Source organism: Pedobacter sp. B4-66, from assembly GCF_018492665.1.
GTDB lineage: Bacteria > Bacteroidota > Bacteroidia > Sphingobacteriales > Sphingobacteriaceae > Pedobacter.
This window is the reverse complement of sequence record NZ_JAFVME010000003.1, coordinates 576,714-692,056: the sequence shown is the minus strand read 5'-3', so window position 1 is coordinate 692,056 and position 115,343 is coordinate 576,714. Positions and strand designations below refer to the sequence as shown.

General features: G+C 38.3%; 96 protein-coding genes and 2 tRNA genes. 70 read left to right on the top strand and 28 right to left on the bottom strand.

The genetic code is table 11. The features are described from left to right. Nucleotides 1-97: 97 nt before the first annotated feature. The 3 genes from J1905_RS07540 to J1905_RS07530 form a co-directional block, all read right to left on the bottom strand. On the bottom strand, nt 98-565 hold the full coding sequence (locus J1905_RS07540) for a JAB domain-containing protein (protein ID WP_214226661.1): 468 nt from the start codon (nt 563-565) through the stop codon (nt 98-100). A 496-nt stretch (nt 566-1,061) separates the two neighbouring features. After that, complete coding sequence (locus J1905_RS07535; protein ID WP_214226660.1) at nt 1,062-1,400, bottom strand: hypothetical protein; 339 nt, start codon at nt 1,398-1,400, stop codon at nt 1,062-1,064. A gap of 26 nt (nt 1,401-1,426) precedes the next feature. Then, nucleotides 1,427-1,990 (bottom strand): T6SS immunity protein Tdi1 domain-containing protein, encoded by a 564-nt coding sequence (locus J1905_RS07530; RefSeq protein ID WP_214226659.1) that lies wholly within the window; start codon nt 1,988-1,990, stop codon nt 1,427-1,429. Between the two features lie 364 nt (nt 1,991-2,354). Here J1905_RS07530 and J1905_RS07525 point away from each other — a divergent pair, with 364 nt between their 5' ends. The 5 genes from J1905_RS07525 to J1905_RS07505 all read left to right on the top strand — a co-directional run bounded on the left by J1905_RS07525 (nt 2,355) and on the right by J1905_RS07505 (nt 9,054). Further along, nucleotides 2,355-3,902, top strand: coding sequence for an LA2681 family HEPN domain-containing protein (locus tag J1905_RS07525; RefSeq protein WP_214226658.1), 1,548 nt, complete (start codon nt 2,355-2,357; stop codon nt 3,900-3,902). A gap of 64 nt (nt 3,903-3,966) precedes the next feature. Continuing rightward, complete coding sequence (locus J1905_RS07520) at nt 3,967-4,755, top strand: HNH endonuclease (protein WP_214226657.1); 789 nt, start codon at nt 3,967-3,969, stop codon at nt 4,753-4,755. A gap of 64 nt (nt 4,756-4,819) precedes the next feature. Then, nucleotides 4,820-5,065, top strand: coding sequence for a hypothetical protein (locus tag J1905_RS07515; protein WP_214226656.1), 246 nt, complete (start codon nt 4,820-4,822; stop codon nt 5,063-5,065). Then, nucleotides 5,065-5,874 (top strand): SOS response-associated peptidase, encoded by an 810-nt coding sequence (locus tag J1905_RS07510; protein ID WP_214226655.1) that lies wholly within the window; start codon nt 5,065-5,067, stop codon nt 5,872-5,874. Before J1905_RS07515 ends, J1905_RS07510 begins: the two co-directional genes overlap by 1 nt. Nucleotides 5,875-6,147: 273 nt before the next feature. Next, nucleotides 6,148-9,054, top strand: a complete 2,907-nt coding sequence (locus J1905_RS07505) for an AAA family ATPase (RefSeq protein WP_214226654.1) — start codon at nt 6,148-6,150, stop codon at nt 9,052-9,054. Nucleotides 9,055-9,187: 133 nt separating this feature from the next. On the opposite strand, the gene J1905_RS07500 is transcribed toward J1905_RS07505, so the two are convergent. Together J1905_RS07500 and dinB are read right to left on the bottom strand one after the other, a co-directional pair. Further along, nucleotides 9,188-12,127 (bottom strand): DNA polymerase III subunit alpha, encoded by a 2,940-nt coding sequence (locus tag J1905_RS07500; protein ID WP_214226653.1) that lies wholly within the window; start codon nt 12,125-12,127, stop codon nt 9,188-9,190. A gap of 13 nt (nt 12,128-12,140) precedes the next feature. After that, complete coding sequence (gene dinB / locus J1905_RS07495) at nt 12,141-13,280, bottom strand: DNA polymerase IV (protein ID WP_214226652.1); 1,140 nt, start codon at nt 13,278-13,280, stop codon at nt 12,141-12,143. Between the two features lie 73 nt (nt 13,281-13,353). Here dinB and J1905_RS07490 point away from each other — a divergent pair, with 73 nt between their 5' ends. The 3 genes from J1905_RS07490 to J1905_RS07480 all read left to right on the top strand — a co-directional run bounded on the left by J1905_RS07490 (nt 13,354) and on the right by J1905_RS07480 (nt 16,478). Further along, entirely contained in the window at nt 13,354-14,163 is an 810-nt protein-coding gene (locus J1905_RS07490) for an XRE family transcriptional regulator (RefSeq protein ID WP_214226651.1), read from the top strand. 156 nt (nt 14,164-14,319) lie between these two features. After that, entirely contained in the window at nt 14,320-15,417 is a 1,098-nt protein-coding gene (locus J1905_RS07485; protein WP_214226650.1) for a restriction endonuclease, read from the top strand. A gap of 14 nt (nt 15,418-15,431) precedes the next feature. Beyond that, a complete protein-coding gene (locus J1905_RS07480) occupies nt 15,432-16,478 on the top strand; it encodes a hypothetical protein (RefSeq protein ID WP_214226649.1) in 1,047 nt (348 codons plus the stop codon). Nucleotides 16,479-16,496: 18 nt separating this feature from the next. Here the strand turns inward: J1905_RS07480 and J1905_RS07475 are convergent, their stop codons facing one another. Continuing rightward, on the bottom strand, nt 16,497-17,075 hold the full coding sequence (locus J1905_RS07475) for a hypothetical protein (RefSeq protein ID WP_214226648.1): 579 nt from the start codon (nt 17,073-17,075) through the stop codon (nt 16,497-16,499). A gap of 122 nt (nt 17,076-17,197) precedes the next feature. Next, nucleotides 17,198-18,067 (bottom strand): LytTR family DNA-binding domain-containing protein, encoded by an 870-nt coding sequence (locus J1905_RS07470; RefSeq protein ID WP_214226647.1) that lies wholly within the window; start codon nt 18,065-18,067, stop codon nt 17,198-17,200. Nucleotides 18,068-18,149: 82 nt separating this feature from the next. On the opposite strand from J1905_RS07470, the gene J1905_RS07465 reads away from it, so the two are divergent. Then, nucleotides 18,150-18,524, top strand: coding sequence for a hypothetical protein (locus J1905_RS07465; protein ID WP_214226646.1), 375 nt, complete (start codon nt 18,150-18,152; stop codon nt 18,522-18,524). A 99-nt stretch (nt 18,525-18,623) separates the two neighbouring features. After that, nucleotides 18,624-19,220 carry an RNA polymerase sigma-70 factor gene (locus J1905_RS07460; protein ID WP_214226645.1) on the top strand — a complete coding sequence of 199 codons (597 nt, stop codon included), beginning with the start codon at nt 18,624-18,626 and terminating at the stop codon, nt 19,218-19,220. A 112-nt stretch (nt 19,221-19,332) separates the two neighbouring features. Here the strand turns inward: J1905_RS07460 and J1905_RS07455 are convergent, their stop codons facing one another. Both J1905_RS07455 and J1905_RS07450 read right to left on the bottom strand, forming a co-directional pair. After that, nucleotides 19,333-21,525, bottom strand: coding sequence for a T9SS type A sorting domain-containing protein (locus J1905_RS07455; protein WP_214226644.1), 2,193 nt, complete (start codon nt 21,523-21,525; stop codon nt 19,333-19,335). A 52-nt stretch (nt 21,526-21,577) separates the two neighbouring features. Then, the gene (locus tag J1905_RS07450) at nt 21,578-22,558 is read right to left on the bottom strand and encodes a T9SS type A sorting domain-containing protein (RefSeq protein WP_214226643.1); all 981 of its coding nucleotides are present in this window, start codon (nt 22,556-22,558) and stop codon (nt 21,578-21,580) included. Nucleotides 22,559-22,880: 322 nt separating this feature from the next. Between J1905_RS07450 and J1905_RS07445 the strand changes: the two genes are divergently transcribed. From J1905_RS07445 to J1905_RS07430, 4 genes are all read left to right on the top strand, one after another. Further along, entirely contained in the window at nt 22,881-24,086 is a 1,206-nt protein-coding gene (locus J1905_RS07445) for a FecR family protein (protein WP_214226642.1), read from the top strand. A 195-nt stretch (nt 24,087-24,281) separates the two neighbouring features. After that, nucleotides 24,282-27,908 carry a SusC/RagA family TonB-linked outer membrane protein gene (locus J1905_RS07440; RefSeq protein WP_250318030.1) on the top strand — a complete coding sequence of 1,209 codons (3,627 nt, stop codon included), beginning with the start codon at nt 24,282-24,284 and terminating at the stop codon, nt 27,906-27,908. A gap of 4 nt (nt 27,909-27,912) precedes the next feature. Next, nucleotides 27,913-29,313 (top strand): RagB/SusD family nutrient uptake outer membrane protein, encoded by a 1,401-nt coding sequence (locus tag J1905_RS07435; protein WP_214226641.1) that lies wholly within the window; start codon nt 27,913-27,915, stop codon nt 29,311-29,313. A 19-nt stretch (nt 29,314-29,332) separates the two neighbouring features. After that, nucleotides 29,333-30,847: a TlpA family protein disulfide reductase gene (locus J1905_RS07430; protein ID WP_214226640.1), complete on the top strand. Its 1,515-nt coding sequence runs from the start codon at nt 29,333-29,335 to the stop codon at nt 30,845-30,847. 50 nt (nt 30,848-30,897) lie between these two features. On the opposite strand, the gene J1905_RS07425 is transcribed toward J1905_RS07430, so the two are convergent. The 3 genes from J1905_RS07425 to J1905_RS07415 all read right to left on the bottom strand — a co-directional run bounded on the left by J1905_RS07425 (nt 30,898) and on the right by J1905_RS07415 (nt 32,143). Next, nucleotides 30,898-31,218 (bottom strand): hypothetical protein, encoded by a 321-nt coding sequence (locus tag J1905_RS07425; protein ID WP_214226639.1) that lies wholly within the window; start codon nt 31,216-31,218, stop codon nt 30,898-30,900. A gap of 146 nt (nt 31,219-31,364) precedes the next feature. Next, nucleotides 31,365-31,685 (bottom strand): DUF6520 family protein, encoded by a 321-nt coding sequence (locus J1905_RS07420; RefSeq protein ID WP_214226638.1) that lies wholly within the window; start codon nt 31,683-31,685, stop codon nt 31,365-31,367. Between the two features lie 302 nt (nt 31,686-31,987). Continuing rightward, nucleotides 31,988-32,143, bottom strand: a complete 156-nt coding sequence (locus J1905_RS07415) for a hypothetical protein (protein ID WP_214226637.1) — start codon at nt 32,141-32,143, stop codon at nt 31,988-31,990. Between the two features lie 142 nt (nt 32,144-32,285). Here J1905_RS07415 and J1905_RS07410 point away from each other — a divergent pair, with 142 nt between their 5' ends. Both J1905_RS07410 and J1905_RS07405 read left to right on the top strand, forming a co-directional pair. Further along, the gene (locus J1905_RS07410; protein ID WP_214226636.1) at nt 32,286-33,320 is read left to right on the top strand and encodes a sensor histidine kinase; all 1,035 of its coding nucleotides are present in this window, start codon (nt 32,286-32,288) and stop codon (nt 33,318-33,320) included. Next, a complete protein-coding gene (locus J1905_RS07405) occupies nt 33,317-34,027 on the top strand; it encodes a LytR/AlgR family response regulator transcription factor (protein WP_214226635.1) in 711 nt (236 codons plus the stop codon). The genes J1905_RS07410 and J1905_RS07405 overlap by 4 nt, the downstream gene beginning before the upstream one ends. Here the strand turns inward: J1905_RS07405 and J1905_RS07400 are convergent, their stop codons facing one another. After that, nucleotides 34,028-36,844, bottom strand: a complete 2,817-nt coding sequence (locus tag J1905_RS07400; RefSeq protein ID WP_214226634.1) for a lantibiotic dehydratase — start codon at nt 36,842-36,844, stop codon at nt 34,028-34,030. It lies immediately after the preceding gene. A gap of 225 nt (nt 36,845-37,069) precedes the next feature. On the opposite strand from J1905_RS07400, the gene J1905_RS07395 reads away from it, so the two are divergent. The 21 genes from J1905_RS07395 (at nt 37,070) to J1905_RS07295 (ending at nt 54,731) form a co-directional block, all read left to right on the top strand. Then, complete coding sequence (locus J1905_RS07395; RefSeq protein WP_214226633.1) at nt 37,070-37,726, top strand: Crp/Fnr family transcriptional regulator; 657 nt, start codon at nt 37,070-37,072, stop codon at nt 37,724-37,726. Nucleotides 37,727-38,031: 305 nt separating this feature from the next. Further along, complete coding sequence (locus J1905_RS07390) at nt 38,032-38,874, top strand: RteC domain-containing protein (protein ID WP_214226632.1); 843 nt, start codon at nt 38,032-38,034, stop codon at nt 38,872-38,874. A 380-nt stretch (nt 38,875-39,254) separates the two neighbouring features. Continuing rightward, on the top strand, nt 39,255-39,713 hold the full coding sequence (locus tag J1905_RS07385) for a hypothetical protein (RefSeq protein WP_214226631.1): 459 nt from the start codon (nt 39,255-39,257) through the stop codon (nt 39,711-39,713). 71 nt (nt 39,714-39,784) lie between these two features. Then, nucleotides 39,785-40,918, top strand: coding sequence for a hypothetical protein (locus tag J1905_RS07380; RefSeq protein ID WP_214226630.1), 1,134 nt, complete (start codon nt 39,785-39,787; stop codon nt 40,916-40,918). A 310-nt stretch (nt 40,919-41,228) separates the two neighbouring features. Beyond that, nucleotides 41,229-41,543 carry a DUF4134 domain-containing protein gene (locus tag J1905_RS07375; RefSeq protein WP_502928707.1) on the top strand — a complete coding sequence of 105 codons (315 nt, stop codon included), beginning with the start codon at nt 41,229-41,231 and terminating at the stop codon, nt 41,541-41,543. Nucleotides 41,544-41,551: 8 nt separating this feature from the next. After that, nucleotides 41,552-42,001 (top strand): hypothetical protein, encoded by a 450-nt coding sequence (locus J1905_RS07370; protein WP_214226629.1) that lies wholly within the window; start codon nt 41,552-41,554, stop codon nt 41,999-42,001. 18 nt (nt 42,002-42,019) lie between these two features. Beyond that, nucleotides 42,020-42,340 carry a DUF4133 domain-containing protein gene (locus tag J1905_RS07365; protein WP_214226628.1) on the top strand — a complete coding sequence of 107 codons (321 nt, stop codon included), beginning with the start codon at nt 42,020-42,022 and terminating at the stop codon, nt 42,338-42,340. A 1-nt stretch (nt 42,341) separates the two neighbouring features. Further along, nucleotides 42,342-43,097 (top strand): hypothetical protein, encoded by a 756-nt coding sequence (locus tag J1905_RS07360; protein WP_214226627.1) that lies wholly within the window; start codon nt 42,342-42,344, stop codon nt 43,095-43,097. A 24-nt stretch (nt 43,098-43,121) separates the two neighbouring features. Beyond that, on the top strand, nt 43,122-45,578 hold the full coding sequence (locus J1905_RS07355) for a TraG family conjugative transposon ATPase (RefSeq protein ID WP_214226626.1): 2,457 nt from the start codon (nt 43,122-43,124) through the stop codon (nt 45,576-45,578). A gap of 11 nt (nt 45,579-45,589) precedes the next feature. Then, complete coding sequence (locus J1905_RS07350; protein ID WP_214226625.1) at nt 45,590-46,264, top strand: conjugal transfer protein TraI; 675 nt, start codon at nt 45,590-45,592, stop codon at nt 46,262-46,264. 21 nt (nt 46,265-46,285) lie between these two features. Next, a complete protein-coding gene (locus tag J1905_RS07345; RefSeq protein WP_214226624.1) occupies nt 46,286-46,927 on the top strand; it encodes a hypothetical protein in 642 nt (213 codons plus the stop codon). 23 nt (nt 46,928-46,950) lie between these two features. Next, nucleotides 46,951-47,589 (top strand): TerB family tellurite resistance protein, encoded by a 639-nt coding sequence (locus tag J1905_RS07340; protein WP_214226623.1) that lies wholly within the window; start codon nt 46,951-46,953, stop codon nt 47,587-47,589. A gap of 9 nt (nt 47,590-47,598) precedes the next feature. After that, a complete protein-coding gene (gene traJ, locus J1905_RS07335) occupies nt 47,599-48,831 on the top strand; it encodes a conjugative transposon protein TraJ (RefSeq protein ID WP_214226622.1) in 1,233 nt (410 codons plus the stop codon). An 11-nt stretch (nt 48,832-48,842) separates the two neighbouring features. Beyond that, nucleotides 48,843-49,460: a conjugative transposon protein TraK gene (traK, locus tag J1905_RS07330; protein WP_214226621.1), complete on the top strand. Its 618-nt coding sequence runs from the start codon at nt 48,843-48,845 to the stop codon at nt 49,458-49,460. Nucleotides 49,461-49,463: 3 nt separating this feature from the next. After that, on the top strand, nt 49,464-49,919 hold the full coding sequence (locus J1905_RS07325) for a hypothetical protein (protein WP_214226620.1): 456 nt from the start codon (nt 49,464-49,466) through the stop codon (nt 49,917-49,919). Nucleotides 49,920-49,956: 37 nt separating this feature from the next. After that, nucleotides 49,957-51,228 (top strand): conjugative transposon protein TraM, encoded by a 1,272-nt coding sequence (traM, locus tag J1905_RS07320; RefSeq protein WP_214226619.1) that lies wholly within the window; start codon nt 49,957-49,959, stop codon nt 51,226-51,228. A gap of 36 nt (nt 51,229-51,264) precedes the next feature. Beyond that, nucleotides 51,265-52,107 (top strand): conjugative transposon protein TraN, encoded by an 843-nt coding sequence (gene traN / locus J1905_RS07315; protein ID WP_214226618.1) that lies wholly within the window; start codon nt 51,265-51,267, stop codon nt 52,105-52,107. Between the two features lie 73 nt (nt 52,108-52,180). Beyond that, nucleotides 52,181-53,059: a hypothetical protein gene (locus J1905_RS07310; RefSeq protein WP_214226617.1), complete on the top strand. Its 879-nt coding sequence runs from the start codon at nt 52,181-52,183 to the stop codon at nt 53,057-53,059. A 36-nt stretch (nt 53,060-53,095) separates the two neighbouring features. Further along, on the top strand, nt 53,096-54,106 hold the full coding sequence (locus J1905_RS07305) for a hypothetical protein (RefSeq protein WP_214226616.1): 1,011 nt from the start codon (nt 53,096-53,098) through the stop codon (nt 54,104-54,106). An 11-nt stretch (nt 54,107-54,117) separates the two neighbouring features. After that, the gene (locus J1905_RS07300) at nt 54,118-54,462 is read left to right on the top strand and encodes a hypothetical protein (RefSeq protein WP_214226615.1); all 345 of its coding nucleotides are present in this window, start codon (nt 54,118-54,120) and stop codon (nt 54,460-54,462) included. Continuing rightward, the gene (locus tag J1905_RS07295; RefSeq protein WP_214226614.1) at nt 54,420-54,731 is read left to right on the top strand and encodes a helix-turn-helix domain-containing protein; all 312 of its coding nucleotides are present in this window, start codon (nt 54,420-54,422) and stop codon (nt 54,729-54,731) included. Before J1905_RS07300 ends, J1905_RS07295 begins: the two co-directional genes overlap by 43 nt. A gap of 230 nt (nt 54,732-54,961) precedes the next feature. On the opposite strand, the gene J1905_RS07290 is transcribed toward J1905_RS07295, so the two are convergent. The 6 genes from J1905_RS07290 to J1905_RS07265 form a co-directional block, all read right to left on the bottom strand. After that, nucleotides 54,962-55,726 carry a metallophosphoesterase gene (locus J1905_RS07290; protein ID WP_214226613.1) on the bottom strand — a complete coding sequence of 255 codons (765 nt, stop codon included), beginning with the start codon at nt 55,724-55,726 and terminating at the stop codon, nt 54,962-54,964. Between the two features lie 96 nt (nt 55,727-55,822). Next, complete coding sequence (locus J1905_RS07285) at nt 55,823-57,109, bottom strand: site-specific integrase (RefSeq protein WP_214226612.1); 1,287 nt, start codon at nt 57,107-57,109, stop codon at nt 55,823-55,825. 286 nt (nt 57,110-57,395) lie between these two features. Beyond that, a tRNA-Lys gene (locus tag J1905_RS07280) sits at nt 57,396-57,468 on the bottom strand. A 40-nt stretch (nt 57,469-57,508) separates the two neighbouring features. Next, nucleotides 57,509-57,584, bottom strand: a tRNA-Lys gene (locus J1905_RS07275). Between the two features lie 148 nt (nt 57,585-57,732). After that, nucleotides 57,733-59,670 carry a KUP/HAK/KT family potassium transporter gene (locus tag J1905_RS07270; RefSeq protein WP_214226611.1) on the bottom strand — a complete coding sequence of 646 codons (1,938 nt, stop codon included), beginning with the start codon at nt 59,668-59,670 and terminating at the stop codon, nt 57,733-57,735. 131 nt (nt 59,671-59,801) lie between these two features. Then, nucleotides 59,802-61,649 carry a glycoside hydrolase family 2 protein gene (locus tag J1905_RS07265; RefSeq protein ID WP_214226610.1) on the bottom strand — a complete coding sequence of 616 codons (1,848 nt, stop codon included), beginning with the start codon at nt 61,647-61,649 and terminating at the stop codon, nt 59,802-59,804. Nucleotides 61,650-61,846: 197 nt separating this feature from the next. On the opposite strand from J1905_RS07265, the gene J1905_RS07260 reads away from it, so the two are divergent. The 20 genes from J1905_RS07260 to J1905_RS07165 all read left to right on the top strand — a co-directional run bounded on the left by J1905_RS07260 (nt 61,847) and on the right by J1905_RS07165 (nt 91,966). Beyond that, nucleotides 61,847-65,848: a hybrid sensor histidine kinase/response regulator transcription factor gene (locus J1905_RS07260; protein WP_214226609.1), complete on the top strand. Its 4,002-nt coding sequence runs from the start codon at nt 61,847-61,849 to the stop codon at nt 65,846-65,848. A gap of 66 nt (nt 65,849-65,914) precedes the next feature. Then, entirely contained in the window at nt 65,915-67,078 is a 1,164-nt protein-coding gene (gene pncB, locus J1905_RS07255) for a nicotinate phosphoribosyltransferase (protein ID WP_214226608.1), read from the top strand. Nucleotides 67,079-67,163: 85 nt separating this feature from the next. Then, nucleotides 67,164-67,961: an NIPSNAP family protein gene (locus tag J1905_RS07250; RefSeq protein ID WP_214226607.1), complete on the top strand. Its 798-nt coding sequence runs from the start codon at nt 67,164-67,166 to the stop codon at nt 67,959-67,961. Nucleotides 67,962-68,002: 41 nt separating this feature from the next. Further along, nucleotides 68,003-69,274, top strand: coding sequence for a glycoside hydrolase family 99 protein (locus J1905_RS07245; RefSeq protein WP_250318028.1), 1,272 nt, complete (start codon nt 68,003-68,005; stop codon nt 69,272-69,274). 39 nt (nt 69,275-69,313) lie between these two features. Further along, complete coding sequence (locus J1905_RS07240; protein ID WP_214226606.1) at nt 69,314-70,561, top strand: DUF2264 domain-containing protein; 1,248 nt, start codon at nt 69,314-69,316, stop codon at nt 70,559-70,561. Between the two features lie 89 nt (nt 70,562-70,650). Beyond that, a complete protein-coding gene (gene idi, locus J1905_RS07235; RefSeq protein WP_214226605.1) occupies nt 70,651-71,175 on the top strand; it encodes an isopentenyl-diphosphate Delta-isomerase in 525 nt (174 codons plus the stop codon). A 2-nt stretch (nt 71,176-71,177) separates the two neighbouring features. Continuing rightward, a complete protein-coding gene (gene fabV / locus J1905_RS07230) occupies nt 71,178-72,371 on the top strand; it encodes an enoyl-ACP reductase FabV (protein WP_214226604.1) in 1,194 nt (397 codons plus the stop codon). A 255-nt stretch (nt 72,372-72,626) separates the two neighbouring features. Continuing rightward, nucleotides 72,627-74,861: a beta-N-acetylhexosaminidase gene (locus J1905_RS07225; protein WP_214226603.1), complete on the top strand. Its 2,235-nt coding sequence runs from the start codon at nt 72,627-72,629 to the stop codon at nt 74,859-74,861. 9 nt (nt 74,862-74,870) lie between these two features. Next, nucleotides 74,871-75,668 carry a HipA family kinase gene (locus J1905_RS07220; protein ID WP_214226602.1) on the top strand — a complete coding sequence of 266 codons (798 nt, stop codon included), beginning with the start codon at nt 74,871-74,873 and terminating at the stop codon, nt 75,666-75,668. Beyond that, nucleotides 75,646-76,032 (top strand): DUF3037 domain-containing protein, encoded by a 387-nt coding sequence (locus J1905_RS07215; RefSeq protein ID WP_214226601.1) that lies wholly within the window; start codon nt 75,646-75,648, stop codon nt 76,030-76,032. The genes J1905_RS07220 and J1905_RS07215 overlap by 23 nt, the downstream gene beginning before the upstream one ends. Beyond that, entirely contained in the window at nt 76,032-77,939 is a 1,908-nt protein-coding gene (locus J1905_RS07210) for an AAA domain-containing protein (protein WP_214226600.1), read from the top strand. Before J1905_RS07215 ends, J1905_RS07210 begins: the two co-directional genes overlap by 1 nt. A 75-nt stretch (nt 77,940-78,014) precedes the next feature. After that, entirely contained in the window at nt 78,015-78,824 is an 810-nt protein-coding gene (epsC, locus tag J1905_RS07205) for a serine O-acetyltransferase EpsC (RefSeq protein ID WP_214226599.1), read from the top strand. 50 nt (nt 78,825-78,874) lie between these two features. Further along, the gene (gene cysM / locus J1905_RS07200; RefSeq protein ID WP_214226598.1) at nt 78,875-79,747 is read left to right on the top strand and encodes a cysteine synthase CysM; all 873 of its coding nucleotides are present in this window, start codon (nt 78,875-78,877) and stop codon (nt 79,745-79,747) included. Nucleotides 79,748-79,848: 101 nt separating this feature from the next. Further along, a complete protein-coding gene (locus J1905_RS07195; protein ID WP_214226597.1) occupies nt 79,849-81,345 on the top strand; it encodes a tagaturonate reductase in 1,497 nt (498 codons plus the stop codon). A gap of 33 nt (nt 81,346-81,378) precedes the next feature. Next, entirely contained in the window at nt 81,379-82,746 is a 1,368-nt protein-coding gene (locus tag J1905_RS07190) for an MFS transporter (RefSeq protein ID WP_214226596.1), read from the top strand. Between the two features lie 33 nt (nt 82,747-82,779). Continuing rightward, nucleotides 82,780-84,405: an NADP-dependent glyceraldehyde-3-phosphate dehydrogenase gene (locus tag J1905_RS07185; protein WP_214226595.1), complete on the top strand. Its 1,626-nt coding sequence runs from the start codon at nt 82,780-82,782 to the stop codon at nt 84,403-84,405. Nucleotides 84,406-84,601: 196 nt separating this feature from the next. After that, nucleotides 84,602-85,939 (top strand): alpha-L-fucosidase, encoded by a 1,338-nt coding sequence (locus tag J1905_RS07180; protein ID WP_214226594.1) that lies wholly within the window; start codon nt 84,602-84,604, stop codon nt 85,937-85,939. A gap of 9 nt (nt 85,940-85,948) precedes the next feature. Continuing rightward, entirely contained in the window at nt 85,949-87,148 is a 1,200-nt protein-coding gene (locus J1905_RS07175; RefSeq protein ID WP_214226593.1) for an SGNH/GDSL hydrolase family protein, read from the top strand. Nucleotides 87,149-87,213: 65 nt separating this feature from the next. Beyond that, the gene (locus J1905_RS07170) at nt 87,214-89,268 is read left to right on the top strand and encodes an alpha-amylase family protein (protein WP_214226592.1); all 2,055 of its coding nucleotides are present in this window, start codon (nt 87,214-87,216) and stop codon (nt 89,266-89,268) included. 52 nt (nt 89,269-89,320) lie between these two features. Continuing rightward, on the top strand, nt 89,321-91,966 hold the full coding sequence (locus J1905_RS07165; RefSeq protein ID WP_214226591.1) for an outer membrane beta-barrel protein: 2,646 nt from the start codon (nt 89,321-89,323) through the stop codon (nt 91,964-91,966). 17 nt (nt 91,967-91,983) lie between these two features. Here the strand turns inward: J1905_RS07165 and J1905_RS07160 are convergent, their stop codons facing one another. Both J1905_RS07160 and J1905_RS07155 read right to left on the bottom strand, forming a co-directional pair. After that, the gene (locus J1905_RS07160) at nt 91,984-93,012 is read right to left on the bottom strand and encodes a phosphotransferase enzyme family protein (RefSeq protein ID WP_214226590.1); all 1,029 of its coding nucleotides are present in this window, start codon (nt 93,010-93,012) and stop codon (nt 91,984-91,986) included. Nucleotides 93,013-93,092: 80 nt separating this feature from the next. After that, entirely contained in the window at nt 93,093-94,112 is a 1,020-nt protein-coding gene (locus J1905_RS07155) for a LacI family DNA-binding transcriptional regulator (protein ID WP_173089542.1), read from the bottom strand. Between the two features lie 445 nt (nt 94,113-94,557). On the opposite strand from J1905_RS07155, the gene J1905_RS07150 reads away from it, so the two are divergent. The 3 genes from J1905_RS07150 to J1905_RS07140 all read left to right on the top strand — a co-directional run bounded on the left by J1905_RS07150 (nt 94,558) and on the right by J1905_RS07140 (nt 96,830). Further along, the gene (locus tag J1905_RS07150; protein ID WP_214226589.1) at nt 94,558-95,910 is read left to right on the top strand and encodes a Gfo/Idh/MocA family protein; all 1,353 of its coding nucleotides are present in this window, start codon (nt 94,558-94,560) and stop codon (nt 95,908-95,910) included. Nucleotides 95,911-96,040: 130 nt separating this feature from the next. Further along, the gene (locus J1905_RS07145; RefSeq protein ID WP_173089544.1) at nt 96,041-96,250 is read left to right on the top strand and encodes a hypothetical protein; all 210 of its coding nucleotides are present in this window, start codon (nt 96,041-96,043) and stop codon (nt 96,248-96,250) included. A 250-nt stretch (nt 96,251-96,500) separates the two neighbouring features. Further along, nucleotides 96,501-96,830 (top strand): helix-turn-helix domain-containing protein, encoded by a 330-nt coding sequence (locus J1905_RS07140; RefSeq protein WP_108204154.1) that lies wholly within the window; start codon nt 96,501-96,503, stop codon nt 96,828-96,830. A gap of 42 nt (nt 96,831-96,872) precedes the next feature. Here J1905_RS07140 and J1905_RS07135 read toward each other — a convergent pair whose 3' ends face one another. From J1905_RS07135 to J1905_RS07125, 3 genes are all read right to left on the bottom strand, one after another. Further along, entirely contained in the window at nt 96,873-97,526 is a 654-nt protein-coding gene (locus J1905_RS07135) for a beta/alpha barrel domain-containing protein (protein WP_214226588.1), read from the bottom strand. An 11-nt stretch (nt 97,527-97,537) separates the two neighbouring features. Further along, complete coding sequence (locus J1905_RS07130) at nt 97,538-98,533, bottom strand: sugar kinase (protein WP_214226587.1); 996 nt, start codon at nt 98,531-98,533, stop codon at nt 97,538-97,540. A 95-nt stretch (nt 98,534-98,628) separates the two neighbouring features. Further along, nucleotides 98,629-99,666, bottom strand: a complete 1,038-nt coding sequence (locus J1905_RS07125; RefSeq protein ID WP_214226586.1) for a LacI family DNA-binding transcriptional regulator — start codon at nt 99,664-99,666, stop codon at nt 98,629-98,631. A gap of 227 nt (nt 99,667-99,893) precedes the next feature. On the opposite strand from J1905_RS07125, the gene J1905_RS07120 reads away from it, so the two are divergent. The 4 genes from J1905_RS07120 to J1905_RS07105 all read left to right on the top strand — a co-directional run bounded on the left by J1905_RS07120 (nt 99,894) and on the right by J1905_RS07105 (nt 106,444). After that, nucleotides 99,894-100,493: a TetR/AcrR family transcriptional regulator gene (locus tag J1905_RS07120; protein WP_173089548.1), complete on the top strand. Its 600-nt coding sequence runs from the start codon at nt 99,894-99,896 to the stop codon at nt 100,491-100,493. 168 nt (nt 100,494-100,661) lie between these two features. Beyond that, nucleotides 100,662-101,786, top strand: a complete 1,125-nt coding sequence (locus J1905_RS07115) for an efflux RND transporter periplasmic adaptor subunit (protein WP_214226585.1) — start codon at nt 100,662-100,664, stop codon at nt 101,784-101,786. 24 nt (nt 101,787-101,810) lie between these two features. Next, nucleotides 101,811-105,008 carry an efflux RND transporter permease subunit gene (locus J1905_RS07110; RefSeq protein WP_214226584.1) on the top strand — a complete coding sequence of 1,066 codons (3,198 nt, stop codon included), beginning with the start codon at nt 101,811-101,813 and terminating at the stop codon, nt 105,006-105,008. Nucleotides 105,009-105,034: 26 nt separating this feature from the next. Next, on the top strand, nt 105,035-106,444 hold the full coding sequence (locus J1905_RS07105) for a TolC family protein (protein WP_214226583.1): 1,410 nt from the start codon (nt 105,035-105,037) through the stop codon (nt 106,442-106,444). An 83-nt stretch (nt 106,445-106,527) separates the two neighbouring features. Here the strand turns inward: J1905_RS07105 and J1905_RS07100 are convergent, their stop codons facing one another. Continuing rightward, nucleotides 106,528-107,328, bottom strand: a complete 801-nt coding sequence (locus tag J1905_RS07100; RefSeq protein ID WP_214226582.1) for a murein L,D-transpeptidase catalytic domain family protein — start codon at nt 107,326-107,328, stop codon at nt 106,528-106,530. Between the two features lie 214 nt (nt 107,329-107,542). Between J1905_RS07100 and J1905_RS07095 the strand changes: the two genes are divergently transcribed. Next, nucleotides 107,543-108,133, top strand: a complete 591-nt coding sequence (locus tag J1905_RS07095; protein ID WP_214226581.1) for a GNAT family N-acetyltransferase — start codon at nt 107,543-107,545, stop codon at nt 108,131-108,133. Beyond that, nucleotides 108,130-108,465, top strand: a complete 336-nt coding sequence (locus tag J1905_RS07090) for a cupin domain-containing protein (RefSeq protein WP_214226580.1) — start codon at nt 108,130-108,132, stop codon at nt 108,463-108,465. Before J1905_RS07095 ends, J1905_RS07090 begins: the two co-directional genes overlap by 4 nt. A gap of 9 nt (nt 108,466-108,474) precedes the next feature. Here J1905_RS07090 and J1905_RS07085 read toward each other — a convergent pair whose 3' ends face one another. Next, the gene (locus J1905_RS07085; protein ID WP_214226579.1) at nt 108,475-109,197 is read right to left on the bottom strand and encodes a class I SAM-dependent methyltransferase; all 723 of its coding nucleotides are present in this window, start codon (nt 109,195-109,197) and stop codon (nt 108,475-108,477) included. Between the two features lie 171 nt (nt 109,198-109,368). Here J1905_RS07085 and J1905_RS07080 point away from each other — a divergent pair, with 171 nt between their 5' ends. Then, nucleotides 109,369-109,938 (top strand): porin family protein, encoded by a 570-nt coding sequence (locus J1905_RS07080; RefSeq protein WP_214226578.1) that lies wholly within the window; start codon nt 109,369-109,371, stop codon nt 109,936-109,938. Between the two features lie 89 nt (nt 109,939-110,027). Here J1905_RS07080 and J1905_RS07075 read toward each other — a convergent pair whose 3' ends face one another. Then, a complete protein-coding gene (locus J1905_RS07075; protein WP_214226577.1) occupies nt 110,028-110,996 on the bottom strand; it encodes a phosphatidylinositol-specific phospholipase C in 969 nt (322 codons plus the stop codon). 148 nt (nt 110,997-111,144) lie between these two features. Here J1905_RS07075 and J1905_RS07070 point away from each other — a divergent pair, with 148 nt between their 5' ends. Further along, on the top strand, nt 111,145-112,506 hold the full coding sequence (locus J1905_RS07070) for a M16 family metallopeptidase (protein ID WP_214226576.1): 1,362 nt from the start codon (nt 111,145-111,147) through the stop codon (nt 112,504-112,506). Between the two features lie 12 nt (nt 112,507-112,518). Then, the gene (locus J1905_RS07065) at nt 112,519-113,802 is read left to right on the top strand and encodes a M16 family metallopeptidase (RefSeq protein WP_214226575.1); all 1,284 of its coding nucleotides are present in this window, start codon (nt 112,519-112,521) and stop codon (nt 113,800-113,802) included. A gap of 33 nt (nt 113,803-113,835) precedes the next feature. Here J1905_RS07065 and J1905_RS07060 read toward each other — a convergent pair whose 3' ends face one another. Continuing rightward, nucleotides 113,836-114,456: a phosphatase PAP2-related protein gene (locus tag J1905_RS07060; protein ID WP_214226574.1), complete on the bottom strand. Its 621-nt coding sequence runs from the start codon at nt 114,454-114,456 to the stop codon at nt 113,836-113,838. 194 nt (nt 114,457-114,650) lie between these two features. Between J1905_RS07060 and J1905_RS07055 the strand changes: the two genes are divergently transcribed. Then, entirely contained in the window at nt 114,651-115,145 is a 495-nt protein-coding gene (locus J1905_RS07055; RefSeq protein ID WP_214226573.1) for a DinB family protein, read from the top strand. The last annotated feature ends 198 nt before the right edge of the window (nt 115,146-115,343 follow it).

The window sequence follows — 115,343 nt, the reverse complement described above, 5'->3', positions numbered from 1 at the left end:
TCCCCCGGCGCATCAATAGTAAAGAGGAGCAAGGCAGCTCCAGGAAGGATATGAAATGAAGATGTTATAACAAGGAAATACGGAGCAAAAAAAGGGGCTATAACAGCCCCTCGTCAACAATAGATATAAACCCTTCAGTTGTTATAATCAAATGATCGATAACTGCGATATCCATTAGCTTTCCGGCCTGTACCAGTCGTTGGGTAAGGCTAAGGTCTGACTGGCTGGCTTTAAGGTTGCCACTGGGATGGCTATGGCAAAGGATGATCCGTTTTGCGTTCGCCTTAAGTGCACAACAGAATATAAGGCGAATGTCCACGACTGTTCCAATGAGTGAACCGGAAGAACATTCATAGATGCCAAGTACTTTATTGGCATTACTGAGTAACATGATCTTAAACTGTTCCTGAAGCTCCATTTTGTTCATATCCCAGTGGTTCAGGAAAACTTCATAGGCGTGTTTAGCTTCACTTACAGTTGGTCTTAAGGAAGGTTTTATCTTTGAGCGGTATACAAGCTCAATCTCTGCAACCGAAGTAAAGGATGGTGTGATGCGCATTTCCATAATTGTTGATTTTAAAGTTTCAAAATGAATTATGGAACCCAAAGGGGCTATGCGCAATCAAGGCCAAAAGGAAGACGGGATCAATAGCGAGGTATGAGCGGTTTATCCGTTCTCTTTTGGCCGCTTCAGCAGCGCATGGCCTACCTTTGTGGTGGAATTCATGCGACTCTATTTCTAATTAATTATTTCAATCAGGGCAATTAGTGGATTTGAATCAGGAAGATTTAACGAGAAGAAATAATAGAGAAATGCACAAACAATGTGCATCAGGGATTGAAACGAAAATCCTTTTCTGTAAGAAAAGATTGCAGTGGAAAGCCCGACCGAAGGGGATGCCCTTCATACTATAGAAAAAGATACCTGCCTTGAATCAGAAAGGAAATTTTGATTTCATGATGCGGCAGGTACGAACGAAATCTCCTGTACTGTCAAGATAAAAGCATACTATTTATTGATACAAAGAATCATTTGCAAACAACAAGGTAGAGGGAGGTAACTAACTTAACTTTTCGATTTCATCATGCAACTCCTGATCCCAGACAAATTCCATATCAAACTTACCTTGAGGCTCCAAAGCAAAAACGGCCCTGTTCCATTTGTTTTTACCTCCTTCAGTGGTGATTCGATGTAATTCCTTAAGCCAGTTTCTGATGTCCCTGGGGATTTTTCTCACCGACAGATCATGGGAGGTACTATTCAATTCATAGTCTCCTGTATAACCCACTACGCCATCGCCAACAATTTCTATATCCAATTTAGCCTTAGTCCAATTGTTTTCATCAATGGCATTTGAAATGCCTTGTGCCATGTTTAAATAAATTTCATCTACTGTCATCACATTAAGTTCTTGTTCGTGTAATACTATTTTATCTTACCCATTGTTTGGGCAATAATAGAGATATGTTCTTTTATTTTTACCCTCTCAAGATGGTCGACTTTTCCTGCTCCACCTAGTCCTATCAGGGGTACAAAACCATAACATTCATCGAATTCCAGTTCTCCTAACATTTCCTTTGCAGGCAGATAATTTCTGTCATCTAAATTGTCCCTTAAAAAGCCTTCATCAGCTAAATCCATATCAAAAAACCATTCCAAGTCATCTCCACTCTCAATAATCGAATCACCGCCATTTTTAAAATAGACAGCTCGTATTGCATCTCCCGTCCAGGTCAGGAAGTCTCCAAAAGCCGTAACACCAAAAACAATTTCGCTATTCTTATTATCATAGGCTTCATCGAAAGCCTGTTGATATTCTGAGGGATCAACCACCTTTAGGTAGCCCTTCATAAATATCCCAAATCCATAAGCCTTCCAGAAGTCTGTAAGTTGAGCTGGGAGTTTTCCTTTAAAACTATTCAACACATCTTCGGTTGGTAGTTGTATGGTAACGTATTCCGGATATTTCTCAAAAAAAGCATCAAACATAGGTCATGAGGGTTGTTTTTGATCAAGCAGAGATTAATAAGATTTTCAAAAGAAGGAAAGCGTTAAATACCCCTGTCTACAAATATTCTCAAAACTTCATGAAATAACAAGAGGGCATTGTAAAAAAGTGATTAATGTAATTATCCAGCAAAACATACGTCAGGTGCAGTTGTGGTGACTTTAAAGCGCCATGGTATTGGGGCTGATGGCTTTACCTTAAGTAACTCTACTAATAAAGTTTTAAAGTACGCAGATAGGCTGCGCAGTGTTATATTTACTTTGTAAATGCAATTAAATAGGCTTGATCTATTAAATTGCTGTAAAATATTGCAGACAAAAAAGAAACGATAAACCTTACTTAATAATGGTAACATTAAATCAATTACTGGAGATTACAACAATAGAAGGCTTGCCACATGAAGAGCAGATTGACATTATCGGGAACCTGTTTGATTTATCGCTTGATAATGGTAGTTTGTCAGGTATAGACCATGCATTCAATCTGTCTAAACAAATAAAAATAGAGGACCTGGATGACATAAATTTCACCATACTCCAGTATGACTTTTCCAATGGCTGGAGTTATTTACGTAAATTAAAACACCGTGGTACCGCAAATAACTGGCTCTTCCAAATGGAGGAACTGACAAACGAAATCCTGCATTTGCGTAAAGCAATTGCCTCCCCTGGATTTGAGAAAGCAGACATGGACAGGCAATGCCAGATGTATACTAACCTGGGGAATAGTTTTTCTTTCATCGGAAGATTTGTGGAAGCCCAGGAATATTGGAATAAAGCAATCCGTATAAATCCTGAATTTGCTATGGCAATTGGAAATATGGCCAATGGATTAACCTTTTATGGTCGCGTTTTGTATGATAATATTCATAACAATTTGTTCCAAGTTACTGCTTATCATCACCTCATTGAAGCTTTGCAATTTCGTGAGTATCTGCACACTGACGCTGAACAAGGGTTCCAGCATTTGCATGATTGGCTTAAGGATTTTATTACGAAAAGTTTTCCTGAAGTTTATTTAAATGCCTTCCCCAAATTGAACAAATTTGATTTAGGAAACGACCTAGAGTTAAGATCATACAGGTTATGGTCGCTGGAGAATAAATTGTATATAAACCCATTAAATGATCTTGGGCCACATACAGATGCCTGCCATGATTGTTTGAATTTGCCGACCCTAACATTACCGGCGAACAGGCCCCCTGTTTGTCTTAACCTTTACAACCAGATCAAACAGGAGTTTGCAACAGCAAGGTATTCGTACTACATCTCTCAATTAAACGATAATCCACACTTTTCGGATATAGATGTTCCTCTTGTTGAAACGATGGAAACGGTGCGATATTCTTATTACATTGAGCAGTTAAAAATTGCTTTTAGGCTTGCCTATTCGATTTTAGATAAAATTGCCTATTTGTTAAACGACTATCTGGACCTTCAAATAGCCCAAACCCAGGTAAGTTTTCGTGGATTGTGGTATTCTAATTCTAAGAAAATGGAATTGCGATCTTTTTTTTCAAACAGCGAGAATTGGGCTTTGAGGGGATTATACTGGTTGAGTAAAGATCTCTATGAAAAAGAAAGAGATTTTGATACCGTTCTGGAACCGGATGCTAAAGAGGTAGCAACGATCAGAAACTTCATTGAGCATAAGGGTTTTAAAATAGTTTCCGATTTTCCTGTAATGAAAGGATTATTTACAGAACCGGATATTTCGTTTTCTATATCGCGAAGTGAGTTTGAACGCAAGACACTCAAGCTATTAAAACTTACCAGAGCAGCCATCATTTACGTGGCTATCGCTGTTTCCCATGAAGAAGGGAAGAAGGATCACACGAGCCGGTTTGGACTTCCCATAGAAACTGGAACAATTCCAAAGTATATGAGGACGTAATGGGTTCTTCTAATTTTAGCTAAAATTCTAAGTGGTCTTGGTTATAAAATAAAAATCTTTAAGAATGGTATGTATTTTCTGTGATAAAGAAAACGAAGCTGGTTCTATAGAGCATATTGTTTCAGAGTCTTTTGGTAATAAAAGATATCTAATGGCAAGAGGTGCAGTCTGTGATCAGTGCAATAATAAGTTTGCTGCTTTTGAAAAAAAAGCATTGAGTAATACAGTGTTTTTAATGGAACGAGCACGATTCGGGATCGGAAATAAAAGAGGGAAAAATGCTAAAGGAGAAATTGGCGATCTTGAAATTATGGGACATGAGGACCTGGAAAAACAAAAGATAACGATTAAAGGGTTATCAGAAAAAAATTTCAAACTAATTGATCCACAAAATGGAATCGGCCATTTAATAGTTCAGAGTTTTGATAAAAGTGAAGTGGCTACATCCAGATTGCTATTAAAAATTGGACTAGAAAGCATCTTCACGTCCCAAAAAGGGTTGTTCAAGAAGTATAATTTCCAGGAATTGAAAGATTATTTGAGCGGTCAAACTAACACCGATTGGCCGTTTCTAACAACACATATTCAACAAGGGAAATTTCAAAGTATTCCAAAGTACTATGATAAATATGCGCTTAAACAGATTAAATGCCAACTTGAGTTTTATGAATTTGATGGGGACACTTTGTTGTTCCGGTTCAGCTATGGAGCAATTACAATGGTCATAAATTTGGTGGATCGAAATGCAGAGTGGGTTAAGATATATTCCGGGGCTGATCAAAAATCAAGATTATATCCAGAACATTTTCGTAAAAAGTTTGACGTTTCTAATGGCTCTGAGGATCACGCATAGCCCTTATACTAATGCTTTTAGAAGTGTTTGAAAAATATTATCTTTATACAGATAACATAGGGATATGGAACTGTTTGCTCCAGAAAATTTTAAAATCATAGTTGAAGGAATTACCGCCACGGTAACCGAACATAATGTCGGCGATCAACAACTCTTCAGGATTGAGTTTGAGGATGGGCGAAATCCCTTGAATGTGATCAGGGCATCAACAGTAACCGGAAAAATGTGGATGTCCATACCCCAGGGAAGGTTAAAAGAAGCAGAGCTTGCAGGTCAACAAATCAGTGAATACTTCAAAAATAAAAAGTGATGTGTTACTATAACGGACAAAAGGTTTCAAGGGAAGAATTTATCAGGTTAATGAACCTGGAGAAAGAAGTTGCGAAATATGATTTCTTAAATAAGGATATCCATGTCGGCTTTAGCTATAGCACTGGAGCGGTATTGAAACCTAACGATGAAAAGACAGATTTTGAAATTGTTGAAATGGAATGGGGATTTATGCCGCCATACTGGAAAAGCAGGGAGGATGCTTTGAAATACCGTAATGGTTTTAAAGACCCAGTTACGGGTAAATGGACGCAGTATCTTACACTGAATGCCATGTCTGAAGAGCTGCTATTGCCTAGGAAGATGTACCGTGATGCCGCATTAAAAAGAAGATGCCTTGTGCTGTCCACAGGTTTTTATGAGTGGAGGCACGTGTTTCCAAAGAACAAGAGGACTGGCGAATCGTTAAAAACTGCGATCAAGTACCCGTACTATATTCATTTGAAAGAGCGGGAATATTTTTACATGGCAGGAATATACCAGCCTTGGACGGATCAGTCCACAGGCGAGCACGTTGAAACGTTTTCTGTTGTTACGACGGAGGCCAATGCTCTGATGCAGCAGGTCCATAACTCCAAAAGAAGGATGCCTACGATTCTTAATGATGAACTTGCCTGGGAATGGATGATGGGAGATTTGAGTGAAGGACGAATTACTGAAATTGCCAGAACCCAGTTTACTTCGTCAGAAATGGATGCCTGCACAGTCGCCAAAGATTTTCTCAGCACATTAGAACCAGCAACACCGTTTGTTTATGAAGATTTACCTGCACTAGAGTTAAATATTTAAAATTGTGATCGTAATGATATACAACTGAGAGGCAGTATCATTGGTCAATGATACTGCCTCTGTTCTTTCTCTGAATTTTAATTCGGACATATTGTTTTTTGTATGTTTCAATGAGCGCTCATGTATAGTGCAAAAAAGGTCAAAAAAGGCTCAATTTTGTCAATTAGAATCGGGTACCTTTATATGATTTTATCTTATAGTATGCAAGTAGGACACAACTTAATGAAACAAGCATATCAGGATTGAAAACGCAAAAATTAATAATCTATAAAAATGCCAAATTTAGAGGGGTTAGGTTTACAAAATTTCAGGACTTTCACGAAGATGGAAGACCTTGAATTTGCACCTATTACATTAATTACAGGTACAAATAATGCAGGGAAAAGCACTATTTTCAAAGCAATCCAATTCCTTGCCCATAACTTTAAGGATGGAATAGTTTCAGAAACCTTGGATTTTAAGAACATGAAACATGAACTTGGAAATCTGGAACGTATTGTGAACCGCGTTTCCATGAATGCGTTTAAAAACTCGGAAATTCCTAATAAAAGCATGTACTCCAGGCTTTCTGATTTTCATAAAAAAAATGACGGCATGCCCAATGGCCGGCCTATTTTTGAAGAGAATGAAGATTTGGTATTTGCTTTTCCCGTAAAATTTGGAAACAGCAGAGAAATAAGCGCGACGCTAGAAGTTAGATACGGATTGATCCGATCGGTAGATAAGAATGGAACTAAAGAGAACGTAGCAGTCTATCATGACATTAAAAATATTGCCATTGTAAAGGACGGGGAATATCTACACTGGTCGAATATTTTGGGTTATAGACCGCATCATGATGAACCTCCTGAATGGGAAATGAAAACAAGCCTTGATTTGAAAAAAATCATCCAACTAATCAAAGATACGCCTGTTGAGATAAAAGAAGAATATGAACCTAATAAACAAATTGAAGAATATTTTACTGTTGACCTATTTAGTAGAATTGAAAAGTATAATCGAATCTATTTTGACTTGCCTTTCTTTAAAAACAATAAAGACGATTATGAGGCATTTACAGAAAAATTTATCGAAGGAAAAAGTTTATTCTCTGATTATTCAGGACTGGCAGCAGAAGAAAAGTCAAAACTATTTACAATAGAACAAAAGGTTCTGACTGAGCTTCTTCAAGGGAAGGACAATAGCCAATACAAAATTTTAGACTGTTTCAAACATAATTTTTCCAGTCCCATGGACGGGATGGAAAGAGACATTGTGCGTGAAGAACTAAAAGATGAGGTACCTGATGAAAAACAGGAAACCGGCGCAGAAAAGAATTATCGGGATATTTTCAAACCAACTATGTTCCAGACCACTCCGAACAGCGCACTTTTTAAAAGTTTGCTAGGAGGTATAGAAAAGGATTTTCTAACTACCGTTCAGCAAAAAATTGATAGTTTAAATCACGTTTATTTCCTGCCAACGACAAGGGGCAGAAACAGGGAATGGTTTATTGACGAACAGAATACCGAAGACACCCAGATCGCGAGGGATTTCTCTGCCATCTTTCTTGACCATCACGAGCAGATCCAAAAATTTGTAAACTTTTGGATCGGTAAGGGAGAGATCAGTGAACAGGATGAAACTAAAAAAAATAAACTAAAAGGCTTCAACATTGGAAAGGAGCTTTCGGTCTTTAGAGATGAGGCGATTGGTTTGACCAAAATTTTCCTGGTCAATTTTGACGGCACAAAAACTCCTCTGGTCGACTTGGGATACGGAGTGTCCCAACTGCTCCCGATCATCATGAAAATAGCGATCATCGCCCGTGAACATCAAAGAACACATCAATATGATTTTAATAACCAGGAAGGTTATTATGAAAGTGAGGCAATCTATTTTAGGGCGTCAACTTTGTTGATAGAAGAACCAGAGGCCAACCTACATCCATCTTTACAGTCAAAAATGGCAGAATTAATTATTGATGCTGCCTCCAGGTTCAATATCCAATTCCTTATAGAAACCCATAGCGAGTATTTGATCTATAAATTTCAGGAATATATCGGCCAGAAAATAGTTGATCCCGACGTTGTTAAAATGTACTACTTCAATCATCCCAATGATGTTAGGGAGGGGCTGAAGGATCAGTACATTAATCAGGTTGAGATTGGTAAGGATGGAAGTATTGATTATGACAGGTATTTTGGAAAGGGATTTTTTGACGAACAGACTAATCTGAAACTAAGTTTGCTGAATATTCAAAGAGACAGGTTTATTGAAGATTACGAAGCAGTAGAAGAAAAGCTGAAAAACGCTAACAAAGCGATTGCTGGTCATGATGACAGGATAGCGGAACTTGATCGGGAACTGCTAACTGCAACTTCGGGAAAAAATGAACTGGAAGAACAGCTCTATGAAACTAAGAGAGAAAAAGCGGAAAATGAATTGGCACTTCAACAATTAATAGAACAGCGGGACGGGATCATTGACGAATATACCGCTAAAGCTGACTATTCAAATTACGAGGCTGAAATTGAAGCAATTATAGATAGCAGTAAAATTGACCATTCAAAAACACTTAAGTATCTATCAACGGGTAAATTTCTATTGGCGAATCTGGATAATGCTGCCGATTTTGCACCTGTTGTTCTACAATATGGCCGGGCAGTTGAATTTGAGATGATAAAATGGATGAACGATTTTAAAAACTCTGTTAGTTCTCTAGATAAAACCCTGTGGACTGGAGATGCAAATTATAAAGATAAATTAGATGATATTTTTACTAATTTAAGTATAACGAAACTAAACTCTGACATCATTGGTTTTGATTTGGGAACAGTTAATGAAAAGAAAATCTGTTTTTATCATTTAAAGACTTTTACTAACAACATTTCTACAAGTTATACATTTGGGAACCTAACTCAAATCTTTGAATTATTTTACTATATCTCTCCGGCAAAAAATGCGACTTACAATTATAGCTCGGTTCCCTTAATGGCAGCATTTTCAGATTACCTGAAGGGTATTTGGAGAGATTATGATACAGCAGAAGGCTTGTTTAACACCTGTCGGAACATATTAAATTTGAGAAATTGTGCAGGACACACCTATAGTGATAGCGTCTGTACCAGTGATATAATTGATAAGCCTACAGCAACGCTGTATGTTGCTCAGGTTGAAGCTGTTTTTAGTTGCTTATAGTATGATTTTTATATAAACACTGTGACAAGTTAAGCAGCAGGTATTTTTTCATCTATCAATTGCTAGCATCGTTCGTAAGTCTGGTAAACTATGATAACGGGATTGTACGTAAATAGCATATTGGATATGGCTTCTACACACTCCGTGGATCAACCTTTATCGGCAACCTGGCTACCTTTTCAACTTCAATAGCAGGATACCCAAAGTCCAGAACTACTTTTCCCATGACGAGGTAAACGCCATTGCCATAAAGCGGCCATTTAGCCAAGGAAGGAGGGAAGTGTACAGTATCAAAAAAGTTCCCATCTAAATCGAAGAAGGTGCCGAATTTCATGACTTTGCCATTTTTTGTTTGGACGTATTTGTCACAAACAAAATCACCTACCATTCTCACGGTCTGACCTTCATATTTTGCCAATGATATTGTAGGAATATCCCCTCGGAAATCTGTCTTAGCCAAATCAAACATAGAACCGGTTACAGGAAAGCCGATTAACTCAATTTCATCATACATGTCTTCGAGTACCGATGTTTCTAATTTGGGCAATACCGGTTTCCTCGTCATGGATTCAAAGAGCAGGTTACTATCCTTGTCGTGTTTTACACCGTTCATCAATATATGCGCTTCCCAAAGCAATTCCTTTTTGCCTATTCCCGTAAAACGGAATGCACCAGACCGGATCAGCACAATCAGCATTTCCAGTCCTGCACCTGTTCGCAGTACGAAATTTTCAAGACTTGTATAATCGCCATTCCGTAAGCGTTCCTGTTGAATAAGCACTGCGAGCTTGTTTTCCAAATTCAATAAGCAGTCAAAGCCGAGATAAATGTCGATTCCATAGATACAAGTATTGAAAGCGCTTTTATTGATACATGGCAGGCATATATTCCCACCTGCTTTCTTCGCCTCATTAACGTACACTTTCCGTTGATAAAAGCCACCATAGTTATTTAAAACGGAAACCATGAACTCCAACGGGTAATAAGTCTTCAGGTATAAACTCTGGTAGCTTTCAACTGCAAAAGATGCTGAATGCGCCTTGTTGAAAGAGTATCCAGCAAAACTTTCCATCTGCCGCCATACTTCTTTTGCTATATCATTGGGATGACCAACAGCTTTGCAGTGTTCAAAGAACTTATCGTGTATCTCCTCCATATGCTTTTTATTCCGGCTTTTGCCACTCATCATACGACGTAAAACGTCAGCATCTGCCAGGTCAAGACCACCGAAGTGGTGACCTACCTTCATGACATCTTCTTGGTACACCATCACCCCATAAGTTTCTTTAAGTTGCTGTTCCATGACAGGATGCAGGTACTGTACTTTTGATGGATCATGATGCCTTTCGATGTATGCCTTCATCATACCGGATGAGGCAACACCTGGCCTTATGATAGAGGATGCTGCAACCAGTGTCAGGTAATCATCGCATTTTAACTTTGATATTAATTGTCTCATTGCGGGCGATTCGATATAAAAGCAGCCAATGGTATTTGCGCTACGGAGCTGGCTTGCGATTTTAGGGTCTTTAAAAAAACGTCTCGGGTTAGAAGTATCCACTACTTCACCACGATTCTCCAGGACAATATCCTTGCAGTCTTTGATATGACCAATGCCCCGTTGGGAAAGGATATCGAATTTTTCAAAGCCTATATCTTCCGCAAGGTGCATATCGTATTGCACGGTTGGTAATCCCTTTGGTGGATAATCTAATGCAGAATAACAGGTAAGGGGCTGCTCGGAAATAATGACACCGCTTGCATGGATGGTACGTTGGTTGGGAAAGTCGGCCATCTGATCATAGACAGATAGGATCATATTCGTGATCTCATTTTTATTAAGCATGTTTGCCGGATCATGTACCAACCGGTCAATGTCCCCTTTAGGAAGGCCATAAATCTTTCCCAGTTCCCTGATAATACTGCGGGAACGGAAAGTACTCATGGCACCCATGAGTGCGGTATGCCCGCTTTGGTAGCGGTGGAAAATATAATCATAAATCTCGTCCCGATCCTGCCAGCTAAAATCTACATCAAAATCAGGAGGGCTTTTTCGTTTGGGATTTAGAAACCGTTCGAAATAAAGATCAAGTTCGATCGGGCAAACATCCGTTATCCCCAGGCAATAGGCAACAATCGAATTGGCACCACTTCCCCGCCCGACATAATGAAAGTTTTTGGAACGGGCATATCTACAAATATCATCTGTAATCAAAAAATAAGAGGAGAAGTTGAGGTTGTCGATAATGTCCAGCTCCTTAAGCACACGTTCTTTCGCCATTTTATCAGAAGCCCGATAACGCCTTTGCAGTCCATCCAGGGCATACTTGCTCAGCAGTTGTTTATCGTCGTAACGGTTGCCTGTAAACGTTTTCTTGTTCCGATGTTCATTGAAGTCAAAATTGAAGCGGCAATTATCTAAAAGGTTTTCCGTATTACGAATGATCAATGGAAAGTCTTTGAATTTTTCAAGCAATTGTGTCTTTGATGGGAAGACCTCGAAGCTGTCCGCAATATGCTCCGGCTTTAATTGTGAAATTAAAATATTATGGTCAATAGCCCTGAGCTGTGTATGTAATTTTTGTTCGGCCGAAGAGCTGAAGGTCACTGGCTGCCAAATAACATATTTTGCCCGTTGCTGGTCCGTAAACATCCTGATTTTATTTAAATGCATGTGGCGGATGCCAACATACTCGTATTCCCTTAAAGGTCGGTGGAGCATTTTTCCGTACGGGTAAATCACCGAAACATGATTGAACTCCGGAGCAAGTACCGGGAGTGGTTTCGCAGATTTATTCGATTCTGTAAGTAGTTCATTCATTTCCCGGAAGCCTGTTTCATTGCGTGCGATCCCAATAAACAGTAATTCATCACCGTTTCTGAATTCCACTCCTGCAAGACCGGTGATGCCTGCCTCCTGACATGCTTTAATAAAGATGAGCGAGCCAGTGCTGTTGTTGATATCCGTAATCACTGCAGTATCATACCCCCGTGTGACCAATCCTGTCACCAACTGGTCAATTGACAGTGTGCCATATCTCAGGCTATAATAACTATGTAAATTCAACAACACAAATACCTCCCGCTTATAAACTAATGCCCCTTAAAATTTTATTTACTCCATATTTTAACCTGATATGATCCATTGCTTGTGAAAGGCTGATGTCTTTAATGGAATCATTAAAAATATCAGCCTGGTAACTTCCGTTGATCAACCCACTGAACTTTACGCCAATTAAACGGATCAGCATCCTTCTGCTATAAAGCTTTTGAAACAGTTGCAATACTTTTTCTGATAGCACCCTCTCCGAACTGGTATAAGAAAACTTAACCTGTTTGGTATGAGTATCGAAATTACTATACCGGATTTTCAGGGTAAGGCAGGAGGTAAGCTTACGGTCTTTACGAAGGTCAAATGCCAGTTCATCTATCGTTGTCAACATGATCTTTTTCAGAAATTCCATGTCGATAGTGTCCTGCATAAAGGTATGTTCCTTGCTCATGCTCTTTTGTTCCGAGTAAGGTACTACTGGAGAATTGTCAACACCATTAGCTTTCTTCCAGATGGAGATACCGTTTTCACCAAGTACCTGCTGCATGGTTACAACTTCCATTTGTTGGAGGGTATGGATTCTTGAAATACCCATATTCCGTAGCAGTGTATAGGTTTTTTCTCCAACCATAGGTATCTTCCTTATCGAAAGAGGGGCAAGGAAGATCTTTTCATTGCCAGTAAGTACTTCCTGTTCGCCGCATGGTTTGGCTTCACCTGTAGCGATCTTACTGACTGTTTTATTAACCGACAACCCAAAACTTATGGGCAGGTTCGTTTCCTTAATAATCCTTTGCCGCAGTTCCTGCGTCCATTTCCAACAACCAAACCATTTGTCCATACCTGTTATATCCAGGTAATGCTCATCAATGGAAGCTTTTTCGACCAAGGGAGCTTGTTCCGAAATAATTTCCGTGACCATATTACTGTAATAGGAGTATTGATCATAATCACCCTTTACCAGCTTCGCTTCCGGGCATAGTTGCCTGGCCAAACGCATTGGCATGGCGCTATGCACACCAAATTTCCTGGCTTCGTAAGAGCAGGAAGATACTACCCCACGGTCTGAGGTTCCACCAATCAACACAGGCTTTCCGATCAGTTTAGGGTCCAGGAGCCTTTCAACAGATACAAAAAATGTATCCAGATCACAATGCACTATTTGCCTTTCCATAATTTTAGAATTATTTTCCCTACATTTGACACGATTAGTGACAAATAATTGTTACCAATAATAACAATACAAAATGAAGGAGCAAAAAGTTTTTTTCCCCAGCAATATCAGGTTCCTTAGGGAGCGAAAAAAATTGACACAGGAGCACATGGCTAATATATTGGGTATCAGCAGATCCAAGCTGAATGCCCTGGAGAGCGGGCAGACAAAAGCCCCTCAGCCGGAAGACTTTTTAAATTTTTCAGAATACTTTAAAATAAGTGTAGATACACTACTTAAAGTAGACCTGTCGAGGATGGGAGAACTAAAGCTTCGACAGTTAGAAGCTGGCAACGATATTTATATGACAGGTAGCAAACTCAGAATTTTAGCTATAACTGTCGATAAAAACAATAAGGAAAACCTTGAATATGTTCCTGTCAAAGCAAAGGCTGGATATAGTGCTGGTTTTAACGATCCGACCTACATTGCCAATTTGCCTAGTTTTTCCATGCCAAATCTTCCACATGGAACGACTTTTCGTATGTTCCCGACTGTCGGTGATTCAATGTTACCCATTCCGGAGGGCAGTGATATTATTTGTAGGTTTATTGAGAACTGGGCAGTTCTAAAACCGCGTACGCTTTGTATAGCAGTATTGAAGGGGGACCAGGATTTCGTTTTCAAACAGGTTACATTAGACGAAAAAGGATTATTGATGGAATCTTTAAATCCTGAGTATAAGTCCTACACGGTTCCAATTTCTGAGGTATTAGAACTATGGGAGTTCCAGCGCTTCATTTCAAATATTCTTCCCGAAATACAGCCTGATCTTCAAAGCATTTCAAAGGTTCTAAGAGAAATACAAGGCGATATTAATAGCATCAAGGAAAGAGTAGAGTAATACGATTGGGTCTATCTACCTGTAACGCGAGTATGAGCCTCAGTAATAAATTCAAGAAATACATCAGGAGCTTTATTTATTGAGTAACATTATATTGTCAAGTTGCAGTATTTTGATAATTTAGTCCTAGCCTTAGACCATTACATAAAAAACGTCATGCAAAAGCAACTTCGTAAGCCCTCAAACTGGCAGGATTTTGAAACACTCTGCGAAATTCTATGGGGAGAAATATGGAATTATCCAGAAATTAAGAAAAATGGGAGGAGTGGGCAGAATCAAAACGGGATCGACATCATAGGGAAATTAAATGGTGACTATATAGGTATTCAATGCAAAGGGAAAGACGAAAGCTTAGGTTCAAAGCTCTCCAAGGCCGAGATTGATCTGGAAGTTGAGAAAGCAATCACCTTTAAACCTGCCCTAAAAAAAATGTACTTTGCAACCACTGCAGATAAGGACGTGTTGATTGAAGAATATGTAAGGTTGAAAGATGAGGAAAACCAAAAGAAAGGTTTGTTTGAAATTCACCTGTTTAGTTGGGGAGATATATCAGGGCTTATTGACAGGAATAAAAAGACACATGACTTCTATGTGAAGTCTCAGCAATATCAAACTAATTACAGCGCCGATTTTGGTTTCAAGGAAGGCATCCAAATAGTAACAAGCATTAAGAGAATAAAGCATATCCGTAGCTATCGCCATAAACCAATTGAGCAGCCCGAATTACCTAAGCTTTTAAAACACCTATTTGACCCTAAACTAAATAACCTGATCAACACTATACAAAAAACAAATGCCTTTAGGCATAACAGGGTTAACCAGTCATTTATTAATTTTAGCCTATGCCTGAATAATTACGGTAGCTCACCCATAACCGATTACAAGATAGAAGTCGAGTTCAAGGAAGGAATAATTGATTTGAAATTTGATAATGTTTATGAAAGAGAGATTCCGCGTTTCGATGAAACGAATTTTCGGATAAAAAAAGTTGAGCAATTTAAATGGCAAATTAACCCTAGACGCAATGTATTGGTGCCTGAAGATAAAGAAATCTACAACAGCTTTTCAATAAGGCCAACCGGAGACGAAGGAACTATTCATTTGCATTGGAAATTGCTATCATCGCAATTAACCAAAGAAGGCAAACTTTCAATAGTATATAAGAGCGACAATTATATTGAGAGGAAATACGAAATTATTTCAACAGATCTTCCAGAGCGGGATGAAATAAATTACATAGATTATTTTGAATAACATTTAAGACAAAAATGAACCCGAACATACACATCACCAATCCTGGTGCATTTATTAAAACCCTTCAGGATGTCAACTGTGACAGTAGCGAAATGGGATATCTGGATAGTGAAGATTTCGAGATTCGGTTTTATGATATAGATCCGCCCTTGGAATATAATATCCCTGATAATTTCCCAAATTGCTGCCAATTTCATAAGAACGTTGCAACAAGGATAGAACAATTATATCAGCGGTTTCCCTTCTGTTGCCAGCGACATAGTAAACTAGCTGAACAAAGCTGGTTTAATAAAACAAATTATTCAGGGATTATTCAAAAGACCTTGTACGCAATAAGATATACTGAATGCCAAATTTGTACACGTATTGATGCAGAAGATTGGTATGAGGATATAACAGAATACTTTGAGTATTGTATCTATAGTTTTGGACAGCTACCTGCCGGCTATGCTATCGCATTGGGATTGGAGATATATCTTTCAGACGTAATTTATTATTTAGAAGACCTGAGTAAACAAAAACATGAGTATGAAGAAAAACTAAACAAACTGGTTCTTTATCTTAAAAATTATAAAGACGAAGAAAACATTGCAGAAAGGGCGGACATTAATATATTGATTGGTCATTATCAAAAGTGGCTAAAAATATTCCCCTTTGACATCTCTTTCTTTGCTCCATTAAAAAGTAGGTTTTCCAATATTGTTCCTATCCTTACGGGAGAAGTTTCTAACAACCGATACCTAAAGATTAGCAAGAGAAGGATAGTTTCGTTTGATCAACTAATTAAGACATTGGTTGATGTTACAACTGAAATTTTAGCATCAACAAGTTCCTACAAGCTGCTTGAAAAAGGGCAACTGACCGAAATAGAAAACAAACAAATAGAATTAGCGAATACCAAAAGAAGGTTGGAACTGGAAGTATTCACCGAGAAAGTAAAGAATGGACGAAAACAGTACATCAAATTGATTAAAAAGTGGCTTAAGGGGGAAGCTGAATATTTAAATACAGTAGGCCCTATATTAAGCAAATCGGTTCAAAACAACATTTTTATTGACTAAGGTTTAAACCGTTTTCAACTATTCTTTCGGCCAGTTGATGAGTTTCTTAGGTGCGTTAACATCAGAAGGGCCTACCTCACCAACAATAATTTCATTTTTATTGGCGGCAATAAAATAGGTTTTACCATCCTCGCCATTGAATTCTATTGTAACCCCTTCAAGTCTGTCGCGATGATCGAAAAAGAAATGTTGAAGTATTTTATCTGTTAAGCCAAAATGTTTGGCTAACCGCTCTAGCGTGGAAGCTATCTTTATCTGTGAAGTGAAATTACTAGGATAATTATCTAATTCATCCAACAGATCTTTGATAAAGGCTCTTCGTGTCTTTGCATTTGCAAAGGCCTTTAGGACTTCTTTTCTAATTTTGTCAGAAGCTTGAGCATTAGGGCTTTTGTTAACCTCACAAGTAACTTCCCGGCTACTATTTATTGGTATTCGCAAAACAGCTTCAACTTCTTTTCCATTTACCTTGGTATTTGTTCTTTTATCAATGTGAATATCTGTAGCGGAATCGTCCCATCTATCAATATGACCATTTCCTCTTTGATGAGCGTCGATACGTATCTTTTGCTTATTTATTAGTGGTTGTAGACTCATAAATTAAATTAAGTACATTTATTCAGAACCTAGGTTGCAGCTGTCTTGAATAATGATCTCTTTTTAGCTGATTTATTATATTCCCCTCAAAGTAGTAAATATTTGGATATTGTAGAAGGGTGTTAGGATTCTATCCATTGTTTAAATTTTACTGCCCTTTTTTGACTTACAACAGAATCTGTAGTCAATTGAGGCTGTAATTTTATATTTAGTTTCCCATAGGAAAGTAGATCATAGCCTTTGCAAGCCTGTCTGTTTATAATCAATTGCCTGTTGGCGCGAAAAAAATTGTCCTCTGGCAATTGTTGTTGCACCTCATCAAGGGTAGCATTGACAAAGTAATCCTCACCATTGGCTGTTCGTAAATAATTACTATCTCCCTCTCTGAAGAAATAAGCAATACCATCCACCGGCAATAATAAGTTAGCAGCTCCCTTACTAACCTGGAATGTATGTTTAGCTGTAGCTTGTGAACCAATATGGTCTAATGCCAGCTGTGAAATTGTCTTCTCTGCGTGAGACCACTTCAGGTAAAAATGATAAGCTACATAATAAAGGTTAATCAGGAGCAATTGCAATAGGATAAACTGAAAATCATATTTGAGGTAAGTTGTTTGAAAAATATTAATCCCCCTGGTTACAAAATAAGCAAATGCCAATAAAAAGGCACAAAAGGCAGGTATAATAAAGGCGAAAAATATTTGCGTTCCAGCCCGCTGTATGGGCAGCTCAGCCCAGTCGAATCGTTTGTCCAGTTGAATATTTATCGCCCTGATAATATAGAAGAGTATAGCAGCAATAAGGAAACTTGGTATAAGCGCGTAATAATAATAGGGCATGAGCAGCATCTGAAAGATGGACAATGTTTCGCCATAGGCTACGAGGATATGTGCGCCGACCAGACATGCAATCATACGGAAATAAATGTCGTTATATTTAATTGTAGTGAGGTTTCTGTAAGATGCAGTTCCTGTGTTGGGTTGGTTATACATTGATTTAGAGATGATTAGTCTTTGATTTGGTTTCTAAAAAAACGATATTAGGTTGTGATTATTATCCCTAAATATAAATCTAATGTCAAAACAACTTTTCAACGCAGTAGGAACTACTGCAAAAATATCGGAGCTGTATGCCCTTTCAGACACGGATCTCAGGCTTCAGACTGAGGCAATTCGTGTAAATTTTGAATCCTGGATGCATTGGCATTTTACCCTGAATGCACAACAAAGAACCTTTCTGGCATCAATGGAATATCCGCGAGTTCAGGAATTGGCTGAAGATCTTGCCGATTGTATTCAGTTCCGGCTTTTCCTGTCTTTCACATGGCCCCCATTGCGTCCTATAGGAAGTAAGTTCGTACAACCGGCAAGTACACTTGTCCGTACTTATAATCCGCCAAAAGGATATACGGTTACGGGCGAGTTAAGAATTGAAATCGGCTATAGGTAGCTTTAACCATAAGGATAGTTTATTTTCTCGGGGGCTAGGTTTTTTATCGCACATTTTATTGTTATATTAGTCTTGTGCAATTGTCTGGCAGTAGGAAAAGTGAACAGTTATAAAGCTCTTTCTGATAATGAATTGATACATCTGCTCCGGCAGGATGATGAACAGGCTTTGTCCGCTCTTTACCTTCGGTATTGGGATAAGCTGCTGTCGGTTGCCTGTCATAGATTAGATGATCCCGAAGGTGCCGAAGAAGTAGTGCAGGATATTTTCTTTGCACTCTGGCAGCGAAGAGCGAGTCTGGATATCAAATATTCCTTATCGACTTATCTTGCCGTTGCTGTGAAATACCGGATCATTAACCTTATGGACAAACAGTACCGTTTGCGTAATAAGGAAAAGCTATTGCCACCTGTCGTGGAATATGAGCTTTCATCTGAAGAATACATTTTTGAAAAAGAGTTGTGGGAGAGGATAGAAGCCTCCATTAAGCAACTACCATCAAAATGTCAGATCGTTTTCCGTATGAGCCGGGAAAAAGGCATGAGCAACAAACAGATCGCCGCTGAACTTGATATTGCTGAAAAAACAGTGGAAGCTCATATGTCCAAAGCCTTACGTGATATTCGAGGCAACCTAACCTTGGTTCTACCTACATTCCTGCTTACTGTTCTCGAACAAAATAAATTTCATTTATGATTCGTGATACAATTGAATGGGCAAAGTATGCTGGAAATGTTTTTATGTATCACCAGAAAAAGAAACGGCCTGCAAGATTAGACTTACAGGCCGTTCTACTTTCAAAAAAAGGCTATTTAGCAATAACTACCTTTTGCTGATAGGCTACCTTTCTTGCAATCCGTATCTCTGCAAAACAGATACCTGCATTTATTTGGGTCAGGTCTATTTTGGTGATGCCTGATTTAATTTTTTGTTGTAAGACCGTTTGTCCTGCCGCATTGGTCAGCATAAGGGTTGCATCCGCGCCAGTCCAGTTCACCCATGCATTATCCCCTGCCGGGTTAGGATAAATTTTATCGTTATTGTCGGTTAGAATTTTCACCATATTGGCTGTAACTTTTGGTATAATAACAAAGGGATCGTATTTTTTATCCTCGAATAGTGCCAGCAATGAACGTGCTGTTGCCCCTTCAAACATAGGATCATTTTCGGTTTCATATACAAGCCTCTTTTGATCCTGTGGCAAGCCTGCCCAATTATAATTATTTTGTACGAGCCATTGCTGAACGGGTTCCAGAGCACTGGTGCTTTCAAAGTTTTCAGGTCGTGAAGCCATGTTGAAAAAAAGGGCATCTTCGCCCGTCACTATAAGGTGTGCAGTATCCGGAGGTGAAAAAGAAAATGGAGGTTGCGGATTCCGTACCTTACGTGGCGGACAGGTATTGGTTACATTGGTCGTAATGGCAGCAGGGAAATTTCTATAAACCGGATTCTCACTGCTGAATGCCGGATTGTACTTATAAACAAATGAAGATGTCGTATTGAGCGATAAATAATTACGATAGGGGTTATTAGGGTTGCTTCCCAAAAATAAATTGGCAGCGGATGTGTCAACGCCAGAGTTTATTCCCGGGATGTATTGTTGATAATGGATACCATTTACAGGATTAGTAACACTGTCCTTTACTATAGCAATATCATAATTGGTACTTTTGATTGTATTACACAGAATTTTCAAGCCGCTGTTACCGGCTGCGTTTCTATTAGTGCCAATGCTTTCAATACCCACACCGACTAAAGGCACATTAACCATATTCCGATAAACCACATTGTTGAAATCACCGCAATTCATGACCACGATACCACCAAAATTAAAGTCTTGCGTAACAGGGCCTATATCATAGCCAATACGATTTCCTTCTATCACATACTCCCGGCAATTCCTTAGAAAGACAGAACAAAAGGTTACAGCTGGATTGGGGGTTCCGTTATTGGTAGGTATTGGCCCGACCATCTCGTTTCCAAGAATATAAGCGGGACCTCCTCCTCCCAATATGGAGATGTTGTTCACACAGGCAAAATGCGAATTACCGACAATGTTCAGGTACCTCACATTGGGGGGATTATTGATTGTTATCCCGTTTTTGAATCCCTCCAAGGAACATCCATTGGGATTGCCTGACAGTTGGTCAACGCACAGCATAGTATTCAGACCATTGATTGCTGTTGTGTTATTTACAAAATTGTAATTATCCCCGTTAGTGAGAGCGCCAATAAACGATTCGGCTTTGAAGGTACAGGAACGAAATGCAATAGTAGCGCCACGTAAATTGACAACATCGGGAGGCGTATAAGGGAAATCAGAGGTCAAGCGAAAGGTGCTGTTCTCAATGTAATCCGGTGTCCAAACCAAAGAATCCTCATTGGGAGGGGGCATTGAAAAATAATAACTTCCCGTCATATTAAGACTACGGTAATTGTTTAAGAATGTAGCATTCTGCGCATAGATTCTCCCTTTCACGAAGCCAATGATCATAGGGTTAAATGAGGTAAATGCACAATTCGCGTATTGAATGGTACCACCATTGATTTTGAGTACTGGGGGTGCAGTATTTATGAGACTACTATTACCTTCCTTACATTCAATGCCTTGCCACAGGCCACCCGTTGGGGAAGAAGTAAGAGAAGTAATGAGTGAATTGTTAAGCTCGATATAACCGCCAATATTATTAAGAACTGGAGAAGAAGAACGGAATTGTTGAAGGATGATCCGTTTACCATCTGCCATTCTTATTGTAGCACCATTATTCACAATCAATTTTGCGTTGCTGTCTATCGTTAATCCGTAATTGAATGTTATTATTGCACCTGGAGCTACCGTTACCACATTGCCAGGCGGAATGAAAGCGCCGCCGAGCGTTGTGAAATTGTTGACACCAGTAAGTGTCGTTGTTGTAATTGGCTGTGCACATAGGAGAACCGGGGAAAGCATGACAAGGAATGCGATGCCGTTTCTTATCCTTGCAATGAAAGTTTTTTGCATAAAATTGATTTAAGGGGGAAAATTTTTGATTGTTTGGTTGAAATGGTCGGGTTTATATTCTTAAGATCTTCTGTCTCTGTATACTTTTGTTTTGGTATCGCAATTCCAAAATATATAAACCCGGAGAATAGCTTTTTAATGTAATCCTTTCCGTTAAAGTTTTTAAGGAGAGAGTGACCAGTAATTTTCCCGTTATATCATACAGCCGTATTTCAGTATCCGATATCTTCCCGTTGAAACCCTTTAACCCTAAGAAAATTTCATCAGATGTGGGATTGGGGAAAACATTGAATTGGATTGAATTTTTGATTGCGTTTTGAATCGCCATTGTAATCGGATCGGGAGGGAAAATCATTGAAGCCGCACCCAATGCCGTTGCCTGAGGATTGCTACAAATTTCATGATAGTTGCCATCTGCTGTGTCTATCCTATAAAACTCTACATTGCCGGGGAAGCTAATTAAGCTATAGCCAAAATTATTTAAGTATGCAGTAGTTAATCCTGGCGTATAGAAGGTCGAATCGGGCAAAACGGCATCAACGTTTGTAACAGCAGAATATGTATCGTTCAACGTTATTTTGACAAAGTGGCCCCCTGCAAACATGTACAAGTCTTTCCCTAGCCAAGCAAGATCGCCATCAGTATTGTATCCTATATTACCGACCTGGCTTGCAGAAGCATCTGTTGTTTTAACCGATATAAGGTTCTGCATTGAAACAACCAGTAAGGTTGAATCGTTTAAACCGCCAAGTCCTGGGCTAAAGGGAATTTTCCCTACCGGTCTTGTATAGCCGTTGGCATAAATTTGATATAGGCTGTCGCTGGTATTTCCCCATAAATTTCCATCCGGAGTTAATGCAATGTCATAGAATGGGCGATTTGTATGACAGTACAATTCAGATGAACAATTATTTACATTCAGCTTATAGATAGTCCCACTGTCTGTAGTGATCCAAACAGTAGTACTATCTGCCTGTGCTTGTGCAAATACAGTGGTAAATACCAAAATAAGTAAGAGGATATAGTATTTCATATTGCATGAGTTTATAGGAGAGGGAAATACTAAAGAAAGCAGTTTTTGACTTATTCAGATTTAGAAACATGCCGAACATCCCTGATATCGGCATCCCAATATTAAAGTAAAATGCACAATCTTGTGACCATACACTTGGTAAGTATTAGAAAACAGCATTACTATCTCACTGAAAAGCAATAGGCTATGCCATCTCTGCTTTACTCATTTAATCGTATAATAATATTGAAAAGCAATGTTCAAATAGTATATATAAAAAAATAGGTATCCAAAAACTAAGGGTCGTTTCCATTTCCTCTGACTATAAAGGAAATCATGCACTATGGATAACGAGGAGAACAATGAATATTTAGAACTGCTGGCCCACAAATACAAACAAGGAACCTTAACAGAAGTGGAAGCAGTCTATTTTGAAAGTTGGTACAACAAACACCATGATGATCAGCTTGAGCTTCCCCAGGGATATAGTTTAAATCCGATAGTTATCCGCGAACGCATACACCAAAAGCTTAAACAACGTATCAGGGATGATCATAAAAAACATCAGCCAGGCCATTTCCAGATATCGCTTACCTGGCAACGAATCATTGCCGCAGCCTCCGTCTTAATTATTATAGGCTTCCTTGTTTATACTTATTTCTTACAGGAACCCAATACCATTACACCTGCTGCGACAAAAATTAGCTTAAATGTTGCTCCCGGTAGCAACAAGGCAACCTTAATGCTTGCTGACGGTACTATATTAGACCTGAATGCTGCTGAAAACGGTACCATCGCAACGCAGCAACAAACAAGTATTGAAAAAACTGCCGATGGTAGCATCGCATATAAATATGAAGGTGCCAAATCAAATTCTTCCCCTGATTTGTCGAACACCATCACTACCCCAAGAGGAGGACAGTTTCAGATCACATTGCCGGATGGCACAAAAGTATGGCTTAACGCCGCTTCCAGGTTGAAATACCCGGTTTCCTTCCTTGAGCAAAAGGGAACAGGTAAACGAGGGACGCGGATGGTTGAGTTGAGCGGCGAAGCCTACTTTGAAGTGGCAAAGGACAAAGCCCATCCTTTTATCGTGAAATCAGGTAAGCAGGAGGTTGAAGTGTTGGGTACCCACTTTAATATAAACAGCTACGAGAATGAAGGCAAGATAAGGACTACCCTTGAAGAAGGATCAGTACGGGTGAGTGCAGAGCATCGGAATAAGATAATTATACCGGGAGAGCAGGCCAGATTTGAGGCCGATGGAACCATCACAGTTAAACAAGCTGACCTTGAAACCGAGCTTGCCTGGAAAAACGGGAAGCTGAAATTCCGTGACGCATCGATACAACAAATTATGAGGGAAGTGTCCCGCTGGTATGATATAGACATCAGGTATGAAGGTGCAATCCCAGGTGATCTGTTTACGGGCGGTATCTCCCGCCAATCCAACCTCAGCAGCTTGCTGAAAATATTTGAGGCCAGCCAGATTAAATTCCATTTGCAACAGAATGGAAGTAAAAGGACACTCGTGATCAAACCTTAACCAATATACCGAACCAACCAAATGTTTCACTATAAACCCGACTGTATGAAGTAAGATCAAAAAAAGAAAATTTAGGTTTAATAATCCCCAGATAAAAAAAGCCGGAAGTGTTGTGACGAACACCTCCGGCAAAGTTTGGGGTTAACATCATCCCGCTAGCGCAGTATATCAACTAACCCAAACCAAACCAAAAATATGAAAATTTTTGACTGTGGCGGCATATGCCGTCGCAAAGACAAAACACGGCTGTCGTCCTGGCTTAGAGGGCTGGACCCGGCTATTAAATGGAGGCTTTTTATGCGTATCAACTTTGTCGCATTTTTCTTGCTGTTTACCATCATGCATGTATCTGTTTCCGTTCATGCGCAGAAGATCACTTTGTCCATTGATAAAGCACCTTTAAAAACCGTTTTCAAAGAAATTGAAAAACAAAGCGGCTTTGAAGTATGGTATAACAACAACCTTCTGAAAGACACCAAGCCGGTCACTGTAAAGATGAGTGGAGATTTGAAATCGGTACTGGACAAAGTTTTTACAGACCAGCCACTTACTTATGAGATCGTAGACAAAACCATCGTAATTAAACGGAAGCCAGTTTCGGTCGTTGAGAAAATCACGAAGTTTATCAAAGCAATCAAGATCACCGGAACCGTTACGGATGAAAAAGGTAACCCACTGGTAGGCGTAACAGTAAGACTCAAAGGGACCAGTACCACTACGGTCACCGGACGGGATGGAAAATACATGATAGACGTTCCGGACGAAAATGCTGTACTGCTATTCTCCTATGTCGGATTCCAGACTATTGAACAATCTGTAGGCGATAAATCCAGCATAAACACTACACTTAAAGAAACCATTTCGAAACTGGAAGAATTTGAAATAGTCAGTACCGGTTATCAGAACATTCCCAAGGAACGGGTGACAGGATCGTTTGTTCAACTGGACAGCGCCCTTGTACAGAGAAGGGTTTCAACTAATATTCTAGACAGGGTCGATGGTATTAGTTCCGGTGTGCTGTTTAATGGTGAGGCAAACAAAAGTATAAATACCAATGGGTATTTCCCACGAAATTCGGGTTTTAATATCAGGGGGCAGAGTACGATCAATGCTTCTTCCGACCCTTTGATCGTACTCGATAACTTTCCTTATGAAGGAGAAATTAGCAATATCAACCCAAATGACATTGAATCAATCACGATCTTAAAGGACGCTGCTGCTGCTTCCATCTGGGGGGCAAGCGCAGGGAATGGCGTTGTGGTGATTACTACCAAAAAGGGGAAACTGAACCAAAGGACGAACGTTGAATTGAATACGAATCTAACCATAGGCAATAAACCTGATTTAAAGTATGACCGGAATTTCCTGAATGCCAAGGACTATATTGGGGTTGAATCTTATTTGTTCGAGCAAGGTTATTTCGATGATGATCTGAGCAATAACTCTTCTTTCCCCGCATTGTCACCCGTTGTATCCATCCTGGCAAAGCAAAGGGCAGGAGATATTACAGCTGATGCCGCGAAAGTGCAACTGGATATGATGGGGACAATGGATGTGCGCGATGATATCGGCAAATACATTTATCAGAAATCCATTAACCAGCAATATGCTTTAGGGATCAGGGGTGGCACAAAAGACCTTTCTTATTCCTTTTCAGTTGGCAGGGATGACAACAGGGATAACCTGGTCAGGAATACCTATGACCGGACTACGATTAACAGTACCAATACTTATACTGCCCTGAAAAACCTTGAACTTACAGTAGGATTAAACTATAGCCAGAATACAACACGTTTGAATAATCAATTCGGATATGGTGCAACAGATAGCTATGACATGTTCAATTTTAAATACAATTCCGTGTTGCCATATGCAAGGCTTGCAGATGGGAATGGCATGGCCCTTGCCATTCCCAGGAATTACAGTCAGGAATATATTGATCAAACACAGTTAAAGGGTTTTTTAGATTGGAACTACAGACCATTGGATGAACTGAACAATGCCGATAACAGCATACGGGTAAAAGATTTGTTGCTACGCTTTTCTGCTAAATACAGAATCATACCACAGATAACCGCAGAATTACAATATCAAAATGAACATCAAACGGTCAATACTCGAAATTATCAAGGCGAGAGTACCTATTATGCGCGAAACCTGATCAACCAGTTTTCAGTTTTCGATGAAGCGACAGGTACTTTTAATTATATTCTTCCTAAAGGTGGGATCTTAAACTTAGCGAATGATGTTTGGAACTCCAATAATTTCAGGGGACAATTCAACTATAATCAGGCTTTTAGAAAACATGATATATCAGCTATCGCAGGAGCAGAAGTAAGGGAAAGAAAAACCGAAGGATTCAACAGGCTAACATATGGCTACGATGACAGGTTTGGTAGCGGCGTTGGTGCATTGAACTATAATATTGCCTATGATATAAACCCTTCAGGAAGCGCATTTATTCCTGCTCCGACGACAGATGTTTTTGGTTCTTTATACAGATATATCTCTTACTATGCAAATGCCGCCTATACTTATGATCAGCGCTATATTTTCAGCATTAGTGGCAGGAGGGATGGTTCTAATATCTTCGGTGTAAAAACCAATGATAAGATTACCCCTTTGTGGTCAACTGGTATTGGATGGAATATAAACAGGGAGGATTTTTATTATGTAGCCTGGCTACCTCAGTTAAAGCTAAGGGCAACTTATGGTTACAACGGGAATGTATATCAGGGTTCCGCCTATCTGACCGGGTTTTATTCAACAGACAATATTACAGGTGCAAAGCTTATTGCGATAACCAATGCCCCCAATCCAGAGCTGCGCTGGGAGAGGGTTAAAAACATTAACCTTGGGCTTGATTTCAGCACAAAAGGAAACCGGGTAAGCGGAACAGTAGAATACTTCTGGAAAAATGGTCTGGATTTATTGCAACCCACCCCGCTGCCATCACAAACCGGCTTTTCTACCTACATGGCGAACACAGCAACTACAAAGGCAAACGGACTGGATCTAAGCCTGAACAGCCAGAATTTCAAAGGTGCATTTCTATGGAATTCAACATTCTTATTCAGTACGCTTCACGATAAACTGATACGGTATGATGTGCCGCAAACATCATCATCTTTCAGAACCAACGGTGGTTTTTCTGGTATCGTAGGTAAACCGTTATTTAGTATCTACAGTTATAAGTGGGCGGGACTTGACCCGGAAAATGGCGATCCTCAGGGTTTTCTCAATGGGAAAGTAAGTAAGGACTATAATGCAATTATAAGAAATTTTAGTCCTGACAGCCTTGTTTATAACGGAAGCTACCGCCCGACAGTATTCGGGGCAATACGAAATGATTTCAGCTATAAAGGGATCAGTTTAAGCGTCAACATTACTTACAAGTTTGGCTATGTGTTTCGACGTTCCTCGATATCGACAGACTATACCAATGTGTTGACTTACTTTGCCAATACTGATTTTGGGTTAAGGTGGCAAAACCCGGGAGACGAACAAAAGACAAATGTCCCATCGTTACGCTATCCGGAAGATAATAACAGAAGCAGCTTTTATACCTATTCAGAAACACTCGTCGAAAGTGGGAGCCACGTCCGGCTTCAGGATATCCGCTTAGGTTATGATATCCCGCTAAACAACCTGCTTAGAAGAAATTTCTTTTCCCGGTTGCAAGTATATGGCTATGCAAGTAATCTTGGCATAATCTGGAGAAAGAACAAGTATGGGATTGATCCGGATGCATTTGGTTATCGCGTCACGCATACCTTACCCAACCCTTTTTCAATCTCTTTTGGTGTTAATGCTAATTTTTAAGATCATGAAAAAATATACTTCGAAATATGCCTATCGCCTTTGTTTGTTCATCATGGTTGTTTCCTTGTTATCCTGCAAGAAGCAAAATGACTGGTTGGATGCAAAAAGGTTTATAGGAGATGTAACCCCGCAGACGATTGAGGATTACCAGGCTATATTTGATTATTCAGATGTGATCAATACTGATTTTGCCAATATCGGTTTAATCGGGACGGATAATCTGTTTATCAAAGACGCAAACTTTAACTCTGCACAACAGGCAGAGAGGGATGCCTATCTATGGAAAGCTACCATTTGGGATGGCCAGAACGGGGTATCAGGGGAATGGGATAGGTTATTTAAAAACATAGGATATGCCAATATTGTACTCGACGGGTTAAAAAAAATAGATGCTAAAGCAGTAGGCTATAATAATGTAAAGGGGCAGGCATTTTTCTTTCGAGCATTTGGCTATTATAACCTGGCGCAGCTTTTTTGCAAACAATATGATCCTCAAACGGCTTCAACTGATTTAGGGTTACCGCTACGCCAAAGTTCAGATGTCAATATCATTTATCCGAGGGCAACCCTGCAGCAAACCTATGATCAGATGTTAGCAGATATCAAACAGGCTATATCATTGCTGGACAAGGAACCTGCCCAAATGCGAAGGGCTGGACGTTTTGCAGCGTTGGCTCTTCTGGCAAAAGTTGAATTGATTATGGGTAACTACAAAGATGCTGGAATTGCTGCGGATCAAGTACTTCAAACAAAGAAAAGTTTGCTGGATTATAATAGCGATCCTGTATCGCAGGGAACAACTTATCGTTTCCCTGCATTGGGCCTTGGTAACCCGGAAATTCTATTCTATGCGTCTGTAAATGCCTGGGCTACCATACGACCGGCAACAAACAACAGGTCTTTTGTTTTTCCTGAGCTTATAGCAGCCTATGAAAGTAATGATTTAAGAAAAGCCCTTCTTTATGTTCCCAACGGGGCTGACTATAAATTCCGGGGCTGTTATACCGGCGGTTTTGAAACATTTTGTGGCATTGCATTGAATGAGGTCTACCTAATCCGGGCTGAGTGTTATGCAAGGCAGAACAATGTTGACGCTGCTATGGATGACATCAATACACTGCTTTCCAAAAGATATGTCACTGGGACATTCTCAAATCTGACTGCAACTAATGCAGAAGAAGCACTCAGAACGGTTTTAAGAGAGAGAAGAAAAGAACTACCATTTTCTGCAAATATTAGGTGGGAAGATTTACGGAGACTTAATAAAGACCCTCGTTTCCAGGTTACGATAACCCGTACAGTAAACGGCGAACAATATGTACTTCCGCCCAATAGTACTGCCTATGTACTACCAATTCCGCGAAGGGAAATAGAACTGAGTAAACTGGTACAAAACGAAAGATAACATTTCAACAATTAAGAAAATGAAAACAACATATAAACTACTGCTTATTACAATAATGATGGCAATTGGTCTGCTAGCCTCATTTTGTTTTGCTAATGAAGGAGGCAAAGATAGATGGGATATTGCAAAGGAGCAGGCAACCATAACCATTACCGTGGAATATAATGAAGCAAAACCAACGGATACACTTTCCCTTCTTTTGGAAAATGTCATTTACCGGGATAACAGGTATAACCTTGGAGTTTATGCCAAAAACGGCATCAACAAACGTTTCAGATTTGTAATCCCTGTTAACGATAATTGTGGATATTGGAAAATAATCAAGCCAAACAAAGGAACTATTGCGGACAACGGCGGGAAAGGCAGTGTAGTTGCTTTAACCAAATCATTTTTTTGGGAAGCTGGAGACGATATCTTTCTTAGCTTTTCCAATAAGGAGACTTTTGCAGGGGTATTTTCTACTTATTCTTTCTCCGGTAAAGGTGCGGAGAAATATGTGGTTCAAGGTAAAATATATGCCTTGCAAACTGATCCGGTAGAAAAACCAATATTTGATTCTCTATTCAATTATTCAGATCCAGGCAGGAATGTAATTAATGTTAAATTGAAAGCGCTGGAAGGGTTTAAAGGTGAAATGTCGGCGTTAAGCTATGACGTCATTAAAGCGGATATTATAGCCCAAAGCTTATGCAACGAGATATCAGGTCCAATTAAGAGTTATTTTGATGAGTATTTGAAAACGGCTCCGGATTCGACGAAACAACGGTTTCTTATAGCCTACAGGCGGCAACTTGCAGGCAAAGACTTTCAGGGTATATCAGTTGAAGGATTGAGTGAATCCGGACGATATTTTAAATACCTCCACGACCGGTTAAGGCAGGAGAGTTATTTCAAATTTGGAACTATCGATATGGAATGGATCTTTTCAGCCCTGCTGAAGGAAGGTAATACAAAGGCAAGAGACCGGGCAGTTGTATACCTATTTGGAAGTAATAAAAGATCTGAAAATGTTGAGTTATTGTATTCAAAGTCTAAAGAACTAATCAATGACAAATATTGTTTACTTGCGTTAAACAGGCTTATGGGTATTGGAGCCGGGTCAAAATTTGAATCATTTACCCTGACTGATACGTCAGGTAAATTAATTGATTTATCCATGTTTAAGGGAAAGGTGATCTTTATAGATTTCTGGAGTGAGGGATGCGGGGCATGTATCAATTTCTTTGAAAATGCTCTGTCTAAAGTGGAACAGGAGTTTGAATCCAATAATGACATTGTATTCATTTCTGTAAGCATTGACAGAAAAAAACAAAAATGGCTGGAAGGTGTTTCGAGTGGAAAATTCACATCGAAGGATGTGGTTAACCTTTATACAAGTGGAATGGGTGCGGATCATCCGATTTTTCTAAAGAACAGGATCGTGGCAACTCCACATACCATTTTAGTCGACAAATGGGGGTCAATAAAATATAACAATACCCAAAATCTTTATGAAAAGGAAGGATTAATCAAAGCAATTAAAGAGTTATTGTGATTGGGAGTAAGCGGCAGGATAAATATCGTCCTGCTGCTTTAGAATCGTGCTTAGAAGGCTGGTTGCCGTTCCAGGATAAGAATACTAATCTGGTTGTCAACCGCATATTGTGAGACAGTAGCCCCGAGCGTGAGGGTTGTTACTATTGTACAGGGCATGTCTACTGCTGTACCGCAATCTGGATTCGGAGTTGTAGAAAGATCATAGTTACTACCACTTTCACCAACCACATAGTAAGTGTTAAGTGTTGATTCGGATTTGGCCTCTGTTGGTGTTTCAGCTTTCGCTTCTTTGGTTTCTTTAGGATTACCGGCAAAAGATAAAGCAGTAGTGACCATCAGCAATGCTGCAGAGAAGATTACTTTTTTCATATTGTGCTAATTGGGAAGTGTTAAGAAATGAATTTGGAGCTTGGTAAAGGAAATTTATTTTGTCGGGAAGGATTGAGGGAGGCGACTATAGAGTTACTAAAATAAGTGATAGAACAACTTTTGTCCTATCACTTATGGAAAGATAATTAGAATGCAGGTTGTCTGTCTACGATGGTGATGTTAACCTGGTTGTCAACAGCGGATTTAGAAACAGAAGCACCGAGTGTCAGGTTTGTGGTGATCTTGCAAGGTTCGTCCTGCGCTGTACCACAATCAGGATTAGGAGCAGTTGAAAGATCATAATTACTTCCGGTTTCGCCCGTAATGTAATATGTGTTCAGGGTTACTTCTGATTTTGTCTCAGTTGGCGTTTCAGCTTTTGCTTCTTTAGTTTCTTTTGGATTACCGGCAAAAGAGAATGTAGCAGCAGCCATCAGCAATGCTGCAGAGAAGATTACTTTTTTCATAAAATTGATTTTTTGAAAATGATGAGAAAATGAAAACAAAAGAGTTGCTATCGCTGCCTCGGAGAGGTGCCTTTACTAGCGGTTAAAGTGTTTGGTTTATTCCGAATTGATTTAGGGATCAATGGGGCTAGGATTCAACGAATGCGCTATGAAATCAGGTAGATATACGCTTAAATATGATTAAGAACTTGCCGAATTTGCAGAGTCACGGTATCCAGTGGAAGGGTTCAAGAGCAGTTTAGTATTGTAAATTTGTAATTGTTTCAGATATGCCGGAATACCGGCATATCATAATCTGAATATTAACAGAATAAGCTACCTGTAGTTGCAGAAGTGGTAGTCGTAGTTCCTGTTGGAACTCCTGTTCCACTTGGGTTTTGACTTGTTTTACCTGAAGATTTTTTAAAAGAAAATATCGGGTTCATTTTTGATTTTGAAGTTTGGTTTTTCGTTTTCATAACTGTTTTTTAAAAGTTTATTTATGATTCTGACATAAAGATAGACAGGATAATTCCTTCTTTTTTTCTAAATGTGTAAATACTGTCTATTGTTGTGTGAACTACTGTGATTATTATGTAAACACCATTTAAATGATTTTTTATGCCACTAATTTCACGTTCTGGTTATAAGCAAATCCTACTACATTTTGTAGCCATCACGGTTTTTATTTGCTTCGAAATCTTGTATTTATCGACACAAGGGAAGGTAAGTGTTCAGAGTTCAATAATTAGGTATTCATATGAAATTGTATTCTTCTATTTTAGTGCTTTCCTTTTACTACCAAAGATTTGGATTGCATACTCAAATCAATGGTATCGCATCTTCTTTGTTGCATTGATAATTGCATTTTATACAGTATGCCTTTGTATCGTTGGATTAATAAACCTATCAATAAAGCAAGGACATATTATAACTGAGGTATCAGGAACTGTAATTATTATTTGTTCCTGGCGGGCTTTTTATATTACTCTTTTAACTATTGCTTACTCACTGGGACGTTTTAATATCGCAAAAACAAAAGAAGCATATGAACATAAAATGCGGAAAATCGACGCTGAAACAAAAATGGAGAATAACTTTATCCGAAGCCAGGTTAACCCGCATTTATTGTTTAATAGTTTGTCCTTTTTATATACTAAAGCCTTGAAAGAAACACCTGATGTGGCGAACACTATTTATTTATTAGTGTGTATGAGCGAATATGCCCTGGCTAATGAAAAGGAAGACGATCAGGTAATGTTGGAGAATGAAATCTTACAAATGCAACGATATGTTGAATTGCAACAAACACTCCATAACTATAGGCTTCACGTCACTATGAACCTAAACCTCCCGGATTATGATCTTGACATTTTCCTTCCACCTTTATTATTTATAAACTTTATTGAAAACGTATTTAAATATGGGAACCTAAATGACCAACATTCCCCCGCTAGGATTGAGTTTCAGGTTGACGAAAGAACACTAAAATTTTCAACCACGAACAAGGTAGAGAATTTACAACAAGCTTTAGGCAAAGGAATAGGGTCAGCAAATGCCCAGGCGAGGATCAAAAAACACTATGGTGACCAATCTGAAATAGTAATTTTTCACGCGGATAATATTTATACAGTTGAAATTACCATCAAATTATGAGTATCAGAATATTTTTAGTCGATGATGAAGACCACGCAATGGATTTGCTTACGATGTATGCAGAGCGGATTTCTGATGTTCAAATCGTTGGAAGGGAAACCGATCCCGCCAAAGCAGTGCGTATGATCCTCGATAAGGAAATTGTTGCTGATGCTGTATTTCTGGACATTGACATGCCTGTATTGGGTGGTCTGAGCTTTGCGGGTCTGGTCAGGCATCTTGTACAGGTCGTTTTTACAACGGCACATCGCCAGTATGCACCGGAATCCTATTTACATGATGCGGTAGACTATCTTCTGAAACCGGTCACTTTTGAGAGGTTCCTGGTAAGCCTAGAAAAATTAAGGCAAAGGTTAACCGCACAGAAGATAGGCAAGGCCACCCTTTTAGATCACATTTCCATTCCAGGTGATGGTAAAGGAACCTTTATTGTCCTGGAAACAAAAGATATTCTATATGTGCAGGGTTCATCAAATTATGTTACGATTTATACAGACACAAGAGAATACCTGACCAACTACTCGATGATAAAAGTCGAACAATTGCTTTATTCAAACCAATTCCTGAGGGTGCACAAATCTTATATTGTTAACCTCAGGAAGATTGTAAAAGCAGACAACGAGTCCATTTTTCTTACAAATGGAAAGGATATCCCTTTAAGTGAAACTTACCGGAAGCAATTCATGAACTTGATGAAACCCAGGTAATCAGCAATTAGAATCGACAAATGATTGGAGAGCAATTTTGCGCTTTATATCTTTCAAAACAAAATAGTAAATAATCATTTCATGTGTTCGCTGATGATCGCTGAACAGTCGGTTTACATGCATATGCAGGATATCCCTGAAAAGCTGCATTCTTCTTTCCTGCTTACAGTCTTGCAATACCTCAATAAAAGAATCAAGAAACAGAAAGAAGAGCCTTTCCTGTTCAGGAGATAAGATAACGCTATCAGCCTGTAAATACTGGCGATACCTTTCATTAAGGCTTTTAAAATCTTCGACCTTTAATTTATGCTCCTCATTAAAGTAATCCGAATTTGTCATAACAGAATTCATGAATTCGGTCTGGTCAAAAAGCCCAGCCTTTCTTACAGCTTCAAAGATTTTATGGCACAATTGATAACATTTCAGTTCTTCCGGTAAGTTCTTTAATAGTGCTAGTATAAAATTACTGTCATGATGAAAATGTAATTCTACAGCATCAATATGCTCCGGATGATACCTTTCCACTTCACGTTTATAAGTTTTAATCTGAATGTCGCTAACGATCCCGGTTTGTACGTCACCTGATAACCGTTTCGTTAAATCGGAAGTCAGGATATGACCTTTTGACTCATCGTTCATTTTGATACGTAAACGTAAGTGCTCACCGTTTTCATTATACCGGATGAAAAACCATTGCTCAATATCGGATTGATGATTATCTAGGAATGGAAGAACATATTCTTCAAGGATTGAGTTTGCCCTTATGGGATGACAATATATTTCGTAGTACAGCCAACTTGTTCCAGGGGGATAAATAGATTGGGTTGCTATTGCAGGGAGTTCTTCACCTGTTGGCATCCCTTTATAAATGGTTTCATCGTGGCTTATGGTCACTATGAATTCTGCAAGGTAAGGCTTGCCAAGAACATCAGTTACTGCGGTGTGGTTAGGAACAGCTACTTCAGTTAGTAATAAATCCGGCTCCTTAAGAATAACACGAATCAGCATTTCCATATCCTGATCATTATACAAATCAAAACACAATGTTTGGTCTGCTATTCCCGCTTTGAAATATCTCGTTACCTGTCTCGATTGTAAAAAGTATCTACACTTTTCTACGGTAGGTTTTTTGTCAAAGAATTTGATAACCTCTTTGATTCTCCATTTGCTAGTAGAGAGCAGGATGTTTTTATATTGAACTCTTGGGTAATATTTGAGCTTTGGAAAGATGTTCTCAAGTTTAAATATAGGAAAGGTCTGAATGCCCTGGTATTGCAAATCACAAAGCAACCTAAATACGGATAGGTCCGACCTTGTATAATTATAGGCTGAACACATCCTGGGAATAAGTCTTTTGTTCAGCATTTTTGAACGTAGGATAACCTTATTTCCTTTAACCGAAACCATTAGATCCGATAAGGTGATCGGGTGTTCAGTGGTGTCGTAATCCAATATGGATAACTGTGTACTGTAGATTTTTTCCCTGCGGTTGATATTGTCAACATGGCTTTCGTCCATATAAGCCAGATCAAAAAATACAACATCTGGATTGGCCTCTTGTTCTGCATTTGCGATAGCGTTACAATGCCTCGTTAAATCAACATCTCCAAGCGTAAAGCGTCCAAGTAGTGCATTTGCTGTGCATCCTCCAACACTCTCCACACAAATTAACTCATTGGCAATGGTAAGAATCATACTTAGTGAATTAGGTATTGGATCGGATTCCGAATCTTCCGGCAGCAGAGAATCACTCAGCAACAAAGTGGGCTTTGTTGTCGAGCCAGTTCCTAAAAGTGCATTCTTCAGGAATTCTTTAAAATTGTTGGCAGTTTTATTATTACTATCCCTGCCCGTAAATTGTTGCACAAAAACATCAGCTGTTGTAATGGATTCCAAATTACCATAACCAACACCAATTTCAGGGTCTAATGCAATCATCAATGGAATCTCGCGTTGTTCAAATTTTTGGATAAATCGTTGTATGAAACCTTCCAATCCTTCGGTTTTATTAGCTGGTGCAAGACGTTGTAAAATATTGAACATTCCCGGAAGGTGTTGGAGGGCGCCTGGGGGCAAGGTGCCTTCGGCAAAAGGACGCTGGGCGATAAGGTATTGAGGTGAGTCAGGAGTTAACTCTATATTTAATCGTTGAAAATAATCTTCACCGATAATGTTTGGATGAAGCTCGGTCAACAGCAGTTGAAGATCAAGTAACGCGTCAATTTTTTCGAGTACAACACTGTAACCTATATTTAAGGTCGCAAGCTTTTGGATCAAAGCGTTAATCCTAATACGCATCTGGCAAATGCTTAAGATCAATACCTCAAGAGGGTCAGGGTTATGGTCACATAACTCAAATCCGTCATCACTCTTCGCAATATAACGTAGCTTCTCCGAAACTAAATATTGTGTATTGTTACTGATAATGTAACAATCCTTTTTAATTAGCTCATCAACCGAAATACTTACAAGAGATTTTTGTGGCCAGTCAATAAACGCTTTTATGATCTGCTCATTCGCAACAACAATGGGAGCAGCATGTCCGGGTTCATTTAACTTAAACAGGCCATAACCTGCAAAAGAACCATAAGGTGTTGCCCTGAACTTTGCCCGGTTAAAATACTTCCATAAGGTGAACTTTACTTTTAGAGGCAGTACATCAAATTCCTCTGCACTAGTGTTTTTTATGGTTTCGTAGAATTGAGCTGAGGATACCGCTATAGCGGCTTTTAGTTCTTCCCAGTTGTTTTGAATTTCGTCCTGGTACGAAAATTTTGGTACTCTGAATAATACTGTCGGGTTAATATTTATTTTCATGAATCTTAAATCGGCTAGTTGAAAGGCATTGTTATCTATTTACTAGTCAGTGAAACAAAAGAAGACCCTTAGTGCGTTTGAATGTTTTTGTGGGTATTATCCTGCACAAAAGCATAATTTTCAGGCTATTGCGATGATATACCGTTATCTATAAAAAAGTAAAGGTTTATCGAGTGTAGTTTGTATTTTGCTTGTGTATTGCAATTATTCAATAAAACCAGTCGTATGGAAGGCGATTCTTTTGACCGGCCGTTTGAGGGCAGTAGTGATACAAACATTGATTCGGCATACAACGTGATCTTTTCCATGTTTGCTAAACTTGTGCCTGGCCTTCCTTCAGATGCATATACGCGGTTCCGGGAAGTTACTTTTCCTATCAGCTTCACGCGTGATCAGGTAATTATTGACTACGGGGATATCTGTAAACATGCCTATTTCGCACTATCCGGATTTGTGCGTTTAACCAGGATTCTTAAAAGCCGTGGGGAGACTATTGTTATGTTTTTAACAGGTGGGGACATCCTGATTTCTCCAGACAGTTTTTATACACAACTCAGGAGCATAGAGAAAATTACCGCCTTAATGGATACTTTCTGCATTGCCTTGCCCTGGTCACAATTACAGAGCTTATACAAGGAGTTTACGGAGTTTAACGTTGTTGCCAGACTGCTTACCGAACAATACTACAAGCAGGCTCTGGAACGATTAACGTGGTTCTATGAAAATCCGGAAATCCGTTATGAACATGTACTTAAGGCTTATCCCGATTTGGCAGAACATGTTTCGTTAAAAGAACTTGCCAGTTACCTGGGCATGGCGCCTGAAACACTTAGCCGCATTCGTAACCGTATTGCGCGAAAAGGTAAAAACCCAGGAAAATGATCAGAAAGTGTTTATTTCTATATTATTTAACATACGAGGTAGAATATCTTGATCGAAATCATCTAACATTTTGTTTCCCACCTATATTTTTGTGAATTAATATCTCAATATGTTGTCAATATTCTGGTGGATTAACTCTACTTCGGTACAATATGAAGTACTTCGCCAGCCAATATACCTGCTTCACTCATTCTAGCATCAATAACCCACCATTCTTGAAGTCTGGACGATTACGTTTGTCTTAGATCCGCGGAATGAATAAGAATTAAAGAACCAATTATTAAATAACCAAACATCAAGTACATATGGAAAAGTTCACAACTTCGCTCATAACTGAGATGACGGTCGAACTTCAGAAGATTGCGATTTCTGCCGAGAACCAATTGCAGCTCGCGGAGCAGTCTTTTTATGAAGTCGAAGGGGCAATGACCAAATTAAAGGAGTATATAACAAGTTATGCTTTTAAGAATATTGAGGAGGAAATAAAATTCTTCAAAGAGTTGAAGCCAGAATTTCAAAAGGAACTGATCTTCTATGAAGAGATCCTGTATATTGAATCGGGCAAGCCTGTTGGGTCTGAAAAAGCCCGAAAGCGTTACCTGGAACAACTATTGAACAGGATACAGGGGTATTGTGATAAGAATAAATATTTCTATAACTATTACCGATCCGGCGAAACTGCCTATGATAAGCATTACTTTGTTCGCAATGCTATTCGTATCCCTTTAGTGCCTGTTTCTTATTCAGATATTGATTCGTCCTTTTCTACTCCATATAGCTATAAGCTTGCAAAACTTCAGGCAATGGATAAACTCATGAATCATATAAAGTCAAGTCTGAAAGCCACCATTGATATCTCAGAAATCCCTACGACAGGTCAAAATAAAAATAGGCGAAGGCGGGTATGGACAGGCCCCAAATCAGCTTTGAAAGAACTCATCCTGGCTATGGACGCAAAAGGATGGGTAAGCCATGGTGAAGGAGGAGTAAAGCAACTCGTTATTGATTTTGAGGAATTTTTTGGTACCGACTTAGGTAACATTTACAGGGAGCTGTTAGCAATGGCTTTAAGGAAGAAAGGTTATACGCCGCACCTTGATGGACTGAAAGAGGCTTTGGAGATCAGGATCAAAGAGAAGCATGAATAGTTTGTAGTTAATTTTTTAAAGCTGCCCAAAATCGGGCAGCTTTTTTTATGATTGCGATTTATGTCATAGCCTACATTTTATCATTTTCTTGGCAAAAGAAAAAAAGTACAACCTAACAGGTTAGTGTCCAAATTTTCACCCCACGTTTCTGCATGCTTTCCCTTCGTATTACAGTTGTTAGGATGCCCTCTCAAGGAAAGCACTAAATAGCTCCTCGATTTCTATACCAAAGGCTCTAAAATTTAGCATTTCCTAAGTGAAAATAAATTTGAACAACCTACCATATAGGTTGTCAAGCCACGTCCTGAATCCACCGCAATTTTGCTTCTGTAACAAAGGGGAAATGGTTTCCCTGATTGAAGGAACCAAAACGAAAAGCAATGTTAGAAGCAATTACATGGAAAGAATACCTGGTAGGAATGGCAGTGATTGTCATCACATATTATCTACTCGTCGGCTTATTATTCTACAGAAAACAAATCACAGGTACAATTACAGACAAACTGAAACCAGAGGCAAACAGAAACAAAGAAATAAGCCCGGAGCCGGAAGAAGAGGAACAGGAAGAAGAATGGAGCAGCGGAGGGAGTTTATTTGATGAACTGGAAGAATTGGTAACAGATATACGTCATAGCATCCTGGAGGTGGCAGGCAAAGAGGCCGGGAAGGATATGCTGCTCTTGCAGCTTAAATCCAGAGTGGCACGCTTCGGCGGGTTACGCCAGCCTGCCTACCGGGTTGCCTTGAACAATTTTATTATCCACCAGACAGAAATTATTTGCGGGGTCGTGTTTTCAGAAGAAGAATTAAATGAGGCTTGGGATACCATACCCGGATAACATAACAAACAGGAGATGATCCGAACCTGTAAAAAAAAGAGTAACCTATTTCAAATTTTTTCAAAAACGCAATGAAAAGAAAATTTTATCTGATGATGTTGGTCGTACTGGGAACCGCAATTGGTCTGATGTACGCCTGTAAAAAAAGTGATGGCAGGGAGCCGGACCAAAAGCCGGCAGGAAGTTTAAACAGTGCTATCCCTTTGTTGGAAGCCGGCGGCCCTGAAGTTTCCAATGGATGGTTACGTTTTCCGACACTGAAAAGTTTTGAGTATACCATGAGTCAGTTACATGGTAAATTCCAAAAGCCTGAGCAGCTCGGCAAATGGGAGATTTTGTATAACCGTAATGGGTTTTCGTCATTAAGAAAGTTATATGAACAGATAGATTCCGATACTTCCGAAAACAGGAAAGCCCCAACAGTAGATTCCCTGTTTAAAACAAGGAAATTGTTTATCTGTCCGGATTCATGGTTTGCCACGGTACTCAACAAGGATGGTTATATCCAGATTGCCGATACGGTTTATAGTTTCCGTACCGGACAGAAAAGTCAGGAAGGGTACGCTGTTCCTGCAAAGTATGCTCAAGAGTTGCAAAGAGGTGTTGAGCCATTAAAACTACCAGGAGTGAAGTTGCACCGTATCCTGTTTGATATGCTGGAATTTCCACAATGGCAATGGCCGGACGAATGGCATGTACCAGGCCGTGATCCTATAGTTATCCCGGACCTTCCGATATGTCAATATCCATCTGGGAATATACCGAACTGGTGGGGACAATCCGGCGGAGATATTTATGAAGGTAACGATGGTACTAATTTTCCTGAACACAATGGTAGAACAGTAAAGTTAAACTACCACAGGTGGAGGGTCGGATATATCTTTTACGCGAGTGCAGGTATCAGGTTAAAAATGCTGAAACATACCAGGTTTGCAGGTTGGCAAAGTGTGACTTATGCAGATGAAATGGTGATGGATGCCTGCTGCAAAGGGAATGTATTCATTCCGGGATTACCGTTGATTCCGTTCAACGAACAGGTAAGTCCAGGTTGGCCGAATTTCGCAAGGTATGCAGAAAACAATTTTGAAAAGACCATGAAATGGACAGCCAGCGGGATTTTCAATGAAATCATCCTGCAACATTTCAACTTTCATTTCAGGGTAAATTATAGGGGACGAATTGCAGAAAGGTATATCAGGCAATAAAAGTCTGGAGCATAGTATTGCGGGGCAGCCAGGTTTTGATTAAGGGAGATGATGATGTGAGTATGCGGTTGCCCCGCTAAGTAACAGCCACCAAAGCGTGAGTATGGTTTTGGTTGACAGGGTGGTTCCTTTGGTGGCAACTTTCCCCGTCCCTTGCCCTGAACAGGCAGGGGGCCAGGGAAAGAAAATAGAATACGCCGGAGGCACAGTTTGTTGGGTGAACAGTGGGGTTGATAACTGTTGCTTCCGGTATTTTTTAAAAATAGTGTGTAAGATAGAAAAGGTGAAGATGGGAAATGTGAAAAAGATATTGGGCAGAGGCCCGATAATAACGAAACGCGCTATAACAACGCTGATACTGGCCGGAGCCAGTTTATATGCATCTGCCCAGGATGGCAATGCAGGAATTGATGCAGCCAACGACCAGGTTCGGAATTACTTTGATTCCGGTACTAACCTGATGTATGCCGTAGGTGCACTTTTGGGATTGATAGGAGCGGTGAAGGTATACCAGAAGTGGAATGCTGGTGACCCGGATACGAGTAAGGTAGCAGCGGCATGGTTCGGGAGCTGTGTGTTCCTGGTCGTTGTGGTTACCGTAATTAAAAGCTTCTTCGCCATTTAAGCATGGGCATGGAAAAGTATATGGGCTTCAGAATTGAAGGTAAATTAGTAAGAGAGGAAACCTCTTTACCAACAGTAACACTTTCCGGGACTCAATTCTATGCAGACATCGGGAAGCATGAATTCCGTGAGGTATCCAATCCTGCTAATCGGATTACAATGGGAAATATCAAAGAAGAATTCGGATTCAGTCACTTTCTGTTTGACCGCCTGACTAAGAATATATACATCGGTGACCCCAAGGGCAACCTGCCGGATCATGTTGATATCATTTTAGTACCGCCCATTAAAGATATAGATCCTATTGGACTGGCAAGGCGTTACGGGAACGCTGATGAACATTTTAGTTCAGGACAGAAGAAAGATAATCTGATACTGACATCTTTTTCAAAGCAGGCAGAAAGGCAGCATGAACAATCTGGAACGGTCGAATATGAGAGCACATTAAGGATCAGATAAAATTTTAAACATAGGGACATGGCTAACAGCATTTATCAGGTGAATAAAGGGATTAATAAAAGTATCGAGTTCAAAGGATTGAAGGCACAATACATTTGGTACCTGGCCATCGGCATTCTCGCTTTGCTCATCTTGTTCTCCATTTTATATATCCTCGGAATAAACCAATACATCTGTATGGCAATAATCTTTTCCGGCGGATCAGCACTTACGTACAAGGTCTATGGTATGAGCAGGAAATATGGTGAACATGGCATGATGAAAGCCCTTGCCAAACGAAGTGTTCCGAAAGTAGTAAAAGCAAATAGTCGTAACGTATTCAGGAAAGGAGGGAAATAAAATGGAAAGGAAATTACCAGAAATAGATCTAAAGGGTACAATGTTCTTTTATGACGTTGCATTCGCCGAATTAAGACAGAAGGATGAGCCGTTGAATACGATATCAATATATGATATGACAAACATGGGTACGCATTACGAGGGTAAGTATAGCCCGGTGCACAAATGCCTTTCAGAATATGGCGCAAATACAATGCTTATTAAAGTGCCTCAAATGGTTGAGGCTGATGCAGAAGGCATTGCAATCAAGTACAACATTGAGATAACACAAGTACCAAAGCAGGACAGGGATCTACGATGTTCTGAAACCCTGTTTCAGGAAAGGTTGCTAGGAGTACTACCCACCGCAATGATCAAAAAGGATGAGTATACCTATGATTGGCGCCTGAGGGAATTGAGACTTACCAAAGAACCCTGGAGAAACATTAGCCTGAGGGATCTGGATATGGACAGGACAGGACATAAATACTTTTTCTTTTATCATATTCCATCTAAAACGAAGATAGACCTTCCTGAGAATATTACAGAATTGCCTCCAGATGTAGTCCTGGTTGCCTTACCATTTGAATTGCATATTGATCCTGTTGCCGTGGCCCGTGAAAACGGACTGGATGAGCGTACGTTCATCAATTTCTATCCGGTGCAGAAACAATTCGAGGTCCCGATTTATCTATTATCAGTCACTGGTATCCCTAAGCTGATTATGGAAAACAAGGAGCAGCAAAAACAGAGTATTGGGGTAAAGAATAAGTTGTAGGTAGTAGCAAAAAAAAATGTGCAGATGGAAAAGTGGTTGGATGAATTAATGCCCATTATGGGTATAGAACACGATTGTATTTTAAGTAAACAGGGAGACATCACAGTTGCGTTCAAGGTCGAACTCCCGGAAATATTTACCTTATCTGATAACGAATACGAGGCGTTTCATCAGGCATGGGTTAAAGCGATCAAAGTACTGCCCAAACATAGTATCCTCCATAAACAGGATTGGTTCCGGGACACAAAATATAAACCGGATTTCTCAGGTAAGGACAACAGTTTTCTTTCCAGAAGCAGTGAACGTTTCTTTAATGAACGTCCATTCCTGGACCATAGCTGTTACCTGTTCCTTACTAAGAAACCATTAGGCAGAAAAGGAGGAAGCTCTTTGTTTTCCAATCTACTCAGAAGAAGTATTGTACCGGAGCAAACGTTGAACCCAGCTATGTTACAAGATTTTTTAGGTTGCTGTGGTCAATTAAGGCAAATACTAGAAGATAGCGGCTTCATGAAACTAACCAGGTTGAGAGATGACGACCTGTACAGCCACAAAAGGAAAATGGGCATTATTGAACAATATACCTTTCTGGCTGAAGAGCAGGATACCTTTTTAATAAAAGATATCAGGTTCGATGATAATATACAGGTTGGTTCCCAATTTTGCCATCTATATACCCTTGGGGATGCTGCCGATCTCCCTTCACTGTGTGGTAGCAGGATAAATTACGACAAATACAGCTCTGACAGGACAAAATTTTCAATTGGATTTGCAGGTGCAATCGGGCAATTACTTCCCTGTAACCACATTTATAATCAATACGTATTTATAGAGGATGCGAATAAGACCTTGCAGAAGCTGGAAAGTAAAAGGCTTCGCCTTCAATCGCTTTCTGCCTACAGCAGGGAAAATAGCATATCCAGGGATGCAACGAATGATTTTTTAAATGAAGCAATCGGTCAACAAAGATTACCTGTAAAAGCACATTATAACCTACTCGTCTGGACAAATGACAAAGAGGGTCTGAAAGACCTTAAAAACCAGGTAAGTTCTGCAATGGCACAGATGGATGCGGTAGCCAAACAGGAGACGTCAGGCGCGGCACAAATATTCTGGGCAGGCATTCCGGGAAATGAAGCTGACTTCCCGATGAATGACACCTTCGATACCTTTTCAGAGCAGGCGAGTTGTTTTTTTAACCTGGAAACCGGTTACAGAAGTTCGCTCAGCCCCGTAGGTATCCGTCTTGGCGACAGGCTTACAGGTAAGCCGATTCATGTCGATATCTCCGATGAACCGATGCAGAAGGGTATTTGTACGAATAGGAATAAATTCATTTTGGGTCCGTCAGGTAGCGGAAAGTCATTCTTTACCAACCACATGGTACGCTCTTATTATGAACAGGGAACCCATGTCGTCCTTGTAGATGTGGGCCACAGTTACAAAGGGTTATGCGACATGGTTGGCGGTTACTATTTTACTTATGAAGAAAGCAACCCGATCCGGTTCAATCCCTTTTATATCGGCAAAGGGGATAACCTCGATACGGAGAAGAAGGAAAGTATCAAAACCTTATTGCTGGCCTTATGGAAAAAAGATGATGAAGAATTTAAACGCAGCGAATACGTGGCATTATCTAATGCTATTAGTGGATACTATGGTTATTTAAATGCACATCCTGAAGTATTCGCATGCTTCAATAGTTTTTACAGCTTCCTGAAAGAGTACTACATATCTGAATTAACAGATGATCAGGTAAAGGAAAAGGATTTTGACATCAACAACTTTTTGTATGTCCTGCGCCCGTATTATAAAGGAGGCGAATTTGACTACCTGCTCAATGCCACAGAGAACCTGAACTTGTTACAGGAACGATTGATAGTATTCGAGCTAGACAATATAAAAGACCATCCGATTTTGTTCCCGGTAGTTACGATCATCATCATGGAAGTCTTTATCAATAAAATGAGAAAGCTGAAAGGCATCCGTAAAATGATACTAATTGAAGAAGCGTGGAAAGCGCTGATGAAAGAAGGCTTTGCAGAATACATTAAATACCTGTTTAAAACGGTACGTAAATTTTTCGGAGAGGCAATAGTAGTTACGCAGGAAATCGAAGATATTATCAGCTCACCTGTTGTAAAGCAGGCGATCATCAATAACGCGGATTGTAAGATATTATTGGATCAGAGTAAATACCAGAACAAGTTTGATGCAATACAGGAACTGCTCGGCCTCACCGAAAAAGAAAAGGCGTTGGTACTTTCTGTCAATAAGGCAAACGACCCGATGAGAAAGTACAAAGAGGTATTTATCAGTCTGGGAGGGATGTCAAGCAAAGTGTATCGAACAGAGGTATCACCGGAAGAGTATTATGCCTATACCACTGAGCAGACAGAGAAAGTAAAGGTTGCAGAGTATGCGAAACGCTATGGCAGCGTGCAGAAAGGTATTGCAGCATTGGTTAATGATTTAAAATAAGAGCAATTGTTATGAAAAAGAGTTTAAAAGTAGCATTAATGTTAGGCTTATTACTTATTACCTCACAGGGATCAAATGCCCAGATACCAATAATAGATGCGGCAAAGGCGGCCATCAAAAAAGTGATCAAAGCTATTGACCTGAAAATCCAGCGCCAGCAAAACAAAGTAATCTGGTTGCAAAATGCGCAGAAGACTTTGGAAAATGCCATGTCTAAAGTAAAACTCGATGATATTTCTGACTGGACTGAGAAGCAAAGGGAAATCTACAAGGAATATTTCGATGAGCTTGGTAAAGTAAAGACTGTGATCAGCTATTACCAGAAGATCCGGGATATTACGCAGCAGCAAACAAAATTGGTTGAAGCCTATAACCGCGCTTGGAAACTCCTTAGAAACGATAAGCATTTTACGGCCAAAGAAATCGAGTACATGGGCAAGGTATATACCGGTATCCTCGGAGAAACAGTAAAGAATATCGACCAGATGTTGATGGTAGCAAATTCCTTTAAGACCCAGATGACCGATGCAAAACGAATGGAGATTATCGCTTCCGCTGCGGAAAAGACGGAGCAAAACTATACTGACCTTTTAATTTTTAATAATCAGAATGCGATGCTCAGTCTGAAAAGGGCTAAGAGTGAGCAGGATATCAAAACGGTTAAAACGTTGTACGGGATTAAGTAATAGGTCATAAAAAGGGGAAAGATGAAAAGAACAGCATTATTGATCATTGCATTAGCCATAGGGTCGGCAGTAAAGGCACAGACGTTCGGGGAATGGTTCCGGCAAAAGAGCACCCAACGAAAATACCTTTTGGAGCAGATAGCTGCTTTGAAGGTATATGGCAGCTATGTTAAAAAAGGATACAAGCTGGCGCAACAAGGATTAAATACTATCGGGCAAATTAAAGACGGTGATATAAACCTGCACCGTTTGCATTTTAATTCCCTGAGGAATGTAAATCCTTTAGTCAGGAACTACAAACGTACCAATGATATTATTGCCATTCAGGATGATATAAGAACCGAGACAGCGAATAGCAAAAAAGTTATAGCGAAGGCAGCAACACTAAGTAAGAATGAAAAAGAGTATTTAGTTAGCGTGTATGACAAGTTACAAAAAGACTGCATAGCAACTCTGGATGAGCTGGAGGCGGTGATCACTGATGGCAAACTGGAAATGAAGGATGATGAACGTATACTGAGGATAGATGAACTCTTCCTTAAATCACAAAGCCAGTACCGCTTTACGAAAGCGTTCAGCTCGGAAATAGCGATCCATAACATCCAAAAAGCTTCTGAAATCAAGGACATTGATCAGCAGAAGCACTTATATCAAATCAATTAAGTGGATACCATTAAATGTGAATTATGAAAACGATCATTGCAACATTCATTTTCCTGTTAGTCTTTGCCGGTGTCAATTTCAGGGCTTCGGCACAGGCTGATGAAATCGCCCAATTGGTGCTAAATATAGAGAAGTTAACGCAACTAAAGTCAATCCTGAGTGACCTTAAAAAGGGATATACTATTGTGAGCAACGGCTATGGGAAGATCAAAAACATTTCGGAAGGTAATTTCAAGATGCATGAGCTATTTCTTGATGGCCTTCTTGCCGTTAGTCCTGAAGTACGAAAGTATCAAAGGATACCGGATATCATCAACTATCAAATGCGGCTGGTAAAAGAATATAAGGCCGCTATTAAAAGGTTTAAGTCGGCAAAGGCTTTCAGCACTACAGAGATCCTGTATATGGAGAAAATTTATGAAAGGTTATTCAAACAAAGTATCGACAACCTGGAAGAACTGACCACAATAGTAACAGCGGGAAAATTGCGCATGAGCGATGATGAACGAATAAAGGCCATCGACCGTATTTATGTAGATATGGAAGACAAGCTTTCTTTTCTACGTGATTTTAACAACAATACTTCCATGCTTGCCCTTCAACGCAATAAGGAACTACACGACATAGAGGGGATAAAGAAATTGTCAGGGCTAAAACGGTAACTAAAGAAAATGAAAAAATATTTAACTACCGCATTTTTTGCGGTAACGGGAATCTTATTCCCTGCTATAAGCCATGCCCAAAGCGGTTTGGCAGAAGATATTGGCAGCCTTCAATCCGTACTGGAACAGCTCTATAACGAGATGATTCCGATGTGCAGTCAGCTTATTGGTGTAGGACGTGGTATTGCTGGATTTGCAGCAACCTGGTATATCGCTACAAGGATATGGAGGCATCTTGCAAACGCAGAGCCGATAGATTTTTATCCTTTGTTCCGGCCATTTGTACTTGGTTTCTGCGTACTCATTTTTCCTTCAGTCCTGGGTATGATTAACGGGATTATGCAACCAACGGTCACAGGAACTTCCGCTATGGTTAAAAATACGGACCAAGCGGTAGCAGAATTATTAAAGGAAAAGGAGAAAAAGGTAAAGGAATCTGATACCTGGAAAATGTTCGTCGGTGAAAACAACGAAGGTGATATTGACCGCTGGTATCGTTACACGCACAATAACGCCGATCCCTCCGAGCAGGGTATGGTTGAAAGTATCGGTACGGATATGCGGTTTGCGATGGAGAAAATGTCTTATAAATTCCGCAATACCATTAAGCAATGGATGTCGGAGATCCTTCAGGTAGTCTTCCAGGCAGCAGCTCTTTGCATTAATACCCTCAGGACTTTTCAACTGATCGTGTTGGCAATACTCGGTCCACTTGTATTTGGGATCGCAGTCTTTGATGGGTTTCAGCATACACTTACTGCGTGGATTGCAAAATATATGAACGTATTTCTCTGGCTACCAGTTGCGAATATTTTCGGTGCCATCATTGGAAAAATCCAGGAGCAGATGCTGATCCATGATATAGGTCAGATTGAGCAAACGGGTGATACTTTCTTTAGTTCGACAGATACCGGATACTTAATTTTTATGCTCATTGGGATCGTAGGATATTTTACTGTTCCCTCAGTAGCTAATTCAATTGTCAACGCCGGTGGAGGTGGTGCTATGCTACAGAAAATAACCAGCCTCACATCTATTTCCGCAAACAATATGGGGAATACTGGTATGGCCGCTACTACTTCTGCGGCTGGCACGGTCGGTAGTGGCTTTAAGAATGCTGCTAAAGGGGCAGCAGGAAGCATGGGTAACAGTGGAGGCAGTGGTTGGGTAGATGCCGATAAAAGTCATATCGGTAAGCCTGGCGGTTATATGGGAAATAAGATTAGTGGAAACGATAAATAAACAACCAGGATATGTTTACTAAGACAAAGAATATCGACACAGCATTCAGGCACATCAAAAGATTTTCTATAGTAATGATTTTGCTTGCTGTATTGTTATGCGGACTAACAATTTACAAAGCCTTTGAGATGGTAAACATACTGCAAAGCAAGGTCTATGTGATCTCGAATGGAAAAGTCCTGGAGGCTTATGCTTCTGAAAGGAAAGACAATATCCCGGTAGAGGCCAGGGACCATATCCGCACCTTTCATGAGTTCTTTTTTACGCTTTCACCGGATGAGAAACTTATTGAAGCCAATGTCACAAGGGCATTGTATCTGGCAGACGGATCGGCAAAAAAGGAGTACGACAACCTTAAAGAAAGCAATTACTACAGCAATATTATCAGTGGCAATTTAAGCCAGGTCGTGAGTATGGATAGCATCACATTGAACCTTGACCAACAGCCATATATATTCAGGTTCTTTGGAAAACAGGTTATCACCCGCGCCACAACTATTGTAACGCGTAGCCTTATTGCAGACGGCCTGTTAAGGACGGTATCCCGGTCAGACAACAACCCGCATGGCTTCCTGATTGAACGATGGAACATCATTGAAAATAAGGACATCAATATTAAAACGAGGTAAGTGATGGGAAAGAATAAAAAAACGCAGTCAGAAAGGGATAACGTGAGGAATGGATTGGCAGAACGAATTGCCTTGATTATCCTGAAGGTACAGGGGAAATGGGCCATCGGAATGCGAAATATTACTTCCGGCTTAAGTACCAGGTCAATGAAAGTTTATGTGATATTGATAACCCTGACGATGACAGGTTATGCTGGCTTATTAGTTTATTCAGCGTTAAATGAAGCTGATAGCCCGTTGCTTAGAATTGGAAGTATCCATAAACCCTTGATCCAAACGTATAAAACAGAAGATGAAAATATTAAGGATACGCTGATGTTGTTACGTCTGAGGAAGTTCCATACGTATTTAGATAGTTTGGGAATGTCAGCATCAGGTAGAAAGACCAGGGATAGTTTATTAAAACAACGACCGGGATTACTGGACAGTTTAAATCAACTGGAAGCACTATTGAAGTAAAGGAAGATAATCACAATTAAAAATCAAAAAGATGGAAATGATGAATCAACAAACAAATCACAGACAAAGGAAAAAATTTCTGTTGATGCTGCCGATACTTATCCTCCCTTTTCTTACACTGGGCTTTTATGCCCTGGGCGGAGGGCGGCAAAGTACACCTGTTGCACTTGAGGTAACAAAAGGGCTTAACCCCGATTTGCCGGATGCCCATTTTGACAACAAGGCTATGGATAAGATGGCCTATTATGATAAGGCATCTACGGATTCTGTTCAACAACGAAAGGAAAGTGCAAACGATACTTTCGCTGCAAATCCACAAAATTCAACCGGCGGGGCATTGGGCGGAACAGTTATACAGGGTTATCCTGGTCCCCTTACTGGATTGCCAAATCAAAATCGTGTAAATGATAACGAAGCCAGGATTTACGAAAAGCTGGGCGCATTGAACAATGCGTTGAATCAGCAACAGAATTACAGTTCGCCGTATGGAGGCCGTTTAAATAATACAAGGCAACAGCCTTCTATTGCTCCAGGAGATGTGGATCGGCTCGAACAGATGATGCAAAGCATGCAGGAGAGCGGCAACGGTGATGATCCGGAGACTAAACAGCTTAATAATATGCTGGAAAAAATACTGGACATTCAACATCCGGAACGGGTAAAGGAAAAAATAAAGCAATCGGAAGATAGTCGAAAAGGGCAGGTATTTGCAGTAACTACAGCAGGGCAAAAAGACCGTATATCATTTTTGGAAAGCAAAGGAAGTGTTGCGGTTAGTGATCCACAGGAAGGTACCGGGTTTTTTGGCCTGGAGTCTAACATGCCCGATGTGGTGATGCAAAATGCAGTAGAGGCAGTTGTTCACGAAAATCAGGTGTTGGTCAATGGTTCGACTGTGAAGTTACGGCTGTTAGATACCATTGATGTTAAAGGCACGCTGATCCCGAAAGACAATTTTGTATATGGTACCGTTTCATTGGAAGGGGAACGGCTTACCATAAAAATAAAAAGTCTCCGCTATAAAAAATCACTCTTCCCTGTAAAGCTTTCGGTATTTGATATAGATGGCCTGGATGGTATTTATATCCCGGGAGCAATTGCAAGAGACGTTGCTAAGCAGTCTGCGGATCAAACCATACAAGCTATCGGGATGAATACTTTTGATCAGTCGTTAGGCGTGCAGGCAGCTGGTGCCGGAATTGAGGCTGCAAAATCCCTGTTCAGTAAAAAGATCAAATTGATAAAGGTTATGGTGAAGGCTGGATACAAAGTGCTGTTACGGGATGACCAGCAAAAAGATGAATGGTAGATAAAAAAAACAAATTGATAATTTAAATTCGGAAATGTGAAAAAGATCAGTGTAGTATGGATAACGGGTTTTATCCTTTTAAACGGCGTGTTAGCAAACGCGCAAAAATATGTACCCCAATCAGAGACAATTCAGCCGGAGGCGCTATCCGTTACCTATTTAAAAACCACCAATCTTATATTCCCATATGCGGTAAAGAGTGTGGATAAAGGTAGCAAGGATATTATGGTACAAATTGCAAAAGGGGTAGAAAACATCCTTCAGGTTAAGGCAGCGGTACAGGGTTTCGGTGAAACAAACCTTACCGTAATCACGGCAGATGGCAAACTATATTCTTATGTTGTCAATTATACTGAAAGGCCGGTGGCATTGAATATTCAAGCAGGTTCTAAGGCAGGTTCGACGGACGGTCAGGCAAAGTTTTCTGTAATGAATGATAACGAAGCCAATGTACAGGATTTCGCAGAGCAGGTTTCCACAAAGTCCCCTGTGCTAACTGGATTCAAAGATGCTAAGTATAATATCAGTTTGAAACTTGATGGTATATATATTAAGGGTCAGATACTTTACTTCCAGCTTGGATTAGAGAACACTTCAAACATCCCTTATGATATTGATCAACTCAGGTTTTTTATCCGCGATCAGAAAAAAGCAAAGCGTACAGCAGCCCAGGAGACGGAACTACAGCCACAACAGGTTACCGGTAATGCAAGGATCATCCGGGGGCAGAGCAGGCAGACCATAGTTGTTGGTATTCCAAAATTTACAATCCCTGATAAAAAGCTGCTCATCATTCAACTGATGGAGCAAAAAGGTGGGCGTAACCTGGAGCTGAATATTAAGAATAAACTGATAGTAGGAGCAAGGGCAGTAAAATAAATCTGGTAAACCTAAACTGGAAATAGAACCAAGCAAGAGAAAATTTCAAAACAACAAATAAAAGTTTACGATTATGAAAGAGGAGAATTTGAAGGCTCTGGAAGAGCAATTTTTTTACAGCGACATGAAGGAGATTTCCCGTGAAGAGCTGATCCGTAATATGAATGGGCAAGATGCCTTTTCCCTTCAGCTTACAAAAATCTTTGATAAAGCTACCGCCACTGCAAAACCAAACTGCGAATTGTCTCAAAAGGGTAACTATTTTGCCAAAGACTATGACATGACCGTGAAACGTGAAGGGCAGCCGGACTACACCAGGAAGTATCAATTTAAATGGGCGAATCCCGTGGTGGTTAAAGATGCAGAAGGTCAAGACAAAAAACAATGGATAAACAGTACGTTAACCTTCAAGGAAGCTTTTAACCAGATGGAAGGCCGGGCAGTGAACAAGGACTATGTATTTGTTGATGCAAAAGAACCTAACAATAACAGGAAGTATAACGCCTGGGAATATATCGATTTTACTAAGCCGGATCAAAACGGTGTGTGCCCGGTGGTTAAAGAATACAATTATGATCTTGAAAAGAAATTCGAGGGATATCCATTGCCGGTACTGGAAAACGAGAAAACAGCCAAAGATTTCTTCGATTCGTTAAAGAGGGGGAATATCCAGTTAACTGATTACAAAAAGCCGGATGGCACCATAGACAAAATGTTTTTTGAGGCCAATCCAAAGCATGATGTGATCAACCAATATGATAAGGATATGAAACCTGTACTTCTTTCCTTGAAAAGGCAGGAGGCGACAACCGAAAATCTTTCTCAGGAAACCGATCAAAAGGAAAACCAGTCACAAAGCGAAAGTAAAGAGAATAAAAATGCTGAAAAAAAGAATGAAGGAGAAGAAGACGGAAGTAAAAAGAAGGAAAATAGTCAGCGGATTCGTGCCTGAAATTGTAATGAGTTGACCTTTCGAAAATAGATTAAGATGGAAAATGAGTTAGGTAGAATAGAACAGGATCTATTAAGATGGAAGAACCGGGAACAGCGATTTGAAAAGTTATTTGATGGTGATGTGATTAAGAGTTCTCCATTTTTAAAAGAAAAGTTGGAATATCTGGAGGGGCTTGCATTAAAGTACAAAGAGACATCTAACACTGATGAAAGAATTGCGCTAAAAGTCCTTCAAAAAAACAGGAGGGATTTGGAACGCAATTTATTTCCCGGCTTTTTTAAAAGGATGTTCTACCGGATCAGTAAATCTATTTCTGTTAACCAAAGACTGCAACATATCAGGAACAGCACTGCTGCTAATATTGATCAATTAAAGTCCGAGGTTTCCCTGATGGGTTTTGCTCAAAGTAACCATTTGGTTGAAATAAAAATTCAGCAAGGTAACAGGGAGTTTTCAATCCCTGTTACCTATTATGTCAATAAGGATGACCGGATGGATTTCAATCTCAACTTTAAGGCTGACCAAACCGGACAATACCAATTCGATGGCTACGAGGCATCATTGAAAAGAGCAAACGGCGAAATGCCGGATAGATCCGTGTCTATCGGTAAAAATGGAATGAATGAATATATAACAGGTCAGCAAGCATATAACTTGTTATGTGGAAGGTCGGTTTATTTACAAAAGGAATGGGTTCAACTCGATTTCAATGATAAATTTCCGGACGGCAATTTCCGGACTAAAGTATTTCCCTCAGGTTATGGGTATGACATCGAAAGGGAGCTTGAAAAATTAAAGACCAAAGATTTACAATCACCCGAACAGAAAGAAAAGATAATTGAAGCTTTGAAAAACGGTGACCAGGTGATGATAGAAGTGAATGGGAAAAAAGTTCAGGTCGAAGCTAACCCGCAAACTCAATCCCTTAATATTTATGGATCATCTAAAAATGTTATTCAATTTCGACATACTGCCAGGGTTATCAAAGAGGAAACGACTCCCGAACAGAAAAGGGAAGTCAGGAACAGGATGAAAATACACTAATAGAGGATGGGATGTGCAGCAATCATTATGAAACCTTTTTTGATGCGATAGCAGGTGATCCGAGGATACGCATCACCCATGTTGCTGTGTTTGCCGCACTATACTCCTTATGGATCAAAACAGGATGTGAACCGGAATTGAAGGTCTTTTCAGAACAGGTGATGTCGGTGGCAAAAATTTCAAGCAGGATAACATATTGCAAGGTAATCATTGACTTAAATGAATTTGGTTACCTCAAGTATTGTCCCTCTTTTTTCGGAGGTAAAGCAAGTAGTATCAGATTAACAATTAGTGAAGAGAAAATGCAAAGAGTATGGGGGCAGAAGAAAACAGAGGGGGCAGTAGGCCACGGTTAGATGAATTGGTAACCAAAGAAGACCTTGAGCATTTTAGAAGTCTGTTGGTTCAGGAAATAAAATACTTATTAAAAGAGAACACACATCCGACCTTAAAGAAATGGATGAAGTCACGCGAGGTCATGAAATTGCTTGAAATATCTGCCGGAACCTTGCAGACGCTGCGGAACAGCAAAGTAATTTCGTTTATGAAAATTGGCGGGGCTATCTATTATGACCGTGAGGATATTCATAACATGTTCGAGCAACATAAGACCAATAAAAAATGAATGAGGGTTTCAAAAATGAGGGTTTCGGCAAAGACATTCCACCTTGTCGAACCCATGTTATTGCCTGGTTTATACAAATGGGTTTGACCGAAAAAACAGCCTTAGAATTTTATAACCATTACGATAAATGTGGTTGGTCTAATAGGGCGAACAAAACGATAAAGAACTGGAAAATGACAGCATGGCATTGGATTTGGAACAAAATTTAGTGCCATGCTAACACAAAACGACTAATCTCTATAATTTTCGGCGTACAATTCTGTTACTGAATCAGATTGCCAAAAGAATTTTGAATCAATATCCATAATAGTCAACTTTCCCGAATGTCCCGCTCCAGTATCCATGTTTATGATATTGTACCGTTTCATCGGCTTGTTTGTTCCGAAACGTGTAGTTGGTGAGTGGCCGATGTAAATCTCCCTGAATTTTGTTGCAATATTGAATTTAACCTTCTCGCCACCAGATTCTTTTTGTTCTACGGCATCAAGCCAAAGCTGCCTATTCCAATAGTAAACTTCTTTTCTTTGATCGTAGAAAGGAATATTGCGATCAAATCCGGCATGTATAAAGCACCGATTTTTTTCATCAATGTGATATAACAACTGGTTATTAAAAAAGTCTTTGTGCCTTTGGGGGATATCTTTTGAATCCAACGATGTTTTGTAACCACTTCCAGTTGCAAAATATTTTCCTTTCTTTTCTGAGTGCTCCAGGTACGAAATTAAGGTTCCTTTACCACCGTAAGTCCAATAATATGGGTGAAAGTCAGTGTTTATAAATTCCATAAACCAATCATCATGATTGCCTTTAATGGGGATAAGATTTTTAATCTTTAGTAATTCTTCTACGCACTCGTAGACTTCGGGAAATCCATCGGTAATATCTCCAAGGGAAATCAAAATGTCATTTTCATAATCAAATCCCGATCGTTCCAGGCATTGATTAAGGGCTTTAAAAGCACCATGTATATCGCCCATTACAAATATTCGCTTCATAATATTTTTCTTAAATCATAAATTCTATTTTTTTAAAAACGAGACTTTGAATACTGTATTCAAAGTCTCGTTTACATTGGTCAAAGTCATTGCTAACTAAGAAACCTCTTTTAGCTTGCCTTCTCTGGTAAATAAAATTGATTTTACTTTTCCCATATTTTCACTGATTCTATGCTTTCTCACCTTACAGTAACGCTGAGTCGTCCTGATACTTTTGTGACCAAGCATTTTACTTACATCTTCTAATGGAACGCCATTATTAAGCATCATATCCGCAAATGTGTGACGTGCCTTGTGTGTCCCAAGACCATGATCATCTTCATTGATAGGAAGTATGCCACATATATCTGCAATTTCTTTCAGATATCCATTATACCTGGCATTGCTGTTTATAGGTAGTAGACAATTGTTCGCTATACAATAAGGATGGTTTTTATATTTATCAATGATTTCTTGAACAATTGGCAGAATGGGAACCATTTCGGAAACCTTTGTTTTCCCACGGTCTTTAATTAACCACAGTTCCCCTGTATTGCCGACTTTTATAATATTCTCCCTGGATAACGCATAAACGTCCTGATATGCAAAGCCTGTAAAGCATTGGAAAATGAATGCGTCTTTTACTTCTTCTAACCTTGTTATACCAAAGTCTTTGTAATAAATTCGTTGAACCTGTTCCATTTCCAATGGTTCCACGTCCTTTTCACCACCACTGCATTTAAAATCCTGGATTGGATTTTTGGTTATGTACTCCTTAGAAACGCAACCTTTAAGTATTTGCTTGAGCTTCTTGATATGGCCTTTTGCTGAGACTTCCGAAAGCGGTTTATCAACCTCCAGCGTCATGTAGTCATAATACTTCTCTGCAAATGAAAATTTTATATCTAACAGATTTACCTCTGTAGCGGAATATTGAAACTTGATAAATTCAGCTACTTTCTTTTTTGCTGAATTCCAGTGTTTTAATGTTTCTTTCGACCTTTTTCCTTTGATTACCTGCTTCTGGAATCTATTTATAAAGTCCGTATATACCTCTAATAAAGTTGTCTCCTTTTTATCTTCCACAATTGGAGTAACAGACTTATCAAAATTGACAGGTAAGCCTAGGTAGACATTTTTAAGCATTAAAGGCGTGATTTTTTCATGCTGGCTCTGTAGAACAATGAATTGCCGTTCGAGATTTAGTTCAATTTCAGCGATACTGAGATTGGTAATCCTGGCTTCAGCCGACGATTCTGTTACCCGTTTAATATCAGTATCCCAAAATTCGGGATGGCATTTGCGGCTTACTGCTATTTCTTCATCCTCGCCGTCAATTGTAATTCTTGCATAAAGTGGAGCCTTTCCATCTTTAGTTGCTTTGGATTTTTTGATCCAAAACATTATTAAAAGTTTTTGGTTACTTTTCATTTCCTGCACTTTTAAGTGATCAAAAATCTCCCCTGGCAACTACCAGAGAAAACACATTTGATTCCCTAAAACCCATGTCTCACAAGTCTTTTTGGAAATTCGGTGCCCCAAATTACTATTAAAAATGGGGCACCAATAGGGGCACCATTTTAATTGAAATACTTTGAATTCCTTTGAAATGCTTTTTTGGAAAAATGCAGTGTAGAAAGCAGTTTAAACGAAAAAAGCGCACCAATGTGCGCTTTTTATCTCTACTCTGTGATCCCGCTGGGATTCGAACCCAGGACCACTACATTAAAAGTGTAATGCTCTACCAGCTGAGCTACGGAATCATTTCTCATCAAACAAAAAACTTTAAACTCCTTTAAAGTTTGGTGATCCCGCTGGGATTCGAACCCAGGACCACTACATTAAAAGTGTAATGCTCTACCAGCTGAGCTACGGAATCATGCTCCTTTTGTTTGATGAGGGTGCAAAGATAGGATTATAAACTTATTTTGCTAAATATATTTCGAAATATTTTCAATTATTTTGATGTTTTTAGCTAACTCTTTAATTCTCATTGCAGTGCGTTTTGCCTATTTATGAAAATAATTTTATTTAATCCTTTTCATGATGATCGGTTCAGGGATATCTACTATCAAAGGCACCTTTTCAACGGTAACAAAGCTAGAGTCTAAACCAAAACCTCTCTTCTCAGAAATACTTAATAGCTTTAATATCCTGTGGTACGACATCGTTACACGCTCAATAAACTTCAAACTATTTGAGTTAGATATAATCTTCTCTAAAACAACAAATCTAAAGTCTCCGGGGATCTTTTGCTCTTTTAACGATTCATACTTACTGGTGATGTCAATCTCGCCACTAAGGACTAACTCTTCAACCACTTTTCTGAACAATGCATTAACCCTTTGTTCAACCCTAAAACCTAGTCTAAAATCGATTCTAATCAATTTTCCCGGTATCATTTGGTCTACTTCATATTCGAGGGTATAAGGCTCGTCTGTAACGTCTACGTGCAGCAACCAGTAAACATCAGCTCTTTTAGGATGTTTTTGTATAATAGAGTAAATAACTGATGATTCAACCTCACTATTAAAGTTGGCACTAGTTAGGTAAACAAGGTTTGAAGCATATTTAGCGATAGACTGATCGGCACTTATATTTTTAATCAGCTGATAAAAATCCTGAATGTCCACAAACTTCATGTATCTGTTTCTGATTCTGCGTCCATTAAACCATGCCCACATTACTGAGAACAATGCGATACCCAGGATTAAAGTAAACCATCCACCATGAAGAATCTTCGCTGCATTACCTGCTAAAAACGTTAACTCAATAATACCGTAGATCAATAAGAATATCGCTATTAAATACTTTGGTACCTTTTTTCTCATCAGGAATACTGAAACTAGAATAGTGGTCATTAGCATAGCCACTGTGATAGATAGACCGTAGGCAGCCTCCATATTAACTGATTTCTGGAAAATCAATACCACAATAATGCAGCCTACCATTAAGATCCAGTTCATTGAAGGAACGTACAATTGGCCTTTCTGCTCGCTTGGGTAGTTAATTTTAACCTTTGGCCATAAGTTTAACCTAACAGCCTCAGCAATCAGCGTAAATGAACCTGAAATAAGCGCCTGACTGGCAATGGCTGCCGCTACAGTTGCAATTGCGATACCGTAAATTAAGAACCAATCTGGCATTAAATGATAGAACGGATTCACATCACCTAGATGAGTACCTTGTAAATTCCACAGCCAAACACCTTGGCCCATATAATTTAATATCAAACATATCTTTACGTAAATCCAGCTAATTCTAATGTTAGAACGTCCACAGTGACCTAAATCCGAATATAAAGCCTCGGCTCCGGTTGTACATAGAAATACTGCTCCGATGATTAAAAAGGCCTCGGGATTGGTGGTAAGAATATGATAAGCATAATAAGGATTAATTGCCTTTAATATTACCGGCAGTTCCATCACATGAACAAAGCCTAATACAGCAATCATGGTAAACCAAATCCACATAATGGGGCCAAAGGCTTTACCTACAAGTGAAGTTCCGAATTGCTGTAAGCCAAAAAGGAAAATGATAATGGCCAGTACAATAGGTACAGTAGGTAGGTCTTGATAAATAAGCCCTAAACCTTCAATAGCAGCTGAGACTGTAACCGCAGGGGTCATTATACCGTCGGCCAGCAAAGCGGCCCCACCAACCATGGCAGGTATGATCAACCATTTGGCCTTTCGCTTAACTAAAGAAAAAAGAGAGAAAATCCCGCCTTCACCCTTATTGTCAGCTTGTAATGTAATAATAACGTATTTAATGGTGGTTTGTAAAGTAAGTGTCCATACGATACAGGATAGACCTCCTAAAATGAGGTCCTGTGTAATCAGTCGATCTCCGATAATAGCTTTAAATACATAAAGGGGAGAGGTACCGATATCTCCGTAAATGATACCTAAACTAATTAGTAAACCTGCTGCACTTAGCTTTTGAATGTGTTTATGATGGCCCATGGCTTTTTAAAAATAACGCGGCAAATGTATGAATAATCTGTAATGAAAAAACCCCGGTAGAAAATTAGCTGTAAAGCCAAGATTCTTACCGGGGTTAGGTGATAAAATCACCTCTCCGTACAACTTACTTTTTATGGATTCATCTTAACAAGAGAAGGGTTATAAAGCTTGTCTGTAATGCCTTTTAATTTGGCTGCAGGTACTTTAATAACTTTTCTGTCATAAGTCATCAATCCGTTAGTTTCTTGCTCAACATCAGTAGTTTGAGTATATACTGCTGCAGATAGTCCTTTTTTGATCAATCCTTCCATTTCGGTTAAGAATGATGCGTATTTGTCAAATAGCTCATCAGCAGTTTTAAACGACTGATATCCCCAATTGTCTTTTTCTTTCCAGGTATGTCCCGGTACAGGTAGCCCTAAACCGCCGTATTCACCTAAAACAATTGCATGAGTTGGGCCAAATAAATCTGGACGAGGCATTCTAGGGTTAGGGTAGTGATGTAAATCAACAATATCACCGGTAACTACATGGTTACCACCGCTAGCACTGTTTACCAAGCGAGAAGGATCTTTTTCTTTAGTCCATTCTGCGATTTCTTTAGTTTTAAACTGACCCCATGCTTCATTAAACGGAGTCCAAACAATAATACTAGGGAAGTTATGCAAATCATCCATGATCTTGTTCCATTCCTTGCGGTAGATAGCTTCAGATTCAGCAGAACGATCTTTATCAGTACCGCCCATTGTACCTAAGTTAGGCTCCCACTGGTTACCCAAATCCCCACTTGGCATATCCTGCCATACTAAAATACCTTGTTTATCGCACTCATAATACCAACGAGCCGGCTCTACTTTAATGTGCTTACGGATCATGTTAAAGCCCATTTCTTTGGTCTTAATGATGTCGAATATTAAAGCTTCGTCAGTTGGAGCAGTGTATAAGCCATCTGGCCACCATCCTTGATCTAATGGGCCGTATTGGAATACAAATTTATCGTTCAATAGCATTCTCTGGATACCATTTGCATCAGGACCCATTGATGATTTACGCATTGCGAAATAGCTTTTTACCTCATCAACAGTTTTTCCATTACGTACTACAGCAACTTTTAAGTCGTATAGGAACGGACTAGATGGAGACCATAATTTAGGATTGGCAATTACCAATGTAGCTTCTTCGGTAGCATCTACTTCTTGTTCAGAAACTTTAGTAGCACCATCAAAAGCGGTAATTTTTAACTTATCGCCAGCTTGTGCAGATTTTACATCAGCAGAGATAGTTAATGATTTAGCATCAATATCAGGTGTTTGTTTAGTTGAAGCGATATAAGTTGGAGCAACACTTTCTAACCAAACTGTTTGCCAGATACCAGTAACCGGTGTATACCAAATGCCTTCAGGTTTTATTTGTTGCTTACCTCTAGGTTGAGGGCCGTTATCTGTTGGATCCCAAACGCTAACAGTTAATTCTTGCTTGCCGCTTTTTTTAAGGAAAGGAGTAATGTCAAAAGAAAAAGGATCAAATCCACCTTCGTGCGTGCCAACTTTCTTTCCATTCAAATAGATTTCTGATTTCCAGTCTACCGCACCAAAATGCAATAAAATGGTATTTTTCATATTAGAAGGAATAGTGAAGCTAGTTTGATACCATAATAAACTGTCTTTGCCAACAGTTTTACCTACACCCGATAAAGAAGATTCAACTGCAAAAGGAACCAATATTTTACCTTGATAAGCTTTTGGCTCACTTTCACTTTTTGGGTTTATACTGTAGTTCCATAAGCCGTTTAAGTTTTTCCAGTTGTTACTACGTACCAATTGTGGTCGCGGATACTCAGGAAGCGGGGCTGCCGGGTTTAGTTTTTCTGCCCATGGAGTGGAGATTTTTCCGGGTACAGGTTTCCAGGTTTGTGACTGTGCTGAGACTATCAGCGACTGGGAAAGGCATAGCCCAATTAAGTAAGAGAATAATTTCATAAATTAATACTTGGTTTAATGATTTGTGCGTTCGCTTCTAGCTTTGAGGCAAGAACGAATATTCAAATAAAGCAATAATGTTTTGACAAATCGGCTCAAAATTTAGTCAAATCGTCGCAATTTGATTTGAAATTAATTAATTTGGCCAATTCAAGAATCTACGGATAACTGCAACGTTAAATTTTTACAAACTAAACTTGAAAAAGCTAATCACCACTACTCTTTTTCTATTTATTTTTCTAAACCTACTTAAGGCACAACCTTACTATTTTAGGCATTATCAGGTAGAGCAGGGTTTATCTTATAATTCGGTATTTAGCATTATTCAGGATTCAAAGGGCTTTTTATGGTTTGGAACAAAGGATGGTTTAAACAGATTTGATGGTTATAACTTTAAAATATTTCGCGCTAAGCCGGGCGATACCACCAGTCTCAGGAATAGTGTAATCAGAGCAGTTTATGAGGATGCACAAAAGCAAATTTGGGTAGGCACCTCTAACGGATTATATCAATATAATGATACCACACAGCAATTTAAAGTATTACCAACAACTCTAAATAAGGGTGTGTGGGATATGAAGAGCTACGGTAATGGCGATGTTTGTTTTATTGTAGACCGTAGGCTTTATAGGTATAGCAGGTCAAAAAATACCGTCGTAGAGTTTAGTAAACATCAGGATTTTGAGGCGGCTGTAGTCACTATTTCCAAAGACGGTACTTTATGGGCGGCATCACCGGATGGATATTTAAGACGGTATAATAAAGCAAACGATACCTTTACTGCATTCAATGTTTTTAAAGATTCAGCACCTGTCATTTCGCATTGGATAGATAGGATTTATACCACAGAATCCAACTCAATTTTGATTGCAACATCACATCAGGGGGTAAAGATTTTTGATCTTACTACACTAAGCTATAAGGATATCTTAACTTTTAATAAGGATAAAACGAGCATTTTTGCGAAGAACTTTATTCATTACAGCGGCGATGAATATTGGATCGCTACAGAATCAGGTGTGTTTGTTTATGATCTAAAAACAGGCAAATACACTAATCTGCGTAAAAACCCAACAGACCCTTATGCAATATCTGATAATGCGGTTTATACTTTTGCTAAGGATAAAGAGGGAGGCATTTGGGTAGGTACCTATTTTGGTGGAGTTAATTATTACCCAAAACCATTTACTTCTTTCAATAAATTCTTCCCTCAGAACAACAAGCGCTCCTTAAGTGGGAATGCCATTCGTGAGATATGTAATGATAAATACGGCAACCTTTGGGTAGGAACAGAGGACGTAGGAGTGAACAAGATATCGCCAAATGGTGATTTTACCAGTTTTATTCCTGATGGTTCTAAAACCAGCATTGCCCATACAAATATTCATGGATTAAAAGCAATAGGCGACGAATTATGGATTGGTACCTTTGAGCAAGGACTGGATATAATGGATATTAAATCAGGTAAAGTTATCAGGCATTATGATATGGGGCCTGGTCCAACCGCTCTTAAAAGTAATTTTGTAGACTGTATCTACCAGACCAGATCTGGTGAAATTCTGGTGGGTACTTCTTACGGATTGCACCGTTACAATAAAGCTACAGATGATTTTAGCTTAGTAAAACAGGTTCCACACGATTTTCATTATATGTCTATCACAGAAGATGCTGATGGAACCATTTGGACAGGTACCATCAGTAGCGGCCTTTTGTATTTTAATCCTAAAACCAACAAACAGGGTGTTTTTAGAAATGATCCCCAAAATGATAAGAGCCTAAGTGATAACTTTGTGAATGGCGTGTTCGCTGCAGCTGATAAAACACTGTGGGTGAGTACTGAGGATGGACTAAACCAATTTAATCCTAAAGATAATACCTTTAAAAGGTATGGTACTAAAGATGGCTTTCCGAGTGATGTATTCTATAAAACAGAAGAGGATAAGGCTGGTAATTTGTGGTTAAGCACTGCTAAAGGGTTAGTTTGTTATAACCCAAAAACCAATAAATTAAGGGTGTATACTACTGCAAATGGCTTATTGAGCGATCAGTTCAACTATAACTCATCCTTTAAAGATGCTACCGGGCAAATGTATTTTGGAAGTGTAAACGGATTGGTAGCTTTTAACCCAACTAATTTTAAAACAAACACCATTGTTCCTCAGGTTTACATTACAGGATTTCAGGTGTTTAATCAGGAATTGCAGATCAATTCAGAAGGCTCTCCACTAAAAAAATCCATTTCTTATACAGATAAGATTAATCTTAAATACGATCAATCTACTTTCAGTATAGATTTTGCTGCATTGGCCTATACCGACCACGAAACAGCAGAGTACGCTTATAAACTGGAAGGAGTAGATAAGGAGTATACCCACCTTACCAGGAACAGGAGGGTATTCTATACAAAACTAAGTCCTGGTAAATACACTTTTCTTGTCAAAGGAGCTAACAGTAGTGGTGTATGGAATGAAACACCGAGAGAACTCATTATCGAAATATCTCCTCCGTTTTGGTTAAGTGGTTGGGCTTATTTACTTTATGTAGTGGTAGCTATTGCCACAGTTTATGCCTTGATTGTTTACACCAGCAATAAAATAAAGCTAAGAAATAAGAGGCGTATTGAGCAGTTGGAGAATCAAAAGGAAAGGGAGCTTTATGAAGCTAAAATAGAATTCTTTACCCAGATAACCCACGAGATCAGAACACCACTTACGCTAATAAAGGGGCCATTGGAAACGGTGATTAAAAAATATGCACCAGCACCAGAGATACTTAATTACTTGCTTACAATGGAAAAGAATGCAGATAGATTGTTAGATTTAACAAACCAGCTGCTCGATTTCAGGAAAATTGAATCTAAGGAATACAGTCTTAACCTGATGCAAAACAACATCAGTGAAATTTTAAGGGAACACTATCTGAGGTTTAAAAATGCTGCCGAAGACAAGCAAATCCATTTTCAATTAAACTTGCCGCAAACTGATTTTTACAGCAAAGCTGATGCTGAAGCGCTCAATAAAATTTTAAGTAATTTATTAAGTAACGCTATTAAATATGCTGAAAAGCGTGTTGATATTGTGTTGCAGGTACATCGAAGGGAGGGTAGTCAGTATGTAATTACTGTTAAAAACGATGGGTATCTAATTCCTGAAGAAATGAGGGAAAGGATTTTTGAATCTTTTGTAAGGCTAAAAGAAACCTCAAACCAGATTGGTACAGGAATTGGATTGGCACTCGCACGCTCTCTATCTCAATTGCATGGTGGCACTTTAGCATTTCTTGCTGATGAGAGTAATATGAATGTGTTTGAGCTGAAACTTCCATATTACCCTTCAAGTGAAGCTATAGAGGAAAAGTCAATTCAGCAAGAATTCATTGCATCTCCGGTTTATGAAGAAGAAACGAGGATAATTGAAAAGACAACGGAAGAGGCGAAGCCACTGATACTACTGGTAGATGATAATGCAGATATTCTTCAGTTTGTAGCAAAAGAACTGAGCTCGTCATATAATTGTATTACAGCTTCGAATGGTCAAATCGCGCTAGATATGCTTAAAGAAAATGCAGTACAACTGATTGTTAGTGATGTGATGATGCCGGTTATGGATGGATATGAGCTATGTCGACAAATAAAAACAAATCTGGATTACAGCCATATCCCTTTGATTTTATTAACTGCAAAAAGTGCTTTTCAATCGAAAATTGAGGGTTTGGAGGTGGGTGCAGATGCCTATATTGAGAAGCCATTTTCGCCACAGCATTTACAGGTTCAAATTCAAAATCTGCTATTTAACAGGAATCAGTTAAAGGATTACTTTGTACGTTCGCCGTTAATCCACATAAAGAGTATTGCGCATACAAAACCTGATGAAATCCTTTTAGAAAAACTGAACGATTTTATCCTTAAAAATATTGGAAATCGAGATCTTGATGTCGATAAGTTGGCCGAGACATTGAATATGAGTAGGGCAACCTTCTATCGTAAAATAAAGTCTATATCCAATCTTTCTCCAAATGAGCTAATCAATATTACGAGGTTAAAAAAGGCTGCAGAGCTATTGGTTGAGACAAATTATAAGATACAGCAAATTGCAGATCTTACCGGTTTTACCTCTCAATCTCAATTGGGTAGGGCTTTTACAAAGCAATTCGGAATGACCCCATCAGAGTACGCGCAAAACAATCTGAAAAACTCATAAGTGTATGCTGATCATGGTTTCGTCGGGGAAAATCAATAAATTAGAGAACCTAATTATCCTTTTATTATGCTCAGATCAATACTAGATAACGATTTCTATAAATTTACGATGCAGCAAGGTGTAATTCGTTTGTTCCCTGCCGCAAAAGCTAGATATGCTTTTATAAATCGGGGTAAACATTCATTTCCTGATGGTTTTGCCAAAGCACTGCATGATGCCGTAAATGAAATGGCACTTCTAAAATTGAGCAAAGAGGAAAAGCACTTTTTACAAATAAACTGCCCATATATGGATCCGGTTTATCTTGATTTTTTAGAAGGATACCGCTACAATCCGGAGGAAGTACACATTACACAGAGCGGAGATCAACTTGAAGTACATGTGGAGGGACTATGGTACCGAACAATTTTGTGGGAAGTTCCATTAATGTCGCTTATCTGTGAGTTATTCTATGTACTGAATGACTCTCAAAGGATATCAAACGACGAAGTGATTAACCACACTAAAGAAAAGATTGAAAATTATAGGCGTTTAGGAGTTACTGTAGCTGAATTTGGTACTCGTCGCAGGTATTCCTATCAGGTGCACAGGTTGGTGCTACAGTCGTTAAGCCAATATGGAGAAGGCTCATTTATAGGCACAAGTAATGTGCATATGGCCATGATTCACGGAACAAAACCAATTGGTACACATGCCCATGAATGGTTTATGTTTCATGCCGCTCGCTATGGTTTTAAAATGGCCAATGCAATGGGCCTGGAGCACTGGGTAGCAGTTTATCGTGGTGATTTGGGTATTGCCTTATCAGATACTTATACCACAGAAGTGTTTTTTAAACAGTTCGATAAGATGTTTTCAAAACTGTTTGATGGGGTTAGGCATGATAGCGGTGATGCATTGCTTTTTGCCGATAAAGTAATTGCGCACTACAACAGCATGGGGATCGATCCAAAAACCAAAACCATAATTTTTTCGGATGGCTTGAATTATGAAAAGGTGGCGCGTATTGTCGAGTATTGTCGTGATAAAGTCGGGATGTCGTTTGGAATAGGTACAAATCTTACTAATGATGCCGGGCCTGCAGCAATGAATATTGTAATTAAAATGACGGAGGCTCAGCCTAAAGATGGGGAGTGGACAGAGGTAGTGAAACTTTCTGATGAGCATGGCAAGTACACAGGTACCGAGCGTATGATTAATCTGGCCAAAACTATTCTTGGAATAGATTAGTATTTATTTTACGCAACGAATTTGTGGTTATTTCTTTAAGTCGCAGGAAATTATCTAATTTTCCTACTTATAACGAACCAACCACATGAAACCGAAAATTTTACTTAGCCGCTATGTAGCGGTTTTTACCTTTGCTATTGCTTCTTGCGGTACAATCAACTCATTTGCTACTCCTCCTCCAAAGCAGATTTATCAGATTCTTGTTTATCACCTAAAAAGTAAGACGCAGGAAGAAAGGGTTGATAAATACCTTTCAGAGGCTTATTTACCTGCTGCCCATCGTTCGGGTATTAAAACTGTAGGGGTATTTAAAGAAGCTGGTATTGATACAGCAGTGGATAAAAAAATCTATGTATTTATTGCTTTTCAGTCACTAAAACAATTTAGTGAGCTATCGCAATTACTAGCTAAAGATAAAGAACTGGCAATAAAAGGAGCCGACTATATCAATGCTGCTCATAACGATGCTGCTTTTGTAAGAAAGGAATCCATTCTATTAGAGGCATTTTCTGGGATGCCCATGTTAAAGAAACCTGTATTTACTAATCCTAAAAGCGAGCGTGTTTACGAATTGCGCAGCTATGAAAGCGCAACTGAAAAACAGTATCTGAATAAAGTTCAGATGTTTAATAATGAGGAAGTTGAAATATTTGATAGGATAGGTAGTCAGCCTGTATTTTATGGCGAGGTGTTGTCTGGAAGCCGTATGCCTAACCTTATGTACATGACCACTTATAGTGATAAAAAATCTAGGGAAGAACATTGGAAAACCTTTATCGACGATCCGAAATGGAAAAGGGTATCGGCTTTGCCTGAATACCAGAACAATGTTTCAAAGAATGATACCCGTTTTCTCGTTCCAACAGAGTACTCTGATTTATAAGTTTAATTTATAGCTATTATTTAATATTGGATATAAATTTTATGAATATAAAACATACGTTTTTACTTGCTTTATTGATGGTTACAAGTAGTGTTTTTGCTCAAAGTAAGCACAGTAAAACATCCCGGTTTAAAAGTTATAAGGGCTTGATTATGGCTGGCTATCAGGGGTGGCATAATGCACCCGAAGATGGCGCAGGTCGTGGTTGGTATCATTACCAATCTAAAGGTAAATTTGAACCAGGTAGTACAAATATAGATGTATGGCCTGAAACTGGCGAGCTAAAGAAAGTATACCAAACGCCTTTTGTGCTTGCAGATGGTAGTCCGGCATATTTACCTAGTGCACATGATGCTTCAACCGTAGAAACTCATTTTAAATGGATGAAAGATTACGGTGTTGATGGAGTTTTTATGCAACGCTTCGTGGCCGAAATACGAGGTAAGTCAGGCCGCAATCATTTCAATACAGTATTAGGAAATGCCTTGAAATCTTCTCAGAAGTATGGTAGGGCAATATCTGTAATGTATGATTTATCTGGCACAAGGGATAGCGTTGATGTACCTGTGCTAATTAATGACTGGAAAAATCTGGTCGACAGCATGAAGATTACCAGTCAGGGAAATAATCAGACCTATTTGTACCATAATGGGAAGCCATTGGTAGTTTTATGGGGTGTTGGCTTTGGAGATAATAGAAAATATACGCTTAAAGACATCGATAAAATGATCGATTTTTTAAAGAACGACCCTGTTTATGGTGGTTGTTCTGTGATGTTAGGTGTGCCAACGTACTGGCGCGAATTTGGAAATGATACAGAAAATAACCCTTTGCTACATACTATTATTAAAAAAGCAGATATTGTTCATCCATGGACAATAGGAAGATACAGTAACGATGCTTCTTATAACAGGTACTCGGAAGTTCAAAAAGGGGATATAGCTTGGTGTAAACAAAACAAGTTGGACTATGTTGGGGTTGTTTTTCCTGGTTTTAGCTGGCACAATATGAACCCTAAATCGCCATCTAATCAAATTCCTAGAAACAGAGGGAAGTTCTTTTGGAAACAGACCTCTTCCGCTATTAAAAATGGTGTAGAAATGCTTTATGTAGCTATGTTTGATGAGGTTGATGAAGGGACAGCGATCTTTAAAGTGTCTAAAAACCCGCCGGTTGGCGCGAGTACGTTTGTAACTTTTGAGGATGATATTCCTTCTGATTACTATTTGTATCTCTCGGGTTATGCAGGTAAAATGCTAAGGAAACAGGTTGCTTTTACTGAAGATGTTCCATTGCCACCGAAGCAGAAATAATTTTACTAATTTCCCATTGTTAATCAATCAGGTCATTAAATGAGAATTACGTTAAGTAGAATTGGTTTCGCTATGCTTTTTTTGTTGCTAGCCACAGGTTTGTGTTTTGCTCAGAAGAAGATTAAAAAGCAAGTTGTTTTGAGCGATCGGGAGTTTTGGCTACAACAAATGGACAAGATGGTAAGGCCCGTACTGTACGATCTTTCTAAAGACAGCTTGAGAATAAAAATGCCGCAGGTTACCTCTAATACTTCAGATAATAAGGCACAAAGAATTCAAGTGCAATATCTTGAAGTGTTAGGCAGAGTTTTGAGTGGTATAGCTCCTTGGTTACAGCTAGAAGGTGGTAGTGCTGCTGAAAAAGCGCTGCGTCAGGAATATCGTGATATGGTTTTAAAGGGACTAGCTAATGCTTTGGATTCAAATAAAAAGGATTTTATGCGTTTTGATATCGCAGGTCAGCAATTGGTTGATGCCTCATTTTTGTCGTTTGCTTTTGTGAGAGCTCCTTGGCTTTGGGAAAATCTTGGCAAACAGGAAAAGGATAGGCTGGTTAATTCTATAAAAACTACAAGGAAATTTAAACCAAGCTTTTCGAATTGGTTGCTTTTTTCCGCAATGAACGAGGCTTTTCTGTGTAAATATGGATTTGAATGGGATCCGATGCGGGTTGATTATGCCATGCAGCAATTAGAACAATGGTATGTTGGAGATGGGCTTTATTCGGATGGACCTGTATTTGCTTTCGATTATTATAATAGTTACGTAATTCATCCGTATTTGGCGTCAATAATCGAAATCATTAATAAAAAGAACAATGTGTATAGCGGGTTAGCCGATAAGATAAAAAGACGTAATGAACGTTATGCCGTGATTCAGGAAAGGATGATTAATAGCGATGGTACCTATCCTGCCGTTGGTCGTTCTATCATTTATAGAGGTGCGGCTTTTCATCACCTTGCAGATATGGCATGGCGTAAAGCATTACCAAAACAACTGAGTTCGGCGCAAGTACGTGGTGCGCTTACGGCGGTAATTAAAAGAACGCTTGAAAGTCCGACTACCTATAAAAATGGCTGGCTAACACTTGGTTTGTACGGAGATCAGCCTTCAATATGCGATTCTTACAACAACCAGGGAAGTCCCTATTTATGCACCAGCATCTTTTTGCCACTTGGTTTATCTCCTGAAGATTCTTTTTGGGCTGATGCACCTCAGAAATGGAGCTCCCAGAAGATTTGGAGTGGTGAGGATTTTCCGAACGATCACAGTGTCGACATCAGATGATAAAATGATTAAACTTTAGTATGTTTGCCCAAATATTAGGAACCTTCTAATTTTAGATCTATTGGCCTCTTTGTTTTGGTTTAAGGAAAATGACGGAAAGAGTAATACTTGTAGATAAATACGATAATGAAATTGGAACAATGCCTAAGATGGAAGCTCATCTGTTAGGTAAGTTGCATCGTGCATTTTCGGTTTTTATCTTTAATAATAAAGGCGAGCTGCTATTGCAGCAGCGTGCTGTAGAGAAATACCATTCAGGTGGGAAATGGACAAATACCTGTTGCAGTCACCCAAGATATGGTGAAGAAACGCTTGATGCAGCCAACAGACGCCTACAAGAGGAGATGGGGATGGTTTGTAAATTAGACTATGTGTTTAATTTTACCTATCATGCTGAGATGGCCGATGGCTTATCGGAGAATGAATTTGACCATGTTTTTTTTGGTTTAAGTGATGAAGCTCCTATTCCAAATTCTGCTGAAGTTTCTGCTTTCAGGTATGTAGATATGAAAACTTTGGAGCAGGATATTAAAGTAAATCCTGATATTTATACAGAATGGTTAAAGATTTGCTTTGACCGTATATTAGAATATTATAACAAACGAAAAATATAAATATGATTATAGAGCCTAGAATGCGTGGGTTTATTTGCCTTACGGCACATCCAAAAGGATGCGAGCAAAATGTAATAAACCAAATCAACTATGTAAAATCAAAAGGTGAAATTGAAGGAGCAAAAAGGGTTCTTGTAATTGGAGCTTCTACAGGATTTGGATTAGCATCGAGAATAACAAGCGCTTTTGGATCTGGCGCAGCTACGGTTGGCGTTTATTTTGAAAAACCACCTGCACCGGGTAAAACTGCTTCGCCGGGATGGTACAACACTGCAGCATTTGAAGAACAGGCACATAAAGCAGGTTTATACGCTAAAAGTGTAAACGGCGATGCTTTTTCTACTGAAATTAAGCAAAAAGTGATAGACCTTATCAAAGCTGATTTAGGACAAATCGATCTGGTTGTTTATAGTTTAGCTTCTCCTAAAAGGGTTCATCCATTAACAGGTGTTACGCATAATTCGGTTTTAAAACCAATTGGAGAAACCACTTTTACCAATAAAACTGTTGATTTTCATACAGGGGTAGTTTCTGAAGTTTCAATTGCTCCTGCAAATGAGGAAGAAATTGAAAATACTGTTGCCGTTATGGGTGGCGAAGATTGGGGAATGTGGATTGATGAGTTAAAGGCTGCAGATTTGTTAGCTCCAGAGGCTATTACTGTTGCTTATTCTTACATCGGCCCAGCGGTTACTGAGGCTGTTTATCGTAAAGGTACTATCGGAAGAGCTAAAGATCATTTGGAAGCTACAGCTTTTACTATTAGTGATAAGTTGAAGGATATTAACGGAAAGGCATTTGTTTCAGTGAACAAAGCATTGGTTACACAAGCAAGTTCTGCTATTCCTGTAATTCCTTTATACATTTCGTTGCTTTATAAAATAATGAAAGCTGAAGGTACTCATGAAGGATGTATTGAGCAGATGCAACGTTTATTTGCTGATCGTTTATACAATAAAACCGGAATTGCTACTGATGAGCAAGGAAGAATTCGTGTTGACGATTGGGAAATGAATGCAGATGTACAAAGTCAGGTTGCAGCGCTTTGGGCTGAGGCAACTGAAGAAACACTTCCTCAAATAGGTGATTTAGCTGGTTATAGAAGAGATTTCTTAAACTTGTTCGGCTTTGATGTTGACGGTATCGATTATACTAAAGATACTGACGAAATGGTTGCCGTACCTGGATTGGTATAAGGTTTTAGCACGTATATAAAGGGGCGTTATGAAGGTACGAGTTGTACTTTTCATAACGCTTTTTTTGTTATTTGCTTTTTGCGCAAACGGTTGCAATAACTCATGCAAACGTTTGTTTGCTTTTTCTCCAAAATCCGCATTATTTTCTCTTAAAATAATTGATTAACATTGTGTTAAGGGGGCATGCGCTTTCAATTTCAAGTTAGTTCCTGGCCCTTAAGAACCTAAACACACAACTAAAACCAAATGTTAACCATGAAGACCAGATTAAATAAATGGGTGATGCTCGCTGTATTGTTAATGAGCTCATTATCCATGTATGCCCAATCCAATATTATCCCCCTTCCGACAAGTGTTAAAGAAAATGGAGCCTCATTTACTATTAATGGGCAAACAAAAATTTATTATGATAAAGGATTAAAACAACAGGCAGACTTGCTTTATGCTGCTTTATCGCCAGCAACGGGTTATGATTTTGTAGTTTCAGATCAAAAGAAAGCTGCAAAAAATATCATTGTACTGAAAATAAGCAAAGGTGGCACTCCAATAGGCAAAACCGATGCGTTAAATAAAGAAAGCTATAAGCTAAGCGTTAAAAATGATGTAATCACCATTGAAGGTAACAGTGCTGTTGGTGTTTTTTATGGAACTCAAACGCTGTTGCAAATGCTTCCGGCAGAAATTTACAACAAGCAATTACAAAGAAAAGGCATTTGGAAAATTAAAGGTGCCGAGATTGCAGATGCTCCATCTTACGAATGGCGCGGTATGATGCTTGATGTTGCCCGTTATTTCTTCGGAAAGGATTACGTGTTGAAGTTCATAGATATGATGGCTATGTACAAAATGAATGTTCTGCATTTTCACCTTGTAGATGATTCAGGATGGCGTTTAGAGATTAAAAAATACCCAAAACTTACTTCTGTAGGTGCCTGGAGAGGCGAAGGTACAGAGCGTACCGGAGGCTATTACACTCAGGAAGATATTAAAGAAATAGTGACTTATGCTACCGCCAGAGGTGTTGATGTTATTCCGGAAATTGAATTACCGGCTCATGCTTTAGCATCAGTGGCTGCTTATCCTGATTTGTGCTGTACAGGCGAGCAATACACTGTTCCAACACAACACTCAATTAGCAAAGAGATCTACTGTGTTGGAAAAGAATCTACTTTTGATTTTCTGGCTGATGTGTTTAAAGAAACCTTTGCTTTGTTCCCTTCTAAATACATTCATATAGGTGGTGATGAGGCGCAGTATGACCGTTGGAAAACTTGTCCGCATTGCCAAAAAAGAAAGAAAGAGCTTGGTGTTAAAACTGAAAAAGAGATGCAGGTTTATTTTAACCAACGCATTCAGAAAATGGTAAAAGCGTATCATAAAACCATTGTTGGTTGGGACGAAATCATTGAAGATGGTTTAAAAGAGAAAGCTGTTGGTATGATTTGGGCGGATTCAAAAAAAGCTTTTAAAGCTTCAGAAGCCGGTCATTATTCAGTAATGGCACTAACCGGTTTTTGCTATTTTGATGTTGCAGAAAGTAATATCCCAGGTGAGGTAAAAGCAGCAACGTGGTTGCAGCCAATCTCTTTGGAGAAAGTTTATCAGTTGAATCCAATGATTGAAGGTTTAGATGCTAAATACCGTCCACAGATATTAGGCGCGGAGGCTACATTATGGTCTGACCAGTTTATTCACGGTACTATACTTCAGGAAATTGCTGCGATTAATGAAAATCGTTCAGAGAAATATTTCGAGTATTTAACCTTCCCAAGGATGTCAGCTTTGGCTGAAGTTTGCTGGACACCTCATGAAAGACAAAGTTGGCCTGATTTCGAAAAAAGAATAAGAACTCATTACAAGCGTTACGATAATGCAGGTTTTGGATATCGTGTGCCATTGCCTAAATTAATTGGTAATGAAAAAACTGCAAATGGCTTTACTATAAAATTAGAAAAAGATATTGAAGGTGCGGAAATCAGATATACTACTGATGGAACCCGTGCTACAGTTTATTCTCCGGTTTATACCCAGGCAGTAACTGTACCTAAGTTGTCAGATTTTAGTGCAATTACTGTGGTAAACCGCAATCAATATTCGCTTCCACTTTATTTTCCTGAGAAGTATGACAAGTTTAAAAAGTATGGTCAGTTGGTTGCAGAGTGGAAACCATCATCAGTAAAAGGGAAAGATTTTGGAACGTTTGAAATCAATGCTACCGGAAAAATCAATGAAAACGGTGAATATGTGCTTTCATTCTGGTACACAGAAGGTCATTCGCGTTTAGAGATTAAATCTGTTGAGCTTTATAAAAATGGCGTTAAGATAGCTGAAGATGTTCATGATGGTTATACTGGAACTAATCAGGAAAACAATGAATATAAATTTAAAGTTGATGCTTACGAAACTGGTGCAGCCTTTACAATGAAAGCTGTTGTAAGGGGAGATGTAGACAATGATTCGAATGGTGCTGTTTTTATTAAAAAACAGTAATTTCGTGGCATGAATAATATCCATCCTCAGTTGAGGACTGTTAATGTAATTCGTTATGTAACGCCATTACGTGAAGGAGGCTCAATGCCTGCTATTGCAGAGGCTGATGACGAATTTCTATATGTATTGAAGTTTAGGGGGGCCGGACAAGGAATAAAGGCCCTCATTGCAGAAATTATTGGAGGCGAAATTGCCAGGGCACTTGGTTTTAAAGTGCCCGAAATAGTTTTTGCGAAATTAGATGAGGCCTTTGGTCGTACTGAGCCTGATGAGGAGATTCAAGATCTGCTTAAAGCTAGTATCGGCTTAAACCTGGCTTTGCATTATCTTTCTGGTGCGATAACATTTGATCCTACGGTTACTACTGTTGATGCAAAATTAGCGTCACAAATTGTGTGGTTAGATTGTTTATTAACTAACATGGATCGTACTGCGCGTAATACAAATATGTTGATCTGGCATAAAGAGTTGTGGTTGATAGACCATGGCGCATCTTTATACTTTCACCATTCGATGCAGAACTGGAAAGAGCAGGCTGTAAGGCCATTCGCACTGGTTAAGGATCATGTTTTACTGCCTCAGGCAGGTGAAATTGAAGCAGTTGATGTTGAGTTTAAAGCTATTCTGACTGATGAGTTGATTAATTCGGTTGTAGCAGTAATTCCGGAAGAATGGCTGATTGATGAGTCGGGTCAGGAAACCGCAGAAGAGCGTAGACAAGTTTATAGTCAATTCCTGATTTCGAGGGTTGCTAATTCAGAGGTTTTTGTAAAAGAAGCACAAAATGCAAGAGAGTCACTTATTTGAGTACGCCGTTATTCGTGTGGTTCCAAGGGTTGAACGCGAAGAATTCATTAATGTGGGTGTGGTTCTGTATTGTGCGAAGCAAAAGTTTTTGAAAGCTTTGATTTCTTTAGATGAAAGCAGATTGGCAGTTTTTAATGCCGATTTGGATTGTGATGTGCTAAAGGCTAATCTGATTGCTTTTGAACGGATTTGCGCAGGAGAAAAGGATAGCGGCCCTATTGGTCAACTTGATGCTGCTTCGCGCTTTAGGTGGCTTACTGCTACCCGTAGTACTGTAGTGCAAGCATCTAAAGTTCACCCCGGATTTTGCAAAGATCCGATGGAAACACTTAATAAGCTCCATAATCAGCTTGTGCTTTTCTAATGGAGTATTTTAAAAAGTTACTTGATTTACTTAAAATTGAGCGACAGGAAGACCTAGATTCTTACCTGAGACTTACAGCTTCTGCTTCTGTAGCTGATCGTCGTGAAAATGGATTGACATGGTATCCTATTGCTATCCGTGGTTCTGAAACGGGGAGAGGTGATTACCTTACTGTAGAGGTTGAGCGGACTACCCATCATGATATTTCGCACCAGCTTAGGTTTGGTGCATCAGCCGTATTGTTTTCTAATCATGATCCTAAACAAGATAGGATTGAAGGTACAATTAGCCATCAGAATGGAAACAAGCTAAAGATTACTTTGCTTACAGAGGAATTACCTGATTGGGCCAGCGATGGAAAATTGGGCATCGATTTGCTGTTTGATGATAACAGCTATAATGAGATGCAGAATGCGCTTAAACTAGCCCAGAAGCCAAAAGATAAAGCTGCAGATTCAGTTTTAACTGATGTATTAACAGGACAGAAAGTGCCTACTTTTGATGTTACCTTAACAGGTGTTGTAGCTCATCAGCTAAATCCTGTTCAGCAAAAGGCGGTTAACAAGATTTTGCAAGCACAAGAATTGGCCATTGTTCATGGTCCACCGGGAACTGGAAAAACAACTACGCTTGTACAGGCTATTAAGGCTTTGATTGCCAAAGACGGTCAGAAGGTACTTGTTGTTGCGCCTAGTAATACGGCGGTAGATTTGTTAAGTGAAAAACTTGCTGAGGAAGGATTGAATGTATTGCGTGTTGGAAATCCGGCAAGGGTTTCTGAACGCTTATCATCCTTAACTATGGATAGTAAAATTGCTGAACACAGTGAGACTAAAAACCTAAAATCGCTTAGAAAACAGGCCAATGAGTACAAGAATATGGCTCATAAGTATAAGCGGAATTTTGGTCGCGCAGAACAGGAACAGCGTAAAGCGCTCTTTAATGAAGCACACAAGATCATGAAAGAGGTAAACAATGCTGAGCAGTATATTATTGATGATGTTTTAGCAAAAACTCAGGTGGTTACCGCGACATTAATTGGGGCAAACCATTATACAGTTAGAGATCTTAAATATAAAACAGTAGTGATTGATGAGGCCGGACAAGCTTTGGAACCTGCTTGCTGGGTGCCAATATTGAAGGCAGAAAAGGTGATATTGGCTGGAGATCATTGTCAGCTGCCACCAACAATTAAGTCTACACAGGCTGCAAAAGGAGGCTTAAGCAATACGTTGATGGAAAAATGTACTGTGATGCATCCTGAAGCAGTTGTTTTGTTAGAGGAGCAGTACAGGATGAATACAACGATAATGGGATACCCATCATCAGTATTCTATAAAGATAAATTAACTGCGCACCCTAGCGTGGCTGATCGCTTGTTGTTTGCCGAAGAGTCTTCATTGGAATTTGTTGATACTGCAGGTTGTGGATTTGATGAAAAACTTGAAGGTACAAGTACAACAAACCCTGAGGAAGCTGTGTTTTTGTTAAAGCATTTAACGCAATTGGTTGCTAAACTAGGTAATCATTATACAGTTTCTGATTTTCCGACGATTGCAATTATCTCTCCCTATAAGCAGCAAATAAATATTCTGAATGATCTGATAATCGGTTCTGAAGAGTTAATGGTTTATAAGGATAAAATCAGTATTAACACTATTGATAGTTTTCAGGGACAGGAACGAGACATTGTTTATATTGGTTTAACAAGAAGCAACACGGATGGTGTAATTGGCTTTTTAGCTGATACCAGAAGGATGAATGTGGCTATGACGAGGGCCAGAAAGAAACTGGTTGTTGTAGGCGATAGCGCTACACTTTCGAGATCGGAGTTTTACTCTGGTTTTATCAACTATGCTGAAAAGTACAATTCTTATGTTAGCGCATGGGAATTTGTCGGTTTTTAATCATAGAAGTAATGAAATTAGCAGGATTGTGATTAATTTCATTCCTTTACAGTATAATTAAACATCACTCTTAAAATGAACGAGGAATTTTATCTTCATATCTATAATAAACAGCTTGAAATTGAGGCTGTACCTTCTAATCAGGAAGTTGCCGAATGGGCAATGAATTTGATGAATTTGTTGTATCCTGAGCGCTTAACTTCTCCAGATTACTCAATTAATGAGATCAAACGTTTGTTTCTAAAACAAGAAAAAGAACTTGTAAGGATATTAAATGGTACTAAAGCTTGTGAGAATTGTAATAATGAAGCTGTAGCAAGAAAGATTTTTGAGAGTATTCCGGAGTTGTACAGAAGGATGAATACCGATATTTCTGCCATCCTTGAGGGTGATCCGGCTGCTAAAAATGAGTTTGAAATCATCAGAAGCTATCCAGGTTTTCTGGCAATTTCTTTATATAGAATTGCACACGCTTTGATGCAGGCCGAAATTCCAATTGTTCCCAGAATTCTTACAGAATATGCTCATTCTATTACGGGAATTGATATTCACCCAGGTGCTGTAATTGGTGAGTATCTTTATATTGACCATGGAACAGGTTTAGTTATTGGTGAAACTACCATTATTGGTAATTATGTAAAGCTATATCAGGGAGTAACCCTTGGTGCACTTAGCGTAGAAAAGTATATGGTAAACATTAAAAGGCACCCAACAATTGAAGATCATGTGATCATTTATTCTGGGGCAACTATATTGGGTGGCGATACTGTTATTGGAAGTAATTGTATTATTGGTGGAAACGTTTGGCTAACTAAAAGTGTTCCTCCACATTCAACTGTATATCATCAGTCGGCAGTTAAGGTCATAGAGACCAAACAACCTTAGTCATTGAGTCTTTAATAAAATTGTAAATCAGAGTAAACCGTAGATTAATAATGGGAAATATTATTGAGTTTGTTGGAAATACCCCACTTGTAGAAATTCAGAAATTACATACCAATCCGAATGTTAAGATTTTTGCTAAACTGGAAGGGAATAATCCCGGAGGTAGTGTAAAAGACAGAGCCGCATTAAATATGATCCGCAGTGCGATAGATCGCGGTGACATTAAAAAAGGAACAAAACTGATTGAAGCTACAAGCGGAAATACAGGGATTGCTTTAGCTATGATTGCAGGTATTTATGACCTGGAAATTGAGTTGGTGATGCCATCTAATTCAACACGAGAACGCACCTTAACTATGGAAGCATATGGTGCAAAAGTTACCCTGCTTGAATCTATTGAAGTGTGCAGGGACTATGCTGAAGAGAAAGGTGTTCAACCAGGTTATTTCCTTTTAAACCAATTTTCTAATCCTGATAATTACCTGGCTCATTATAAAACTACAGGTCCTGAGATCTGGAAGGATACCAATCAACAGATTACACACTTTGTAAGCTCTATGGGTACTACAGGAAGTATTATGGGTAATTCTATGTTCTTAAAAGAAATGAATCCTGAGGTACAGATCGTTGGTTGCCAGCCAACTGAAGAATCTTCAATTCCAGGAATAAGAAGATGGCCTGAGGCTTATCTTCCAAAGATATTTGATCCGACCAGGGTAGATAGGGTAATGGATGTTTCGCAACAGGAAGCAACAGAAATGGCCCGTAAGCTTGCTAAAGTTGAAGGCATATTTGCCGGAATGAGCAGTGGAGGTGCACTTGCCTGTGCTTTAAAACTTGCTGAAGAACTTGAATCAGGACTTATTGTATTCATTGCCTGCGATAGAGGCGACAGGTATTTAAGCAGCGATCTTTTCGGGTAACAAGCTTGTAACGATAACGATTGCGTAAATAATTTCCTCCTAAAACAATCATTCTTTATATTAATTATGTAGAATTGTTTTAGACAGAGTGAAATTTCAATATGACTATTTCTAAAGATATTCTAACCAGTATAAAAAATGAAAACGTTATCATTCCTGATAGCGCATTGCTAAATCTTCCTGAAAAGGTATTGCAGTTTGGAACCGGTGTTTTGCTACGTGGGCTTCCAGACTACTTTATTGATAAAGCTAACCGTAAAGGTGTGTTTAATGGCAGAGTTGCGATTGTTAAATCAACCAGCAAAGGCGATCTGAAAGATTTTGCTGCACAAAATGGTTTATATACTATTTGTGTAAGGGGGCTTGAAAACGGACAAACCATTAAAGAAAATATTATCTCTTCTTCTATCAGCAGGGTTTTGTCGGCGGATAGCGATTGGAACGAGATATTGAAAATTGGGCAGAGTCCGGATCTTCAGATAGTTGTTTCTAACACCACTGAGGTTGGGATTGTTTTATTAAAAGAAAGTATTGATTTAACTCCTCCCGTATCTTTTCCTGCAAAGCTGTTAGCTGTGCTGTATGCTCGATATAAGGCACTTGGCGAAGCTAAAGAGTCTGATATTGTTATTGTCGCAACTGAATTAATTCCAGATAATGGAAAAAAATTAGCATCTATTGTATTTGAACTGGCGGCATTTAATGAGCTTGAACTTGAGTTTATAAACTGGTTAAAAGTTCATGCGCATTTCTGTAATTCTTTGGTGGACAGGATTGTGCCAGGAAAACCAGACGATGAAACATTGCAAAAGCTGGAAGAGGAATTGGGGTATAATGATAACCTGTTGATTATGGCTGAACCTTATCGCTTATGGGCCATTGAGGGCGATGAAAAGGTTGCTGAACTGCTTAGTTTTAAGGAAGTTGATAAGGGGGTAATTGTAAAGCCAGATATCGAAATATATAGAGAATTAAAGGTAAGGCTATTAAATGGTTCTCATACTTTAACATCAGGGATAGCTTATTTAGCAGGTATTGATACTGTTGCAAATGCGATGGCAGATCAGGCGATAAAAAGCTATACGACAAATGTTATGCAATCTGAAATTGTTCCGGCAATACCTTATGAAGTTCCCGGTGATGAAGCAATGGTTTTCTCAGCGGCTGTATTGGATAGGTTTGCAAATCCATATATTAAGCATTTGTGGATCAATATTACTTTTCAGTATACCATGAAGATGAAAATTAGAATCTTACCTGTTTTAAATCAATACTATAAGCTGTTTAATAAGGTTCCTGTAAATATAGCTTTTGGTTTTGCTGCTTTTTTACACTTCATGAGATCTCATAAAAAGGAAGAAAATCAGTACTTTGGGCAATACGATGGTAAGGAATACTTAATTACCGACGATCAGGCTGCTTATTTTTATGAGAAAAGTAAATTGAATGAAGCTGATTACGTTAGCTCAGTTTTGTCTGACCATCAGTTGTGGGAAACGGACCTATCGATTTTTGAAGATTTTATTAAAAGTGTAGAAGAAAATTATAATAACATTATAGCGTTTGGCATTAAAGAAGCACTGACCAAAGCAAAATAGAAAACAACCTAACCAAATACTAAACCAAATATAATGAACGAAAAAAAAGTAGGTAACTACAGGTGGAGGATCTGTGCATTATTGTTTTTTGCGACCACTGTAAATTACCTTGATAGACAGGTGTTAAGCTTACTTAAGCCGCATTTGGAAGAGATTTTTGGATGGAGTAACAGTGATTATGCGAATATTGCTTCTGTCTTTCAATTTACTTACGCCATCTCCATGCTTTTTGCCGGAAGAATAATTGATAAACTTGGAACTAAAAAAGGATATGCCTGGGCCATTATTATTTGGTCGATAGGTGCGATAATACATGCTTTTGCTATACCTATTGGTCAAGGTGTTTCTACCGTACTTGGGTTTATGGGAATTGGAGTTGCTTCTGTTTCTATTGTTGGATTTATGGTTTCGAGGGCAGTATTGGGATTTGGAGAGGCTGGGAATTTTCCGGCTGCCATTAAAGCTACTGCCGAGTATTTTCCTAAAAAAGAGAGATCCTTTGCTACAGGGTTTTTTAATGGAGGAACTAATATTGGTGCGGTACTAGCTCCATTGAGTGTTCCATTTATTGCTGCCAAATGGGGCTGGGAAGCTGCCTTTTTCTTTATTGGTGCAATCGGGTTTATATGGCTTATATTTTGGTATAAATATTATGATAAAGCAGAAGATCAAAAACGACTTTCTGCTGAAGAGCTGGCTTATATTCGATCAGATGACGAAGTGGATAGCTCCGGGAATGTAATTGAAGATACAGCTAAAGTGTCGTGGTTTAAGCTGCTTACTTACCGACAGACATGGGCATTTGCAGTAGGTAAATTTATGACGGATGGTGTTTGGTGGTTCTTTTTGTTTTGGTTACCTGCTTATTTAAAAGATCAATATGGGATGATGGACACCCAGATTATGCTCCCTTTAGCTGTACTGTATAGTATGACTATGTTTGGTAGTGTGGGAGGAGGCTGGTTCCCAATGTATTTTATAAAGAAGGGACTAGAACCTTATGACGGTCGTATGAAGGCAATGTTGGTGATTGCGATATTCCCTTTGGTGGTTCTTGCTGCTCAACCATTGGGACATATATCTTTTTGGTTTCCTGTTTTGTTAATTGGTGTTGGTGCTTCCGCGCATCAGGCATGGTCGGCAAATCTGTTTACCACTGTTTCAGATATGTTTCCCAAAAAAGCTATTGGTTCTGTAGTTGGTATAGGAGGAATGATAGGTGGTTTAGGTGGTGTGTTTATGACAAAGTTAGGTGGTGGCTTGTTCGATCACTATAAAGCGCTTGGACATATTGAAACCGGCTATACAATTATGTTTACCATATGTGCTTTGGCATATTTAGTTGCCTGGGTATTAATGAAAACACTTGTTCCTAAATATAAACTGATTACCGATCTTTAATTTATAATCTATTTAACCTCAAACAATATATTAATGACTTTTAAAGATCATCTCGATTCAATTTTTGTTGAAGAACATGAAATTCCAGAAGAATTTCGACTCACAGACGAGGTTCACCAACGAGAATATTTAAGTAACGGAAAAATGCATTCCTGGAGTGGAAAAGTACATGAAGTACTTTCGCCAATCTGTATTAAAACGCCTGCAGGATTAAAGCGAAAGGTAATTGGTACATATCCATTGTGCAATGAAATTGAAGCTGCTGAGGCACTTAAAGCTGCCGTTAATGCATACAATAATGGTAGGGGCGAATGGCCGACGATGAGTGTTTCGGACAGAATCACTTGCGTAGAGAAGTTCACGCACAGAATTATTGAAAAGAAAAATGAAGTGGTTAAACTATTGATGTGGGAGATTGGAAAATCTCATGCAGATTCAATTAAAGAGTTTGACCGTACAGTAGAATACATCTATGCAACTATTGATGCGCTGAAAGATCTTGATCGTCAGTCGTCTAAGTTTAGCATAGAACAAGGAATTGTAGCGCAAATCAGGCGTTCGCCACTCGGCGTGGTTTTATGTATGGGGCCATTCAATTATCCATTGAACGAAACTTTTACGACATTGATTCCTGCTTTGATAATGGGGAATACATTGTTATTTAAACCACCAAAGCATGGTACTTTATTACATTATCCATTGCTTGAAGCGTTCAGAGATTGCTTCCCGAAAGGTGTAGTAAACACGATTTATGGTCGTGGCAATAAGATCATTCCTAACTTGATGAAATCCGGTGAGATCAATGTGCTTACACTGATTGGTTCGAGTAAGGTGGCTAATGAACTAAAAAAACTTCATCCTAAGGTAAATCGTTTACGTGCAATATTAGGATTGGATGCGAAAAATGCTGCAATTATAACAGCAAAGGCAGATGTTAAGCTGGCAGTACAGGAAACAGTGTTGGGAGCTTTATCATTTAATGGACAAAGGTGTACCGCATTAAAAATTGTATTTATTCATCGTAGCCTTGCAGATGTATTTTTGAAAGAGCTTTCTGAAGCTGTAGCTAAGCTTAAATTTGGGATGCCTTGGGAAGATGGGGTATCTTTAACTCCCTTACCTGAACAACATAAACCTGCTTATATTCAGGACTGCATTGCTGATGCAATTGCAAATGGGGCAGAAGTAATAAACGAAAATGGTGGAGCTACAAATGAATCATTTGTGTTTCCTGCAATAGTTTATCCTGTTAAAAAAGGCATGAAATTATATACTGAGGAACAGTTTGGTCCGGTTATTCCTGTTGTTCCTTTTGACGATTTGGAAGAGACTATAGAGTATCTTATTGAATCTACACATGGGCAGCAAGTCAGTATTTTTAGTAATGATGATGAGGAAATTGCAGAACTAATAGATCCACTAGTGAATCAGGTGAGTAGAGTAAATGTAAACTGTCAGTGCCAGCGAGGACCTGATGTTTTTCCTTTTACAGGTAGAAAGGATAGTGCTGAAGGTACACTTTCTGTGGTAGATGCGCTAAGGTCTTTCTCTATCAGATCTTTGGTTGCTACCAAACTTAATGAAAATAACAAGCATTTGATTAATGCAATTGTTGATAGTAATAGCTCTAACTTTTTGAGTACGAAATTCTTGTTTTAGGGGATTTTACATCTTTTTTTTCCCGTCATTGATGATTTATTTCATAATGGCGGGATTTTGTTTTTCTTCATTTTAAATAACACCAATCTGTTGATTACTTCAGTATAACATGCTAATATTGCTTAATGAATTGACAGTATAATAGAATTATTATTCTGCATTATCCTTTTCTTTGCTATAACCAAATCACAAATGTATGAAAAAATTAAGTTTGCTTATTGCCGGATTGGTTATGTCATTTTCGGTATTTGCACAAAAGAATTATTTAAAAGAATCTGACGCTGCTAAAACCCAGCGTATGCAATGGTGGCAGGATGCTACCTTTGGTATGTTTATCCACTGGGGATTGTATGCAGTGCCTGCCGGAGAATACAATGGCAAAAGTGGAGGTGCTGAATGGATTATGGAAACACATAATATTCCTACGGCAGAATACGAAAAATACGCAGCTCAATTTGATCCTGAGAAATTTGATGCAAAAAAATGGGTAGAAATTGCTAAATCAGCAGGTGCTAAATATATTGTAATTACCTCAAAACACCATGATGGTTTTAGTCTCTGGGATAGTAAGGTAACCAAATATGATATTATGGATGCTACTCCATTTAAAAGAGACATTTTAAAGGAACTTTCTGATGCATGTAAAGCTGCAGGTATTAAGTTCGGGTTATATCATTCTATTATGGACTGGCATCAGCCTAATGCTAACCCTAAGCAAAAACCTGAGGTAGCATCAGACTTTAACAAATACAGAGAAGAATATTTAAAACCTCAATTGGCTGAACTGATTAAGAAATATGACCCAACTATTTTGTGGTTTGATGGAGAGTGGATTCCTGAATGGACTGAAGAGCAGGGTAAAGATCTTTACAATTATTTACGTAATCTTAAACCGTCTCTAATTATAAATAACCGTGTTGGCAAAGGACGTAGCGGAATGGAGGGAATGAATAAGTATGAGCATGCTGCAGGCGATTTTGGTACTCCTGAACAGGAAATTCTGAAAACAAATTCACAAGAATATTGGGAAAGTTGCATGACAATCAACAACAACTGGGGATTTGCTAAGTATGACAATAACTGGAAATCAGCACAAACCCTTATTGATAACTTAGTTGATGTAGCCGCAAAAGGTGGTAATTATTTATTAAATGTTGGTCCGACAGCCGAGGGTGAGATTCCTGCCCCAAGTGTTGAGCGTTTGGGTGAAATGGGTAAGTGGTTAGCTATTAACAAGCAAGCTATTTACGCTACCAATGGTTTAGATAACTACAAGCAAGGTGATAACATTAGATTTACTCAAAGTAAGGATGGTAAAAATACCTATGTGGTGTTTAATAAGTTTGATAATAACGAGTTGGTGTTAACTGAAGTTCAACCGAAAGATGGTTCTAAAGTTTATATGCTTGGCGTAAATAAACCATTAGAATGGATTAAAAGTAACGGATCTGTTGTTGTAAAATTACCAACTGATTTACCTTGTAAATATGCCTGGACTTTAAAAATTCAGCGTAATTCTAGTAACTCTAAATAATTACTAAAGATGAAAAAGTTTGTACTGTGTTTTTTAGTGAGTTTAATCTGTTGCCTTCCCGGAATTGCTCAAATTAAAACTTTACCATTTAGCAGGTACATAAAAGAAAGAAAGGGGCTTCTCAATGTCTACCAGGCTATTTCAATTCAAAAAAATGCCACAGTAGCTTTTTTGGGAGGTTCCATAACTTATAATGATGGCTGGAGAAATAAGGTATGTGCTTATTTAAAAGAGCGTTTTCCGGCTACGAAGTTCCACTTTATTGCTGCAGGAATTCCTTCATTGGGGAGTTTGCCGCACACCTTCAGGCTTGGCCAGGATGTGCTGGATTCAGGTAAAGTGGATCTTCTTTTTTTAGAAGCAGCGGTTAATGATCAGGTCAATGGAACGGATAGCGTTACCCAGGTAAGAGCGCTTGAAGGAATAATAAGACATGCAAGAACCAGTAATCCACTGATGGATATTGTTATGATGTCTTTTGCAGATCCTGATAAGACGAAATTGTACAACGAAGGTATTGTGCCGACCTCAATAGCCAATCATGAACTGGTTGCAAATCACTACCAATTACCTTCAATTAATTTGGCTAAAGCCGTAAGAGATAAGCTGGAAAATAAAGAATTTAGCTGGGAGAAGGATTTTATAGATTTACACCCTTCGCCTTTTGGACAAGAATTATATTTTGAAGCAATTAAAGATCTGTTGTCTTCTAATTTTGCATCGTTAAGTAAATCAAGTAATAAAAAACAAAGTGCAATAAAATTGCCTGTTTTATTAAATAAGGGAAGCTTTACCCGAGGAAGGTATTTAAACATAGATAATGCTGGAAACAGAAATGGATGGGAGTTAGTTAAGAATTGGACTCCAAAAGATGGGCTTTCAACCAGACCTGGTTTTGTAAACGTACCAATGCTTGTAAGTACTGTACCCGGTTCGTCCTTTACTTTGAAATTTAAAGGTACTGCAATAGGAATAGCTATTGTTTCAGGTGCTGATGCCGGTATTTTAAGCTATTCAATTGATAATGGTGCTGAAAAACAACTAGATTTGTTTACGCAATGGAGCCCATCGTTGTATCTGCCATGGTACCTTTTGTTTGGTAGTAATTTGACTGATACTGAACATGTACTAAAAGTTACTATCAGTTCTGAAAAGAATAAGGATAGTAAAGGTACTGCCTGTAGGATAGTTAATTTTTTAATTAATTAAGAGACAGTAATTTCTTGTTTAATCCTAGCTTTGTTTCTTAGAAACCAATATAAACCATTCTTATCATGTTCAGACGCCTAATTTTTCTCTCTTTAGCCTTCTCCGTATTAATTGCATTATCTGTTCAAGGTTTTTCCTTAACCAAAACTACCGATTCTCGTGTTATCCATATTTCTTATGGAACTTCATCAGACATCGTCTACAATCTGAATTCTGGTACTTATGAAGTATTCAGCAATAAAAAGAAAATAATAGCTAATGCTTATGCGCTAGTTAAAAATAACGAAGAATCTATAAGTAGCAAGGACTATGAACAGATTAAATTTGAAGAAGCTGCCATTAAGGACAAATTTGGAGTTGGCAAAAAATATACAATCATTTTAACTAAAAGTGGCCTGCCACAAATGGAACAAGTGTTTTATGTTTATCCTGGTCATGATTATTTTCTCACAGAAGTATCATTAAAAGGCAGTGGTGTTAAGAGTAATTACATGGCTCCACTGGTCTCAAATGGAGCAAATATATATGCTAAGGGCGATGTTAGAACACTTTTTGTACCCTTTGATAATGATACTTTCATTAGATATAATGCAAAGCCAATGGGGGCTAACCTGGTGGAAAATACGAGTTCTGAGGTAGGTGCTATTTATGAAAATCAAACCAGAAAAGGACTAATACTTGGTTCGGTAGAGCATATGGTTTGGAAAACGGGGGTACTTAGTAAAGGAACTGACAATAGCTTAACAGAATTAAGTGTTTGGGGTGGCTATACAGATGAAAAAGTGACCCGAGATAAGGTAGCTCATGGTTTTATATCAGGCAGTGCAGTTAAATCTCCAAAGGTATTTGTAGGTTATTTTTCTGATTGGAGAACTGGATTAGAAGCTTATGGTAAAGCAAATAGGATTGCTGAACCGCCCTTTGTTTTTAATTGGACAAAGCCAGTTCCTTTTGGATGGAACAGCTGGGGAGTAATACAGGAAAAACTTACCTATGAAAAGGCAGTAAAAAATGTAGACTTTTTTGCTGATGAATTGCCTAAGTTTAGAAATGATAGCACTGCGTATATAGACCTGGATTCGTTTTGGGACAATTTTACCGGTGGTATGCGTGGTGATTACAGTAAACTAAAAGAGTTTGCAGATTACTGTAAGAGCAAAGGTCTACAGCCAGGTGTGTATTGGGCTCCATTTACCGACTGGGGCTTTAAATCGGGTGGTGATAGAGAAGCTGAAGGTAGTAAATATAAATTTGGAGAGATGTGGACGAAAGTGGGGGGGGCTTATCATGATTTTGACGGTGCTAGAGCTCTTGATCCAACTCATCCGGGAACAAAGAAAAGAATTGATTTTATTATTGATAAGCTGAAAGTTTGTGGATTTAAAATGATTAAGATTGATTTTTTAGGGCATGCTGCTGCCGAATCGGATATCTTTTATGATAAATCTGTTACTACAGGTATGCAGGCTTATAGAGCTGGAATGGAATACCTTATCAATAGAATGGATGGGAAAATGCTTGTTTATGCTGCTATTTCACCTAATATGGCAACTGGAAGATATGCGCACATCAAAAGGATTGCCTGTGATGCATGGAAGACTATAAAAGATACCGAGTACACATTAAATAGTGTTAACTATGGCTGGTGGCAGACTTTCGTTTATAATTATTTGGATGCTGACCATATTGTATTTTCTAATGAAAAGGAGGGAGCAAATAGGGCCAGATTGACGTCCGGATTAATTACCGGAACATTAATAATGGGAGATGATTTCTCATCACCTGGCGTTTGGAATGAAACTGCCAAAAAGTTATTGAACAATGAGCAGTTATTGGCAATACCTAAATCCGGAGTAGCTTTTATGCCGGTAAACGGGAATACAGGGGAGCAGTCGAACGAGTTGTTTGTTAGAAAAATAGGTAATAGCTTATATCTGGCAATTTTAAACTTTGATGGTAAGAAGAAACTTTTTACAATTCCTCTGGATAGGTTAGGTATTAAAAACTCATCTTATAAGGCAAAGGAACTTTTCTCTGGCAAGAATTTTAGGATTAATAAAACGCTTAAGTACGAGCTGAACGGAGCAGATGCTTCAATTATCAAAATTGAATTGCTTTAGGTTAATAATTGATCTAAAGCGCTATATTTATCTTGAATAATATGTAGGTAATTTGAACGCTCAAAGAATAATTCTTTCACTTGTGTTTATTTGTAAGCTTTCCAGTCAAGAATCAACTGCGCAAATAAAACGTACAATTAAAGGTAGTGTTAAAGATAGTATTAATCAGGGCTTACCAGGATCTTACGTTAGGGTAATTACAGGCAAAGACACGTTGACTGTAATTACCGATAAAGAGGGAGATTTTTTTTTATCCAATATCACCACCCAGAGCTCAGGCCTGCTGGTCCGTAGTATTGGCTACAAACCGCATGAGGCAACTGTTACTTTTCTTGAAAAACAAAAGCAGGTTGATCTTGGCAATATTATACTCAAAACAGAGTATAATATGCTCGATGAAGTGGTGATTAAAGGCAAAATCACTCCTATAAGGGTAATGAAAGATACCATAGAGTACAATACAGATGCATTTATGATAAGGGAAGGTGATTATGTAGAGGATCTGCTAAAGCAATTTCCGGGTATGGTAGTAAAGGATGATGGAAAGGTTACCTCAATGGGTAAGGAGCTTACCAGGCTTAGGGTAAATGGCAAGGATTTTTTTACCAGTAATGTTGCTGAGTTTATTAAAAAGTTACCATCGAGCATATTTTCTCACGTTCAGGTAATTGATGACTATGGCGATGAAGCTAATTTTACAGGGATAAAAGTAGGGCAGCCAAGGAAAATTCTAAATCTGGTTACTAAACCTGGGAGAGATAAAGGAACATTTGCAAACGTAAGTGCCAGTGCTGCAACAAGTAATAGTTACGGTTTAAACGGGAATGCTAATGTCTGGAAGGAGCGTAAGCAGATGAGTGGCGGCGGTTCTTTTAATAATACAAGTAATGATGCCCAGATCACTAACAGTGCTAATGGCGCAGCGAGCTTTTCTGATAATATCGGCAAAAACCTTAATTTAAGATCTGGTTATAACATGGGTAATGGCACTTATGGTGGTACAAATTTTAACAATATTCAAAGCGCTAATAGTTTGGGAACTATAAATAGTGTTAATGAGGATAAGTTTAATTCGGGGAATGGTAATCATAATTTAAATTTAGGGCTTAACAGCGAGGAAACAGGTAAGTTTTTTGCTGGTAATTTAGATGCAGGGTTGTCAAACTATAATTCAGAAAATACTTCATCATCTTTGCAGACTGGAGTAATCCGTCAGGATTTATTTACCAGTAGCACTTCAAAACAGAATAGCCCAAATGTAAATATAAATATGAGCCTGGGTTTGGGGGGAAAAGATAAAAAGGGGAGAGCATCACTTAATTTTTCTGGTCGGGCGGGTGGTAGTAAAGGACATCAGGATATTCTTACTGATATCGATTATTATGATAAGGATACAAATGAAAAGGTTAAGGACTCTTTATTAAACCGGTTGGTTGAAACCAGAAACGGAGAGAGGGGAATAAATGCAGGATTTAACTATTCAAAGACATTGGGGAATCCGAAGGATACCATACAGAAAAGTATAGAGTTTTCTTATTCATTTAGTATGAGTTCTAACAATAATGAATTAGAAACACGGGTTAAAGACATAAATGGTAAAATAAGCTTTATTGATTCCTTAAGTAATGTTTATACCTCAACGTTTATCAATCAGAACATTAGGGGAGGTTATAGGTATAATTCATCTAAGATTAACTATGGAATTGGTTTTACATTGCAACCAAGCATTTTGATGGGTAGTTATGAGGGTAGAACCGATAAGATTAATCAAAAGACATTCAATTCATCTCCATCTGGAAACTTTAGCTATGTTATTTCTAAAACGCAATCGGTAAATATGAATTATAACGGGAGTAGTAATGCGCCAAGGTTTGATCAGCTGCAGCCTGTGCCCGATACCAGGAACTTGCAGAATGTGATTATTGGTAATCCGGAATTGAAAACGTCATTCAACCATAGTGCAAATGTTAGTTATAGCTTATTTGGAATTACCAGCGGAAAGGCATTGCAGATTGGTGTAAATGCCAGTACCACACAGAATGAGGTGGTAAGCAATATTATCCTGATTAAGGATACCTTAAATAGCTTAAAGCAGGAAACTCGGTATGTGAATGTGAATGGTAATTATAATATTAATAGCAATTATACGATCGGTTTACCTTTTGATAACCGTAAGTATATGGTTTCTATAGGCGGAAATGTAGGGCTCAATAATTCAGTAATTTTTACTGATAATGTGAAAAATAGCAATAAGGGACTAAATTTTTTTCAGAATATAGGGGTGAATATGGAATTGAAATCGTTATCTGGCAGCGCGGGAGCTTCTTATTCCTATAGTGAAAACAATTATACCATTGCCAATTTTAAACCTCAAAATCTGGAAAGCTGGAACTTTAATATGAATTTGGTATTTAAAATCCGCAAATCGTTTAATACCTCGGTTGATGTTTCCAAGAATTTTACCAGTGGTTACACGTCTGGTACTAATAATCCTTTATTGATTAATGCAAGCGTTTTTAAGTCATTTTTTAAGAACAATAGGGCGTCAGTAAACCTTAGAGCTTATGATCTGCTGAATCAGGGAAATAATTTGTTCAGGGCAGTGTCTGGTAATATGATAATTGAGAACCGGAGCAAACAAATAACCAGATATTTTATGGCTACATTCTCTATGAACATAGAGAACTTTGTTAAGTAGCTAATTAAAAAGGAGAGCTATAGCTCTCCTTCTAATTTTATATACTCTTTTAAGAGTTGTATCTGATTAATAGCTCTGTTAAAATTATGGCCTTCATATTTTGCTCCATAATAAACATCATTTTGTAGGTAGTCAGCTAAGAAACGGATTGCCTGCATGTAAATGATAAACTTACCAGAGTAAGTAAAGTACTGTTTTTCGGTTTCTGTTAATACTTCACTCATTTCTTCCATATAACCATCATAGATAGCCAGATAGAATTCTTTTCTAATACTGATTTTAGATAGATCTGTTTCTTCTTCACTAGCTTCAGCAAGATAGGTTCTCATCATGTCGCCAACATCACTGATAAAGTAACCCGGCATCACTGTGTCAAGGTCTATAACACATAAGCCATTGTTCTTTTCATCAAATAGTACGTTGTTTATTTTCGTGTCATGATGTATTACCCTTAGAGGTATTTCATTATTGGCAACAATATTTGAATATGTATCTACAATATCTCTGTTTTCAGTAATGAAGGTGATGCTGTCTTTAGCTTTTTCAAGTCTTTCTGCAGATGCATTTTTGCAGGCTATCTGGAATTGAGTATACCTTAATTTAAGGTTATGAAAATCAGGTATGGTAATGCTTAATTGTTTGGCATCAAAACCATTCAGAATTTTAGAGAATTTTCCGAACTGCTTTGCCGCTTCGTATGCCTCTTTTTTATTGGTTAAAGAATTAAGAGACGTAGAACCTTCAACAAAAGGAAACAATCGGTAATAGCCGGTATCTGTATCTAAAAGTGATCTTCCACTTAAGTCGCTCACAGGAGATACAAACAAGTAATTAGGATATTCTACATCTAAGTATTGTTTGATCAATGAGATATTCCTGTCAATATCTTTAGGCATTTTAAATACCTCATTATTTACTTTTTGTAAGATATAGTTTTGGGTATCAGTAGTTACTTTCCACGTATGGTTAATTAACCCGTCGCCAAATAGTTTTACAGTAGCTTTTTTTGAGTTTAATCCATATAATGGTAAAATATTTTCGAACATGCGCTTATATAGTATTTGATTGTTTTACCAAACCTAACTAATTCAGTTTATTAAATTGGTGTGCAAACGGTTGCGCAAAATTACTTAGGATCATTTACGACAAGTACAGATTCAACAACGATGTTAAAGAAGGCTTGATCTGCCCCTGATTCACTTTTTGGTTTGTTAATCAGATCGATTAGAATATCGGCAGCTTTCTTTCCTTGTTTGTATGGAAACTGCTCCACAGAAGCAATAGGAGTATAGTCCATATAATTGATAATAGGCAGGTTGGCATAACTCACAAAATCGATTCCGTTTAAGTTAAGCGACCTGGTATATCTGATAGCAAAAAGTGCTACGTAGTCATTGAAAGTTACAATTGCAGTAGGTTTTCTGCGGTGATTGAGCATTGTGTCCATCACTTCAATAGTTCCTGATTCAGTTAAGTCTGAATTAATGATTAACGTAGGGTCAAACTTTAAACGATTTGACAGCATTGCTTTTATATAGCCTTCTTTTCTTTCGTGACTGGCAACCAAGGTATTTGGACCATTAATCATCCCAATAGTACGGTGACCCTTTTTCAAGAGAAAATTAACTGCTTCGTAGGTTCCTGTTTCCAAATTAGAAGCAACGTAATGTATATCTTTAATAGGAGGGATACGATCGAAGAAAACTACTGGGATATTTAATCTTTTAAAGATTTCAAAGTGTTCATAGGTACTTGTGGTTTTAGAAACAGAAACAAGTAAACCATCAACTCTTTGAGTTTTCATTTTTTCAACAAGAAGCTTTTCCCGCTCTGCATCATCATGCGACTGAGCCAATAATACAGTATAGTTTCTTTTGTATGCAATATCTTCAATACCACTTATGGCAGTAGAAAAGAATGACTCAGATAATTCAGGTAAAATAACACCTATAATGAATGATTTTCCGTGTAAAAACTGGATTGCTTTTTGATTAGGCTCATAATTAAGCTCTGAAGCAAGTTTTTTAACACGCATTTTGGTGGTCAATCCAATGCTTGAATGATCATTTAATGCTCTTGATACGGTAGATACCGAAATCTTGAGGATTTTAGCAATTTCTTTTATGGTTGTTGGTTTATCAGACATTATGGTCAAATATTATAATAAACTTTGAATAACCTTACAATTTTAATAAAAATCTATTTTATTTATTGATTTAGGTCAATATACACATAAAATCACGCAAACGTTTGCCCGTTAAGTATTTAATATTTGCGTTAATAAGTAACAATTTTAATGCAAAAAAATGAGGTAAGAAGCATAGGAATTCCACAGAATCTCTCAAGAATTGGCTAGTAATGATATTTTTTTTGAAAAGACATTTTGTTAATTAATCGTTGATAGATAATTTTTTATAGTAGGCTTTAAAAAATCCAAACTGGATAAAATATCAAACGTTTGCGTGTTTTTTTTTGGATTTTGTTTTACTGATTAATGATATAGTCTATACCTTGTGTCATATTCTTCTGACAATCTAAAGAGGAGAAGCTTAATTATACTAACTAAAACGTAGAAAAGAACTAAATAAATTATGAACAGAAGAGAATTTGTAAGAAACTCGGGACTAACTGCAGCAGCCGTTACTATTTTGCCGGAGAATCCACTATTTGCCAGCTCTAAGGCAGATAAGGTGAAAATAGCAATAATTGGTGTGGGCTTGCGTGGTCAAAATCACCTGGATTTACTACTTAAGAGAGATGATGTAGATTTAGTAGCTATTTGCGATGTGGAGCCAAGAATGCTGAACACAGCTAAGGCGATGATTGCAAAGAGTGGAAAACCGATGCCTAAGATTTTTACAGGAGACGACAATGCCTGGAAAAAAATGCTTGAAACTAAAGGCTTACAATCAGTTTTAATTGCTACTCCTTGGGAATTACATAAAGAAATGATCATCACTTCTATTGAAGCCGGGATTAAATATGTAGCTACTGAAGTTATTTTAGGTATAACATTACAAGACCATTGGGATGTGGTTCATGCAGCTGAAAAGAACAATGCTCATGTAATGATGCTTGAAAATGTTTGTTACAGAAGAGATGTACTTGCAGCTTTAAATATGGTGAGACAGGGCTTGTTTGGTGAGATCGTTCATCTTCAAGGTGGTTATCAGCATGACTTACGTGAGGTTAAATTTAATGATGGAGTAAAACCTTATGGTGGAGGTGTTGAATTTAATGAAAAAGGTTTCTCTGAGGCTAAATGGAGAACAAATCACTCAGTACACAGAAATGGAGATTTATATCCAACGCACGGAATAGGTCCGATTGCGAATTATATAGATATAAACCGTGGAAACAGATTCTTGAAATTAAACTCATTTGCTACAAAGTCGAGAGGCTTACATAATTACATCGTAGAGAAAGGTGGAGCTGATCATCCAAATGCAAAAGTTAATTTCCGTTTGGGCGATATTGTTACTACAACAATTGATTGTGCAAATGGCGAAACTTTAATTTTGCAACATGATACTAACCTACCTAGACCATATTCAATAGGTTTCAGAGTTCAGGGAACGAAAGGTCTGTGGATGGATGTAAACAAAGGTGTTTATGTTGAAGGAGTAAGTAAACCACATCAATGGGATCCCGCAGATCAGTGGTTGGATAAATATGATCACCCACTTTGGAAAAAATACGGAAATGACGCACAAGGTGCTGGTCATGGTGGTATGGATTTCTTTGTAATCCATGCTTTCATTGAATCTATTAAGCGGAATACTGCAACTCCATTAGATGTTTATGACGCAGCAGCATGGAGTGCAATTACCCCTTTAAGTGAGCAATCTATTGAATTAGGAAATGAAACTGTAGATTTCCCTGATTTTACAGGCGGAAAATGGATGCATAGAAAGCCTGTGTTTGCTTTAAATGATGAATATTAGTTAGATTAGTTTAATAATTAGTAAGTGTTGGGAGTCTCTATAAGCAATTATAGGGACTTTTTTAATTTGAAATATTTCGAAATTGAGCTTTGTTAACATTAACTTAACATTGAAAACTCATCTTTGTAATATGTTTTTAAATATTCTGGCTTTAGCCTTCCTGATCTTAGCTTTAATTGCAGCATTTAAAATGGATACCCCCCTAAAAGGTGTATTGTTTATGGTGGCGATAGCGGCAGTTTGCGGTCTTTTATATCTGTTTATTTTGTTTCCAGGATTTTCTGGTTTAGCAGTTGCCTTAATATTGGCTGCGTTTATTTTCAGACAAAACAAAAGATAATTCTCTATCTATCTATTTTTCAGTTTGTTTATCCTTGAATAACGATTAAAATAGATGTTTTTAGCATATATAATTTCAACTATTGATTTCAAAAGAGGAAATCTAATTAGATGATTATATAAAATTTAATAACGTAAAAACTGGTTCAATAAATATTATAAAAATATTATATTAATATCATAATATTTTATTTAATAATTCTTAAATTTATTTCAATCATAACTAGCGGACGTTTTTAAAATTATTGATTATGAAAACATTAGGGGAGAAATTCAGAATTTTACGTCAGAAAAAGGGAGTCAACCAAAAAGCTATGGCTGATTTATTAGAAATATCTATTCCGGCGTATTCAAAGCTTGAAACAAGTATTACAGATCCAAACTTCAGCAGGATTAATCAGATAGCCGAAGTCCACAATTTAACTTTGAGGGAATTACTTGATGTTGGTGAGGAAGGGATTAATGAGCAAACGCAGTTGATTAAGCAGTTGAAGGAAAAAGTGAGCGAGCTTGAAAATGCAGTAATTAGGTTACAAAGTAAGCTAATCGACCTGTATGACAAGGATGATCAAAAGAAATAAATCAACTAATAATAACTTTATACTTGTAAACAAGGGACAAAACTATCCTTTGCTTACAAGTTTAAGTAATGAATCGCATCGCTGGGTTAGCCAGCTATAATCTTTAGCGTCATTTGGGGCCTGGAATAGCTTAGAGCCAAACCCAAGTGCGGTAACACCTGCATTTAACCAGCTATCAATATTTTCTTTATTTACATCAACTCCACCTGTCGGCATAAATTTTAAGTCAGGAAACAGTGGTTTAATTGCTTTTAAAAAGCCGGGGCCAAGCGTGTCACCAGGGAAAAGTTTAACTAACGATGCACCAAGTTCTTCAGCAAAGTCGATTTCAGTTGGGGTCATGCAGCCCGGTACCCAAAGAATGTCATTTGAAAAAGCCAGTTTAGCGATGTCTTCTTTAACAATAGGGCTAACTATAAAATCTGCACCAATGCTAAGGTATTGCTCAGCCTGTGCTACTGTTTTTATAGTACCTATGCCTAGTTTTAGATATGGGAAATGTTCATTCCTATAATCCAGCATGGCTTTAAAGTTCTCAGGAGCATTTTTTCCTCTGTTGGTGAATTCAAATACCCTGATGCCACCATCATAACAGGCTTGTAGAACATTTATACAGATGTCTTTATCCTCATGGTAATACACTGGGATAACTGGATAATTGCCGATAATTTCTAATGTACTGGTTATTGCATTCATTTTAAAAGTTTTTAAAAAGTACCATCGCCAAAATCTCCTTTAACAAAGAGTTTTTGATAACCGGATTTTGTTGCCTTGTTGATGATTTCCTGCCCATCGTTGTTATTAATTAGGGCATATATTAAGCCTGCCATAAAAGCATCTCCACTTCCAATTCTGTCTACCACCTCATTGGTCTCGTAGATTGAAGATATATAATTATTTTCTGGCGTATGGTAGGTTCCGTAAAATAAGTTATGTTTTGGATTATCTATAAAACGGAAGGTATTGGCAATGTGCTTACACTGAGGGAATAGTTCGAAAATTTCTTTAGCGGATGTTTCAGCGTGTTTAAAATACTCCTCAGCTGTAGTTTCGCGGTTTAAATGTTCACTAACACTTGTACCCAACATTTTATTTGATGCCCAGATATTGCCCATTATTACATCACAATACTGAACCAGTTCAGGCATTACCTCAATAGGCTGTTTGCCGTAATCCCAAAGTCTGTTTCTGTAATTTAAATCGACAGAGATCTTTAAGCCCATTTTTCTCGCAACTGCCAGGACTTCCTTACAAATTGCTGCTGTATTTTCATTTAATGCAGGAGTGAGGGCGGTCCAATGAAACCAGGTATAACCTTCTAAAATCTTTTCCCAATCTATTGCTCTGGGTTTAAGGGAGCTAAAAGAAGAAAACTTCCTGTCGTATACAACTTGTCCACTGGTTAGTCCATTTGCCGATAGCAAAAAGTATAAACCAAGTCTATCTCCTTCTAATATTGTTTTTGAAGTATCAACTCCTAATTCAGAAAGGTATTGCAAAGCATTTGCGGATAAAGCATTATCAGGCGCGCAGGTTAAATAAGAAACGGGTAGTTTCCACTGACCTAATGATGCTGAAACATTAGCTTCAGAGCCCCCGGGAAATAAGGACACAGTATGATTTTTAGAAATGAATTGATCCTCGGTAGAACTGAACCTTAGCAGTAGTTCACCAAATACCAATATATTTTCTTCATTTTGCATAGTTTTAATTATAATCTATATACAATTATACACGTTAAAACTTTTAAATATATCAGGGTAGTTAATATTTAAAAACGCAAACGATTTCGTGATTTTTATTCTTTCCCAAGAGTGGATGCACGTGCCTTAATATGAGTTTCGAGCATTACCGTTTCATATTCAATATCCTCATTTTTTCTTTCTATAAGAGAGATCAGTTTTTTTGCAGCTAATTGGCCAATTTCAAAAGCAGGTTGATGCACAGTACTTAAAGCTGGGTTTAATGCTTCTGCAAGATCGGTGTTAGTAAAACCAATTAATGCAATGTCATTAGGAATATGATACCCCAATTTATTAAGCAAGGTAAGGCATCTTGTACTAATCTGGTCGGTTGCAGTAAAAATAGCATCAGGTTTATCGGATAAGCCCATATAGTATTGTATTGCTGCCTCAAGATCAGCATTCAGTTTTTGGGTATCTGAGTAATCACAAGATCTTAATAATTCAGGTCTGTAAGTTATTTTACTATCAGCTAAAGCTTGTTTATATCCATTTAAGCGTTCAGTAGCAATACTTAAAGTTGTATTTGTATTCAGGTGCGCTATGTTCTTGTAGCCTTTTTTTATGAGGTGCATAGTAGCATCATAAGCACCCTGAAAATTATCGGCGCCAACTTTATGGGTAACTATTTGATCGCTAAGGCGGTCAAATAGTACCACAGGCAAACCCGCTTTCTGTAGAGAAATTAGATAACTAAAGTCGACAGTTTCACAAGCCGGAGAGATTAGTATTCCGTCAACTCCTCCAGAATAAAGTAATTCAATACATGCGGCCTCTTGTTTTTGAGATTCTTTACTTTGCATAATAATAATCTGATACGAATTGTCTGCACTAACAGTATCAATTCCATCCAGCATTTGTGCCAGCACATTATTATCAAGCGAACATACCACAACACCTATAGACCGACTTTTACCTTCTTTAAGCCCTTTAGCTAAGCGATTTGGCGAATAATGATGTTTTTGAGCATATTCTAATACTTTTTGTTTAGTGTCTATACTAATCTCATAGCTATCGTTTAAGGACTTTGATATTGTAGAAATAGATAAATTGAGCGCTTTAGCAATGTCTTTTAAGGTAACGCTATTGTTCATGCGGTTCTCTATTTGGTGCAAAGGCGAATTTGCAATTATTATGGGGAATAAGGTAAATATACTTGTTTTTCTTTTTGAAGAAGTATTTCATTAATTGTTTTAAGCCCTTTAAATAGCTTTTAAAGAGGATAATTGGCATTTGACAAATAGATTACACTTAATTTAATAACTGTTTATACATTTGCTTAACGGTGTTAGATTATTTACACACCACAATAAGTAATACCATGGGAAGTAAAGAGCGCATAGCAAGATTAAAAGAGGAGACACGACTCAATATCCTTGATGCTGCCTTAGATATAGTGAAGGAAGAGGGATGGCAATCTTTAAGTATGAGAAAGATTGCAGATAAGATTGAATACACTGCCCCAATTATTTATGAATATTTTGCCAATAAAGAAGGAATACTACTTGAATTAACCCGTAAAGGATACATTATCCTAGCAGGAGAAGTTAGAGCAGCAAGAGACAAGCACGATACGCCTGAAAGTCAGTTAGAGGCAATGTGGGTTGCATATTGGAACTTTGCATTCAAATATAAAGAGCTTTATCAGCTGATGTTTGGTGTAGATATGAATTGTTGTGAACTGAAGAAATCAATGCCGGAGGCAGAGCTTTCTGACGATCTGATATACGATGTAATAGAAAAATTAATCACCGTAGAGAATCCGACTGAAGATTTTGTCTGTAGAAAATACTACACTTTCTGGTCAATTATTCATGGTCTTATTTCAATTAACCTTGTAAATAAAGGTCGTGATGCTGAGATGAACCAACGTATTTTAAAAGATGCCATCAGAGGAATCATAAAATATATAAACGAATAATACCCAATAAACTCAAAGGCTTAAATAAGCCTTAATTTTTTAACAATTACTTAACGCTGTTAAACGGCTTATACCCGTTATACGTCAACCCTTTTAATCTATCATATTATGAAATTTTACCTCCGTAGTTCACAATTACTTAACACTGTTAAACAATCTAATCACGTTATGAAATCAATACTTATATTTTCCGCTTTGTTTTTATTGGCTTGTTCCAGTAAAACACCTCAGGCTGTAGCACCTGCTCCGCCTGCTTTACCAGTTGCCAGCGTAGTTTCTGGTACAGAAACCACTTTTCAAGAATACCCTGCATCTATAGAAGGCTCTGTTAATGTTGAAGTTAGACCCCAGGTTAGTGGTAGCCTGGAAAAGGTATATGTTGATGAAGGCGCTTTTGTCAAAGCCGGTCAACCTATCTTTAAAATAAACGATCAGCCATACAGAGCCTCATTAAACAATGCTCTTGCTGCGCAACACTCAGCCGAAGCAAGCTTAATCAATGCTCAATTGGAAGTTGAACGTTTAACTCCATTAGTACAAAACAAGGTAATCTCTGAATTCCAATTAAAATCGGCCAAGGCCACTGCTTTAGTTGCAAAAGCAAACATAGAACAGGCTAAAGCAAATGTTTCTACCGCATCAATAAACCTGGGGTATACTTTAATAAAGGCACCAGTTAGTGGCTATATTGGTAGATTAGTTAAAAAACAAGGAAGTCTTGTTGCACCTGCGGATGTTGACGCACTAACTCAATTGTCTGATGTGCATGATGTACATGTTTATTTTGCGCTTGGGGAAAAGGATTTTGTGAACTTTAAAGATCAATATCCTGGTCAAACCCTAAGTGATAAACTTAAACAACTTCCTGCTGTTGCATTAATTCTTGCTGACGACACTGAGTACGATAAAAAAGGAAAAGTTGATGTAATAGATGGTCAGTTTGATAAAAACACAGGAGCCATAACAGTGAGAGCAAAATTCCCTAACCCTCAAGGTTTATTAAGATCAGGAAACACAGGAAGAATTCGCCTGAGTCTGCAACATAATAATACCCTTGTAGTTCCACAATCGGCTACTATTGAAGTACAAGATAAAGTATTTGTATATGCCCTTGCTGATAGTAACAAAGTAAAAAAACAAGCCATCAGTATTATTGGTAAAGCAGGTACCAATTATTTGGTAAAAGATGGTGTAAAAGCCGGTGATCAGATTGTGTTAAGCGGACTTGATCGCTTACAAGAAGGTGCAGTGATTGCACCACAAAAGGCAACAGATAAAGTTGCTAAAAACTAATTCCCTAATTAAACATTAACAGTCATGTTCAAAATATTTATACAAAGGCCCGTATTAGCTACAGTAATCTCCATACTATTGGTGATTCTGGGGGTGCTAAGTCTTACTAAATTGCCGCTACAGCAGTTTCCAGACATTGCGCCACCATCAGTACTGGTAACTGCTAATTACCCTGGCGCTAATGCCGAAACCGTACTCCGTTCGGTGGCACCTTCTCTGGAAGAATCTATTAATGGAGTTGAAAACATGAGCTATATGAGCTCTACAGCCAGTAACGATGGTACATTGGCAATTACAGTGTATTTTAAGCTAGGTACAGACCCCGATCAGGCTGCTGTAAACGTGCAAAATCGTGTAGCTCAGGCTACAAGTCAATTGCCTACAGAAGTAGTGCAGCAAGGTATCATTACTGCTAAACAACAAAATAGTTTCATCATGGCCATCGGTATGTATACCGAAGATGAATCAAAATACGATCAAACATTCATTGCCAATTACGCACAAATCAACATTATACCCGAAATTAAAAGGATTCCAGGTGTTGGTTCTGCCAGTATATTTGGTGGTGTAAAAGATTACTCGATGCGTATTTGGCTTAATCCAACGCAAATGGCAAGCTATGGTCTTACCCCAAATGAGGTAATGTCAGCTATACAAGACAAAAGTTTAGAGGCAGCTCCAGGTCGTTTTGGTGAAAGAAGTAATGAGGTTTTTGAGTATGTTATTAAATATAAAGGCAAGCTTACAAAACCTGAAGAATATGAGAACATTGCTATCCGTGCAAATTCTGACGGTTCTACACTGCGTTTAAAAGATGTGGGTAGGGTAGAGTTCGGTGCGTATTCATACAACAGTTTAACTCGCTTAAACGGTAAAAAAGGCGTTGTTTTAGGTATCATACAATTGGCAGGTTCTAATGCTAATGAAATACAGATTCAGATAAATAAGTTAATGGAAAAGGCTGCTAAAGATTTTCCAAAAGGCGTTAAGCACAATATCTTTTATAGTACAAAAGTTGCGTTAGATCAGTCAATTGAGCAGGTACAGCATACGCTTATTGAAGCTTTTATTTTGGTGTTCATCGTTGTTTTTATCTTCCTTCAGGATTTCAGGTCAACATTAATTCCTGCTATTGCCGTTCCCGTAGCCATTTTAGGTACGTTCTTCTTTATGCAGTTATTTGGGTTCTCAATTAACTTACTAACGTTGTTTGCGCTTGTATTAGCCATAGGTATTGTGGTCGATGATGCGATTGTAGTGGTAGAGGCCGTTCACGCCAAAATGGAGCACAAGCGTATCGGAGCAAAACAGGCAACTGCCGAAGCAATGCACGAGATCAGTGGAGCTATTATATCCATTACATTGGTGATGTCGGCGGTATTCCTTCCTGTAGGTTTCTTAGAAGGGTCAACCGGAGTGTTCTACAGACAATTTGCCTTTACAATGGCTACAGCTATTATTATATCTGCAATTAATGCATTAACATTAAGTCCTGCATTGGCCGCCTTGTTCTTAAAAGACAATCATGCCGGTCATCCCGATGAGCCTAAAAAAGGATTTAAAGAGAAATTCTTTGCCGGGTTTAACAGGAGCTTTAATTCCATGACAGATAGATATGTAGGTGGTTTAAGATTCCTGATTAAAAATAAAGCGGTTAGTATTGGTGGTTTGGTGATCATCATTTTAGCAACTGTATGGATGGTGCAAAGAACTCCTACAGGCTTTATACCTACAGAAGATCAGGGGTTTGTGGCTATTGCTGTAAACACGCCATCAGGAACATCATTAGATGGTACCTCGAAAGTAATGAAACAGGCCGAGGCTGAATTAGGTGCGTTAGACGCGTCAAGATTTGTAACCTCTATTACAGGTTTCAACTTGCTTACCTCATCAACCAGTCCTTCGTCGGCAGTAGTATTTGTTCTGTTAAAACCTACTAAAGAAAGAGGAAAAGTACAGGATATCAATGAAATCATGAACCTGATAAGAGGTAAATTAGGCGCTATTAGTGGCGGTAGTTTCTTCGTATTCAGTTTCCCTACCGTTCCAGGTTTTAGTAACGTAGAGGCACTTGATCTTGTGTTACAGGATAAAACAGGTGGTAAGCTTGATAAATTTAGTGGTGTAGCCAATAATTTTATTGGTGAGCTAATGAAACGCAAAGAAATAGCGGTTGCATTTACCACTTTTAAAGCAGATTATCCTCAGCTACAACTGGAGGTAAATGATGAGAAAGCAAATCAGCTAGGCGTAAATGTTCGTGATATTTTGCAAACTATGCAAGCTTATTTTGGTAGTGCGCAAGCATCAGATTTTAACCGTTTTGGTAAATACTACAGAGTTTTGGTACAGGCAGATATTGCTGATAGGGCAGATCCTACTGCAATAGACCGTGTATTTGTTAAAAACAAAAGCGGAGAGATGGTGCCAATAAAAACATTGGTAAAATTAACCCGTGTTTATGGCTCTGAGACAGCATCTCGTTATAACTTGTTTAACTCAATTCAGGTTAACGCAATTCCAAAACCAGGCTTTAGTTCTGGTGATGCAATCAATGCGATACAGGAAGTGGCAAAAGAGCAATTACCTGCCGGATATGGATTTGAATTCTCAGGACAAACCAGAGAAGAGATTTCATCAAATGGGCAGTCCACAGTTGTATTTATACTTTGTTTAGTGTTCGTATATTTCTTGTTGGCAGCACAGTATGAAAGTTATATTTTACCATTAGCTGTAATACTTTCTATCCCTACGGGAGTATTGGGTGTGTTTATTGCAATCGGTTTTACCGGTATTGAAAACAACATTTACGTACAGGTAGCCCTCATTATGCTTATCGGTTTGCTGGCCAAAAATGCCATCCTGATTGTTGAATTTGCAGCGCAGCGTAGAAAGGCAGGCTTATCATTAGTAAGTGCGGCAATAGAAGCATCAAAACTAAGGTTACGTCCTATCTTAATGACCTCTCTTGCATTCGTTGTTGGTTTATTTCCAATGAGTATTGCAACTGGTCCATCTGCACAAGGTAACCACTCTATAAGTATTGGTGCTGCAGGGGGGATGGTTTCGGGTGTTGTACTTGGCTTGTTCTTGATTCCAGTTCTCTTTGTGATTTTCCAGAATTTGCAGGAAAAAATATCAAGCAAGCCAGCAGTCATTAGTGATGCTCAGGATGCAAATGGTGTTAAAGTAAACCCAGAATCAGAAATCATCTATTCTTAAGATAAATTTTTAAAAATCAGATACTCATGAAAAAGTATATAAATACATTGGTCCCGCTGTTAATTTTAGTGGTGTTGGCCGGATGTAAAGTTTCCAAAGATGTAGCTATACCTAAAGCTGCAATACCTGATACATTCAGGAATGCCAATGCAATAGATACCAACAGCATTGGTAAAGTCTCAGTAAAGAATTTCTTTACTGAGGACGGTGTAAAGCGTTTGATAGACACTGCATTATTAAGAAATTATGATATGCAGATTGCTTTGAAAAATATTGAATCGGCAGAGGTGCTGTTTAAACAATCAAAGCTTGGTAACATTCCTGAACTTACTTTGCAGGTTACTGCAAATGCCAACCGTCCATCTAACAATAGTTTGAACGGATTAAGTGCGGGTCAATTTCTAAAAACCAAAGTTATTCAGGATTATAATGCCAATGTTGGTTTGGCATGGGAGGCTGATATCTGGGGTAAAATAAAGGGTCAGAAGCAAGCTGCTTTGGCAACTTATTTACAAACTGCAGAGGCTAGAAAAGCAATTCAGACAAGGATTGTAGCTAATGTAGCTCAAGGCTACTACAGACTGTTGATGATGGATGCCCAAATGGCTGTAGCTAAAAAGAATCTTTTATTAAACGATAGTACATTACGCATTATACACATGCAGTTTGATGCGGGACAGGTAACCTCTTTGGCAATACAACAAGCTGAAGCGCAGCAATTGGTAGCAGCGCAGTTGATTCCTGAGTTGGAGCAAAATATTACCATACAGGAAAATGCTTTGCGTATCCTAACCGGACAGTTACCTGGTGTGGTGGAACGTTTAGCCAGCCTTGAGAATACTACTATCCCATCTCAATTATCTGCCGGAATTCCTTCAGAAATGGTTAGCAGAAGACCGGATGTAAAAAGTGCTGAGTTGTCGTTAAACATTGCCAATGCTAAAGTTGGTATTGCTAAAGCAAGCATGTATCCTTCGTTAAGTATTACTGCAAGTGGAGGTCTTAACTCGTTTAAGGCAAGTAATTGGTTTAATATTCCTGCATCATTATTTGGTGTTGTAGGAGGTGGATTAACACAGCCAATATTTCAGCGCAAACAATTGAAAAGTCAGTATGAACTGGCTAAAATAGACCGTGAAAAGGTGGTGTTGGAATTTAGACAATCAGTGCTTAATGCTGTAGGTGAAGTGTCTGATGAGCTTGTGAAAATTGAAAAATTAAAGCTTCAATATGATATTTCTTCAAAAAGGGTTGGCACTTTACAGCAGGCTGTTAAAAATGCCAACCTACTATTTAAAAACGGAATGGCAACTTATCTGGAAGTAATTACTGCTCAAAGTAATTCTTTACAAAGTGAGCTTGAACTGGCAGCTATAAAAACCGCGCAGTTAAGCGCTTCAGTTGAGCTTTATCGTTCGCTTGGAGGCGGATTGTAAGGCATTAGACCTTTTACATTCAATACAAAACCCACATAAAGATATTTTTGTGTGGGTTTTGTATATAGTAACCATTAAGTTTCTTAAATATTTAGTGTCGAATCCGGACTGCTTGTTGTATCCTGTTGATCGAAGTTACTTGCAAATGATGCAGCATTATGCTCATCAAGATACCTTGAAGTATATCTCTGATCAGTGACATTAATGAACAATACTGTTTTTCCCTCTATTGCATCTATCACTGAATTTGAAAGCTCTTTGGGTACTGCAGGGCATCCCTGACTACGTCCAAGCCTACCTAAGGCATTTATTGTACCCTGACTAACATAATCAGCACCATGTACCACAATAGATCTGCTACGGGCATTAGAATTGAATCCTTGATCCATACCATCCAAACGTAATGAACGTCCGTGCTGGCCACGATAAACCTCAGCCGTAAGGTAAAATCCTATACTACTTTGAAAAGATTCGTTTGTGTTTGAAAAACGAGTGGCCTTATCAGCGCCGCTACGTTGTCCGTGGGCAACCCAGGTGTTTAGAACCAACTTCTTTTTCTCGAGATCAATAATCCAAAGTCTCTTTTCAGTACTGTTTTTATCAAAATCAGCAATGGAAAGGATAGATTTTTCTTCAGAAAGCCGACCGGTTTTTTTAAGATTATAATAGCCTGTAAGTGCTTTTTCAAATACTGCGTGACTTAATCCTGTTTGTTCAAGATTTATCTGATTGTAAAGATTGTTTACGTGGGTTTCATATAAACTATCTTCAGTAATTTCGGTAACAATTACAGGTTTTACTGGCTCCCTGTTTGTCCCGTTAAAAATTGTTAAAGAAAGGCTGAGTGCTAACATCGATACTCCCCCCAAAATGCATTTCGTCATAGATTTTAACTCTCGTGATACTTTTATTTAATGCGTTAATTAGGTAGTGTTTCTTCAAATACAGTTCTTTAGATATTTTCAAACATACTAAAAATATATTCGGATTAATACATTGAAAATGATTCTATTACCTTTTTATGACTTAGTAATTTCAATAAAATTAGCTGTTAAATCCATACATTAGTTAATATTTACTCCGCATAAAAAGTATAAAATGATTGACTTTGACTTTGCCGCTGACCATCTTTTAGAAGATGAAATTGCGCTTCTTAGACCTTTAAAGGAAGATGATGTAGCACATCTATTGCCCTTTGCTAATCAGTCGGAAATCTGGAGATTTTCCACACAAAAAGGGGATACAGAAGAAGCATTAAAAAAATATCTTTTATTGGCCATTGAAGCGAGAAATGCTAAAAAAGAATACCCGTATGTTATTGTCGATAAACGAACAAATGCATACGCGGGATGCACACGGTTTTATGATGTAAAGCTTAATCAGCATAATTTAAGCCTCGGTTATACTTGGTACGGAAAGCAATTTCATGGTACAGGATTAAATAAACATTGCAAATACCTTTTGTTTGATTTCGCTTTTAACAGTGGATTTGAGAGGGTAGAGTTTGCTGCTGATACGACTAACACAAGAAGCATTGCCGCCATGAAAAGCGTAGGATGTACTGAGGAAGGTATTTTAAGAAGTCATGTGATCCGCTTGGATGGAAGCAGACGGGATACCATTGTTTTAAGTATGTTAAAACAGGAATGGGAACATTCTTTAAGAAAAAAACTAAATAGTAAACTATGATACAAAGCAGCCTATTTCAGATTGATGATGAAACCCCATGGGAGGATTTAGGTAACGGAATACAAAGACAGGTTTTTGGTTATGATGACAGGATTATGCTGGTAAAGGCAAAATTTGAAGCAGGAGCTGTAGGCGATCTTCATGAACACCACCATACTCAGGTAACTTATGTAGATAGCGGAGCTTTTGAAATGACCATCGGAGAGGAAGTACGTGTAATTAGAAAAGGAGATGGGTATTATGTACCTCCACATGTAATTCATGGCTGTGTTTGTCTTGAGGCTGGTACTTTAATAGATGCCTTTACGCCTCATAGGGAAGACTTTCTTTAAGAAGAGGGGTTATTTAACCCCTCCGAATGCTGCAAAGCATAAATTCTTATGAAGTACCTCGGTGTCTTTAAAACCAACTTTCTGCATTAAGTTCAATTGGAAATTTATAGACCTAGGTGTGTCTTCATATTCAATATAGTCGAATACTTTTTGGCGATATTCAGGACCTCCTAATGACTCCAGGTAATTGCCATATTTCTTTTGAAATAGGGTGTTTAAAGGTTCTGTGTCGTGAGTTATTAAATCAGATATCCATAAACATCCTCCGGGTTTAAGCGATTTGTAAAATTTAGTAAATACTAGCTCCCAATCTTCATCAGTCCTTAAATGGTGCAACGTAGCAGCGGCGAGTATGATGTCGTATTTTTCAGCGGGCAAATCGAGCTCTTTCATATCCAGCTGAATGGTAGTTACCGTTCCTGAAGTTTGAGCAGAAATTCTTTCTTTGGCTCTCTCCAACATAGGTAAACTCAGATCATTAAGCGTACAATTCAGATTTGGGATTTTGGTGAGCATTTTTAGTGTGTAATTACCGGCACCACAGCCAATATCCAAAAGCTCTTTCGCATTCGGAACAACGTGTTTTGCGGCGTCTGTACATAGCTCCATGGTTAATGGCGCATCTAAAGTAGTTTGCTGACCTGTGTTAAGATTCGAAAAACGTTCTACATCGTTATCAAATCTCTCCTTAATTTCTTCATTAGTGGCTTTACTGGAATAATCTGTTTTCATGTTTAGTAATTCTATTATTCCAAAATTAGGATTGTTTGGCTTATTTGGGTGTTTCTATTGGCATTTTAATGTCATTAAAAATATTTTTTAATAGGTCGTGGGGGTAAGAGCTAAACCTGTTGTCATACTATCAAATCACAAAAAATAAATAATTATTCTAACACAGAAAGTATGAAAACAAACAAGTTCTATTTAATGATTGCGGTAATCATGGTAACCATTGGTTCAGTAAAAGCCCAACAGTCGGGAGTTAATTTTGGTATAAAAGCTGGTATTAACTATGCAACTCTTCCAACAAGTTTTAAAGAGGTAAAAGAAAAAGAAGGAAAAGCAGGCTATAATGTTGGCGTGTTTGCCAGAGTTGGAGATGCGTTATATTTTCAACCAGAGGTAAATTATACTTCATTTAAAAGTGAATATACCTACAATTCAAAAGTTTATAGTCCTAAATTTAAACAGGTTAACATTCCATTAATGGTTGGTTATAAGATCATTAATACCGAAGCATTGAACTTTAGAATTTCGGCAGGGCCAGATCTAAGTTACTCATTAAACAAAGCCGCAGGACCCGATCAGTTTGATTATAAGAAATTTACGGCAGGTGGAGTAGTTAATGCAGGTGTTGATATAGGTAGTTTAACCATTGATGCCAGATACAGCAGAGGATTAACTAAGATTAACAAAGGTCTTGATGAGAAAACCGGAATATTTAACCTGTCAGTTGGGTTTAAAATATTTTAGAAGTAGACTTCAAAATGTATAAACATTTTGTTAAAGCGATCGTCCTAAATTTATTTCAGGACGATCGCTTTATAATTTATCACTTCCTATCAGAAATTAGTATTCACAATTAACTGACTTCTGGTTGCATCCACAAAATCCATTGGAACAACACCATAATGTCCGTGAGTGTTATTTGTGAAAAACGTATTTATCTTCGGATTTACAGAATTAGAAACCGTAGTAATACTTGGAATGCCAAAAATAAGCGCTTTATAACCACTAGTATAATTCAAATATAACCTGTTAGAAGTATCATTATTAGCCTCATTAAAAAGCGTTTCAATGTTCGACCATTTTGTATTTACATTACTCACATTGTAATAATCCTGAACTTTCAAATTAGCTGCCGAATTATTGATGTTAAAAGTAGTGTTGTCGGCCCAGTTAGTAGCATCAATACCTTTTGTAGTTCCTGCTCCAAATCGTCTTAATAACTTGATCTTTCCTCTTACAGATCCTAAAGTAGGAACTCCATCTCCCAAATCCCATTTAGTAGGATTTTGACTTACGTAAGAATCAAATGTTTGTTCGAAACTACGGGTGTTATTAGTAGCATCATACTCTTCCTTTACACTCATGATAATTGTTTCTGTAGGATTGCTGTTTAAGAAACCGATGCATGCATTTAATACATCTGTAAAATTCAAATTTTGATAAATTGAACCATGATGAATGGCAAAAGAATCACCAATGTGTCTGCATCTGATATCTAAATATCTTACGCCCGCAGTAAGTTGATCAGCAATGCTTAAATTCTGACATTTAGCAGTACCGGCAACAGGTTCTGTTCTTGCCCCTGAATCATGGGTTCCAGGGATGGAGATTTGAGCAACGTTAGTGGCATCCGGTAGAGAGCCCATCCAATTACTCATGGTGTAAGTTAACACGAGTGCCGGCGCAACCGATTTTTCTTGCATCTTTTTAGATTGCAATACTTGTTGCTCTTGCTTTTTGCACGACGTGAGCGCAAGGATTCCCGCAATGATTAACGGGAATTGAAGTTTAAAATTTCTCATACTTGAGGTTTTTAGGGATTTAATTTGGTTTATTTATTATATACAATATAAGGAAAAATCAGATTCACAAAAAGGCATACAATTATTTGATAAATTAAAAGATTTACCCGTATTTGTATAAGTAATTAGGTGTTCCAATTTAAACCATATGCGCTCTAAATTTTTACTTACGGTAGTCCTTGCAATGGGTTGTTATTCTGTGTTTTCGCAACAGAAAATAGCAGATAATATGTATTTTAAAAAGCTGCCAAATGGACTCGAAATAGTGGTTGTAGTAGATAACACTGTTCCTCTTGCTACAATTGAAATGGCATGTAGAAATGGCTCGTTTACAGAGTCTGATGATTATAATGGCCTAAGCCACCTTTACGAGCACTTGTTTTTTAAAGCCAATAAAGATTATCCAAATTTTGAAAGCTTTAACAAAAGGAGTAATGAGTTGGAAATCACCTCTAATGCTACTACCAAGGAAGAGGTCGTAAACTACTTTTTTACGCTGCCTACTGCCAACTTAAAACCGGGCTTAAAATTTATGAACTCCGCTATTCGCAACCCCATATTCACTAAAGAAGATATGGTATTGGAAAATGAAATTGTAAATGCCGAATTTACCAGGCATGAGTCTAGTCCGCTTTATGAGCTAATAGATGCTGATAAAAGACACATGTGGGGTGCTAATTATTCGAGAAAGAATGTAATTGGAAACCATGATATCATTTTATCGGCCACGCCATCTAAAATGGATTCTATAAAAAATAAATATTACTGGCCAAACAACTCTGTTCTGGTAATTGCAGGTGATGTAAAAGCTGATGAGGCTTTTAGTGCTGCCGAAGATATATTTGGAAGTTGGAAGGCATCACCATTTGATCCTTTTAAAAAGTGGCCGATTCCAGAGGTTAAACCACTTGCCAAAAATGATTATTACATCATAGAATCTAATAAAATGCCGATTCCTTATATGCTTTTTAGTTGGCATGGACCAGATACGAGAAACGATATTCCTGGCACTTATGCCGCCGATGTATTTTCGTTTATCGTAAATCAAAATGGTTCGAAACTTATGAAATCGTTGATTAATTCTGGATTGGCGCAAATGGCCAGCGTAAACTATTATACACAGAAATATACAGGGCCAATTAGTTTTATGGTAAGCCCGAATCCTACAAAAATTAAAGAGTGCTATGAAGAGGTATTAAAACAAATTGCTTTATGGGATGAAGATGATTATCTATCAGATGTTCAGATAGAACGCGCAAAGCGATTACTTTCAATATCTCAGGTTGAACGTAGAGAGGTAACTTCAGATTATGCGCATTTACTTTCCTTTTGGTGGGCATCGGCTTCGATAGATTATTATACTCACTATGAAGAAAATCTTAATAAAATAACCAGGGCAGATTTACTTAATTATGTTAGAAAATATATCAAGGGAAAGCCTTTTTGTGCAGGTATGATTATCAATAAAAGCATTGTCGACAACGTAAAACCTCAAGAATTCTTCAAATAAACTTCTAAACTGATGAAATCATATATATTAACCCTCGCCTTTGCTTTGATCCTTGTCTCTGCAAAATCTCAAACTAAGGCTGTATCGTTTGATGTGAATGGACTTAAAGTGATTTTAAGACCAACGCAAAAGGAAACAGTCAGTATGAGTATGTTTTTTAGAGGTGGGGTTATGAACTATCAACCGGAGCAGGCTGGGATAGAAAACCTTGCTTTAATGGCCGCGGCATCATGCGGAACAAAGAACTATAGTGTAAATGATTATAAAGAATTAGCTGATGAATATGGGATAAAAATAGGAGGGTCGTCTAAAACTGATTACGGAATTATTAGTATGGAGTGCATTTCTAAATATTTTGATCAGGGATGGAAATTATTTTCAGATGCTGTAGGTAACCCCGCTTTTGATAAAACAGAATTTCAGTCAACCAGAGAAAAAGTTATCTCTGGCATTTATCAAAATCATGCATCTCCAGAATCAAGGATTCAGCAAATGTCAATGGAAGCTATGTTTAGTGGCAGCCAGTATAGTACAGATCCTATTGGTAAAGAAAAAACAGTGAGTGGATTTACAGCAGACAGTATTTCTAATTACTATCATAATCAGCTTTTAAATAAAAACAGAATGTTTTTAGTAGTAGCAGGTAAAATCACCAAGGAGGAGCTTGAAAAGAAGGTGAATGAGGCTTTCAAGGGGATTCCGGTTAAGGCTTATACAGTACCAGTGTACAATCCGAAAATGCTTACGGGCGAAAAATTGTATACTGAGCAACGTGATCTGGCCACAAACTATATAAGCGGCATCATGAATGCTCCAACAATGAGTGATCCCGATTATGCTCCTTTTTTACTGGTAATAAATGCTTTAAGCGGTAATTTACACTATGAATTACGCGTAAAACAAGGACTTTCATATGCTCCTGGTGCAACTATTGAAATGCAACAAATACCTTTTACTTCAATGTATGTGAGTACAACGCAGCCCAAAAAATCTTTTCAAGCCATGGTTGCAGTTTTTAACAGCATCCGTAGTGGTCGTTATAGCCAGACGTTTCTTGACGGAGTTAAAAAGGATCATCGATTAAGGTATTATAGGCATCAGGAAAGTTCAAGCGCTATTGTTGATGATCTAGGAGAGGCTGAGGTACTTGGGGGGTATAAAATGGAAGAAGATATGCTTACGAATATTAATAAAGTTACTTTGGAGGATATGGGTAGGGCATTTAATAAATTTGCAAAAGGAGCAATTTGGCTATACCTGGGAGATGAACAATTGGGGAAACTTGCTTTCCAGTAGTTCTTACATCAATTTAAAACCCAAGATTCTAATTTAAATTTTAGCCACTGTTTTGCCTAGATACCAACATATATAACTAAAAAATGGTGCTGCAACAACATCAGCAGTGTAATGTACATGCTGAACAAGTAATAGTATACCAACAATCCCTGCCGCGATAAATGCAATAGCTTTATCTCTTTTACTTTGCATACACATCCCCCCAACAATTAAAGTAGCTGTATGGCCCGAAAAGAATAAATCTTTAGTAATCACGTTTGATCTATAGAAAAGAATAGAGCATGGGTCTGCCAGCTCAATAATCCCTGTAGGAGCATTTAGAGGTACCAGGGTAATAGATAAAATACGAGCTATACATAGAAATACGAATGTCCATAGCGCGGTTAAACAGATTAACGTGTTTCTTGACATTCTGATCAAAAACAGGATTATTAAGGCATAAAGTATAATAAATATATACAGCGAAACATCAACTGGCGGTATTCTCTTTAATAACCAATCATTTAATACGGTACCTTCCCTTGCTTCAATATGGTGAAAAAACTGTGGTATAAATAACAGTATTGCAATAAGTATAATTGTCCCTAATATAAGTTTTAACCTAAATGGTGGGTAATCCCAAGCAATTTGCCAGGAGAATTGTTTAGAATGCATTAGTTAATCTAAGTTTTGTTATTCTAATAATTGTAAAAAAGTATGTCTCAATTGCCCCCTAACATTGTCGCGCCCTACCTCTTTAATAGTTAGATTATAGCGGTAAGTTAGTAATGTTAAACATACTCAGTAAAAGTCAGAATTTATATTCCGATTACACTAAATTAACATTAAAAAATTTAAATAGAAATGTCATGGAAATTAAAACAACTAGTGAAAGGATGTATGCTCTTCTTGTGTTATTTGATATGCATACCGGTTTTTATTCGAAAGCTATTTCTGGAATCTCTAGCAGAGATGCACATAATAGATTAAATACTAAGGCTAATCATGTTTCCTGGCTTGCAGGAAGCCTTGTTGAACAACGATATGATTTAGCGAATATGTTGGGCGTCGGTGGTAAACAGGCAGCGCATGAATTGTTTGAAAATCATCAGGGAATAATTGAGAATGTTACTTATCCTTCGCTTGAAGAGTTTAAAAAGGATTGGGATCACATAAGTCCATTATTAAGAACTGCACTAATCAATGTAACAGACGAAAAATTAAATGAGCAGATCGATATGGGGCCAGTAAAAATGACAAGTTATGAAATGATAGCTTTCATTATTTATCGTGAAGCAAATTGCATCGGACAGATCGCATTGTGGCGTAGGTTATTAGGTTATGAAGCAATAAAATATGACTAGAAAAAATATTATAAATTAAGCAAATTTATACCAATGAGATAGGTTTTCGACAGAAAATTTCAGTACTTCTTTAAAACAACAAAAGCCGGAGTTGAACCTCGGCTTTTGTTGTTTTCATAGGAGATGATTTTACAATTTACTGGAGAGCGTGATTGATATCTTTGTAATAAGATGAACTTCAATTTTAAGTACCGGTAA

Bases quoted from the DNA above. Each gene is read 5' to 3' on its own strand.
- J1905_RS07400 (WP_214226634.1), bottom strand. From the start codon at position 36,844: ATGAAAATAAATATTAACCCGACAGTATTATTCAGAGTACCAAAATTT.
- J1905_RS07065 (WP_214226575.1), top strand. From the start codon at position 112,519: ATGAAATCATATATATTAACCCTCGCCTTTGCTTTGATCCTTGTCTCT.
- J1905_RS07380 (WP_214226630.1), top strand. From the start codon at position 39,785: ATGAAAAGAAAATTTTATCTGATGATGTTGGTCGTACTGGGAACCGCA.
- J1905_RS07240 (WP_214226606.1), top strand. From the start codon at position 69,314: ATGAGAATTACGTTAAGTAGAATTGGTTTCGCTATGCTTTTTTTGTTG.
- J1905_RS07385 (WP_214226631.1), top strand. From the start codon at position 39,255: ATGTTAGAAGCAATTACATGGAAAGAATACCTGGTAGGAATGGCAGTG.
- J1905_RS07190 (WP_214226596.1), top strand. From the start codon at position 81,379: ATGAACGAAAAAAAAGTAGGTAACTACAGGTGGAGGATCTGTGCATTA.
- J1905_RS07465 (WP_214226646.1), top strand. From the start codon at position 18,150: ATGTCAAAACAACTTTTCAACGCAGTAGGAACTACTGCAAAAATATCG.
- J1905_RS07175 (WP_214226593.1), top strand. From the start codon at position 85,949: ATGAAAAAGTTTGTACTGTGTTTTTTAGTGAGTTTAATCTGTTGCCTT.
- J1905_RS07210 (WP_214226600.1), top strand. From the start codon at position 76,032: ATGGAGTATTTTAAAAAGTTACTTGATTTACTTAAAATTGAGCGACAG.
- J1905_RS07345 (WP_214226624.1), top strand. From the start codon at position 46,286: ATGAAAAGAACAGCATTATTGATCATTGCATTAGCCATAGGGTCGGCA.
- J1905_RS07100 (WP_214226582.1), bottom strand. From the start codon at position 107,328: ATGACGAAATGCATTTTGGGGGGAGTATCGATGTTAGCACTCAGCCTT.
- J1905_RS07220 (WP_214226602.1), top strand. From the start codon at position 74,871: ATGAATAATATCCATCCTCAGTTGAGGACTGTTAATGTAATTCGTTAT.
- J1905_RS07070 (WP_214226576.1), top strand. From the start codon at position 111,145: ATGCGCTCTAAATTTTTACTTACGGTAGTCCTTGCAATGGGTTGTTAT.
- J1905_RS07155 (WP_173089542.1), bottom strand. From the start codon at position 94,112: ATGTCTGATAAACCAACAACCATAAAAGAAATTGCTAAAATCCTCAAG.
- J1905_RS07135 (WP_214226588.1), bottom strand. From the start codon at position 97,526: ATGAATGCAATAACCAGTACATTAGAAATTATCGGCAATTATCCAGTT.
- idi (WP_214226605.1), top strand. From the start codon at position 70,651: ATGACGGAAAGAGTAATACTTGTAGATAAATACGATAATGAAATTGGA.
- J1905_RS07145 (WP_173089544.1), top strand. From the start codon at position 96,041: ATGTTTTTAAATATTCTGGCTTTAGCCTTCCTGATCTTAGCTTTAATT.
- J1905_RS07215 (WP_214226601.1), top strand. From the start codon at position 75,646: ATGCAAGAGAGTCACTTATTTGAGTACGCCGTTATTCGTGTGGTTCCA.
- J1905_RS07250 (WP_214226607.1), top strand. From the start codon at position 67,164: ATGAAACCGAAAATTTTACTTAGCCGCTATGTAGCGGTTTTTACCTTT.
- J1905_RS07505 (WP_214226654.1), top strand. From the start codon at position 6,148: ATGCCAAATTTAGAGGGGTTAGGTTTACAAAATTTCAGGACTTTCACG.
- J1905_RS07150 (WP_214226589.1), top strand. From the start codon at position 94,558: ATGAACAGAAGAGAATTTGTAAGAAACTCGGGACTAACTGCAGCAGCC.
- J1905_RS07180 (WP_214226594.1), top strand. From the start codon at position 84,602: ATGAAAAAATTAAGTTTGCTTATTGCCGGATTGGTTATGTCATTTTCG.
- J1905_RS07095 (WP_214226581.1), top strand. From the start codon at position 107,543: ATGATTGACTTTGACTTTGCCGCTGACCATCTTTTAGAAGATGAAATT.
- J1905_RS07060 (WP_214226574.1), bottom strand. From the start codon at position 114,456: ATGCATTCTAAACAATTCTCCTGGCAAATTGCTTGGGATTACCCACCA.
- J1905_RS07300 (WP_214226615.1), top strand. From the start codon at position 54,118: ATGTGCAGCAATCATTATGAAACCTTTTTTGATGCGATAGCAGGTGAT.
- traM (WP_214226619.1), top strand. From the start codon at position 49,957: ATGATGAATCAACAAACAAATCACAGACAAAGGAAAAAATTTCTGTTG.
- J1905_RS07480 (WP_214226649.1), top strand. From the start codon at position 15,432: ATGAACCCGAACATACACATCACCAATCCTGGTGCATTTATTAAAACC.
- J1905_RS07530 (WP_214226659.1), bottom strand. From the start codon at position 1,990: ATGTTTGATGCTTTTTTTGAGAAATATCCGGAATACGTTACCATACAA.
- J1905_RS07110 (WP_214226584.1), top strand. From the start codon at position 101,811: ATGTTCAAAATATTTATACAAAGGCCCGTATTAGCTACAGTAATCTCC.
- pncB (WP_214226608.1), top strand. From the start codon at position 65,915: ATGCTCAGATCAATACTAGATAACGATTTCTATAAATTTACGATGCAG.
- J1905_RS07420 (WP_214226638.1), bottom strand. From the start codon at position 31,685: ATGAAAAAAGTAATCTTCTCTGCAGCATTGCTGATGGCTGCTGCTACA.
- J1905_RS07435 (WP_214226641.1), top strand. From the start codon at position 27,913: ATGAAAAAATATACTTCGAAATATGCCTATCGCCTTTGTTTGTTCATC.
- J1905_RS07285 (WP_214226612.1), bottom strand. From the start codon at position 57,109: ATGTTTTGGATCAAAAAATCCAAAGCAACTAAAGATGGAAAGGCTCCA.
- J1905_RS07130 (WP_214226587.1), bottom strand. From the start codon at position 98,533: ATGCAAAATGAAGAAAATATATTGGTATTTGGTGAACTACTGCTAAGG.
- J1905_RS07350 (WP_214226625.1), top strand. From the start codon at position 45,590: ATGAAAAAGAGTTTAAAAGTAGCATTAATGTTAGGCTTATTACTTATT.
- J1905_RS07415 (WP_214226637.1), bottom strand. From the start codon at position 32,143: ATGAAAACGAAAAACCAAACTTCAAAATCAAAAATGAACCCGATATTT.
- J1905_RS07185 (WP_214226595.1), top strand. From the start codon at position 82,780: ATGACTTTTAAAGATCATCTCGATTCAATTTTTGTTGAAGAACATGAA.
- J1905_RS07195 (WP_214226597.1), top strand. From the start codon at position 79,849: ATGACTATTTCTAAAGATATTCTAACCAGTATAAAAAATGAAAACGTT.
- J1905_RS07540 (WP_214226661.1), bottom strand. From the start codon at position 565: ATGGAAATGCGCATCACACCATCCTTTACTTCGGTTGCAGAGATTGAG.
- J1905_RS07140 (WP_108204154.1), top strand. From the start codon at position 96,501: ATGAAAACATTAGGGGAGAAATTCAGAATTTTACGTCAGAAAAAGGGA.
- J1905_RS07455 (WP_214226644.1), bottom strand. From the start codon at position 21,525: ATGCAAAAAACTTTCATTGCAAGGATAAGAAACGGCATCGCATTCCTT.
- J1905_RS07325 (WP_214226620.1), top strand. From the start codon at position 49,464: ATGGGAAAGAATAAAAAAACGCAGTCAGAAAGGGATAACGTGAGGAAT.
- J1905_RS07305 (WP_214226616.1), top strand. From the start codon at position 53,096: ATGGAAAATGAGTTAGGTAGAATAGAACAGGATCTATTAAGATGGAAG.
- J1905_RS07440 (WP_250318030.1), top strand. From the start codon at position 24,282: ATGAAAATTTTTGACTGTGGCGGCATATGCCGTCGCAAAGACAAAACA.
- J1905_RS07470 (WP_214226647.1), bottom strand. From the start codon at position 18,067: ATGTATAACCAACCCAACACAGGAACTGCATCTTACAGAAACCTCACT.
- J1905_RS07090 (WP_214226580.1), top strand. From the start codon at position 108,130: ATGATACAAAGCAGCCTATTTCAGATTGATGATGAAACCCCATGGGAG.
- J1905_RS07105 (WP_214226583.1), top strand. From the start codon at position 105,035: ATGAAAAAGTATATAAATACATTGGTCCCGCTGTTAATTTTAGTGGTG.
- J1905_RS07405 (WP_214226635.1), top strand. From the start codon at position 33,317: ATGAGTATCAGAATATTTTTAGTCGATGATGAAGACCACGCAATGGAT.
- J1905_RS07340 (WP_214226623.1), top strand. From the start codon at position 46,951: ATGAAAACGATCATTGCAACATTCATTTTCCTGTTAGTCTTTGCCGGT.
- J1905_RS07355 (WP_214226626.1), top strand. From the start codon at position 43,122: ATGGAAAAGTGGTTGGATGAATTAATGCCCATTATGGGTATAGAACAC.
- J1905_RS07125 (WP_214226586.1), bottom strand. From the start codon at position 99,666: ATGAACAATAGCGTTACCTTAAAAGACATTGCTAAAGCGCTCAATTTA.
- J1905_RS07265 (WP_214226610.1), bottom strand. From the start codon at position 61,649: ATGAAATTATTCTCTTACTTAATTGGGCTATGCCTTTCCCAGTCGCTG.
- J1905_RS07450 (WP_214226643.1), bottom strand. From the start codon at position 22,558: ATGAAATACTATATCCTCTTACTTATTTTGGTATTTACCACTGTATTT.
- J1905_RS07115 (WP_214226585.1), top strand. From the start codon at position 100,662: ATGAAATCAATACTTATATTTTCCGCTTTGTTTTTATTGGCTTGTTCC.
- traK (WP_214226621.1), top strand. From the start codon at position 48,843: ATGTTTACTAAGACAAAGAATATCGACACAGCATTCAGGCACATCAAA.
- J1905_RS07270 (WP_214226611.1), bottom strand. From the start codon at position 59,670: ATGGGCCATCATAAACACATTCAAAAGCTAAGTGCAGCAGGTTTACTA.
- J1905_RS07085 (WP_214226579.1), bottom strand. From the start codon at position 109,197: ATGAAAACAGATTATTCCAGTAAAGCCACTAATGAAGAAATTAAGGAG.
- J1905_RS07525 (WP_214226658.1), top strand. From the start codon at position 2,355: ATGGTAACATTAAATCAATTACTGGAGATTACAACAATAGAAGGCTTG.
- J1905_RS07245 (WP_250318028.1), top strand. From the start codon at position 68,003: ATGAATATAAAACATACGTTTTTACTTGCTTTATTGATGGTTACAAGT.
- J1905_RS07430 (WP_214226640.1), top strand. From the start codon at position 29,333: ATGAAAACAACATATAAACTACTGCTTATTACAATAATGATGGCAATT.
- J1905_RS07170 (WP_214226592.1), top strand. From the start codon at position 87,214: ATGTTCAGACGCCTAATTTTTCTCTCTTTAGCCTTCTCCGTATTAATT.
- J1905_RS07445 (WP_214226642.1), top strand. From the start codon at position 22,881: ATGGATAACGAGGAGAACAATGAATATTTAGAACTGCTGGCCCACAAA.
- J1905_RS07410 (WP_214226636.1), top strand. From the start codon at position 32,286: ATGCCACTAATTTCACGTTCTGGTTATAAGCAAATCCTACTACATTTT.
- J1905_RS07295 (WP_214226614.1), top strand. From the start codon at position 54,420: ATGGGGGCAGAAGAAAACAGAGGGGGCAGTAGGCCACGGTTAGATGAA.
- J1905_RS07290 (WP_214226613.1), bottom strand. From the start codon at position 55,726: ATGAAGCGAATATTTGTAATGGGCGATATACATGGTGCTTTTAAAGCC.
- J1905_RS07535 (WP_214226660.1), bottom strand. From the start codon at position 1,400: ATGACAGTAGATGAAATTTATTTAAACATGGCACAAGGCATTTCAAAT.
- J1905_RS07225 (WP_214226603.1), top strand. From the start codon at position 72,627: ATGAAGACCAGATTAAATAAATGGGTGATGCTCGCTGTATTGTTAATG.
- J1905_RS07515 (WP_214226656.1), top strand. From the start codon at position 4,820: ATGGAACTGTTTGCTCCAGAAAATTTTAAAATCATAGTTGAAGGAATT.
- J1905_RS07490 (WP_214226651.1), top strand. From the start codon at position 13,354: ATGAAGGAGCAAAAAGTTTTTTTCCCCAGCAATATCAGGTTCCTTAGG.
- J1905_RS07510 (WP_214226655.1), top strand. From the start codon at position 5,065: ATGTGTTACTATAACGGACAAAAGGTTTCAAGGGAAGAATTTATCAGG.
- fabV (WP_214226604.1), top strand. From the start codon at position 71,178: ATGATTATAGAGCCTAGAATGCGTGGGTTTATTTGCCTTACGGCACAT.
- J1905_RS07520 (WP_214226657.1), top strand. From the start codon at position 3,967: ATGGTATGTATTTTCTGTGATAAAGAAAACGAAGCTGGTTCTATAGAG.
- epsC (WP_214226599.1), top strand. From the start codon at position 78,015: ATGAACGAGGAATTTTATCTTCATATCTATAATAAACAGCTTGAAATT.
- J1905_RS07120 (WP_173089548.1), top strand. From the start codon at position 99,894: ATGGGAAGTAAAGAGCGCATAGCAAGATTAAAAGAGGAGACACGACTC.
- J1905_RS07080 (WP_214226578.1), top strand. From the start codon at position 109,369: ATGAAAACAAACAAGTTCTATTTAATGATTGCGGTAATCATGGTAACC.
- J1905_RS07485 (WP_214226650.1), top strand. From the start codon at position 14,320: ATGCAAAAGCAACTTCGTAAGCCCTCAAACTGGCAGGATTTTGAAACA.
- J1905_RS07055 (WP_214226573.1), top strand. From the start codon at position 114,651: ATGGAAATTAAAACAACTAGTGAAAGGATGTATGCTCTTCTTGTGTTA.
- traJ (WP_214226622.1), top strand. From the start codon at position 47,599: ATGAAAAAATATTTAACTACCGCATTTTTTGCGGTAACGGGAATCTTA.
- J1905_RS07360 (WP_214226627.1), top strand. From the start codon at position 42,342: ATGGAAAGGAAATTACCAGAAATAGATCTAAAGGGTACAATGTTCTTT.
- J1905_RS07425 (WP_214226639.1), bottom strand. From the start codon at position 31,218: ATGAAAAAAGTAATCTTCTCTGCAGCATTGCTGATGGTCACTACTGCT.
- J1905_RS07160 (WP_214226590.1), bottom strand. From the start codon at position 93,012: ATGTTCGAAAATATTTTACCATTATATGGATTAAACTCAAAAAAAGCT.
- J1905_RS07390 (WP_214226632.1), top strand. From the start codon at position 38,032: ATGGAAAAGTTCACAACTTCGCTCATAACTGAGATGACGGTCGAACTT.
- J1905_RS07075 (WP_214226577.1), bottom strand. From the start codon at position 110,996: ATGAGAAATTTTAAACTTCAATTCCCGTTAATCATTGCGGGAATCCTT.
- J1905_RS07370 (WP_214226629.1), top strand. From the start codon at position 41,552: ATGGAAAAGTATATGGGCTTCAGAATTGAAGGTAAATTAGTAAGAGAG.
- J1905_RS07395 (WP_214226633.1), top strand. From the start codon at position 37,070: ATGGAAGGCGATTCTTTTGACCGGCCGTTTGAGGGCAGTAGTGATACA.
- J1905_RS07475 (WP_214226648.1), bottom strand. From the start codon at position 17,075: ATGAGTCTACAACCACTAATAAATAAGCAAAAGATACGTATCGACGCT.
- J1905_RS07365 (WP_214226628.1), top strand. From the start codon at position 42,020: ATGGCTAACAGCATTTATCAGGTGAATAAAGGGATTAATAAAAGTATC.
- J1905_RS07310 (WP_214226617.1), top strand. From the start codon at position 52,181: ATGAAAGAGGAGAATTTGAAGGCTCTGGAAGAGCAATTTTTTTACAGC.
- dinB (WP_214226652.1), bottom strand. From the start codon at position 13,280: ATGGAAAGGCAAATAGTGCATTGTGATCTGGATACATTTTTTGTATCT.
- cysM (WP_214226598.1), top strand. From the start codon at position 78,875: ATGGGAAATATTATTGAGTTTGTTGGAAATACCCCACTTGTAGAAATT.